At 71.9% G+C, this 87,706-nt stretch carries 82 protein-coding genes, 1 tRNA gene, 1 rRNA gene and 1 riboswitch (1 of these 85 cut by a window edge); of the genes, 44 read left to right on the top strand and 40 right to left on the bottom strand.

Annotation, left to right across the window (positions count from 1 at the left end; all coding sequences use genetic code 11):
- The first annotated feature begins 120 nt into the window (after positions 1-120).
- A 5S ribosomal RNA gene (gene rrf, locus IE250_RS23495) occupies positions 121-237 on the top strand.
- A gap of 180 nt (positions 238-417) precedes the next feature.
- Positions 418-1,674 (top strand): AGE family epimerase/isomerase, encoded by a 1,257-nt coding sequence (locus IE250_RS23490; RefSeq protein WP_189671742.1) that lies wholly within the window; start codon positions 418-420, stop codon positions 1,672-1,674.
- A gap of 106 nt (positions 1,675-1,780) precedes the next feature.
- Here the strand turns inward: IE250_RS23490 and IE250_RS25095 are convergent, their stop codons facing one another.
- Positions 1,781-4,054, bottom strand: a complete 2,274-nt coding sequence (locus IE250_RS25095) for an ABC transporter permease (protein WP_189671741.1) — start codon at positions 4,052-4,054, stop codon at positions 1,781-1,783.
- Entirely contained in the window at positions 4,051-4,845 is a 795-nt protein-coding gene (gene modA / locus IE250_RS23480; RefSeq protein WP_229872717.1) for a molybdate ABC transporter substrate-binding protein, read from the bottom strand. The genes IE250_RS25095 and modA overlap by 4 nt, the downstream gene beginning before the upstream one ends.
- 54 nt (positions 4,846-4,899) lie before the next feature.
- Here modA and IE250_RS23475 point away from each other — a divergent pair, with 54 nt between their 5' ends.
- The 3 genes from IE250_RS23475 (at position 4,900) to IE250_RS23465 (ending at position 6,955) form a co-directional block, all read left to right on the top strand.
- Positions 4,900-5,358 (top strand): RrF2 family transcriptional regulator, encoded by a 459-nt coding sequence (locus tag IE250_RS23475; RefSeq protein ID WP_189671740.1) that lies wholly within the window; start codon positions 4,900-4,902, stop codon positions 5,356-5,358.
- Between the two features lie 167 nt (positions 5,359-5,525).
- On the top strand, positions 5,526-6,461 hold the full coding sequence (locus IE250_RS23470; RefSeq protein WP_189671739.1) for a sulfite exporter TauE/SafE family protein: 936 nt from the start codon (positions 5,526-5,528) through the stop codon (positions 6,459-6,461).
- Complete coding sequence (locus IE250_RS23465) at positions 6,458-6,955, top strand: MogA/MoaB family molybdenum cofactor biosynthesis protein (protein ID WP_189671738.1); 498 nt, start codon at positions 6,458-6,460, stop codon at positions 6,953-6,955. The genes IE250_RS23470 and IE250_RS23465 overlap by 4 nt, the downstream gene beginning before the upstream one ends.
- A gap of 82 nt (positions 6,956-7,037) precedes the next feature.
- Here IE250_RS23465 and IE250_RS23460 read toward each other — a convergent pair whose 3' ends face one another.
- The 7 genes from IE250_RS23460 to IE250_RS23430 form a co-directional block, all read right to left on the bottom strand.
- On the bottom strand, positions 7,038-7,277 hold the full coding sequence (locus tag IE250_RS23460; RefSeq protein ID WP_189671737.1) for a MoaD/ThiS family protein: 240 nt from the start codon (positions 7,275-7,277) through the stop codon (positions 7,038-7,040).
- Entirely contained in the window at positions 7,274-7,744 is a 471-nt protein-coding gene (moaC, locus tag IE250_RS23455; RefSeq protein WP_189671736.1) for a cyclic pyranopterin monophosphate synthase MoaC, read from the bottom strand. The genes IE250_RS23460 and moaC overlap by 4 nt, the downstream gene beginning before the upstream one ends.
- A 30-nt stretch (positions 7,745-7,774) precedes the next feature.
- A complete protein-coding gene (locus IE250_RS23450; protein WP_189671735.1) occupies positions 7,775-8,908 on the bottom strand; it encodes a glycosyltransferase family 9 protein in 1,134 nt (377 codons plus the stop codon).
- 105 nt (positions 8,909-9,013) lie between these two features.
- Entirely contained in the window at positions 9,014-10,120 is a 1,107-nt protein-coding gene (locus IE250_RS23445; protein ID WP_189671734.1) for a glycosyltransferase family 9 protein, read from the bottom strand.
- Positions 10,117-11,682, bottom strand: coding sequence for an HAD-IIIA family hydrolase (locus tag IE250_RS25005; RefSeq protein WP_189671733.1), 1,566 nt, complete (start codon positions 11,680-11,682; stop codon positions 10,117-10,119). The genes IE250_RS23445 and IE250_RS25005 overlap by 4 nt, the downstream gene beginning before the upstream one ends.
- A gap of 11 nt (positions 11,683-11,693) precedes the next feature.
- Complete coding sequence (locus IE250_RS23435) at positions 11,694-12,173, bottom strand: carbamoyltransferase N-terminal domain-containing protein (protein WP_229872716.1); 480 nt, start codon at positions 12,171-12,173, stop codon at positions 11,694-11,696.
- Between the two features lie 116 nt (positions 12,174-12,289).
- Complete coding sequence (locus tag IE250_RS23430; RefSeq protein WP_189671732.1) at positions 12,290-13,714, bottom strand: FAD-dependent oxidoreductase; 1,425 nt, start codon at positions 13,712-13,714, stop codon at positions 12,290-12,292.
- A gap of 195 nt (positions 13,715-13,909) precedes the next feature.
- Here IE250_RS23430 and IE250_RS23425 point away from each other — a divergent pair, with 195 nt between their 5' ends.
- Positions 13,910-14,686 carry a PAS and ANTAR domain-containing protein gene (locus IE250_RS23425; protein WP_189671731.1) on the top strand — a complete coding sequence of 259 codons (777 nt, stop codon included), beginning with the start codon at positions 13,910-13,912 and terminating at the stop codon, positions 14,684-14,686.
- Between the two features lie 21 nt (positions 14,687-14,707).
- On the opposite strand, the gene IE250_RS23420 is transcribed toward IE250_RS23425, so the two are convergent.
- On the bottom strand, positions 14,708-14,989 hold the full coding sequence (locus IE250_RS23420; protein WP_189671730.1) for a DUF4235 domain-containing protein: 282 nt from the start codon (positions 14,987-14,989) through the stop codon (positions 14,708-14,710).
- 38 nt (positions 14,990-15,027) lie between these two features.
- A riboswitch (TPP riboswitch) is annotated at positions 15,028-15,132 on the top strand.
- Here IE250_RS23420 and IE250_RS23415 point away from each other — a divergent pair.
- The 3 genes from IE250_RS23415 (at position 15,127) to IE250_RS23405 (ending at position 18,637) form a co-directional block, all read left to right on the top strand.
- Positions 15,127-16,203, top strand: a complete 1,077-nt coding sequence (locus IE250_RS23415) for a thiamine ABC transporter substrate-binding protein (protein WP_189671729.1) — start codon at positions 15,127-15,129, stop codon at positions 16,201-16,203. (Overlaps the previous riboswitch by 6 nt.)
- Positions 16,179-17,903: an ABC transporter permease gene (locus IE250_RS23410; RefSeq protein ID WP_373301733.1), complete on the top strand. Its 1,725-nt coding sequence runs from the start codon at positions 16,179-16,181 to the stop codon at positions 17,901-17,903. The genes IE250_RS23415 and IE250_RS23410 overlap by 25 nt, the downstream gene beginning before the upstream one ends.
- A complete protein-coding gene (locus tag IE250_RS23405; protein WP_189671728.1) occupies positions 17,903-18,637 on the top strand; it encodes an ABC transporter ATP-binding protein in 735 nt (244 codons plus the stop codon). The genes IE250_RS23410 and IE250_RS23405 overlap by 1 nt, the downstream gene beginning before the upstream one ends.
- Before the next feature lie 119 nt (positions 18,638-18,756).
- On the opposite strand, the gene IE250_RS23400 is transcribed toward IE250_RS23405, so the two are convergent.
- The 5 genes from IE250_RS23400 to IE250_RS23380 form a co-directional block, all read right to left on the bottom strand.
- Positions 18,757-19,518, bottom strand: a complete 762-nt coding sequence (locus tag IE250_RS23400) for an ABC transporter permease (RefSeq protein WP_189671727.1) — start codon at positions 19,516-19,518, stop codon at positions 18,757-18,759.
- Between the two features lie 10 nt (positions 19,519-19,528).
- Entirely contained in the window at positions 19,529-20,356 is an 828-nt protein-coding gene (locus IE250_RS23395) for an ABC transporter ATP-binding protein (RefSeq protein WP_189671726.1), read from the bottom strand.
- A 60-nt stretch (positions 20,357-20,416) separates the two neighbouring features.
- Positions 20,417-21,259 carry a DUF4097 family beta strand repeat-containing protein gene (locus IE250_RS23390; protein ID WP_189671725.1) on the bottom strand — a complete coding sequence of 281 codons (843 nt, stop codon included), beginning with the start codon at positions 21,257-21,259 and terminating at the stop codon, positions 20,417-20,419.
- 71 nt (positions 21,260-21,330) lie between these two features.
- On the bottom strand, positions 21,331-21,855 hold the full coding sequence (locus IE250_RS23385) for a toxin-antitoxin system HicB family antitoxin (RefSeq protein ID WP_189671724.1): 525 nt from the start codon (positions 21,853-21,855) through the stop codon (positions 21,331-21,333).
- A 170-nt stretch (positions 21,856-22,025) separates the two neighbouring features.
- Positions 22,026-22,436 carry a winged helix-turn-helix transcriptional regulator gene (locus IE250_RS23380; RefSeq protein ID WP_229872715.1) on the bottom strand — a complete coding sequence of 137 codons (411 nt, stop codon included), beginning with the start codon at positions 22,434-22,436 and terminating at the stop codon, positions 22,026-22,028.
- A gap of 124 nt (positions 22,437-22,560) precedes the next feature.
- Between IE250_RS23380 and IE250_RS23375 the strand changes: the two genes are divergently transcribed.
- The 4 genes from IE250_RS23375 to menC all read left to right on the top strand — a co-directional run bounded on the left by IE250_RS23375 (position 22,561) and on the right by menC (position 26,133).
- On the top strand, positions 22,561-22,914 hold the full coding sequence (locus tag IE250_RS23375) for a DoxX family protein (protein WP_189671723.1): 354 nt from the start codon (positions 22,561-22,563) through the stop codon (positions 22,912-22,914).
- An 80-nt stretch (positions 22,915-22,994) separates the two neighbouring features.
- The gene (locus tag IE250_RS23370) at positions 22,995-24,128 is read left to right on the top strand and encodes a M20 family metallopeptidase (protein WP_189671722.1); all 1,134 of its coding nucleotides are present in this window, start codon (positions 22,995-22,997) and stop codon (positions 24,126-24,128) included.
- Entirely contained in the window at positions 24,125-25,000 is an 876-nt protein-coding gene (locus IE250_RS23365) for a GNAT family N-acetyltransferase (protein ID WP_229872714.1), read from the top strand. The genes IE250_RS23370 and IE250_RS23365 overlap by 4 nt, the downstream gene beginning before the upstream one ends.
- Entirely contained in the window at positions 24,997-26,133 is a 1,137-nt protein-coding gene (gene menC, locus IE250_RS23360) for an o-succinylbenzoate synthase (RefSeq protein WP_229872713.1), read from the top strand. The genes IE250_RS23365 and menC overlap by 4 nt, the downstream gene beginning before the upstream one ends.
- Before the next feature lie 12 nt (positions 26,134-26,145).
- On the opposite strand, the gene IE250_RS23355 is transcribed toward menC, so the two are convergent.
- Complete coding sequence (locus IE250_RS23355) at positions 26,146-27,330, bottom strand: PrsW family intramembrane metalloprotease (RefSeq protein WP_229872712.1); 1,185 nt, start codon at positions 27,328-27,330, stop codon at positions 26,146-26,148.
- Positions 27,331-27,405: 75 nt separating this feature from the next.
- Here IE250_RS23355 and IE250_RS23350 point away from each other — a divergent pair, with 75 nt between their 5' ends.
- The 7 genes from IE250_RS23350 (at position 27,406) to IE250_RS23320 (ending at position 35,610) form a co-directional block, all read left to right on the top strand.
- Positions 27,406-28,170: a copper homeostasis protein CutC gene (locus IE250_RS23350; RefSeq protein ID WP_189671721.1), complete on the top strand. Its 765-nt coding sequence runs from the start codon at positions 27,406-27,408 to the stop codon at positions 28,168-28,170.
- Entirely contained in the window at positions 28,167-29,882 is a 1,716-nt protein-coding gene (pgi, locus tag IE250_RS23345) for a glucose-6-phosphate isomerase (RefSeq protein WP_189671720.1), read from the top strand. The genes IE250_RS23350 and pgi overlap by 4 nt, the downstream gene beginning before the upstream one ends.
- A 186-nt stretch (positions 29,883-30,068) precedes the next feature.
- A complete protein-coding gene (locus IE250_RS23340; RefSeq protein WP_189671719.1) occupies positions 30,069-31,337 on the top strand; it encodes a phosphotransferase in 1,269 nt (422 codons plus the stop codon).
- Positions 31,334-32,824 carry a sensor histidine kinase gene (locus IE250_RS23335; RefSeq protein ID WP_189671718.1) on the top strand — a complete coding sequence of 497 codons (1,491 nt, stop codon included), beginning with the start codon at positions 31,334-31,336 and terminating at the stop codon, positions 32,822-32,824. The genes IE250_RS23340 and IE250_RS23335 overlap by 4 nt, the downstream gene beginning before the upstream one ends.
- The gene (locus IE250_RS23330; protein ID WP_189671717.1) at positions 32,821-33,486 is read left to right on the top strand and encodes a response regulator transcription factor; all 666 of its coding nucleotides are present in this window, start codon (positions 32,821-32,823) and stop codon (positions 33,484-33,486) included. Before IE250_RS23335 ends, IE250_RS23330 begins: the two co-directional genes overlap by 4 nt.
- Positions 33,487-33,643: 157 nt before the next feature.
- Positions 33,644-34,066 (top strand): hypothetical protein, encoded by a 423-nt coding sequence (locus IE250_RS23325; RefSeq protein ID WP_189671716.1) that lies wholly within the window; start codon positions 33,644-33,646, stop codon positions 34,064-34,066.
- 50 nt (positions 34,067-34,116) lie between these two features.
- Complete coding sequence (locus tag IE250_RS23320) at positions 34,117-35,610, top strand: M81 family metallopeptidase (RefSeq protein ID WP_189671715.1); 1,494 nt, start codon at positions 34,117-34,119, stop codon at positions 35,608-35,610.
- An 81-nt stretch (positions 35,611-35,691) separates the two neighbouring features.
- Here IE250_RS23320 and IE250_RS23315 read toward each other — a convergent pair whose 3' ends face one another.
- Complete coding sequence (locus tag IE250_RS23315; RefSeq protein WP_189671714.1) at positions 35,692-36,819, bottom strand: GNAT family N-acetyltransferase; 1,128 nt, start codon at positions 36,817-36,819, stop codon at positions 35,692-35,694.
- Between the two features lie 112 nt (positions 36,820-36,931).
- Here IE250_RS23315 and IE250_RS23310 point away from each other — a divergent pair, with 112 nt between their 5' ends.
- A complete protein-coding gene (locus tag IE250_RS23310) occupies positions 36,932-39,394 on the top strand; it encodes a glycoside hydrolase family 3 C-terminal domain-containing protein (RefSeq protein WP_189671713.1) in 2,463 nt (820 codons plus the stop codon).
- Positions 39,395-39,468: 74 nt separating this feature from the next.
- Here IE250_RS23310 and IE250_RS23305 read toward each other — a convergent pair whose 3' ends face one another.
- Positions 39,469-40,605 (bottom strand): GNAT family N-acetyltransferase, encoded by a 1,137-nt coding sequence (locus IE250_RS23305; RefSeq protein ID WP_189671712.1) that lies wholly within the window; start codon positions 40,603-40,605, stop codon positions 39,469-39,471.
- Positions 40,606-40,679: 74 nt separating this feature from the next.
- Complete coding sequence (locus tag IE250_RS23300; protein WP_229872711.1) at positions 40,680-41,786, bottom strand: LacI family DNA-binding transcriptional regulator; 1,107 nt, start codon at positions 41,784-41,786, stop codon at positions 40,680-40,682.
- Between the two features lie 178 nt (positions 41,787-41,964).
- Here IE250_RS23300 and IE250_RS23295 point away from each other — a divergent pair, with 178 nt between their 5' ends.
- From IE250_RS23295 to IE250_RS23265, 7 genes are all read left to right on the top strand, one after another.
- Positions 41,965-43,284 (top strand): ABC transporter substrate-binding protein, encoded by a 1,320-nt coding sequence (locus IE250_RS23295; RefSeq protein WP_189671711.1) that lies wholly within the window; start codon positions 41,965-41,967, stop codon positions 43,282-43,284.
- A gap of 4 nt (positions 43,285-43,288) precedes the next feature.
- On the top strand, positions 43,289-44,245 hold the full coding sequence (locus IE250_RS23290) for a carbohydrate ABC transporter permease (protein WP_229872710.1): 957 nt from the start codon (positions 43,289-43,291) through the stop codon (positions 44,243-44,245).
- Positions 44,242-45,147, top strand: a complete 906-nt coding sequence (locus IE250_RS23285; RefSeq protein ID WP_229872709.1) for a carbohydrate ABC transporter permease — start codon at positions 44,242-44,244, stop codon at positions 45,145-45,147. The genes IE250_RS23290 and IE250_RS23285 overlap by 4 nt, the downstream gene beginning before the upstream one ends.
- A 117-nt stretch (positions 45,148-45,264) precedes the next feature.
- Positions 45,265-47,697, top strand: coding sequence for a beta-xylosidase/alpha-l-arabinosidase (locus IE250_RS23280; protein ID WP_189671709.1), 2,433 nt, complete (start codon positions 45,265-45,267; stop codon positions 47,695-47,697).
- 37 nt (positions 47,698-47,734) lie between these two features.
- Entirely contained in the window at positions 47,735-48,091 is a 357-nt protein-coding gene (locus tag IE250_RS23275; protein WP_189671708.1) for an RNA-binding S4 domain-containing protein, read from the top strand.
- Positions 48,092-48,235: 144 nt separating this feature from the next.
- Positions 48,236-51,310: a S8 family serine peptidase gene (locus tag IE250_RS23270; protein ID WP_189671707.1), complete on the top strand. Its 3,075-nt coding sequence runs from the start codon at positions 48,236-48,238 to the stop codon at positions 51,308-51,310.
- Between the two features lie 93 nt (positions 51,311-51,403).
- Positions 51,404-52,540: a dipeptidase gene (locus tag IE250_RS23265; protein ID WP_189671706.1), complete on the top strand. Its 1,137-nt coding sequence runs from the start codon at positions 51,404-51,406 to the stop codon at positions 52,538-52,540.
- A gap of 18 nt (positions 52,541-52,558) precedes the next feature.
- On the opposite strand, the gene IE250_RS23260 is transcribed toward IE250_RS23265, so the two are convergent.
- The gene (locus tag IE250_RS23260) at positions 52,559-52,834 is read right to left on the bottom strand and encodes a hypothetical protein (RefSeq protein ID WP_189671705.1); all 276 of its coding nucleotides are present in this window, start codon (positions 52,832-52,834) and stop codon (positions 52,559-52,561) included.
- Between the two features lie 218 nt (positions 52,835-53,052).
- A complete protein-coding gene (locus IE250_RS23255; protein ID WP_189671704.1) occupies positions 53,053-53,595 on the bottom strand; it encodes a GNAT family N-acetyltransferase in 543 nt (180 codons plus the stop codon).
- Positions 53,596-53,799: 204 nt separating this feature from the next.
- On the opposite strand from IE250_RS23255, the gene dnaK reads away from it, so the two are divergent.
- The 5 genes from dnaK (at position 53,800) to IE250_RS23230 (ending at position 58,432) form a co-directional block, all read left to right on the top strand.
- Positions 53,800-55,668 carry a molecular chaperone DnaK gene (gene dnaK, locus IE250_RS23250; RefSeq protein WP_189671703.1) on the top strand — a complete coding sequence of 623 codons (1,869 nt, stop codon included), beginning with the start codon at positions 53,800-53,802 and terminating at the stop codon, positions 55,666-55,668.
- Positions 55,665-56,330 carry a nucleotide exchange factor GrpE gene (gene grpE / locus IE250_RS23245; RefSeq protein WP_189671702.1) on the top strand — a complete coding sequence of 222 codons (666 nt, stop codon included), beginning with the start codon at positions 55,665-55,667 and terminating at the stop codon, positions 56,328-56,330. The genes dnaK and grpE overlap by 4 nt, the downstream gene beginning before the upstream one ends.
- Before the next feature lie 76 nt (positions 56,331-56,406).
- Positions 56,407-57,417, top strand: a complete 1,011-nt coding sequence (locus IE250_RS23240) for a DnaJ C-terminal domain-containing protein (RefSeq protein WP_189671701.1) — start codon at positions 56,407-56,409, stop codon at positions 57,415-57,417.
- A 91-nt stretch (positions 57,418-57,508) separates the two neighbouring features.
- Entirely contained in the window at positions 57,509-57,961 is a 453-nt protein-coding gene (locus IE250_RS23235) for a heat shock protein transcriptional repressor HspR (RefSeq protein WP_189671700.1), read from the top strand.
- 162 nt (positions 57,962-58,123) lie between these two features.
- Positions 58,124-58,432, top strand: a complete 309-nt coding sequence (locus IE250_RS23230; RefSeq protein ID WP_189671699.1) for a DUF1540 domain-containing protein — start codon at positions 58,124-58,126, stop codon at positions 58,430-58,432.
- 86 nt (positions 58,433-58,518) lie between these two features.
- On the opposite strand, the gene IE250_RS23225 is transcribed toward IE250_RS23230, so the two are convergent.
- Positions 58,519-59,286 (bottom strand): nucleotidyl cyclase domain-containing protein, encoded by a 768-nt coding sequence (locus tag IE250_RS23225; protein ID WP_189671698.1) that lies wholly within the window; start codon positions 59,284-59,286, stop codon positions 58,519-58,521.
- Between the two features lie 179 nt (positions 59,287-59,465).
- Between IE250_RS23225 and IE250_RS23220 the strand changes: the two genes are divergently transcribed.
- Positions 59,466-63,113 carry a sigma-70 family RNA polymerase sigma factor gene (locus IE250_RS23220; RefSeq protein ID WP_189671697.1) on the top strand — a complete coding sequence of 1,216 codons (3,648 nt, stop codon included), beginning with the start codon at positions 59,466-59,468 and terminating at the stop codon, positions 63,111-63,113.
- Here the strand turns inward: IE250_RS23220 and upp are convergent.
- On the bottom strand, positions 63,015-63,650 hold the full coding sequence (gene upp, locus IE250_RS23215) for a uracil phosphoribosyltransferase (RefSeq protein WP_189671696.1): 636 nt from the start codon (positions 63,648-63,650) through the stop codon (positions 63,015-63,017). The two genes, IE250_RS23220 and upp, sit on opposite strands and share 99 nt — an antisense overlap.
- A 146-nt stretch (positions 63,651-63,796) precedes the next feature.
- Between upp and IE250_RS23210 the strand changes: the two genes are divergently transcribed.
- On the top strand, positions 63,797-64,231 hold the full coding sequence (locus IE250_RS23210; protein WP_189671745.1) for a nucleoside deaminase: 435 nt from the start codon (positions 63,797-63,799) through the stop codon (positions 64,229-64,231).
- A 59-nt stretch (positions 64,232-64,290) separates the two neighbouring features.
- On the opposite strand, the gene IE250_RS23205 is transcribed toward IE250_RS23210, so the two are convergent.
- On the bottom strand, positions 64,291-64,935 hold the full coding sequence (locus tag IE250_RS23205) for a hypothetical protein (protein ID WP_189671695.1): 645 nt from the start codon (positions 64,933-64,935) through the stop codon (positions 64,291-64,293).
- Entirely contained in the window at positions 64,926-66,062 is a 1,137-nt protein-coding gene (locus IE250_RS23200) for an L-histidine N(alpha)-methyltransferase (protein ID WP_189671694.1), read from the bottom strand. Before IE250_RS23200 ends, IE250_RS23205 begins: the two co-directional genes overlap by 10 nt.
- 175 nt (positions 66,063-66,237) lie before the next feature.
- On the opposite strand from IE250_RS23200, the gene IE250_RS23195 reads away from it, so the two are divergent.
- Complete coding sequence (locus IE250_RS23195; protein ID WP_189671744.1) at positions 66,238-67,047, top strand: Sir2 family NAD-dependent protein deacetylase; 810 nt, start codon at positions 66,238-66,240, stop codon at positions 67,045-67,047.
- Positions 67,048-67,120: 73 nt separating this feature from the next.
- Here the strand turns inward: IE250_RS23195 and IE250_RS23190 are convergent, their stop codons facing one another.
- Positions 67,121-68,077 (bottom strand): transglutaminase-like domain-containing protein, encoded by a 957-nt coding sequence (locus tag IE250_RS23190; protein ID WP_189671693.1) that lies wholly within the window; start codon positions 68,075-68,077, stop codon positions 67,121-67,123.
- A gap of 254 nt (positions 68,078-68,331) precedes the next feature.
- Here IE250_RS23190 and IE250_RS23185 point away from each other — a divergent pair, with 254 nt between their 5' ends.
- Positions 68,332-69,363 (top strand): arabinan endo-1,5-alpha-L-arabinosidase, encoded by a 1,032-nt coding sequence (locus tag IE250_RS23185; RefSeq protein ID WP_189671692.1) that lies wholly within the window; start codon positions 68,332-68,334, stop codon positions 69,361-69,363.
- A gap of 115 nt (positions 69,364-69,478) precedes the next feature.
- On the opposite strand, the gene IE250_RS23180 is transcribed toward IE250_RS23185, so the two are convergent.
- Genes IE250_RS23180 through IE250_RS23170 form a run of 3 tightly spaced genes read right to left on the bottom strand, consistent with a single transcriptional unit; the run spans position 69,479 to position 72,563 of the window.
- On the bottom strand, positions 69,479-71,074 hold the full coding sequence (locus tag IE250_RS23180; protein ID WP_189671691.1) for a carbohydrate-binding domain-containing protein: 1,596 nt from the start codon (positions 71,072-71,074) through the stop codon (positions 69,479-69,481).
- Positions 71,071-71,922 (bottom strand): polyphosphate polymerase domain-containing protein, encoded by an 852-nt coding sequence (locus tag IE250_RS23175; protein WP_189671690.1) that lies wholly within the window; start codon positions 71,920-71,922, stop codon positions 71,071-71,073. The genes IE250_RS23180 and IE250_RS23175 overlap by 4 nt, the downstream gene beginning before the upstream one ends.
- Positions 71,919-72,563 (bottom strand): DUF4956 domain-containing protein, encoded by a 645-nt coding sequence (locus tag IE250_RS23170; RefSeq protein ID WP_189671689.1) that lies wholly within the window; start codon positions 72,561-72,563, stop codon positions 71,919-71,921. The genes IE250_RS23175 and IE250_RS23170 overlap by 4 nt, the downstream gene beginning before the upstream one ends.
- A gap of 242 nt (positions 72,564-72,805) precedes the next feature.
- Here IE250_RS23170 and IE250_RS23165 point away from each other — a divergent pair, with 242 nt between their 5' ends.
- Both IE250_RS23165 and IE250_RS23160 read left to right on the top strand, forming a co-directional pair.
- Positions 72,806-73,114: a hypothetical protein gene (locus tag IE250_RS23165; protein ID WP_189671688.1), complete on the top strand. Its 309-nt coding sequence runs from the start codon at positions 72,806-72,808 to the stop codon at positions 73,112-73,114.
- Positions 73,111-73,722: a hypothetical protein gene (locus IE250_RS23160; protein WP_189671687.1), complete on the top strand. Its 612-nt coding sequence runs from the start codon at positions 73,111-73,113 to the stop codon at positions 73,720-73,722. The genes IE250_RS23165 and IE250_RS23160 overlap by 4 nt, the downstream gene beginning before the upstream one ends.
- 12 nt (positions 73,723-73,734) lie before the next feature.
- Here IE250_RS23160 and IE250_RS23155 read toward each other — a convergent pair whose 3' ends face one another.
- Positions 73,735-74,448 carry a GntR family transcriptional regulator gene (locus IE250_RS23155; RefSeq protein WP_189671686.1) on the bottom strand — a complete coding sequence of 238 codons (714 nt, stop codon included), beginning with the start codon at positions 74,446-74,448 and terminating at the stop codon, positions 73,735-73,737.
- A 162-nt stretch (positions 74,449-74,610) separates the two neighbouring features.
- Here IE250_RS23155 and IE250_RS23150 point away from each other — a divergent pair.
- Positions 74,611-74,697 (top strand) — tRNA-Ser (locus IE250_RS23150).
- 75 nt (positions 74,698-74,772) lie between these two features.
- On the opposite strand, the gene IE250_RS23145 is transcribed toward IE250_RS23150, so the two are convergent.
- Together IE250_RS23145 and IE250_RS23140 are read right to left on the bottom strand one after the other, a co-directional pair.
- Positions 74,773-74,976, bottom strand: a complete 204-nt coding sequence (locus IE250_RS23145; RefSeq protein WP_189671685.1) for a hypothetical protein — start codon at positions 74,974-74,976, stop codon at positions 74,773-74,775.
- 162 nt (positions 74,977-75,138) lie between these two features.
- Positions 75,139-75,405, bottom strand: a complete 267-nt coding sequence (locus tag IE250_RS23140; protein WP_189671684.1) for a hypothetical protein — start codon at positions 75,403-75,405, stop codon at positions 75,139-75,141.
- 438 nt (positions 75,406-75,843) lie between these two features.
- Between IE250_RS23140 and IE250_RS23135 the strand changes: the two genes are divergently transcribed.
- Together IE250_RS23135 and IE250_RS23130 are read left to right on the top strand one after the other, a co-directional pair.
- The gene (locus IE250_RS23135; RefSeq protein WP_189671683.1) at positions 75,844-76,767 is read left to right on the top strand and encodes a S66 peptidase family protein; all 924 of its coding nucleotides are present in this window, start codon (positions 75,844-75,846) and stop codon (positions 76,765-76,767) included.
- Positions 76,768-77,007: 240 nt separating this feature from the next.
- Complete coding sequence (locus tag IE250_RS23130; protein ID WP_189671682.1) at positions 77,008-77,415, top strand: carboxymuconolactone decarboxylase family protein; 408 nt, start codon at positions 77,008-77,010, stop codon at positions 77,413-77,415.
- A 30-nt stretch (positions 77,416-77,445) separates the two neighbouring features.
- Here the strand turns inward: IE250_RS23130 and IE250_RS23125 are convergent, their stop codons facing one another.
- Entirely contained in the window at positions 77,446-77,826 is a 381-nt protein-coding gene (locus IE250_RS23125) for a winged helix-turn-helix transcriptional regulator (RefSeq protein WP_189671681.1), read from the bottom strand.
- A 116-nt stretch (positions 77,827-77,942) separates the two neighbouring features.
- Here IE250_RS23125 and IE250_RS23120 point away from each other — a divergent pair, with 116 nt between their 5' ends.
- On the top strand, positions 77,943-78,842 hold the full coding sequence (locus tag IE250_RS23120) for an NAD(P)-dependent oxidoreductase (RefSeq protein WP_189671680.1): 900 nt from the start codon (positions 77,943-77,945) through the stop codon (positions 78,840-78,842).
- A complete protein-coding gene (locus IE250_RS23115) occupies positions 78,839-79,735 on the top strand; it encodes an NAD(P)-dependent oxidoreductase (RefSeq protein ID WP_189671679.1) in 897 nt (298 codons plus the stop codon). Before IE250_RS23120 ends, IE250_RS23115 begins: the two co-directional genes overlap by 4 nt.
- 46 nt (positions 79,736-79,781) lie before the next feature.
- On the opposite strand, the gene IE250_RS23110 is transcribed toward IE250_RS23115, so the two are convergent.
- From IE250_RS23110 to IE250_RS23080, 7 genes are all read right to left on the bottom strand, one after another.
- A complete protein-coding gene (locus IE250_RS23110) occupies positions 79,782-81,047 on the bottom strand; it encodes a glycosyltransferase (protein WP_229872708.1) in 1,266 nt (421 codons plus the stop codon).
- A 1-nt stretch (position 81,048) separates the two neighbouring features.
- Positions 81,049-82,194, bottom strand: coding sequence for a glycosyltransferase family 4 protein (locus tag IE250_RS23105; RefSeq protein WP_189671678.1), 1,146 nt, complete (start codon positions 82,192-82,194; stop codon positions 81,049-81,051).
- Positions 82,195-82,354: 160 nt separating this feature from the next.
- Entirely contained in the window at positions 82,355-83,671 is a 1,317-nt protein-coding gene (locus tag IE250_RS23100) for a glycosyltransferase 87 family protein (protein WP_189671677.1), read from the bottom strand.
- A 90-nt stretch (positions 83,672-83,761) separates the two neighbouring features.
- A complete protein-coding gene (locus tag IE250_RS23095; RefSeq protein ID WP_189671676.1) occupies positions 83,762-84,736 on the bottom strand; it encodes a DUF4097 family beta strand repeat-containing protein in 975 nt (324 codons plus the stop codon).
- The gene (locus IE250_RS23090) at positions 84,736-85,395 is read right to left on the bottom strand and encodes a response regulator transcription factor (protein WP_189671675.1); all 660 of its coding nucleotides are present in this window, start codon (positions 85,393-85,395) and stop codon (positions 84,736-84,738) included. Before IE250_RS23090 ends, IE250_RS23095 begins: the two co-directional genes overlap by 1 nt.
- The gene (locus IE250_RS23085; RefSeq protein WP_189671674.1) at positions 85,383-86,780 is read right to left on the bottom strand and encodes a sensor histidine kinase; all 1,398 of its coding nucleotides are present in this window, start codon (positions 86,778-86,780) and stop codon (positions 85,383-85,385) included. The genes IE250_RS23090 and IE250_RS23085 overlap by 13 nt, the downstream gene beginning before the upstream one ends.
- 97 nt (positions 86,781-86,877) lie before the next feature.
- Positions 86,878-87,706 carry the 3' portion of an acyl-CoA dehydrogenase family protein gene (locus tag IE250_RS23080; RefSeq protein ID WP_189671673.1) on the bottom strand. Its footprint extends 392 nt past the window's final position, so 829 of the gene's 1,221 nt are visible here — the last part of the coding sequence; the start codon falls outside the window, past its right edge; the stop codon is at positions 86,878-86,880.

The following is an 87,706-nucleotide window of genomic DNA, read 5'->3' as shown; positions in this document are numbered from 1 at the left end:
AAAGTGTTGCTACGCGTCCACTATGCGGTTCCCGAGTCACGGGCACCAACCCCCACCACCACCCCCACAGCTTTCGTGCGGGTGAGTGGGCCGGCGGGGTTGCCTGATTCTCGACAGTGTTACGGTGGTCATAGCGTGGGGGAAACGCCCGGTCCCATTCCGAACCCGGAAGCTCAGCCCTACAGCGCCGATGGTACTGCCCTGGAGACGGGGTGGGAGAGTAGGACGCCGCCGGACATCTTTTCAGTGGGGGTGGAGGATTCTCCTCGAGGCCGAAGACGGCCCGGGGGAATCCTCCACCCTCACTTTTTTGCGCGCCCACACAACCCAGCACACCTGCCCGCACCATCCCGGCCGGCACCAGCTCCAGCCCGGACAACTTGCCGGCGATACAGCGGCCGCGGCTATCGTGGCGGGGTGAACGCAGACCCGACCCGCACTGCCGCGGGCACCAGCACCCAGCCCGCAGGCGCCGCCGAAGCCGCATGGCGCCGCGACCACTTCGTCTCGCTGCTGCGTTTCGCTGAGGGGTCGATCCGTGAAGACGGCGCCGCGTGCTGGCTCGACGACGCGGGACGGCCTGACCTTTCGCATCCCGTCGAGACGTGGATCACCGCGCGTATGGCGCACACTTTTGCCGTTGGCCATCTGCTTGGTGTGACCGGGGCCGAAGAGCACGCTGCACGCGCGATCGGGGGTCTTCGCGATGTACTGGCCGACGCCGAGTTCGGCGGATGGCTCGCCGCCCGGGGTGAGGGCGATGAGCTCGTCGGCAACAAGGAGGCCTACGCGCACGCGTTTGTCGTGCTCGCTGCCTCGACGGGCAAGGTCGCAGGAATTGCCGGCGCATCGGAGCTGCTCACTACCGCGCTTGCGGTGCTCGACGCGCGGTTCTGGGAGCCGGAGCGCGAGCTGCACCTGGACGAGCGGTCGCGCGACTGGTCCTCGACGTCGGACTACCGCGGCGTGAACGCGAACATGCACGCCGTCGAGGCGCTGCTCGCGGCCCATGCCGCCACCGGTGATCGGCTGTGGCTGGAACGGGCGGCGGCGATCGGCGACCAGGTGGTGCGCTGGGCACGGTCGAACGACTGGCGGATCCCCGAGCACTTCGACACGGCCTGGAATCCGTTGCTGGAGTACAACGCGGACCGGCCGCGCGACCAGTTCAAGCCCTACGGGGCGACACCTGGACACGGGCTCGAGTGGGCTCGTCTCCTGCTACAGATCGACGCGGAGGCCGGTACAGACGGCCGCCGGACCGGGGCGGCCGCCGCGCTCTTCGACCGCGCGGTCGAAGACGGCTGGGATGCCGAAGGCGGGGGCGGCTTCGTCTACACCACCAACTGGGCCGGCGTACCCGTGGAACCGCGCCGATTCCACTGGGTGGCGGCCGAGGGTGCTGCCGCCGCGCACGTGCTGGGGCGCGTCACCGGAGAAGCGCGCTACACCGAGCTCGAGCGCGAGTGGTGGGCCTGGATTCGAGAGCACCTCCTCGACACCGAGCACGGGTCCTGGCACCACGAGCTCGACACGGAGAACCGTCCGTCGGGCCGTACGTGGGTCGGCAAGCCCGACATCTACCACGCCGCCCAGGCAGTGATCCTGCCCGAGCTGCCGCTCACTGGTTCCTTCGCGGCCTCCGCACAGCGGGCGGGCCAGATCCTGGCCTGACGACGGCGCTGCGCCTACGTCTAAAACGCCCTGGGGTACCGATCCGAGCTCGGATCGGTACCCCAGGGCGTTCTCGACGTCTCGGGCGAGTCGGCGGACCTGGGACTCAGCGCGGGAGGACCGTCACCTCTGCCGCCTTCACCACGAACCAGAGCCGCTCCCCGGGCGCCAGCCCGAGCTCGGCGACCGCGGCGGGCGTGAGGTCGGCCGCGATCTGGGGCGCAGCGCCGCCGCTCCTGTCGGCGCCAGCACCGGTACCGGCACCGCTGTTGTGGCCTCCGGCGTCGTCGGCGCTCCGCGCAGCGGCCCATACACGCAGCAGAGGGCCGTGCGGCTCGATCGCCGTCAGCACCACGGGGAACGCGTTGCGAGGGCTCCCGCCCGGCGGATCGCGGTGCACCGACACGGCGCGTGGCTCGAAGAGCGCGACGGCTTCGGTGTCGTCGGCGAGCACCTCCTCGGCCGTCCCGTGGACCTCGCCGAGGGCGGTGGACAGCGTGGCGCCCGACGCTTCGACGGACACCATGCGGCGTTCCGGGCCGAGGCCCTCCGCGGCTACCAGAACCCTCCCCACCAGCAGGTTCACCCCTGCGAACCGGCCGCCGAACGTTGATCGCGGACGGGCGAGCACCTCGGCGGCCGGCCCGTCCTCGACGACGCGGCCCTCCTCGAGCACGACCACGCGGTCGGCGAGCTGGGCGACGTCCAAGAGGTCGTGCGTGACGAGCAACGTGGTGCGCGGGGCCGAGCGATGCGCGGCCTGCAGCAGGAGACGGGCGTGCTGCGCGGCGCCGACGTCGAGCGCGGAGAACGGTTCGTCCACGAGGAGCACGTCCGGGTCGGTGGCGAGGGCCCGCGCGATCGCGACGCGCTGCGCCTGGCCACCCGAGAGCTCGTGCGGCCGACGTCCGGCAAGGTGCGCGGCGCCGACGTCGGACAGGAGGGACTGCGCCAGAGCCGCGGCCGTGCCGTGCGGCACTCCACGCGAGACGGGGCCGAAGGCCACGTTGCCCGCGACGGACAGGTGTCGCAGCAGCGGGGCGCGCTGCCCGAGCCAGCCGACGCGGCGGTCGCGAGGCGGCGCCGCCCGTACGCCGGGACCCGCGAGGACGCGGTCGCCGATGGTCACCGTGACGTCCCCGCGGTGACCGCCGAGACCCGCTACGGCCTGGAGCAGGGTCGACTTGCCGGCGCCGTTCGGCCCCAGGATGGCGACGACCTCACCGGCGGGCACGTCGAGGGCGACGTCGACGCCGCGCTCCGGGACCCGGACTCGCAGCGACAGCGGGACGGGCGGACGCGCGCCGTCGGACAGTGGCCCGCCGGCCGACGGCTCGCCAGCCTGCCCGCCGCCAGCCTGCCCGCCGCCAGCCTGCCCGCCGCCAGTCTGCGCGTCGCCAGTCTGCGCGTCGCCAGTCTGCGCGCCGGCGGCCGCCGGCGACTCGCGAGACGATCCGCTCAGCGACCAGTTCGACCAGGAGGCCCGGTTGGCCGGGTCGCGGGGCTCGGTACCCAGCCTCCCGCTCGAACGAGGCGAGCCGCCTGGCCCGGGCACGTCGCGAGACGTCGGCCCGGGCGACTCCCCGCCCGGCAGCACGGCCTCTGAAACCTGCGGGAACCACGGCCCGTATGCCGCGACGATGATCGCCAGCGCGACCACCACGAGAACGAGGGAGAGCGCGACGGCGGCGTCGGGGTCGGAGGAGCGCTGGAGGTAGATCTCGAGGGGAAGGGTCTGGGTGACGCCCTGGAGCGCGCCCGCGAACGTGATTGTCGCGCCGAACTCGCCGAGTGCACGCGCGAAGGCGAGGACCGTCCCGGAGACCAGCGCCGGCGCGAGGGCGGGCAGCGTCACCCGCAGCAGCACCCGGGTAGGCCGCGCTCCGAGGGTCGCCGCGACGTCCTCGTGCGCGGTGTCGTGGGACCGCAGGGCGCCGTCGAGCGTCAGGACCAGGAACGGCAGGGCGACAAACGCCTGCGCCAGCACCACGGCGGCCGTCGTGAACGGGACCCGCACGCCGAGGCCCTCGAGGGCGCCGCCCAGCAGCCCGCTCCGTCCCAGCAGAGTGAGCAGCGCGAGGCCGCCGACCACCGGCGGCAGCACGAGGGGCAGGAGCAGCAGGGCGCGCATGATCCGGCGTCCGGGGAACGACGCCCGCGCCAGCAGCAGCGCGAGCGGCACGCCGAGTGCTATGCACAGGAGCGTGGCGACCACGGAGGTACGCAGCGACAGCCACAGCGCGTCGCGGGCGCCCGGGGACGTAAGGAGCGGCCCGAGCGAGCCGACGTCGACCCGCGTGAGCAGGGACGCGACCGGCAGCACCACCAGCAGCGCGCCGAGCGCGGCCGGGGGGACCACCCACCGCGGAAGGCCGTTCACGGCGCGCCGAACCCCGCCTCCGACAGCGCCGACCGGCCCTCTTCGCCGGTGACGAGGGCTATCCACTCGTCGGCCAGGTCGGGTGACGGCGCTTCGGAGAGCGCCGCGACGGGGTACCGGTTGACGACGTCGGCGGCCTCGGGGGTGGGGATGGTCTTGACGTCGTCGGGCTGGGTGGCGGCGTCGGTGACGTAGACGAGGCCGGCGTCGGCCTCGCCGAGGGCTATCTTGGCCAGCACGTCCGTCACGCTCGGCTCCTCGCTCACGGTGTGCGGGGCGACGCCGGCGCCGTCCGCCACCGCGGCGGCAGCCCGGCCGCACGGAACCTCTGGTGCGCAGAGCACCACGTCGACATCGCGTCGTCCCAGGTCAGCCAGGCTCCGGACGTCCCCGGGGTTGCCGGTCGGCACCACTATCGTGAGCACGTTCGTGGCGAAGAGGGTGGGTGCGGCGACCAGGCCTGCGTCAGACAGGCGGGCCATCGTGGTCTCGTCCGCGGTGGCGACGACGTCGGCGGGGGCGCCCGCCTCGATCTGGTCGGCGAGGTCGGAGGACCCGCCGAACGACAGCGTCACGTCGATGCCCGGGTGCTCCTCCTCGAAGGTCGTCTCGAGCGCGGCGAACGGCTCGCGCAGCGAGGCGGCGGCCAGCACCGTCAGCGTCTCGCTGCCCGACGCCGGCCCGCACCCCGCCAGGACCGCACCAACCACCCCGAGCGCCGCGCTCGCAGCGAGGCCGCGGGCGAGCGCCCCGCTCCGGGCGGCGGCGAGTAAGGTCACAAGAGTCGACACGGTGCCGAGGCTATCCCGGCGTACTGTGCGCGACGTACAGGAGAGAATGAGTCCATGAGGATCTCCGCACGAGCCGACTACGCCGTCCGGGCAGCCGCCGAGCTGGCGGCCGCCGACCAGGACGGGCCTGTCCGCGCCGAGGCCCTGGCCCGGGCGCAGGACATCCCGCACCGCTTCCTCGAGGGAATCCTGAGCGATCTGCGCCGCGACGGTCTGGTCACGAGCCACCGTGGCGCGGGCGGCGGCTACCGGCTGGCACGGCCGGCCTCGACGATCACGATCGCCGACGTCGTTCGGGCCGTGGACGGGCCGCTGGTCTTCGTCCGCGGCAACCGACCGTCCGACCTGGAGTTCCAGGGTGCGGCCGCACCGCTCCTGCACGTGTGGGTGGCGCTGCGGGCCAACGTGCGCGCGGTGCTGGAGGCGGTCTCCCTCGCCGACCTGGTGGCGGGCAAGCTGCCGGAGGATGTCCGGGCGCTGACCCAGGGCGAGTCGGCCTGGTCCAACTCCTGAGCCGGGTCGAATTCCAAAGAATCAGGGAGGTTTCACCCCTTCAGCATGCGGATTTATCCGATGCTTGAGATGCTCGTTGTTTCCGACCGGGTTAGATGGTTACCTTGGTCGCAGGCCCTTCTGTGTGGCTGTGCTGTAGTTCCCGGACCCGGAAGGTCACGAAGACCATGAGAACCCTGATACTGCTGGCCCTCGTCGGCATCGGCGCCCAGCTGGTGGACGGCAGTCTGGGCATGGCCTACGGCGTCACCTCCACCACGCTGCTGCTCGCTATCGGCACCAACCCCGCCGCGGCGTCGGCCACCGTGCACCTCGCCGAAATCGGCACCACCCTCGCGTCCGGCGCAGCGCACTGGCGCTTCGGCAACGTGGACTGGAAGGTCGTGGCCCGCATCGGCATCCCCGGTGCGATCGGTGCGTTCGCCGGTGCGACGTTCCTGTCGTCGCTCTCGACCGAGATCGCCAAGCCGGTGATGTCGCTGATCCTGCTGGGGCTGGGCATCTACGTGCTGCTCCGCTTCACGCTGCAGGGCCTGCCCGCGCGCTCGGACAAGCCGCTGCGCCGTCGTTTCCTCACCCCGCTCGGCCTGGTTGCCGGCTTCATGGACGCCACCGGCGGTGGTGGCTGGGGCCCCGTGGGCACGCCCGCGATCCTGGCGAGCGGCCGCCTGGAGCCGCGCAAGGTGATCGGCTCGATCGACACCAGCGAGTTCTTCGTCGCCATCGCGGCCAGCATCGGCTTCTTCGTCGGCCTCAGCGGTGAGGGGATCGACTTCACCTGGGTGCTGGCCCTGCTCATCGGTGGCCTGATCGCCGCGCCGATCGCCGCCTGGCTGGTGCGGCTCGTGCCGCCGCGCGTCCTTGGGTCGCTCGTGGGCGGCGTCATCGTCCTCACGAACTCGCGCACGCTGCTCAGCAGCGACTGGATCGCCGCCACCGACCCCGTGAAGACCGCCGTGTACGTGGTGATCTGGGTCGTCTGGGCCGCCGCCGTGGCGTGGTCGGTGCGCGCGTACCGCCGGGCCAAGGCCGCCGAGGCCGCGCAGCTCCTGGAGTCCGAGACCACGTCCAAGGAGCCGGAGGCCGATAGCGTGTCGGCATGACGTCCGACCGGGTAGCGGTGATCACCGTCTCCGACCGTTGCGCACGCGGTGAGGCCGAGGACCGGTCCGGCCCGACGGCCGTGTGGATCCTGCGGCAGGCCGGCCTCACCGACGTGGCCACCCACCTGGTGCCCGACGGCGTCGAGCCGGTCCGCGACGTGCTGCGGACCGCGCTCGACGACGGCGCCCGGCTGGTCTTCACCACCGGCGGAACGGGGATCACGCCGCGCGACCTCACACCCGAGGGCACGCGCGAGGTGCTCGATTACGAGGTCCCGGGGATCGCTGAGGCAGTCCGCCAGCGCGGCACCGGTGCGGGGGTGCCCGCCGCCGCGCTCTCCCGCGGGCTGGCGGGCGTGGCCAGTGCCTCGGACGGGACGCGCGCGCTCGTGGTGAACCTGCCGGGGTCGTCCGGTGGTGTCCGGGACGGGCTCGAGGTGGTGCTCAACCTCTGGCGGCACGTGCGGTCGCAGCTCGACGGCGGCGACCACTGACCCCGCACCGTTGGTTGTGGGCGTGATCGTTGCGGCAACCTGCCCGTTCTAGGCGCAACGATCGCGCCCACAACAAGTGGGGTTAGCCGCCCGCGAAGGGGGGGAGCACGTCTATCGTGACGCCGTCCGGGATCTCCGCCTCGTCCTCCGTCGTGCGGGCGCCCGCGACCAGCAGGGCACACTTCGGCAGCACGGCGCCCAGGCCCGGGTGGGCAGCGGTGAGGGTGCTGCGCAGGGCGGCTACCGACGTCGGGCCGCCAAGCTGTTCCGTGGTGAGGCCGGCCGCCTCCCGGGCACCCGCGAAGTAGCGGACGGTGATCATTCCGCGCGCACCCAGTCGCCCGACTTGCCGCCCGTCTTCCGCTCCAGGCGCACGTCCGCGAGCGAGACGGACTTGTCCAGGCCCTTGACCATGTCGACCACGGCGAGGCCCGCGACGGCCACAGCCGTGAGAGCCTCCATCTCGACGCCCGTGCGGTCGGCCGTGCGGACGGTCGCCGTGATGGCCACGCCGTCGTCGGACACCTCGAGGTCCACGGCTGCGCCGTGCACGCCGATCACGTGAGCCAGCGGCAGCAGGTCCGGCGTCTTCTTGGCCGCGGCGATGCCGGCGATACGCGCCACCGCCAGCACGTCCCCCTTGGGCACGGCGCCGTCGCGCAGCGCCTGCACGACGGCGGGACCGCAACGGACCATGCCCGACGCCGTCGCGGAGCGGATGGTCGGCTGCTTGGCGGTGACGTCGACCATGCGGGCTTGGCCGCGGTCGTCCAGGTGCGTGAAGCTCACGGCACCAGGGTGTCATGCCCCAGCCCGACATCACACTGGCCAGGACGGAGCTGGGCTGGAAACCTCAGCTCTCGTCGTCGGATGGCTTGGCTTGGACGGTGTCATGGTTCCGCGCGGGGTCGCGGGGAGCGGCATGAGCGCCGACTCGCACGCGGCGACCACGTCCTCGGCCGGCACCCTGGCGAGGGCTGGGTCCAGGCGGTCGGCGTTCGGGTCACGCGGCGGTGTGCCGGGCTCGTCGTGCCAGATGACCAGGTGCCGGTCCCGGTCGATCGCCGGACCCCAGAGCTCGGGCGGGGTAGGCCCGAACAGCGTGACGGAGGGCGTGCCGTACGCGGTGGCGAGGTGAGCGACGCCGGTATCGGTGCTGACGAGGAGCCGGGCCGTGGCCACGATTTCGGCGAGGGCCGGTACGGCGAGCTCTCCCGAGAGATCGCGTACCGCACCCGCGCCGTGGGTAACGGCCTGCAGCCGTACCCGGGCGCAGAGGCCCCGCTCGGCCGGTGATCCGGTCAGGGTGACGCTGTGGCCCCACTCCGTGAGGGCGGTGACGACGGCGGCCCACCGGGAGGCAGGCCAGCGGCGGGCATTGGCGGCTGCCCCGGGGTGGACTATGACATCTGCCCGCCCGCCCATCCGTGCCCGCCCGCCCTTCTGTGCCCACCCGTCGGACTGAGCTTGCCCCGGCTCCTGACTGCCCCGCCCGCCCGGCGGGTCCGGCGGGCCGAGGCGAAGATCGTCGGGCTCGCAGGGGCCGCCAACGCTCCGGACGAGCCGGCACCAGCGCAGCACCTCGTGCTCGGCGTCGTCCCAGTCGGGTCCGATGTGGCCGACCTCGGAATTGTCGTAGGCGATCAGGGCGTCCGGCCGGGTGGCCAGCAGGATCCGGTGGCTCTCAGGCCCGCGGCCGTGCAGGTTCACCGCGAGGCATCCAGGCGCGTCCTGCGCGCCGCCGGGCCCGGCCCACGGCCAGGGGAGCCGAATCAGCCCTTGCGTCGGTAGCACGGCGTCGACGACCCCGAGATCGGCCAGCCACTGGCCGAGGGTCGCGGGCGCGGCGAGCACCACCCGGTGCCCGGGCCATGCCCGTCGCACCCCGCGGAGCGCGGCCACGCCGGTCAGGGTGTCGCCCAGCCCCAGCGCACGCAGCACGAGGACGGTCATGGCCGGCTCCAGGCGATGTGCTCGATCATGGCCACGACGCCTCGCCCGAGGCCATGACGAGCAGGGCGGTGGTCCACGACCCGTGGACGTGCCAGAGCACGATCCTCATCGGGGCCTCCCCTCGCCGCGGGGCTGCCCCGCTTCGGCCGGCGCTCGGGGCGCCAGGCGCGTGAGGCGCGTGACGGCGTCGGACACCTGGTCGGGCGTGACCGACGCGAGGCACGGGTGACCCGGCACCGGGCACTCGCGGGCCCGCGTGCCACGGCACGCGGCGCCCTGGTCGCCGAGGACGAGCCGGGGTACCCCGTAGGGCGCCCACCGGTCGGCCGGGACCACGGGGGCGAACAGACTGACCACCGGCGTGCCGACCGCCGCGGCCAGGTGCGCCGGGCCGGTGTTCCCGACCACCACGCACGCAGCCGCCTCCAGGACGGCGGCGAGCTGGCCCAGGTCGGTACGGCCGCCCAGGTCCGTTGCGTGGCTGCCCGCCACGTACGCGGTGAGGTCCCGTTCCGCGGCGGAGCCGGTCACGAGCACGTCCCAGCCGTCGCGCGCGAGACGGGCGGCCATGGCACGGGCGTCCTCCGGCAGCGGCGCAAGGGCGGACACGGAGGCCCCCGGGTGCACGACGACGGAACGCTGGCCCAGGGCGCCCTCGACACCCAGCGGCCGCGCGGCCGACGCCGGCACGCGGGGCAGCGGCCGGCGGACAGCGAGCAGCCCGTCGTCGGCCACTGGCAGACGGGCGCCGGCCTGGTCGGCGAGGTCGAGGGCTGCCTCCACCTCGTGCAGCCCCGGTCCGCGGCGGTGCCGCACGTCCAGCAGCGAGCCTGGGTTGTCCTCGCTCGTGCCGACGATGCGGCCCACGCCTGCGAGGCGGGCGAGCAGCGCCATCGGGAGCGACGACTGATGGAACGACGTGAAGATCACGGCGAGCTGATATCGGCGCGCGGTGAGGCCGGCCACGAGGTCCAGGACCGCCTCCGGGGAGACCCGGGGCGGTTCGTCGCCCGACCACGGCGCGTCGAACCGGAGGATCTCCGTGACGCCCGGCAGCAGGTCAGCGGCCTGCAGGCCGGAGCCGGAGACCAGGAGGTCCACCTGGTCGTACGTAGCGGCCAGCGCGCGCACGGCGGGTCCGGTCAGGAGCACGTCCCCGTCGCTGTCGAGCCGGACGGCGAGCACCCGGACAGGTCGTGTCGCGGCGGTCATAGCAGGGTCACCGCCTCGTCCAGCGTGGCGGCCACCACGGGAGCGGCGGACAGCTCCTCACGGCGGGTGACTTCGGTGGGCACCAGGACGCTTCGCGCGCCGGACGCGACAGCGGCGCCGATGTCGGCGCCGATGTCTCCCACTACCGTGCACTCGATCGGAAGTACGCCGAGCGCCGCGGCCGCCCGCAGCACGAGCCCCGGCTCCGGCTTGCGGCAGGTGCACTCGTCCTCGGGGCTGTGCGGGCAGCGCTGCCAGGTGTCGAACGGGCCCAGCAGCCGGCGGACCTGCTCGTCAACGGCGTCCACCTGCGCGGTGGTCAGCAGACCGCGGCCGATGGCCGACTGGTTCGACACCACGCCGACCCGCAGGCCGTCGGCTCGTAGCTCGTCCAGCACGCGGCGGGCGCCGGGGACCGGCTCGACGGCCCTCGGGTCCCCGTTGTAGGGCACGTCGCGGATCAGGGTGCCGTCCCGGTCGAACAGGACGGCCCTGACCGGTGGCGGCCAGGGCGGCACGCTCCCGCCGAGCCGCCGCCGCCACTTCCAGGCGCCTCGCGCGCGGTGGGCGACGGCGGCGAACGGGATCAGCACGCTGGTCGCGGCCATGCGCCGCAGCTCGGTGCCGTAACCGTCGTCACCGCGCTGCGGACCGGGCGCGAGGCGCTTCCGGGCGAACCCGGCGGTGAGGCCCGCCCAGGCCGCGCCCGCGAGAAGTGCGGTCGTGCGGACAGCGCCCCGGTCCCGTCCGGCGGGGCTGGCTGCGGCCAAGCCACCGCCGAGCGCCGTCACGCCGGCCGCCGCCGTCGCGACATGCCACGGCAGGCGGCCCTGGCCGGCCCCGGTGACCGTGCGCCAGTGGCGGCCGTGCAGGGCGTGCAGCAGCGCGTCGTCCGCGTTCCCGGCCTGGGCGCGCACGCTCGCCAGGCTCCCGGCGGGCCGGACGGGGTGCTCGACGAACCGGATCCCGTGCTCGAGCTCCCAGTTCGACCCGCGCAGGCGCGCGGCCAGGTCGGCGTCCTCCCGGTATGCCCGGGGGAAGCGTTCGTCGAAGCCGCACACCGTCACCAGGGCGGCCCGGCGGTAGGCCATGTCGGCGGCCGCCCACTCCGCGCTCTCCAGCCCGGCCGTGTTGCGTTCTAGATCGGTCGGCGGCCGGTGCTTCGGCAGGGGCACCACGATCCTGCCCTGCACGCCGCCGACGTTCGGGCCGGCGGCGGCCAGGTCCTGCGCCAGGGCGACGGCCCAGAGCTGCGGGACCACGACGTCGTCGTCCAGGAAAGCCACCCACTCCGTGCGGACGCTGCGCCAGCCCGCGTTGCGTGCGGCGGCGGGGCCGCGCCCGCCGGTGCGCAGCGTGCGGACGCCTGCCACCGGGTCGGGACCGAGCTCGAGCGGCGGGTTGTGCTCGCCGGACGCGCCGGCCGGGAACGGGCGGTCGTCGACCACCACGACGTCGAGCGGCTCCGGGCCTTGGGTCGATGCCGCCCGGAGCGAGGCGAGCAGCGCGCCGAGCTCGGGGCGGCCGACCGTCGGGATCACTATTGAGTACGACGGTGCCATGGGGCACCTCCTCACGGGTCTGCGGGTGCGAAGACGTCTGTGCGCATCGCCAGGAGCCGGGGCTGCGAGTCGTCCACGGTCTGGATGGCGAGCGCCGCCGATGCGGCGTGCGACACCTCGTGCGGCACGAAGCGCACGGCCGCCGGGTTGAGCCCTGGCAGGGCGCTGGCGGTGAACTGCGGCGCCCGCTCCGCGTACCGCAGCCGCAGCCAGTCCCACGGGTCGAGCAGGCCCATCTCGTCGGACGGCTTGGCCAGGGCGGGATCGAACGAGTACGCCACCGGGTCCAGGTCCCCGGGCGCCAGTCCGCCGACGTCGAGGCACCAGCGCATCGCCTGCTCCGGCAGCTCCCAGGCCCCGAACGGGACTGGACGATTACCGTGCTTGCGCCGGGTGAACCGTTCTTCCTCGGCTGCGGCGTGTACGTGTCCGTCCAATACGAGGGCCGCCGACGGATCGTGGAAGAGCGCGTTCACGCCGAGAACTCGCACAGCGACCTCCACGTCTGGTCGTCACCGGGCTTCTTCCGGTCCTTCTACGTTCGGGTCGCGGAGAATCACTCGCATCTCGAACCGCTTCTCGGCGTCCTTCCCCGCATCCGTGCGGGTCAGCGCGGTGCGAGGCCCTCCGTGGCGGGGCCTTCGAGCCGTGCGCCATCCGGGGCGAAACGGGAGCCGTGCACCGGGCAGTCCCACGACTGTTCCTGGTCGTTCCACCGCACGACGCCGCCGAAGTGCGGGCAGACCCGGGACACGCGCCTGGCCCCTGCCCGCTGTCCCGTCGGGCGGGTCACGGCGCACGCCCAGCCCTTGGTCTGCTCGCCGAAGGTCGCCGCGGTGCGCGCGCTGGGCCGAGCCGGTCGCGCCCACGGTTCGAGCACCGGACCCCACTCGACGGGGTCGCCGAGGATGCGGCCGGCGAGAGCCAGTCCCGCGGCGGCGCCGTTGGTGAGCCCCCACTTGCCGTAGCCGGTGGCCACGAGCATCCGTTCGTCACCCGGTACGGCCGGTCCGACGAACGGCAGGCCGGTGTCGCTGCTGTAGTCCTGGGCCGCCCAGGCGTGGTGGGAGGACCCCACGGGAAGGTGTGTGCTGGTCCACTCGTCGAGCGCCGCCAGCCGCCGGGCCGGGTCCGGCTCCCGGCCGACCGTATAGCCCTCGCCGCCCACCATGAGCAGCCCGTTCGCCGTGCGGAGCGAGCGGACGGGGGGCCCGGCAGTGATCGACATGGTCTCGGTGAACCCGGGCGGAAGCGCGCCGGGGTCGGTCACCTCCCACGTCGTGAGCAGGCTGCGGCCCGCGTCCAGCCGCAGGATCAGTCCGCCGAGCCGGCCGGGCGGGACGCCGGTGGCCAGGACCACGCGGTCGGCGAGCACGGTGCCGCGGGTGGTGCGCAGCGCGACACCGGACCGGCGCCTGAGCACCTGCCGGACCCGCGCGCCGTCGTACACCGTGACGCCGCGGGCGCGCAGGTCCGCGCGGAGCGCGGAGAGCATGCGCAGCGGGTCGACCTGGCCCTGGCCCGGCAGGCGCACCGCGCCGAAGGACAGCGCCGGGTACGGCGGATCTTCCTCCCACTGCGCGGCGAGTCCCTGGCGCGCGCAGATCGCCAGGACGGCGTCGACGTCGGCCACCTGTTCGGCGGTGGTCGCGACCGTGAGGTCGTCCCGGTTCTCCACGGGCACGTTGAGGTCCTCGAGGGTGCGGCGCAGCCACCCGAGGCCCGCGAAGTTTGCCGCGAGGTAGGCGCGGACCACCTCGTCGCCGTACCGTGCGACGCGCGTGAGCCGGGTGCCCTGCAGCACGGAGAGCTTGCCGGTCGAGCGGGCGGTGGTGGTGGTGCGGGCGTTGCCGGCGTCGAGCACCATGACATTCGCGCCGCCGTCGGCGAGCAGCTGGGCGGTCACCACCCCGGTGATCCCCGCGCCCACCACTACGACGTCGGCGCGCAGGGGGCCGGGGGCCATGATGCCGGGTGTGCCCGTGCCTGGGCCGCCCGGCTCTGTTGTCGCCTCGTGGGGGTTCTCGCTCACGGTGCACCTCCTGTGCCGGTGGTCGGTCCCTGGGCGGGCCTCTCCAGGCTGGCACGGGGGAACGGCACTCGCAGCGCGCTGGTCTCGCCGGACGCCAGAAAGGGGCTGTCCGAAATAGGGGAAGCGCCTTAGAATCGACGGCACGGAGTCATGAAGCGGCTCCTTGGTCCGTTCCGGATCTGGGAGGTTGAACAAATGCCCCCTTTCAAGCAGCCCAGGCTCACCGTCGTGGATGGCGCCGGAGGCGACGCCGCGACACAGCCCCCGAAGTTCTCGGCGGGCGATCTGGCCCACGCACTCGGTCTCGGGACCAATCTCCTGGTCGGCCGCTACCGCGTTGAGCTGGCCTCGGGCAACTGGTGGTGGTCCGACGAGGTCTACACCATGCACGGATGGAAGCGACACGAGGTCGAGGCCGGCCTTGACGCCCTCCGGTCCCGCAAGCACCCCGACGACCGGAATCGTGTGGTCCGCGCCGCGACCGAGGCCCTGCGGCTCGGCAGGCCCTTCGCGTGCGCGCACCGCATAGTCGACCGTAATGGTCGCACCCGCGAGGTGGTCGTCATCGGCCAGGGCTCGCGGGGCAGCCACGGCGCGTCCCCGGAGCTGCTCGGCTACGTCGTGGACGTCACTCCCGTCCAGAAAGAGGCGCTGGCCCGCAGGGCGGCCGGAGTGGTCGCCCGAGCTTTCGTCAGCCAGGCGGTGATCGAGCAGGCCAAGGGTGTCATCGTCGCGGTGCGTGGCGTGTCCGACGAGACCGCCGGACGCGTTCTGACCGAGGCCGCGAGCAAGGCAGGCATCCCGCTGCGCCTCGCGGCCGACCAGGTCATGACCGCGCTGCGGGCGGACAACGAGAAGGTAGGGGTCACGCAGGCCGCGCTGAACCGAGCGCTCGACGCCGTCCAGCCGGTGGGCCGGCCGCGGGGTCACGACCCGCTGCTGACCCGGCGGCCGCGCAGGCTGCAGGTCTGAGCCGGCTCTGCGCGTGGCCGGCTACCCCGCTGCGCGGCGGGCGGCGAGCCGCACGGCCGCCTTCGAAGCGCCCTTCGCGGCCAGGCGCTTGGCGAACACCGCCGTCCCGGCGGCGACCGCCGCGAACACGGTTGCCTGCACCAGGTCCAGCTCCGGATCGTCCGGCTTGTTGGGCGCGTCCTTGCCTGTCACACCCTTCCAGATCATGCTGACCGCCTTCTGCGCGACCCATCCGGCCGCGAGCGTCAGGGCGAGAGTGCCAACCTTCTCGGCGAGTGTCTGATCCGTCTCATTCTTGGCCACCTTCACACCGTAGCCTCCGCCAGGCGACTAGGCTTCCTTGGATACGACAGGGGAGCGCCCCACGGCGCTGAGAGTGCGGCAAACCGCAGACCCTTGAACCTGATCCGGGTAACACCGGCGGAGGAAGTCGAGGCACGATGTTGCGTCTTTCCGGTGCCCACGTGGGCACCATCCAGGCCGGGGCGGTCGCCGTGGCGCTGCTGCTCGCAGGTTGTTCCGGCGGTTCCGGGTCCGGCGGCACCGAGACCGGCGAGGGCGACCCGACGGCGTCGGGCACGGTGACCCTGGTGACCCACGACTCGTGGGCGCTCGACGAGAAGCTGATCGACCGGTTCGAGCAGGAGTCCGGCATGACCGTCGAGGTCAGCGCGGCGGGCGACGCCGGGACCCTGGTGAACCAGCTGGTGCTGACCAAGGACGCCCCGCTCGGGGACGCCGTCTTCGGCATCGACAACACGTTCGCCTCCCGCGCGCTGGAGGCGGGCGTGCTCGAGGAGTACACGCCCGCTGCCCTGCCCGACGGCGCCGAGCAGGTCGGCGGGGCGCTCACCCCCGTCGACCAGGGCGACGTCTGCGTGAACGCCGACGAGGCCTGGTTCGAGAAGTCCGGCCTCGAGGTGCCGACGACCCTGGAGGACCTGGCGGACCCGCAGTACCGGGACCTGCTCGTGGTGACCAACCCGGCGACGTCGTCCCCGGGCCTCGCGTTCCTGGTCGCGACGATCGGGGCGTTCGGCGAGGACGGGTTCGAGGACTACTGGACCTCCCTCGTGGACAACGGCGTCAAGGTCGCCGACTCCTGGGAGGACGCGTACTACGTGGACTTCTCGGGTGCGGGCGAGGGCGGCGAGCGGCCGCTCGCGCTGTCGTACGCGACGTCGCCCGCGTTCACGGTGAGCAAGGACGGCTCGGAGTCCACCACCAGCGCTCTGCTGGAGACCTGCTTCCGGCAGGTCGAGTACGCGGGCGTGCTCGCCGGGTCCGACAACCCCGAGGGCGCCCAGGCCCTGGTGGACTTCCTGCTCACCCAGGACGTCCAGGCCGCGCTGCCGGAGTCCATGTACATGTACCCGGCGGACTCCTCGGTGCAGCTCCCCGAGGACTGGCAGAAGTTCGCACCCCAGGCCGACGCGCCGTTCGAGGTGGAGCCGGCCGAGGTGAGCGAGCATCGCGACGAGTGGATCGAGCGGTGGACCGAGACAGTGGTCGGCTGAGCCGGAGCCGGAGGGGCGGGCTGAGGCGTGGGCTGCGGCCCGCGCCCATCCTCTGGGGGGCGGCCGTCGCGATCCCCCTCGGCTTCCTCGCGATCTTCTTCGCGTGGCCGGTGGCCGCGCTCGTGGTCCGGGGCTTCGTATCCGACGGCGTGCTCGACCTCACCGGGTTCACCGAGGTGCTGTCCCGGCCCCGCACGTGGCGGCTGGTCGGGCTCACGCTGACCCAGGCGGCGGGTGGCACCGCCTTCTCGGTGCTGCTCGGCCTGCCCCTCGCCTACCTCCTGTACCGGCGGACGTTCCCGGGACGCGGCCTGGTGCGCGGGCTCGTGACCGTCCCGTTCGTGCTGCCGGCCGTGGTGGTCGGCGTCGCGTTCCGTGCCCTGTTCGCGCCGGGCGGCACCCTCGGGTTCCTCCGGCTCGAGGAGTCGCTGGCCGGGATAGTCGTCGCGCTCGTGTTCTTCAACGTGTCGGTGGTGGTGCGGACCGTCGGCGGTCTGTGGGAGCGGCTCGACCCGCGGACCGAGGAGGCCGCCGCGTCGCTGGGCGCGGGGCCCGCGCGGGTCTTCAGGACCGTGACGCTGCCGTCCCTGGGGCCCGCCATCGCGTCGGCGGCCTCGGTGGTGTTCCTGTTCTGCGCCACGGCCTTCGGCGTCGTGCTGGTGCTCGGCGGTGTGCGGTACGGGACCATCGAGACCGAGATCTGGACCCGGACCACTCAGTTCCTGGACCTGCGGTCGGCGTCGGTGCTGTCGATCCTGCAGCTCGTCGTCATCTCGGGGGCGCTGGCAGTGTCCGCGCGGGCCCGCCGCCGGCGCGAGGCCGCATTGCACCTCGTGTCGTCGCGCGGTTCGGCTCGGGCACTGTCCTGGCGTTCACCAGGGGACGCGACAGCGGCGCTGGTGGGTGCGGCGATCGTCGCCGGGCTCATCGTGCTGCCGCTGGCCGGGCTCGTGGCCCGGTCGTTCCGGGAGCCGGACGGATCCTGGGGCCCGGCGAACTACGTCGCGCTCGGGACCACCGGCGAGCGGAACGCGCTGGTCGTGACCGTATGGGAGGCGACGGCGACCTCGCTGCGGATTGCGCTGACCGCCACCGTGATCTCCCTGGTGGTCGGCGGGCTCGTGGCGCTGGTGGTGTCCCGGCGGCCGCGGTCGGTGGGCGCGCGCCGCGCCGTCGGGACGTTCGACGCCCTGTTCATGCTTCCGCTCGGCGTGTCCGCCGTGACCGTCGGCTTCGGGTTCCTCATCACCATGGACCAGCCCGTCCTGGGCGTGGACCTGCGGACCTCCGGGCTGCTCGTGCCGGTGGCGCAGGCCGTGGTCGCGATACCGCTCGTCGTGCGCACCGTGCTGCCCGTGCTGCGGGCGATCGACCCGCGGCTGCGCGAGGTCGCGGCAGTGCTCGGCTCTGGCCCTGGACGCGTGCTGCGGACCGTGGACCTGCCGATCGCACTGCGGTCGGTCGGGCTCGCGACCGGGTTCGCATTCGCGGTCTCGCTCGGCGAGTTCGGCGCTACGTCGTTCCTCGCGCGGCCCGACGGCGCCACGCTGCCCGTCGTGATCTTCCGCCTCATCGGGCGGCCCGGCGCGGAGAACTACGGGATGGCGCTCGCGGCGTCGGTGGTGCTCGCGGCACTGACCGCGACCGTGATGATGATGGCGGAGCGACTGCGCGACGAGCGCGCCGGAGGGGAGTTCTGATGGCGGGGCTGGAGATCCGGGAGGTGTCGGTCCGGTACGGGGCCTCGACAGGCTCGACCCGCGTCACGGCGGTAGACGGCGTCTCGCTGACCGTCGCACCGGGCGAGGTCGTCGCGCTGCTCGGCCCGAGCGGGTGTGGCAAGTCGTCGCTGCTGCGCGCGGTGGCCGGGCTGGAGCCGCTGGCGGGCGGTCGCGTGCTGTACGACGGCGAGGACCTCGCCGGGCTGCCGGTGCACAAGCGCCGGTTCGGGCTGATGTTCCAGGACGGCCAGCTGTTCCCGCACCGGGACGTGCGTCGCAACGTCGCCTACGGGCTGGAGACGCAGGACCTGTCCCGGGCGGAGCGGGACGAGCGGGTGACCGAGCTGCTCGGCCTGGTGGGGCTCGCCGGGTACGAGCAGCGGGCGGTGCCGACACTGTCCGGCGGGGAGCAGCAGCGAGTGGCCCTCGCGCGCGCCCTGGCCCCTCGGCCCCGCCTGCTGCTGCTGGACGAGCCGCTGTCCGCGCTCGACCGGCAGCTCCGGGAACGGCTCGCGGGCGAGGTGCGGGCCGCGCTGGTCGAGACCGGCACGACGGCGGTGTTCGTGACGCACGACCACGCCGAGGCTTCGGTCGTGGCCGACCGGGTGGGCGTGATGGACCGGGGCCGGCTGCTGCAGGTGGCAGCGCCGGACGAGCTGCGGACCGCCCCGGCGTCGACCCGTGTGGCGGAGTTCCTGGGCCTGCGAGGCTAGGCCGCTCCCGCTGGTCGAGCCTGTCGAGACCGGTCTCGACGGGGCTGAACGGCACGATCCTCAACCGGGCACAGTGGCTGTGTGCCGGTTGAGGATCGTGGTTCGAAGGTGGTGGGCGGTCAGGCGATCTTGCGCCTGTACGCGGCCATGGCGAACACGTAGGCGATCACGAGGATCCCGACGCACCAGCCCAGTGCGATCCAGATGTCGGCGCCGACCGGCTGCTGGGCCAGCAGGTCACGGATCGTGTTCACGATGGAGGTGACCGGCTGGTTCTCGGCGAACCACTGCACCGGGCCGGGCATGGTGTCGGTGGGCACGAACGCCGAGCTGACGAACGGCAGGAAGATGATCGGGTAGGAGAACGCGCTCGCGCCGTCCACGGTCTTCGCCGACAGTCCGGCGATGACCGCGATCCAGGTCAGGGCCAGGGTGAACACGATCAGGATGCCGGTGACGGCGAGCCAGTCCAGCACTCCTGCCCCGGAGCGGAAGCCCATGAGCAGGGCGACGAGCACGACCAGGACGATCGAGATCATGTTCGCGACCAGCGAGGTCAGCACGTGCGCCCACAACACGGACGATCGTGCGATCGGCATGGACTGGAATCGCTCGAAGATGCCGCCCTGCAGGTCCAGGAAGAGCCGGTAGGCGGTGTAGGCGATACCCGAGCCGATGGTGATGAGCAGGATGCCGGGCAGCAGGTAGTTCACATAGTCGTCCGTTCCTGTCTCGATCGCGCCGCCGAAGACGTAGACGAACATCAGCATCAGCGCGATCGGCGTGACCGCCGTCGTGATGATGGTGTCGGGGCTGCGCGAGATGTGTCGTAGGGACCGCCCCAGCAGGACGGTGCTGTCGCTGAAGAAGTGCTTGGTCATCGTTCGCTCCTCACGCGTCCGTGCCGACGGGGTTGCTGGTCTTGTCGCCGGCCCTGCCGGCCGCGCCGTCGCTCCCGACGACGGCGAAGAACACGTCCTCCAGGGTCGGCTGCTTCTCGATGTACTCGACCTTGGCGGGCGGCAGCAGGGCCTTGAGCTCGGCCAGGGTGCCGTTGACGATGATCCGGCCCTCGTGCAGGATCGCGATCCGGTCGGCGAGCTGCTCGGCCTCGTCCAGGTACTGGGTGGTCAGCAGGACCGTGGTGCCGCTCTGGGCGAGCTTCTTGACGGCGTCCCAGACCTCGATGCGCGCCTGCGGGTCCAGACCCGTGGTGGGCTCGTCGAGAAAGATGATCGGCGGGTCGCCGATCAGGCTCATCGCGATGTCCAGGCGGCGGCGCATGCCGCCGGAGTAGGTGGCGGCCTTGCGCCCGCCGGCGTCGGTCAGGGAGAAGCGCGCGAGCAGGTCGTCGGCGATCTGGCCGGGGTCCTCGAGGTGGCGCAGCCTGGCGACCAGGATCAGGTTCTCCCGCCCGGTGAGGATCTCGTCCACGGCGGCGAACTGTCCGGTGAGGCTGATCGACTCGCGCACGTTGGCGGGTTGGGTGGCGACGTCGAACCCGTGCACGCTCGCGGCGCCGGCGTCGGCCCTGAGCAGGGTGGACAGGATCTTGACGACGGTGGTCTTCCCGGCTCCGTTCGAGCCGAGCAGGGCGAAGATGCTGCCCGGCGCGACCTCGAAGTCCACGCCCCGCAGGACGTGCAGCTCCTTGTACGACTTCTCTATGCCCTGCACTCGGATCGCGGGCTCGCGACCCCGCTCGGTTGAGGCGCTCATGTTCTTCCCTTCTCTGGGGATGGTCTCTGGGGGTGGTCGTGGAATGCGGTCAGACGGTTGTCAGGGGCGGCGGACGATGATGTCGCCCCAGCCGGTGCTGGCGTGGATCTCGGCGGTGGCGTCGTTCTCGACGGGCCCTTCGGCGGGCGTCAGCTGGTTGCGGACGGTGCCGTGCTCCGAGGCGACGTCGAGCCAGGCGGCGGTGCCCTCGGGCACGTCGACCTCGATCGAGCCGTAGGACGTGGTGAGCGTGACGCTGCCGGACTCGACGCGGTCGACGCGGATGCCGGCATGGGCCGACTTGACGGTGAGGGTGCCGTGCACACGGCCCACGGCGATCTCGGCGTGCGCCCCGACGACGTCCAGCGTTCCCGTCACCGACCCGACGGTCGTGGTCCCGTTGCTGGCGCGGACGGTGCCCTCGCCGGCGAACTCGGTGATCCGCACGGAGCCGGCGCTCGCCTTGACGGTCGTGGGGCCAGGGGCGCTGCCGACGATGACGTTCCCGGCCGAGACCTTGAGGTCCAGGCGGGCCGCCTCGTCGACCCGGGCGTCGCCGCCGTTGAGGTTGAGGTCGACAGTGCCGAGCCTGCCCTCCGCATACAGCGAGCCGGCCTTGCCGCTGAGGCTCGACCCGGCGGGCAGCTCGATGTTGACTATCGCACCGCCGGCCGCGAAGGGAAGGACGTACTGCTTCCACGCGGCCGGATAGATGATCGTGACGGCGTCGCCGTCGCGTTCGACGCGGGTCTCCTCGGCGGCGCGCACGGAGCCAGACTTGCTCGGGTCGGCAGGCAGGACCGTGACGACTACATCGTCCCGTTCGCTGGCGACGACGTGCAGGTTGCCGAAGGGCACGTCCACGACGACCGGGACGGGCGTGGGGGCGGGGAAGGTGGTCATGGTGACTCCAGGGGCATGTGGGTGCGGGCGATCAGTGGGTGTGCGACGGGTGACCGGTGGTCGAGGTGCGTTCAGCGCACCCAGCCGGTGTGACGGTTGGTGGCACGCTGCTCGGGCCCGGCCTGGGTGGCGGGCCTCCCGGTGGTCGGCCCGAGCGCGGCGGCGACCGCCCGTACGAGCCACGTGTTGACGGAGACGCCGTCGCGGGCGGCGGCGATCTCGGCCTGGGTCTTCAGGTGGTCGGGCAGGCGCAGGGTGGTGCGGGTGGTAGCACCCTCGGCGTCGGCGTTCGGCACGGGCGGCGGCCCGGCGGGCGACGCCGCAGGTTCGGTGGCCCGAGCCGGCAGCGCGGGGGCCGGTAGCGCGACGACGAACTCGGGGTCGCCGCCACGCAGACGCACGTCGACGGAGCCGGGTGCGAGCTCGGCGGAGATCTCGCCGGCCGCGGTCGACAGCGCCTCGAGCAGCACGAGCCGCACGGCGGCGTCGAGCGGGGCGGTCAGGCGGCCGGCGAGCTCACGCGCCTCGTCCCCGCCGGCTGCTGCTGCGGTTGAGAGCTGGCGTTGCAGCTCGTCGACATATCTCGTCAGGTCCATGACGTCACTATGACACCATCAATGGTGTCAGCGCAAGAGGCAAGGCGTCATCCAAGACGTCAAAGTGGTGTCACCCCCGTCGCCCGCCCCTGCCGCCTCTTTGTTGGGGCGTGATCGTTGCTACTACGTGCCCGTTTTAGGCGCAACGATCCCGCCCACAACAAGCGGGCTTACTCGGGGGCTTTGAGGGCGTCGTGGTGCTTGTTGCCCCACTCGGCCAGGGGTCCCAGCGCCGCGATGAGGTCGGCACCGGCCGGTGTCGGCGTGTACAGGATCTGCACGGGCATGGTCGGTACCACCTCGCGCGCCATCAGCCCCTGCTGCTCGAGCTCACGCAGGCGCTGGGTCAGGATCCGGTCGGAGATGCCGCGGACGGCGCGCCGGTACTCGACGAAGCGCCGCGCGCCCGCGACGGCGGCGAAGAGGATGGCGCCCGACCAGCGCCGCCCGGCGCGCTCGACGACGCGCTGGAAGAGATCGCACTCGTCGGCGTCGGGAGCACCGTTCGTTGGGGCGGGCCGATCGGGGCTCGGGAGGATGCTCCGGGCAGGGGCGGCAGAGGCGGTCGTCCTGAAAGTCACTTACTAATAGTGAGTTGCTTCCCCGCCCCTTGGCAAGCGCGGACGGATACCCGACCATTCGTGAGGCGCTCGAACGGGCGCCCGCTCTCGCCGGGTACGTCCGGCTGTCGTCCTCGGAGGACCCGTGTTCATCGCTTCAGTCATCGTCTCCGCGCTCCTCGCCCTTGCCGCCGCCTTCAGCGGCTACGGCAAGTTGGCGCGCAACCCGCAGATGCTCGAGCAGCTTGTCAACAAGCTCGGTGTGCCCGAGCGGCTCATCCCGGTGCTCGGCACCCTGCTCCTTGCCGGCGCCGTCGGCACCGCCGCCGGGATCTGGTGGGCGCCGATCGGTATCGCGGCCACCGGCTGCTTCGTCCTCTACTTCCTCGGCGCGGTCATCACGCATGTCCGCGCGAAGGACTGGGCGGGCATGGTCCCGACCGTCGTGCTGACGCTCCTCTCAGCGGCGGCCCTGACGCTGCGCCTGCTCTCGGCGTAAGCCATCTCGCCTGTGTCAGACCCCCGGGACACCGGAGTGACCCGGGGGTCTGGCACGGGGTTGGCCGCTACGGTGCGGTCATGGCTTTCCACGAGACTCCTGCCCGACCGGACACCGACGCGCTGATCGAGGACCTGCGGACACTGGTCGAGTGCGAGTCGCCGTCGTCGGACCCGGACGCGCTGGCCCGGTCCGCCGACCTGGTGGCCCGGCTCGGCACCGCGCACCTGGGCGTCGAGCCGGAGCGGCTCGGGATCCACCTGCGGTGGCGGCTCGGCGGCCCCACGCGCGTGCTGGTGCTGGCGCACCACGACACCGTGTGGCCGCTCGGCTCGCTCCTGACGCACCCGTTCGGCATCGCTGACGGGGTGCTCCGGGGACCGGGCAGCTTCGACATGAAGACCGGCCTGGCCATGGCGCTGCACGTGCTGGCGTCCCTCGACGACCGGACCGGGGTCACGCTCCTGGTGACTGGTGACGAGGAAGTCGGCTCGCCGTCGTCCCGGACGCTCATCGAGGACGAGGCGCGCGGGGCGGACGCCGCGCTCGTGCTGGAGGCGTCCGCCGACGGCGCGCTCAAGCTGGAGCGCAAGGGCACCTCGATCTATCGCGTGCTGGTCAAGGGCCGGGCCGCGCACGCGGGCCTGGAGCCCGAGAAGGGCGTGAACGCGTCGGTCGAGCTGGCGCACCAGGTGCTCGCGGTGGCGGCGCTGGGCGACCCGGCGCTCGGCACCACCGTGACGCCGACCGTCGCGACCTCCGGCACCACGGGCAACACGGTCCCGGCCGAGGCGTCGTTCGCGGTCGACGTCCGCGCGCGGACCGTCGCGGAGCAGCGGCGGGTCGACGCCGCCGTGCGTGCGCTGGCGCCCGCGCTGCCCGACGCCGCGCTGGAGATCGAGGGCGGGATCAACCGGCCGCCGCTGGAGCGTGCGCTGTCGGCCGGCCTCTTCGCGCGGGCCTCGGGCATCGCCGAGGCGTCCGGGCTGCCGCCGCTCACCGGCGTCGCCGTGGGCGGGGCGTCCGACGGCAACTTCACCGCCGGCGTCGGCACGCCCACGCTCGACGGCCTCGGCGCCGTGGGCGGCGGCGCGCACGCCGACGACGAGCACGTGCTCGTCGACCGGATCGCCGACCGGACGGCGCTGCTGCGCGCGCTGATCGCGGACCTGGTCGGCGGCCGGCCCGTCGGCGGCCAGGCGGGGGACCGGTGACCGCCCACGGCGGCGCGGCGGACGCTGCCGCCGCGCAAGGCGCTGTGGTGGCCGACGCCGTCCGTGCGGCGGACGCAGCGGCCCGCGCCGCGGGCGTCCAGATCCGCGAGGTCGACGACATGGCCGGCCACGCCGCCATCGAGCGGCTGTGGACCGAGATCTGGGGCGGGTCGGCCATGCCCGCCGAGCTGCTGCGGGCGCTGGCCAAGGTGCACGGCTATGTGGCCGCCGCGTACGAGGGCGACCGGATGGTCGGCGCGTGCGCCGGGTTCTTCCACGCGCCCGCCGAGCGCGCCCTGCACAGCCACGTCGCCGGGGTGTCCACCGAGGCCGCGGGCCGCGGCATCGGCTTCGCGCTCAAGGCGCACCAGCGAGCCTGGGTGCTCGAGCGCGGCCTGGACGCCATCACCTGGACCTACGACCCGCTCGTCGCCCGGAACGCGTACTTCAACCTCGTGAAGCTCGCCGCGCGGGCGGTCGAGTACCTGCCGAACTTCTACGGCGCCATGCCCGACGCGATCAACCGGGGCGACGAGTCCGACCGGGTCCTGGTGCGCTGGGACCTGCGGGACCCACGCGTCGCGGCGGCGTGCTGGGGCAGACCGGCGGCCGAGCCTGCCGAGACCGGCACGCGCCCTCAGCAGGCTGGGCAACCGGGCACCGGCGGCCGGCTCGTCACCGTGCCCGTGCCCGCCGACATCGAGACGCTGCGCACCACCGACCCGGCGGCCGCCCGCCGGTGGCGCACCACCGTGCGGGAAGGCCTGCTGCCACCGCTGTCCGACGGCGGGGCGGTGGTCGGGTTCGGCCGCGGCGGCTACCTGGTGCGCACGGATACGACGAGCGAGCCGACGAACGAGGAGACCACATGACCACCCAGGGCCTGACCATCCGCGGCATCGAGCTGCGCCGCATCCGGCTGCCGCTCGTGTCGCCGTTCCGTACGTCGTTCGGCACGCAGGTCGAGCGCGACCTGCTCCTGCTGCGCGTGGAGACCGACGAGGCCGAGGGCTGGGGCGAGTGCGTCGCCGCCGAGGACCCGCTGTACTCCTCCGAGTACGTGGACGCGTCGGCGGACGTGCTGCGCCGGTTCCTGATCCCGGCGCTGAGCGCGCACCGGGGCGGGGCCGGGATCGCGTCCGCGGTCGACGTCGGCCAGGCGCTGGCGCCGGTCAAGGGGCACCGCATGGCGAAGGCGGCCCTGGAGATGGCAGTGCTCGACGCCGAGCTGCGCGCCCTGGGCCGGCCACTGTCCCGCGAGCTGGGCGCCGTCGTCGACCGGGTGCCGAGCGGCGTGTCGGTCGGGATCCAGGACTCGGTCCCGCAGCTGCTCGACGCCGTCGGCGGTTACCTCGACGAGGGCTACGCACGGATCAAGCTGAAGATCGAGCCCGGCTGGGACGTCGAGCCTGTGCGGGCCGTGCGCGAGAGGTTCGGCGACGACGTGCTGCTGCAGGTCGACGCGAACACCGCCTACACGCTCCGGGACGCGCGGCACCTGGCGCGGCTCGACCCGTTCGACCTGCTGCTGATCGAGCAGCCCCTCGAGGAGGAGGACGTGCTGGGCCACGCCGAGCTCGCCCGCCGCATCCGCACGCCGGTGTGCCTGGACGAGTCGATAGTCTCCGCGCAGACCGCTGCCGCCGCCATCACGCTCGGCGCCTGCTCGATCATCAACATCAAGCCCGGCCGCGTGGGCGGGTACCTGGAGGCGCGTCGCATCCACGACCTCGCCGTCGCGCACGGCGTCGCCGTCTGGTGCGGCGGCATGCTGGAGACCGGGATCGGGCGCGCGGCAAACGCGGCGCTCGCTGCCCTGCCGGGGTTCACGCTGCCTGGCGACGTCTCGGCGTCGGGCAGGTTCTACGCCACCGACATCACCGAACCGTTCGTGCTCGACGACGGCCAGATCGCCGTGCCCACCGGACCGGGCCTGGGTGTGACGCCGCTGCCGGCGATCCTCGACGAGGTGACCACCGCCACCGAGTGGATACCGCTGGGCTGATCCGGACCGGCGTCAGTAGCGACCCGCCGTGCCGAAGCCCGTCGTGCCCCACGGCGAGGCCGGCGGTCGCGGCTGCCGGTCGAGGAAGGCGGCCCGCGCCTGCTGCATGACCCACACGAGGTACTGCCGCTGCTGCTCCAGGCCGTGCGGGTCGAGGTCCCGCTGCGCGCCGGCCCGCTGGTGCAGCAGCGCGAGCTCGGTAGCGGCCTGCTGGTAGCTCGTCATGGCCCGTTCTGCCCCCCGGCCGCCCGCGGACCTCGCCCAGCTCCGGGCCGCCCGGCGGCCGGGGAGGCTGGACAGCATCCGCAGGTCGTCGCCGGTGACGATGCCGATCGGACCGTACAGCGGCAGGTAGTGCCCGATGAGCTGGACGATCCGGCGCCGGTCGCGGGCCAGGATCACGATGAGCCCGATCAGCACCACGAACCCGACGAGGTAGGCGCCGGCGAGGCCGCCGAGGCCGAACTTCGTGGAGCCGTTCCACAGGCTGTGCAGGGCGATCGCGCCGAGCAGCCCGTAGAGGGGCGCCGTACGGCGCAGCCGGCCGGGTCCGGCCAGCGCTGCCACCGCGACGCCGATGCCCGTCATCGCCGTGCACAGCGGGTGCAGCAGCGGCGAGACGATGGCCCGCAGCACGAACACGTATCCGAGCTGGTCCACCTCGACGGCGTCGATGAAGTACTGGACGTTCTCCGTCGCGGCGAAGCCGAGGCCCACCATGGCGGCGTAGATGACGCCGTCAGTGGGGCCGTTGAGCTCCTGCCGCCGCCACCACAGCATGCCGAAGAGGACGGCGCCCTTGAGCAGCTCCTCGACGACGGGCGCGCCGAACGTCGCGACGACGTACCAGCCCTCCTCCTCGCCCGTGAGCTCGGTCTCGGTGAGCAGCGACAGCCCGAGCGTGTTGAGGATGCTCGCGAACAGCGCCGCGACCCCCGCGCCCCAGAGGAACGCGAAGATCAGGGCGTTCGGCGGCTCCGGCTCCAGCCGGTCCAGCGCGAGCACGAGCGGCAGCCAGACGGCGACGGGCAGCACCGCCAGCAGGAGCCCGACGATGAACGACGCGCCGCCAGTCCAGGCGTCGAACGCGAGGATCACGAGCAGGCAGACGGACGCGAAGACGATCCCGAGGATCACGCCGATCGGGGCACGCCCGGGGGCGCGACCCGTGAGGATCGCACTGGGATCGATGGCCATGCATGGGACCCTACCGACTCGGCGGCGGACGTGGCGGGCGACCGGCGGACCCCGCGCACGGTTACGCTGGCGCACGTGCCCCAACGTGTCGCTCTCGAGCTCGCTGTCCAGGACCCGGCCGGGGCGGTGATCGCAGCCGAAGTCGGCGCCCGCCGCGTCGAGCTCTGCTCCGCGCTCGGCGCCACCGGCGGCATCACGCCGAGCGCCGCGCTCATCGAGGCGGTGGTCAACGCCGCGGCGGTGGTCCCGTCGTCCGCCGACGCACCGATCCTCGGGGTGCACGTCCTCGTGCGGCCCCGGCCCGGCGGGTTCGTCTACTCCTCCGCGGAGATCGACCTGATGCTCCGCGAGATCGCCCTGTCGGTCGACGCCGGGGCGGACGGTGTGGTGCTGGGCGCGCTGACGGCGTCGGGCGTCGTGGACGAGGCGCGGATGCGCGACCTGGTCGACGCCGCCGACGTGGCCGAGGTGACGTTCCACCGGGCGATCGACGTGATTGCGGACCCGGTCGCCGCCCTCGACACGCTCGCCGAGCTGGGGGTCGCGCGCGTGCTCACCTCCGGTGGCGCGGCCCGGGTGCGAGACGGCCTCGAGCGGCTGGCCGCCCTGGTGGAGCACAGCGCAGAGCTCGGCATCGAGATCATGGCGGGCGGCGGCGTGACCGCGGCGGACATCCCGGCCCTGCTCGGCGTCGGCGTGGACGCCGTGCACCTGTCCGCGAAGCGTTCGGTGGCGGACGCCGGTGGTCCCGGCGGCGGTGCCGACTCCGGCTACGAGGTGACGGATCGAACACTGGCCAAGGCTGCGGCGGAGGCGCTCAGCATTACGGTTGTCCCATGACCTCAGTGCCAGCCCGTCTGCCTGTCGACGCCACCACCACCACCGCATGGGGCTCGCTCACCGAGCTCTCCAAGAACCTCCAGCCCGACCTGCGCGGCTGGTTCGCCAAGGACCCGGCCCGCGCCGGCCGCATGAGCCACCAGGCCGCCGACCTGCACGTGGACCTGTCGAAGAACCTGCTTGACGACGAGGTGCTCGCGTCGCTGCTCGCCCTGGCCGAGGAGGTCGGGCTCGCGGAGCGCCGCGACGCGATGTTCGCGGGCGAGCACATCAACGTCACCGAGGACCGCGCGGTGCTGCACACCGCGCTGCGCCGCCCGTCGGACGAGCCCCTGACCGTCGACGGCCAGGACGTCACCGCCGACGTGCAGGACGAGCTCGCGAAGGTGTACGCGTTCGCCGAGAAGGTCCGCTCCGGCGAGTGGACCGGCGTCACGGGCGAGCCCGTGCGCACGATCGTCAACATCGGCATCGGCGGGTCCGACCTGGGCCCGGTCATGGCGTACGAGGCCCTGGAGCCCTACGTCCAGGACGGCCTGGAGGTCCGGTTCGTCTCGAACATCGACCCCACCGACGTCGCGCAGAAGACCGCCGACCTGGACCCGACCACGACCCTGTTCATCGTCGCGTCCAAGACCTTCGGGACGCTGGAGACCCTCACCAACGCGCGCCTCGCGCGCGACTGGCTGTGGCGGTCGTTGGTTGCGGCCGGCGCCATCGAGGACTCCGAGGAGGGCCGCGCCGACGCCGTTGCCAAGCACTTCGTCGCGGTGTCCACGGCCCTGGACAAGGTCGAGGCGTTCGGCATCGACCCCGAGAACGCGTTCGGGTTCTGGGACTGGGTGGGCGGCCGCTACTCCGTGGACTCGGCGATCGGCACGTCGCTCGCCGTGGCGATCGGGCCGGACGCCTTCGCCGAGCTGCTCGCCGGCTTCCACGCGATGGACGAGCACTTCCGGACCGAGCCGTTCGAGAGCAACGTGCCCGTCCTGATGGGGCTCCTCAACGTCTGGTACGTGAACTTCCGCGACGCGCACACGCACGCCGTGCTCCCGTACGCGCAGCAGCTCCACCGGTTCCCGGCGTACCTGCAGCAGCTCACCATGGAGTCCAACGGCAAGTCCGTGCGCTGGGACGGCACGCCCGTCACGTCGGACACCGGCGAGGTCTTCTGGGGCGAGCCGGGCACCAACGGGCAGCACGCGTTCTACCAGCTGATCCACCAGGGCACGCGGGTCATCCCGGCCGACTTCATCGCCGTCGCCAACCCTGCCTACCCGCTGACCGACGCCGTGGGCGACGGCGGCGCCGTGGCAGCGGGGGCCGACGTGCACGGCCTGTTCCTTGCGAACTTCTTCGCGCAGACCAAGGCGCTCGCGTTCGGCAAGACGGCCGACGAGGTGCGGGCCGAGGGCGTCGCCGAGGACCTGGTCTCGGCGAAGGTGTTCAGCGGCAACCGGCCGACGACGTCGATCCTCGCCCCCGCGCTGACGCCGTCCGTGCTGGGGCAGCTGGTCGCGCTGTACGAGCACATCACGTTCGTGCAGGGCGTCGTGTGGGGCATCGACTCGTTCGACCAGTGGGGCGTCGAGCTCGGCAAGAAGCTCGCGCTGGAGATCGCCCCGGCGGTCGCGGGCGACGAGGCCGCGCTGCGGGCGCAGGACCCGTCGACGGCGGCGCTGATCGCGAAGTACCGCGAGCTGCGGGGCTGACGACTTCGGCTTGGCTCTCCGGAGACGTGTACGCCTGGGAGGAGGTAACGGAGAGGGAGCATTGCTAGCTCAGCGTTACCTTCCCCCGGGCGTACATATCTCACCAGGGCCGACTCCGTGCGCGGGTTAGAGGATTCTCATTTGAATCGGGGGGCCTCGACCGGGACCGGCTGCGAGGATGTTCGGGTGAACACGCACCTCGACCTGTTGACCGGTGAAGCCGCCGCGGGCCTCCTCGACGCGGCGGTGGCGACGGCAGGCGGCGAGCTCGTGGACTGGCGGGTACGCCAGGTGGACCATCGGCCCGGCTCGACCACCACGGTGGCGTACCGGGCAACCGTGCGCTGGGACGGCGTGGAGCGCTCCGAGACGCTCGGCGCGAGCGTCGGCCGATCGCGCGACGGGCGCAAGCCGGGTGTGGTCACGCTGTCCGACGGCGACGCGACGGTCGCCGTCTGGCGGTTTCCCGGCGACCCGGCACTGCCCGCGCTGCCGCGAGCGTTCAACCCCGCCGCCGTCGAAGAGCTGCTGGCCGGGCTCGGCGTCGGCCCGGAGGCGCGCGCAGACCCGGAGCTCAAGGTCCGGGCCTACCGGCCGACCCGGCGCGCGGTGATCGAGGCCCGGGCGGCGTCCGCCCGGGTGTTCCTCAAGGTGCTGCGCCCGCGCAAGGTCGCGGACCTGCACCAGCGGCACACTCTGCTGTCGCGGGCCGGGCTGCCCGTCCCGCGCCCCCTCGGCTGGTCCGACGACGGCCTCCTCGTGCTGTCCCCGCTGCACGGCACCGAGATGCGTTCCGCGGTCCGCAACGGGGGCCGGATCCCGTCCCCGGCGGAGGTGCTGGACCTTCTCGACCGGCTGCCCGCGGACGTGCGCGACCTGCCGCGCCGCCCCGCCTGGAGCGAGTCGGCCGAGCACTACGCGGGCGTGATCGGGGCGGCGCTGCCGGCGGAGGCGGGCCGGGCCACCGACCTGGCCGGCGCCGTCGTGGCGCGCCTCGCGGAACGCGGAGCCGGGGCCGATCCCACCCACGGCGACCTGTACGAGGCGCAGATCATGCTCAACGAGGGCCGGATCACCGGGCTGCTCGACGTCGACTCAGCCGGTCCCGGCCATCGCGCCGACGACCTCGCGTGCCTCGTCGCTCACCTCGACGTGCTGTCCCTCGTGACCGGGTCCGACCCCGCCCAGACCGAGCGCGCGGCCCGGATGCGCCGGCTCGCTGCGGACTACGCGGCGGGGTTCGTGGCCGCCCCTGGAAGCCGGGGCGCGGACCTGAGCGACCTGGCCGCCCGCGTCGCCGGGGTGCTGCTGTCCCTGGCCACGGGCCCGCACCGGGTGCAGGAGCGCGGCTGGAAGGCGGCGACGTCGCGCCGCCTGGACGTCGTCGCCGCCTGGCTCGACGGGAGCAGGCTCGGCGGGACCAGGCTCGCGCCGTCCGGCGCGGGCAGCGGATGAGCCTCCGCCGGCCCTCGGTACGGGCCAAGGTGGTAGCGGTGGTCGTGGCGGTGACCGCCATCGGGCTGCTCGCGGCCGGTCTGCTCACCCACGCCATCCAGTCCCAGCAGATCATGGACGACATCTCCGAGGACTTCGACCAGGAGTACGCGGAGCTGCAGACGCTGGCGGTCAACGGCGTGGACCCGGAGACGGGCGAGGCGTTCCACGGAGCCGGGCGGCTGATGAGCGTCGCCATGGAGCGGAACGTCCCCGGCACCAACGAGATCTTCGTCAGCTACCTGGACGGCAAGCACCAGTCGTCCAACCCGCCCGCGTGGGGGCGGGTGGTCGCGGAGCATCCGGCGGTCCGGGACGCCGTGGAGAGTCTCACGCCGGAGTCGGAGCGCACCTTCCAGCGCGAGATCGACACACCCGAGCTCGGCCGCGTGTGGTTCGTCGTCGTGCCGGTGACGGTGGCGGACCGTCAGGAGGTGGGCGCGTACGTCATGGCATCCGCCCTCGACCAGTCGCTGGACCCGGAGACCGCCGTGATGCGCACCTACGCGATCGTCTGCTCCGTGGCGCTGGTGCTGCTGGGGCTGTTCGCGTGGCTGGTGGTGAGCCGCCTGCTGCGGCCGCTGCGGCAGCTCAGCGCCACCGCGACCGGGGTGACCGAGACCGACCTGAATCAACGGGTCGCCGTCGCCACCGACGACGACCTCGGCGAGCTCGCCGGCGCCTTCAACACCATGCTCGACCGCCTGTCGACGGCCATCGAGACGCAGCGGCAGTTCCTGGACGACGCCGGGCACGAGCTCCGCACGCCGCTGACCGTCCTGCGCGGCCACCTGGAGGTCCTCGACCCGGACGACCCCGCGGACGTGCGCGAGACCCGGGACCTCCTGCTCGACGAGACGTCGCGGATGGGGCAGATCGTCGAGGAGCTCGTCCTGCTGGCCAAGGCCGAGCGGTCCGACTTCGTGACCCTCGTTCCCGTCGACCTGGGCCGGCTCATGGACGACGTGCACGACAAGGCCCGCGCGCTGGGCGCGCGCCGCTGGGTGGTGGACGCGCGGGCCGACGTCGAGGTGCCGGCTGACGCGAACCGGCTCACCCAGGCCGTGCTGCAGCTCGCGGACAACGCGGTGAAGTTCACCGGCCCCGGCGACGAGGTGGGGATCGGCACGCAGGTGTTCGACGGGCCCTCCGGCCGCCGGGTCCGGCTCTGGGTGCGGGACACGGGGCCGGGTGTGCCGCCGGAGGAGGCGGACCGGATCTTCGACCGGTTCGCACGGGGCAGCACGACGGGCGGAGCGCCGGGATCCGGCCTCGGTCTCGCCATCGTGCGGGCCATCGCGCAGGGGCACGGCGGGGACGTGGCGGTCGAACGGTCGGATGGGGGCGGGGCGCGTTTCGTGATGACATGGCCCGCGGACGGTGCCGCCGGCGTCGGGCCGTCCGGCGGGTATCCAGTGGCCAGGAGGACGACGGGGGTAGCAGGTTGAACCAGATCCTGATCGCGGAGGACGAGGAGCGCATCGCGCAGTTCGTGCGCAAGGGGCTCAAGGCGCACGGGTTCCAGCCCACCGTGGTGTCCGACGGCTCCTCGGCGCTCGCCCATGCCATGTCGGGCGGCTACGACCTGATGGTGCTGGACATCGGGCTGCCCGTGCTGGACGGGTTCACGGTGCTGCAGCGGCTGCGCGACGTCGGCTCCACGCTGCCGGTGGTCATCCTGACCGCCCGGGACTCGCTGTCCGACCGGGTGGCCGGCCTGGAGGGCGGGGCCGACGACTACATGTCCAAGCCGTTCGGGTTCGACGAGCTGCTCGCGCGGATCCGCCTGCGGCTGCGCCGGACGACGGGGGAGGCCACGTCGCCCGACCGGCTCGAGCACGGCGACGTCGGGCTCGACCTGCGCACCCGTACCGCGACCGTTGAGGGGCGCGAGGTGGAGCTGTCGGCGCGGGAGTTCGCGCTGGCCGAGGTGTTCCTCCAGCACCCGGGACAGGTCATGTCCCGGGAGCAGCTGCTGTCCCGCGTGTGGGGGTACGACTTCGACCCCGGCTCCAACGTCGTCGACGTGTACGTGCGGTATCTGCGCAAGAAGCTCGGGGCGGACCGGATCGAGACCGTGCGCGGGGCGGGCTACCGGTTCCGGGGCTGACCCGCCGTCCCGGGCCGTCAGCCGCCTCGAACATCATGAGAGCCGTCTCATCCGGGTCTCCTCGTCGCCTCATCCTGGCGGCCCAGACTCTTCACCAGGAGGCACCCAAAAGGGGCGCCGCGAGACCGGGAGATCACTTCAGATGAACCCTTCAACCATGAAGAAGCGCTGGGCAATCGTCGGTGCGGCCGCCGTGCTCGGAATCGCAGGCGCGGGCACCGCCGCGGCGCTGAACGACCCCGCCCCGCGGGCCGAGTCGTCCGCCGCCGTCGCCCTGGACGGCGCGACGCCGTCCGACGACGGTACGGCCGCCGCGACCAACGACGCTTCGCCGGAGTCCGCGGACTCACCGAACGAGTCCGCCCGCGACACCGCGGGTTCCGCGCAGTCGGCGGACTCGCCGGGCGACGCGAACTACGACCCTTCGCCGGAGTCGGCCGACTCCCCGAACGAGTCGGCGACGGACACCGCGGGTTCCGCGCAGTCGGCTGACTCGCCGAACGACTCGCGCTACGCCCAGGACGACGACTCGGATGACGGCCTGGACGACGCTGACGACGACGGTCAGGGCGACGACTGAGTGGGGCAAAGTAGTACATAGTCGTAACCAGTCGTGCCTACACTGCGCGCGTGACCCGTACCCACCATCGGCCGCGGATCGCGATCTGCGGCATGGCCATCGAGTCCAGCACGTTCTCCCCGCACCGCTCGGACTGGGAGGCGTTCACTCTTCTGCGCGGCAACGAGCTCGTCCGGCGGTACCCGTTCCTGCGGGACGGGGCATCGCTGCGCCGGGAGGCAGAGTGGGTGGGCATCCTGCGGGCCGGGGCGCTCCCGGGCGGCGCGGTCCCCGCGGACGTCTACGAGACCGTCCGCACCGAGATCGGCCTGGCGCTGGAGGCGCAGGGCCCGTTCGACGGGGTGCTGCTCGACATCCACGGCGCCATGGCCGTGCTCGGGTACACCGACGCGGAGTCGGACCTCGCGCGGGCGGTGCGCGCCGCCGTCGGGCCGGACTGTCTGGTCTCCGCGTCGATGGACCTGCACGGCAACGTGTCGCGGGGGCTCGCCGTGACCGTCGACCTCATCGCGTGCCACCGTATGACCCCGCACGAGGACGACGACGAGGCACGCGAGCGAGCGGCGACCGACCTGCTCCGCCGGATCGACGGTGGCGGGCGGCCGCGCAAGGCATGGGTGCAGGTCCCGGTGCTGCTGCCGGGGGAGAAGACGAGCACCCGGCTGGAGCCCGCGAAGGGCATCTACGAGGACGTGGCGCGGGTCGGGGCGCTGGACGGCGTGCTGGACGCTTCGGTCTGGGTCGGGTACGCGTGGGCGGACGAGCCGCGCTGCCGGGCCGCCGTCGTCGTGATGGGCGACGACGATGCGGTCATCGTCCGGGAGGCCGAGCGCCTGGCCCGCAGGTATTGGGACGCGCGCGACGAGTTCGAGTTCGTCGCGCCCGCCGGCACCTACGAGGAGTGCCTGAAGGCGGTGCTGGCGAGCGATGCGCGGCCGTTCGTGCTGTCCGACTCCGGCGACAACCCCATGGCCGGTGGCGCGGGCGACGTCACCTGGACCCTGGCGCGGCTCCTGGCGGAGCCCGCCTTCGCGGCCCCGCCCGAGGAGGGCGGGCGGAGCGCCATCTACGCGGCCCTGCCCGACGCCGACGCCGCCCGCGCGGTGGCCGACGCCGGGGTGGGCGCCGTCGTCGAGGTGGCGGCCGGCGCCCGGGTCGACGCCGGACCGCACGGGCCGGTCACGCTGCGGGGCGTGGTCGAGCACGTCCATGCGGGCGACCCGGTGGCGGGCATCGTGTGCGTAGTGGCGATCGGCGGCCTGAAGGTGGTGCTGACCGAACGCCGCAGGCCCTATCACCTGGAGTCGGACTTCACGGCGATCGGCCTGGACCCGCGAGGCACCGACGTCGTCGTGGTGAAGATCGGCAACCTCGAGACCGAGCTGTACGACATGGCCGAGGACTGGATGCTCATGCTCACCCCGGGCGGGGTGGACCAGGACCTGCTCCGGCTGCGACACACGAATCTGGGCGGGCCGGTGCACCCGTTCCACGCCGACGAGGCGTTCGGCGACGGCCCCGACCTCACCCCGGAGCTCCTCTGACCCAGCCTTGTTGTGGGCGTGATCGTTGCGCCTAAAGCGGGCAGGTAGTCGCAACGATCACGCCCACAACAAACGGCAAGCTCAGAGTGGGCCCTGGAAGTTCGCGCAGCCGCCGGCGGGGGCGAACCCGAGCGCCACGTTGATCGCGAGCATGTGCGGGTTCTCCTCGTTGTTCCAGGTGTAGATGCGGCGGGCGCCGGGCCGGAGCCGGGCGTGCTCGCGCAGGTTCACCGCCTTGACGAGCATCCCGAGCCGGTGCCCCCGGTGCGCCCCGAGCACGACCGTCGCCTGCTGGTCGGTGTGCTCCGGCTTCTGGTCGTTCCACATCAGCATGGTCATCGCGACGAGCTCGCCCGTGGCCACGTGCTCGGCGGCGGTCACCACGTACTGGTCGCCCTTCGCGGCGATCGCCGCATCCTCGACGCGGATGCGGTCGGCGTCCCAGACATCCGACTCCATGTCGAGACCGCCGCGCGGCTCGTCGTCGGCCAGGGCCTGCTCCAGCGCGGCGTACTGGGCGACCCACGCCTCCGGCGTCGGGGCGGCCCAGGTATGGATGCGGTACGCGTCACCTGCGGCGGCGCGCGCCTCGGCCTCGAAACGCGCCACCGTCTCGGGCGGGACCGGCAGGTCGAGCCGGGACCGGCGCTCCACGATCTGCAGGGTCAGGCCCAGCTTGCGGGCCATCCGCACGCCCGGCAGGTCTGCGGACACGCGCCCGTTGCCTGACGCCGGGGCCAGCGTCTCGCCGTCGGCGCCCTCCGGCCCGAAGTCGACGTAGGCCAGGAGCGACGTCCGGCCCTCCGCCCGGGCCGTGCTGTTCGCCCATCCGGCCAGGGCGGTGCCGATGCCCTGTCCCCGATGATCCGGGTGCACGACGACTATGCAGCTTGCCAGCTCCAGGTTCGACCGCACGCGGAGAAACACCATCGCCTCGCCCACCACCAGCGGCCCGTCAGGCGTGTCCACCACGGCGATCTGCCGCGGCTTGCGCATGTACTCCTGGTTGTTCATCCCCACCAGGATCCCGATCGGCGTCGGGGCGTTGTCGGCGTTGCCGAGGTCGGCGCGCTGCGCCGCCGCGTGGAGCTCGGCGAGGCCCCGGTACGCCCATGCCTGCGGGTCCTCCAGGGAGGACGGGTGCGGTGGGGTCATCAGCCGCCACGCCGACGTCGCCGGGGCGGGTACTGCCGAGGTTGAGGAGGTCATGGACTCAGGGTGCTCTCGGCGGTGCCGGGGGCGCACGGCTTTTTTGCCAGGCTTCCGGGGCCGGGACGCGCGGCGCGGAACGCATGTGGGTAGCCACCGATAACGTGACCGCATGACGAAGAGGCCGCGCGCCGACACCGCAGGTACCGCCGCTGCCGACCCCGCAGCACTCGTCAAGAGACTCACCCTCGCGCAGAAGGCGCGGCTCCTGTCCGGGGCCTCCTTCTGGACCACTGCCGAGGCCCCCGGCGTCCCGTCGGTCTACCTCGCGGACGGCCCGCACGGCGTGCGCCGGCTCGACCCCGACGTCGGCGACATCGAGGGCGCCGTCCCGGCCACGTGCTTCCCGCCAGCGGTAGCGCTGGGCAGCACCTTCGACGTCGGCCTCGTCGAGCGGGTGGGCCAGGCCGTCGCGGTCGAGGCCAGACGGCGCGACGTCGACGTCGTGCTCGGGCCCGGCATCAACATCAAGCGCAGCCCGCTGTGCGGGCGCAACTTCGAGTACGTCGCGGAGGATCCGCTGCTCGCCGGCGAGATCGGCGCGGCGCTCGTCACCGGCATCCAGGGCCAGGGCGTGGCCACGAGCCTCAAGCACTTCGCCGCGAACAACCAGGAGACGGAGCGCATGCGCGTCTCCGCCGACATCGACGAGCGCACCCTGCGCGAGATCTACCTGCGCGGCTTCCAGCGCGTCGTCACCAAGGCGCGGCCCGCCACGATCATGTCTTCGTACAACCGCATCAACGGCACGCACACCGGCGAGGACCGCCGCATCACCACCGACATCCTGCGCGGCGAATGGGGCTTCGAAGGCCTCGTGCTGTCCGACTGGGGCGCCGTCCACGACCGCATAGCCGGCATCCGCGCCGGCCTGGACCTGGAGATGCCCGCCGCCGGCGAGGGCAGGGTCAAGGAGATCGTCGCGGCCGTGAAGTCCGGCACCCTCGACCTGGCCGACGTCGACCGCTCGGCCACCCGGGTGGTCGCCCTGGCGCTCGCGGCACAGGCCACGCGGGGCCCGGCCGCGCCGCTCGCGGCGGAACGCGGCCACGATCCCGAGGCCTGGCACGACGCCGCCCACCACGCGCTGGCTCGCGAGGTCGCGAGCCGGGCGATCGTGCTGCTCAAGAACGACGGCGGCCTGCTGCCGCTGGCTCCGCAGACCCGCCTGGCCGTGATCGGTGAGCTCGCCCGCACGCCGCGCTACCAGGGCTCGGGTTCGTCGCAGATCGTCCCGACCCAGCTCGACGACGCCCTCGCCGCGATCCAGGACTCCGCGACCGACGTGGTCTTCGCGCCCGGCTACGAGCTGGTCCCAAACGGCTCGGCGGGCTCGGCGGGTGGGAAGGGTTCGAGAGCCGGGCAGAGGCGGGCCAAGGCGGACGCCGCCGACGCCGCCGCGCTCGCCGACGAGGCAGTCGCCGCCGCACGGGGCGCTGGTGTGGTGCTGTTCTTCGCGGGCCTGCCGCAGTCGGCCGAGGCGGAGGGCCGCGACCGCGAGCACATCGAGATCCCCGCGCCCCAGCTCGACCTGCTGGACCGGGTGCTGGAGGTCAACCCGCGCGTGGTCGTCGTGCTGTCCAACGGTTCGGTGGTGCGGCTGTCCGGCTTCGCGGACCGGGTGCCCGCGATCGTCGAGGGCTGGCTGCTGGGCCAGGCGGGCGGCGGCGCCGTGGCCGACGTCATCTTCGGCCGGGTCAACCCGTCGGGCCGCCTGGCCGAGACCGTCCCCCTGCGGATCGAGGACACCCCCGCCTGGACGAGCTTCCCCGGCACGGGTCTGCACGTCACCTACGGCGAGGGCATCTTCGTGGGTTACCGCTGGTACGACGCGCGTGACCTGGCGGTCCAGTTCCCCTTCGGCCACGGACTCTCGTACACGACGTTCGCCTACTCGGGCCTGGGGGTCTCGCCAGGCTCGACCATTGGGAGGGGCTCGACCAGTGGGAGGGGCTCGACCAGTGGCAGCCCGGCCGACGCCGGCGGCCTGACCGCCCGCGTGACGATCACCAACACCGGCGGTGTCGCTGGGCGCGAGGTCGTGCAGTGCTACGTGTCCCTGCCGGGCTCCGCGGTCCCGCGGGCACCGCGCGCCCTGGCCGCGTTCGCCGTCGTCGACCTCGCGCCGGGGGAGTCCCGGGAGGTGGAGCTGACCGTGGCGCGGGACGACCTGGCGTACTGGGACGTCCGCGCCGGCCGGTGGGTGGTGGAGGGCGGCGCCTACCGCGTCGAGGTGGGTGCCTCGAGCCGCGACATCCGGGTCACCGCCGAGGCCGACGTGGCCGCGGACGACGTCGTCGCGCCGCTCACCGCGGAGTCCTCGTTGGGCGAGGCGATGGCGCACCGAGTCATCGGCCCGACGGTCACGGCGCTGCTCAGGGCGACCGGTCTGTCCGACGACGTCATGATCATGACCAGGGCGATGCCCCTGGACCGGCTCCCGTACCAGCCCGGCTCGGGCGTGACGCACAGGCAGGTGCGGCAGCTGCTCGACGTCGCCAATGGCACCGGCGGCCTCGCCACCCGTGCGGCGGGCAAGGTGCTTGGCCTCGCCGGCCGCGTGCGCAAGAGCTAGTCCCCTTGTTGTGGGCGTGATCGTTGCGACATCCTGCCCGTTTTAGGCGCAACGATCGCGCCCACAACAAGGAACTAGAGGCGCTTCTGGAGTGCCGCCTCCGCGCCCGACGGCCGGAACCCGAGCGCCACGTTGATGCCCAGCATGTGCGCGTTCTCCTCGGCGTTGAACGTGTGCACGCGCTCGGTCTGCGGGTACCGGGCGGCGAGCTCGCGCAGGTTCACGGCCTTGACGAGCATCCCGAGCCGGTGCCCGCGGTGGGACTTCAGCGCGATCGTCTCCTCCTGGAACACGAACGACGGCTTGCCGTCCTGCAGCAGGAACGAGGTGCCGCCCACGACCTCGCAGGACGGGACGTGCTCCACCAGGGTGGTCAGCAGGCGCTGGCCGCTGGCGGTGCGCTCCTCGAGGTAGACGCGGACGCGCTCGGCGTCCCACGCCTCCTCGCCGAAGTCGAGCTCGCCCTGCGGCACGTCCGTCGACATCCGGGTCATGAGCTGGGCATATCCCTCGTACCACTCCTCGGGGATGCCCTCCCACGTGTGCGTCCGGTAGTCGTCGCCTGCCTTCGCACGTGCCTCAGCCTCGAACGCCGCCAGCTTGTCCGGGTCCACCGGCAGGTCGAGCCGCGACATGCGCTCCACCTGCTCGATCGTGTACCCGCGGTCGAGCGCGAACCGGGCACCCGCAGTGTCGGCAGGGAGCCGCCCGGCGCCGGTGGCCGGCACCAGCGCGTCCTCGCCCTCGGCCGCTTCCCGAGGCGACAGCGACCAGCCGAAGAACGTGGTCCGGCCGGCGTCGGCCGCTGCCTGTTCCAGCCGGTCGGCCAGGGCTGAGCCGATGCCGCGCAGCCGGTGGTCCGGGTGGACACCCACGTAGACGTCGGCGGTGTGCGTGTTCTCCGTGAGCGGCAGCGCGAGGAACCCGAACCCGACGACGTCGTCGGCGGTCGGCTCGACGCCGTCCGGCCGGTCCAGGACCGCGACGAACCGCTGCTTGCGCGCGTACTCCTGGTGCTGCATGCCGCTGACGATCTGCTGCACCGGGCGGGCGAGGTCGTCGTAACCAAGGTTCGCGATCTCCAGCGCCTGGTCGACGGCGGCCATGCCGTGGTACGTCCAGGCGTCGGGGTGATCGACCGAAGGTACGGCCTGCACCTCGAGGACGTGCCACGGCGTCGGCTCTGGCGTGCGGCGGGTGGGGGAGCTCATGCAACCAGGGTGCCCGGCCCGCCGTCGGGCGGCGAGGTTTATTTCGGCGGGCCGGGCGCCCGGCTCGGGCGCACCTAGGAGGCGGGCGGGGGTGCCGTGCTCGCGCGTTCCACCAGGCGCGTGGGCAGGCGGGTGTGCCGGCCGGCCGTGGTGCCCGACTCCAGCATCGCGATGACCATGCGGAGGGCCTCGGCGCCCATCTCGTGCAGGGACTGCGCGATGGTCGTCAGGGGCGGCGTCGAACCGGCGGCTTCCGGGACGTCGTCGAACCCGATGACCGAGAGGTCCTCCGGGACACGCAGGCCCAGCTCCTGGGCCACCTGGATGACGTGGATGGCCGACAGGTCGTTCGCGGCGAAGACCGCGGTCGGCCGGTCGGGGCGTTCGAGCAGGTCGTGCGTGGGACGGTCGGACCGGTCCGGGCGGTAGCCGCCCTCGAGCACCAGGCTCGGGTCCGGTTCGAGGCCTGCGGCCTCCATCGCCTCGAAGAACCCGAGCTCGCGCAGACGGGCCGACTCCAGGTCGGAGCGTCCGCCCAGGTAGCCGATGCGCGTGTGACCCAGGCCGATGAGGTGCTCGGTGGCGGTGCGGGCGCCGCCCAGGTTGTCGGAGTCCACGGTGGCCGGGCCCGTGGGCCCGGTGTGCGGGTCGATGGCGACGATGGGCACGCCCTCGTGCACCGGGAGGGCCAGCGTGGGCGTGACGATGACCACGCCGTCGATCAAGGTGCCCGCGAGGCGGGACAGGGACCGTCGCTCCCAGCCCACATGGTCCGCGCGGCCCGCGTCGCCGGAGTAGGCGAGCAGCTCGTAGCCCGTGCCGTTGATGGCGGCGGAGATGCCCTTGAGGAGCTCCGTGCTGAACGGCTCGAACTCGGCCACCAGCACGCCGATCACGTTGGTCTGCCTGCGGCGGAGGCTGCGCGCGACGAGGGACGACTCGTACCCGAGGTCCTCGACGACGCCGAGCACCTTCTCAGCGGTGGCCGCCGCCACGCCGTACCGGCCGTTGACGACCTTCGACACGGTGGCTACCGATACGCCGGCGACGCGCGCGACATCAGTGATGGTGGCGCGGCCGGTCGCACGTTCCGGGGTGGACGGTTCCGGGGTCTCCGGACCGACCGTCGCACTGTCACCCGGTCCGGCAGCGGACCCGGGTGAACCTGTCGCACTCTGCACAGAACAGACAGTACCCCCGGGCACGCAGTGTGTCCGGCGGGGCCGACCTGTTTCGAAATCGATATCGAAACCGTTTGACATGGCGATGACCCGCCTGCCACGCTCCTGGATGACGGACCTGTCGTCCGTCACGGCAGGCTCCTGCCGACGTCGATGACGACCTACAAGGGGTTCCACAATGATGAGGAAGACGCGCGGCGCGGCGCTTGTCGCGCTCGGCAGCACCGTCGCACTACTCGTGTCCGGTTGTATCGGAGCCGGTTCCGGCTCGAACGGCGGCGAGACCAACGAGAACGCCGACGCCCAGGAGTTCACCTGGTGGCACAACTCGAACACCGGCGAGGGCAAGGCGTACTACGACCAGGTCGCCGCCGACTTCGAGGCCGAGACCGGCGTCAAGGTCAACGTCTCCGCGATGCAGCACGAGGACATGGGGACCAAGCTGCAGGCGGCCTTCCAGTCCGGCGACGACGAGCAGATCCCGGACGTCTACATGAGCCGGGGCGGCGGCGAGCTCGCCAACGAGGTCGAGGCCGGCCTCGTGCGCGACCTCACCGAGGACTCCGCCGACACGATCAGCAAGATCTCGAACTTCACCGACCAGTACACGGTGGACGACAAGGTCTACGCCCTGCCCTTCTCCATGGGCATCGTCGGCTTCTGGTACAACAAGGACCTCTTCGAGGCGGCGGGCATCTCCGAGGTGTCGCCGAACCCGACCATCGAGGAGTTCAACGGCTACCTCGACAAGCTGAAGCAGGCCGACACCACCCCGCTGGCCGTAGGCGCCGGCGACAAGTGGCCGGCCGCGCACTACTGGTACTACGGCGTGGTCCGCGAGTGCCCGTTCGACGTCGTCGAGGCTGCGATCGAGAGTGCCGACTACTCCGACCCGTGCTTCCTCAAGGCGGGCGAGCACCTCGAGGACATCATCGGCGAGGAGCCGTTCAACAGAGGCTTCCTCACCACTCCCGCGCAGTCCGGCCCGACGTCGGCCTCCGGCCTCCTCGCTACCGAGAAGGTCGCGATGGAGCTCGCGGGTCACTGGGAGCCCGGCGTGGCCGGCGGCCTCACGGAGGACGGCAAGGTGCCCGACTTCCTCGGCTGGTTCGCGTTCCCCACGTTCGACGGGCAGGGCGGCAACCCCGCGGACCAGATGGGCGGCGGCGACGCATGGTCGGTCTCGGCCGCAGCACCCGACGCGGCGGTCGACTTCGTCAACTACCTGCTCTCGGACGAGGTCCAGCAGGGCTTCGCGGAGCGGGACATGGGCCTGCCGACCAACCCCGCGGCGACCGACTCGCTCGCGAACCAGACCCTCGCCCAGCTCATCCCGGTGCGTGACGGCGGCGGCGTGACCCAGCTCTACCTCGACACGCGCCTCGGCCAGTCGATCGGTGGCGCCATGAACGACGAGATCGCCCTCGTGTTCGCCGGTGAGGCAGGTCCGCAGGACGTCGTCGACGCCATCCAGTCCGCGGCAGAAGCGGAGCAGTGAGCAAGTGACCGTCATAGCCCGGGGCGGGCGCGGCAGGGTGACCTCTGCGTGGCGAAAGCGCCTCGAGATCGCATTCTTCGTCACGCCCGCCCTGGCGCTGTTCGCCCTGTTCGTCGTCTGGCCGATCGTCACGGCGGTCCAGCTCTCGGTGTTCCGCTGGAAGGGCTTCGGCCCGCTGACCGACTTCGTCGGCCTGCGCAACTACCTGACGGTGCTCGGTGACGACGTCTTCGTCGACTCGATCGTCCACAACCTGATCATCGTCGGCGGCTCCATCGCGGTCCAGCTCCCGCTGGGCCTGGCCATCGCCCTGCTGCTCAATCGCAAGATATGGGGCCAGGGCCTCCTGCGCACGATCATCTTCGTGCCGTACGTCCTCGCCGAGGTCATCGCCGGTGTGGTCTGGTTCCAGCTCCTGCAGCCGGAGTACGGCGTGATCGACGGGCTGCTCGGCGCCGTCGGGCTGCAGACGCCGGAGCAGGGCTGGCTCGGTGACCCCGACCTCGCGCTGTGGACCGTGCTCGCGGTGCTCACGTGGAAGTACCTCGGCCTGGCCGTGATCCTGTTCCTCGCGGGCCTGCAGGGTGTGCCCGAGGAGCTCTACGAGGCAGCACAGCTCGACGGCGCCTCGTGGTGGCAGGTGCAGCGCAAGATCACCTTCCCGCTGCTCGGACCGACGATGCGCACCTGGGCGTTCCTGTCGATGATCGGCGCGCTCCAGCTCTTCGACATGGTGTGGATCCTGACCGGCGGCGGACCCGCCAACTCGACGACCACCATGGCCACCTATCTCATCAACCAGGGCACCAGGAGCCAGAACTTCGGCATCGCTGGGGCCGCTTCGGTGATCCTGTTCGTCATCGCGCTCATCATGGCCGTCCTGTACCAGCAGCTGATCCTGAGCCGGGACACGCGGCCCGACGTGGTGACGGTGAAGAAGAAGAAAAAGGTGATCCGGTGAGTGCCTCGAACGCGGGCGTCCTCATGCGCGCCCCTTCCACCCGCAACGGGACCCAGAACCGCAACCGGACCCGGAAGCGGGGTTCCTACGGGGGCGGCCACCCGATCGTCTACGGGATCGCCCTCGTGGTCGTGGCCCTCACGCTGGGGCCGGTGCTCTACGGCGTGCTGGGCGGCTTCCGCACCAACGCGCAGATCGCTCAGGACCCGTCGGGCCTGCCGAGCCCGTGGGTGCTCGACAACTACGTGGGCGTCCTGACCGGCCCCAGCTTCTGGCAGTACGCGCTCAACTCGACGATCATCGCCGTGCTGACCACTGCGATCACGGTGGTGTTCGGCGTGATGGCGGCCTACCCGCTGGCCCGGTACCAGTTCAAGGGCCGCGAGGGACTGTTCATGGTCTTCGTGGTGGGCCTGCTCTTCCCCGCGACCGTGGCGATCGTCCCGCTGTTCATCCTCATCACGCAGAACCTGCAGCTGGGGAACACGTGGATCGGCGTGGCGCTGCCGCAAGCGGCGTTCGCCCTGCCTGTGACCGTGGTGATCCTGCGGCCGTTCCTCGCCGCGCTCCCGAAGGAGCTCGAGGAGGCCGCGCAGCTCGACGGCACATCCCGGATCGGCTTCTTCTGGCGCATCGTCCTGCCGTTGTCCGGTCCGGGGATGGTGACGGTCGGCGTGCTGGCGTTCGTCGGGTCGTGGAACGCCTACCTGCTGCCGCTGCTCCTGCTGCAGTCGGAAATGAAGACGCTGCCGCTCGGGGTCGCCGACTTCTCGTCGGAGCATGCCTCGGACACGGCAGGTGTGTTCGCCTTCACGACGCTCGCCATGATCCCCGCCCTCGTGTTCTTCCTGGCCATGCAGCGGCGCATCGTCGGCGGCCTCACGGGAGCAGTCAAGGGCTGAGCAGGGCGCGGCTGTCGCGCACACGTTCCGAGCGGGCACACGTTTCAAGCGGGCACACGTTTCAAGCGGGCACACGTTTCAAGCGGGGCATACATGCAGGACCATGAAAGGATTTCGATGACGGAGCTGCCGGTGGCGCTTCGGGCGATGCCCGAGGTGTCGGAGCGCGTGCGCGAGCTGCACGCCCAGATGACCCTCGAGGAGAAGCTCGCCCAGCTGGTCGGGTACTGGCTGGACCAGGGTGGCAACGTGGTGGCGCCGATGCAGGGCGAGATGGCCGGCGGCCAGCCCTCGACGCTCCCGGAGATCACGAAGAACGGTCTGGGCCACTTCACCCGCGTGTACGGCACGCGGCCGGTGGACCCGGCCGAGCGCGCTGCGTGGCTCTGGGACGAGCAGCGCAGGCTCAAGCGCGAGACACGCCTCGGGATCCCCGCGCTGGTCCACGAGGAGTGCCTCACGGGGCTGGCGGCCTGGCAGGCGGCCACCTTCCCGACGCCGCTCGCGTGGGGTGCCTCCTTCGACCCCGACCTGGTCGCCGAGATGGGCCGACTCATCGGGGAGTCCATGCGGGAGCTCGGTATCCACCAGGGACTCGCGCCGGTGCTCGACGTCGTCCGCGACCCCCGGTGGGGGCGCGTCGACGAGTGCATCGGTGAGGACCCGTACCTGGTCGGGACCGTCGGCACCTCGTACGTCCGCGGGCTGCAGGGCGCGGGCGTGCACGCCACGCTCAAGCATTTCGTGGCGTACTCCGGGTCCAAGGCGGGGCGCAACCACGCCCCGGTGAGCGCGGGCCCCCGCGAGATCGCCGACGTCTACCTCCCGCCCTTCGAGATGGCGGTGCTCGACGGCGGCGTGCGTTCGGTCATGGCGTCGTACAACGACGTCGACGGCGTGCCGATGCACTCGTCGGGCGAGTACCTCACGGAGCTGCTCCGCGAGCAGTGGGGGTTCGACGGCGTTGTGGTCGCCGACTACTTCGGCGTCGCGTTCCTGAACGTCATGCACGCGATTGCGGCCGACCGGGGCGCGGCCGCGGCGGCCGCCCTCGAGGCAGGCGTCGACGTCGAGCTGCCGTCCGGTGACGCGTACCTCGAGCCGCTCGCCGCGCTCGTCATGGACGGCACGGTGCCGGTCGAGCTCGTGGACCGGGCGGTACTGCGCGCGCTGAAGCAGAAGGAGGAGCTGGGGCTCCTCGAGCCGGACGTGTACGAGGACGCACCGCCCGCCGTGGTGGACCTCGACTCGCCGGCGCACCGCGACGTCGCCCGGCGGCTCGCCGAGGAGTCGGTGGTGCTGCTCTCGAACGACGGTGTGCTGCCGCTCGGCTCGTGGCCCGACAAGCCGGCCCGCGTGGCCGTGATCGGTCCGAACGCGGCCCGCCCCGAGGCGCTGATGGGCTGCTACTCGTTCGCGAACCACGTGCTCGCGCACCACCCGGAAGTTCCGACCGGGTTCGAGATCCCGTCCGTGGCCGAGGCGCTGGCCGTCGAGATCGACCGCGCGGGCCTGCCCGCACCCGAGCTCACGTTCGCGCGGGGCTGCGACGTCGAGGGCGACGACACGTCCGGGTTCCCCGAGGCCGTCGCCGCCGCCGGGGCCGCCGACGTCGCGGTGGTCGTCGTCGGCGACCAGGCCGGGCTGTTCGGCCGCGGCACCGTGGGCGAGGGCAACGACAGCGAGTCGCTCGAGCTTCCGGGCGTGCAGCGTCAGCTCGTCGAGGCGGTGCTCGCCGTCGGCAAGCCCGTGGTCATGGTCCTGCTCACCGGTCGGCCGTACTCGGTGGGCTGGGCGCTCGACCCGTCGACGGGCTCAGGCGAGTCCGAAGCCACGAAGCCCGGCGCCGTGCTCCAGGCGTTCTTCCCGGGAGAGGAGGGCGGTACCGCTCTCGCCGGCGTGATCTCCGGCCGGGTGAACCCCTCCGGGCGCCTGCCCGTGTCGCTCCCGCGCTCCACGGGCTCGCAGCCGTACTCGTACCTGCACCCGATCCTCGGCGGCACGTCCGAGGTGACGTCGACCGACTCGACGCCCGTGCGCGCCTTCGGCTTCGGCCTGTCGTACACGACGTTCGCGCGCGAGCTCGTCGCCGTGGACCGGTCGGTCGAGGCGGGCGGCACGTTCCGCGCCGTCGTGTCGGTCACGAACACGGGCGAGGTGGCCGGGTCCGACGTCGTGCAGCTGTACGGGCACGACGTGCTGGGCTCCGTCGCGCGGCCCACCGCGCAGCTGCTCGGGTACCACAGGGTCACGCTGCGGCCGGGGGAGTCGACGACCATCACGTTCGACGTGCCGACGGCGCGGTTCGCGTTCAGCGACCGCCAGATGGTGCGGGTCGTCGAGCCCGGCGACGTCGAGGTGTGGGTCGGCGCGCATGCGGCCGACAGCGTTGTCAGGGTGGTGGCCGAGGGCATCGCCGACCTGGACGAGCCGAACGACATGCTGGGTGCCGCTGCGCCCGCCGCTACCGCGGCCCGCACGGTGGTCACGATCACGGGCGAGGTGCACGAGGTGACCACCGCGGACGAGCGGTGGGTGCGGGTCTCCTGAGGGTCGGGCGCACCGGCCATGGTGGGAGGATGGGGCGATGCGCATCGACGTCTGGTTGTGGGCGGTGCGACTGACCAAGAGCAGGTCGGTCGCGGCCGACCTGTGCCGAAGCAACCGGGTCCGCATCAACGGCAAGATCGCCAAGGCGTCGGCGTCCGTCGCCGTCGGTGACCGCGTGACGTGGCGCGACCCGCTCCGGGACCGGGACGTCGAGGTGGTCGAGCTGCTGCCCAAGCGGGTCGGCGCGCCCCTCGCCGCCAAGGCGTACCTGGACCACAGCCCGCCCCTGCCGACACGGGTCGAGCGGGAGGCTGTCGGGCTGCGCGACCGCGGGGCCGGACGGCCCACCAAGCGCGAGCGGCGCGAGATCGACAAGCTGCGCGGGCGGAACTGACGGCTGCCGACCGACCGGGTGAATTCCTGAAGAATACGTGAGTTCGGGGCGGTGCGAAGGCTAGTGTGCGGCTGTCTTCCCCGCCGGAAACGGCGGGGCCTCCGCCCGTGACGGGGCACCTCATCACCTTCTCGGAGTGCCCCTATGCCTCGTCGCACGTTCGTGACCCGAGCGGTCGCGTCGGCCGCCGCGGTCGCGTTCCTCGCGTCCCCCGCGTCAGCGGTCGCCGCCCCGGACCCCGCCCCCGCCGGCGGACCCGACACCGGCCGCGGCAGCGCCGCCGTCCAGGCTCTGCCGGGCGCCGTGCGCCCCGCCGACAAGATCACCCCCGGCGCCAAGAGGGCCTTCACCGCCCGCGGCACCACCGACTTCTGGCTGCGGTTCGCCGACAAGCCGGACCTGTCCGCGGCCGAGGGCATCACTGACTGGGCCGAGCGCGGCCAGTACGTGTACGACACGCTCCACGCGGCGGCCGAGTCCGCCCAGAAGAAGGCGGTCGCGGACCTCGAGAAGTCCGGCACCGACTACACGTCCTACTGGGCCACCAACGCGATCCTCGTCGAGGACGGCTCGCTCGACCTGGCCACGGACCTCGCGGCGGACGCACAGGTCCTGGAGGTTCGCCCGACGACGCGGCACGCGCTCGAGGAGCCCGAGACGACGGACGTCGCGGCGCCGTCAGCCGCCGCCGACTCGACTTACGGCATCGAGGCGATCAACGCCGACGACATGTGGGGTCTCGGCTTCACCGGCGACGGCGTCGTCGTGGCCGGCCTGGACACCGGCGTGGAGCGGGCTCACTCCACGCTCATCGTCCAGTACCGCGGTGCGGACTCTGGCAGCAACTACAACTGGTTCGACGCGACCGGGAGCGGCATCACCACCCCGCGTGACGACAACGGCCACGGCACCCACACCATGGGCACCATGGTGGGCAGCGATGACGGTACGACGAACATCGGGGTGGCCCCCGGCGCGCAGTGGATCGCGGCGAACGGCTGCGCCGACACCTGCGCGGACGCGGCGCTCGTCGCGTCCGGTCAGTGGCTCCTGGCGCCGACCCGCATCGATGGCACCGTCGCCGACCCGACCAAGCGCCCGAACATCGTCAACAACTCGTGGGGCCTCTCCCTGTCGAGCGACCCGTTCATGGAGGACGTGATCGCTGCCTGGGAGGCCGCGGGCATCTTCAGCACCTGGTCCAACGGTAACGACGGCGAGCTGGGCTGTGAGTCGTCCGGCAGCCCCGGATCGCGCCAGGCGTCCTACTCGGTGGGTGCGTTCGGGCCGTCCGGTGCCATCGCCCCGTGGTCCTCGCGCGGCCCCGGCCAGAGCGGCACCGTGAAGCCTGACATCGCCGCGCCCGGCGGGGCCGTCTATTCCGCGGTGCCCGGCGGCGGCTACGAGGAGTGGTCCGGCACCTCCATGGCGGCGCCCCACGTCGCGGGCGCGGTCGCGCTCCTGTGGGACGCGGTGCCTGAGCTCGTGGGCGACGTCCCGCGCACCCGGGCGATCCTGGACGACTCTGCTGTCGATCGGGACAACACGTCCTGCGGCGGCACCGCCGACGACAACAACGTGTGGGGCGAGGGCAAGCTCGACGTCCTGGCGGCATACAACCTGGCGCAGGCGCAGGCGTTCGACACGACGACCGTGCCGACCATCTCCGGCGCCGAGTACAAGGTCGGGACGCCGCTGACCGCCGCGGTGGACACCTGGAGCCCGGCTGCGACGTTCACCTACCAGTGGCGCCGCGACGCCGGCGACGGCGACGGCGCCAAGATGATCTCGGGCGCGACCAAGCCGACCTACACCCCGCAGGGTGCGGACGCGGGCAAGACCCTGACGGTCACCGTCGTCGGCTCGGCCGACGGCCGCACCCCCACCTCCACGACCAGCACGGCGACGCCGGTGGTCGCCATCGGTGACCTGGCGGCATCGGTCCCGCAGATCAGCGGGACGGTACGCGTCGGCTCCACCCTCCGGGCGCTCTCAGGCTCCTGGACGTCGGGCACCCAGTTCACGTACCAGTGGTACGCGGACGGCGCTGCGATCAGCGGCGCCACCGGGTTCTCGTTCACGCCCTCCGCCACGCAGCGGGGCAAGAGGCTCACGGTCCGGCTCACCGGCACGCGCACCGGGTTCACCACGGCCAGCCGAACGAGTGCCGCGTCCGCGACCGTCGCCTCGGGTGTCTTCGCCCAGTCGGCGCCGGTGATCATCGGCCTGGCCACGCCCGGCGCCACCCTGAGTGTCTCCCGCCCGCAGTCCACGCCGGTGCCCGCCTCCGTCGCCTACCGGTGGAAGCTCGACGGGCGATCCATCTCTGGGGCGACCGGCACCAGCCTCGGCGTCCGGTCGTCGTGGAGGGGCCACACGATTACCGTCAGCGCCACGGTGAGCAAGACCGGTTACACCACCCGAACGGTCACCTCGGACGCTGCGAAGGTCGGGTCGAGCTACTCGGCGTCGTCCGTCCCGACGATCACGGGCACCACGCGGGTCGGGTCCAGCCTTCGGGCCTCGGTCGGTAGATGGTCGCCGACGCCGTCGTTCTCGTACCGGTGGTACGCCGACGGCCTGCCGATCTCCGGGGCGACCAGCTCGACCTACGCCCTGACGGGTGCGGAGTACGGGAAGAAGATCACGGTGTCGGTCCGGACCTATCGCTCCGGCTACGGCACGGCGACGCGACGGAGCTCCGCGACGGGCGCCGTGCTGACCCCGGCCATGAAGTTCCCGGGCAACGACAACACGGCCTGGCTGGTCGGCCCGGACAGCGTGCCGGCGGTCAACTACATCGCGCAGGCCGGTTCCGCGGAGTGCTTCTGGGAGCGGTACTCCCCCAGCGAGGTGCTCCTCGCCAACGACGTCGGCCGCGGCCAGCGCATGTTCAAGGTGCAGTCCAGCGACTACTTCATCTGGTCGAGCAGCAGCTGCGGCACCTGGACCAAGTACTACCCCGGGATGACCACGACGCGGGCCTCGACGGCCGCCAACGGCGTCTATGTCATCGATGATCACCTGGAGCGGGGCGTGTACACCACGGCAGGGCCGAAGGACCCCAACGACCCGTGCTGGTACGCGTTCTACAAGGGCTTCTACGGCCGCGACGGCATCGTGAGCCAGGGTGCCGCGACCGAGGCCCGAACGGTCACCATGCCGTCCGGCGCGATCGGCTTCGAGACCGTCGGCTGTGTCTGGAAGCGCGTCGGCTGACGTTCCCCAACATGTCAGACGTGCAGGTCACCCAGGTGACCTGCACGTCTGACGCGGCCAAGTTCGGTAGGGCGGCGCGATAGCGTCGCCCGCATGACGACCGCCGACCGCCTCGCCGCGCTCCTCGAGAAGCACCCCGTCTGGGACGGGCACAACGACCTCCCGTGGGAGCTGCGGGAACAGTCGTCCTACGACCTCGACGCCGTCGACATCGCGCAGCGGCTCACCACCACCCACACGGACCTGCCGCGGCTGCGCGAGGGCGGCGTCGGCGCCCAGTTCTGGTCCGTGTACGTGCCCTCCCTGCTCCAGGGTGGCGCCGCCGTCACGGCCACGCTCGAACAGATCGACTGCGTGCACCGCATGGTCGAGAAGTACCCGGGCACGCTCCAGCTCGCCCTGACCGCGGCCGACGTCGAGCAGGCGTGGAGCAACGGCCGGATCGCCTCGCTCATGGGCGCCGAGGGCGGCCATTCCATCAACGAGTCCCTGGCCGTGCTGCGCATGCTGTACGCGCTCGGCGTGCGATACATGACGCTCACGCACAACGACAACGTGCCCTGGGCGGACTCAGGCACCGACGAGGAGGTGCTCGGCGGCCTCTCGCCCTTCGGCGAGGACGTGGTGCGCGAGATGAACCGCATCGGCATGCTCGTGGACCTCTCGCACACCTCGGCGGGCACCATGCGCCATGCGCTGCGCGTCACCACGGCACCGGTGATCTTCAGCCACTCGAGCGCGCGCGCCGTCTGCGACGTCCCCCGCAACGTGCCCGACGACGTCCTCGGCACCCTCGCCGCCAACGGCGGCGTCTGCATGGTCACGTTCGTGCCGCAGTTCGTGTCGCCCGCCGTCGCCGAGTGGCGGGCCGTGGGCGCGGAGGCCGCCGCGGCCGAGGGCATCAAGAACACCGACATCGGCGCGTTCGAGCCGTTCATGGGGCGGTGGCGGGAGGATCACCCGCAGCCGAGGACCACGCTGTCCGACGTCGTCGCGCACGTCGAGCACGTACGAGAGGTCGCCGGCGTCGACCACGTGGGACTGGGCGGCGACTACGACGGAACGCCGACCCTGCCGGAAGGGCTCGAGGACGTGACGGGATACCCGCGCCTGCTCGCGGCGCTCGCTGACAACGGCTGGTCCGACGCCGAGCTCGGCAGGCTGACCAGTGGGAACGTGCTGCGCGTGCTGAGGGATGCGGAGGCGGTGGCAGCCCGGACCGCCGCATGACTCACCGCCGACGACGACTCAGCTGGTGGGCAGGTGAACCACCTTGCGCTGGAAGCCCAGGGCCACCTTCTGCAGGGACTCGAGCGGCTCCTGCTCGTTGTGATAGCTGATCTGCCGCAGCATCGAGCCGGACGAGGCGAGCAGCGCGACGATCACGTCGCGCGCGTCCTCGCGGGTCTCGAGCGCCTCCTGCAGCAGGTCCTGGACGTGAGGCGATCTCAGGCCGTCTTCCTCGGGATCGAGCAGCGCTGTCAGGAGTGCGATCGACAACGAGCTTCCGTGGATGCTTGCCATGGTGGTCTCCCCCCGTCGGGGCCCGGGGTCCCCGGGCATCAGGCACCCGCGGGGCAGGCCCGCGGGTCACTCGTCCGACGCCCCACCCCCTGTGGCCTCGGTCGTGCACCCTTGTGTACCGCAGGTCAGGGCGACGCGCCCGTTGACACGGGAGAAAGCTGGCCCGACGGCGGCGTGTCGCGCCGCGCGGGTCCCGGCCGCCGATCGGCAGGTCGGGGTCAGCCGTGCAGGATCAGCTGGAACATGACGTGGTCCTGCCACTTGCCGGCGATCTTGAGGTAGGTCGGGGCGAAGCCGATCTTCTCGAAGCCGGCTCGGGCCAGCACGGCCTGCGACGCCTCGTTGTGCGGCAGTGTCACCGCCTGCAGGCGGTGGAGGCCCAGCTCGTCCCGCGCGTGCGCCGCGAGTGCCTCGATGGCGCGGGTCATCAGGCCCCGCCCGATGAACCGGGCATCGAGCCAGTAGCCGATGTGGCCGCTCTCGAAGGCGCCGTGGACGATGTCGGTGAGGTTCAGTCGGCCCACGATCTCGCCGTCCGACTCCAGCACGGTGTACAGCGCACGGCCCGTCGAGTTCTCCAGCACCTGCACCCAGAGGCGCTCCTTGTGCCACTCCTCGGTGTAGAACTCCTCGGGTCGCTCGGGGTCCCAGGGGGCGAGGTGCTCGCGGTTGCGGGTGTAGGCCTGGGCCATGGCCGCTGCGTCGTCCTTGCTCAGCTCGCGCAGTGTGACGTCGTCCGTCAGGGGGGTCTGGAAGGGCATGGCGCCCACGATAATCCCGCGGGTGCGCATGTGTCCGCCCAGGTCAGCGGGGTTCGGCGACGGTGTGCGTCCTGCTGGGAACCTTCCGGCTCCGTTGGAGGTTGAGTGAAGTGGACTCAACTTTGCGCTAACCGGCTTGCTTCCTGGCAGGCTCCGGCTTAAGTTGAGTGCAGCAGACTCAATCTGTCGAAGGAAGGCAGCCAAATGGCACGCGCAGTAGGTATCGACCTCGGCACCACGAACTCGGTTGTGGCAGTCCTCGAGGGTGGGGAGCCCACCGTCATCGCCAACGCGGAGGGCTCGCGGACCACTCCGTCGGTGGTCGCGTTCTCCAAGACCGGCGAGGTCCTGGTGGGCGAGGTCGCCAAGCGTCAGGCGGTCACCAACGTGGACCGCACCATCTCCTCCGTCAAGCGCCACATGGGCACTGACTGGAGCGTGGACATCGACGACAAGAAGTACACCGCGCAGGAGATCTCCGCCCGCATCCTGGGCAAGCTCAAGCGCGACGCCGAGGAGTACCTGGGCGAGCCCGTCACGGAGGCCGTGATCACGGTCCCGGCGTACTTCAACGACGCCGAGCGCCAGGCTACGAAGGACGCCGGCCAGATCGCCGGCCTCGACGTCAAGCGCATCGTGAACGAGCCCACCGCGGCCGCTCTCGCCTACGGCCTGGACAAGGGCAAGGAGGACGAGCTCATCCTGGTGTTCGACCTCGGTGGCGGCACGTTCGACGTCTCGCTGCTCGAGGTGGGCAAGGACGAGGACGACTTCTCGACCATCCAGGTGCGTGCCACCTCCGGTGACAACCGCCTCGGTGGTGACGACTGGGACCAGCGCGTCGTGGAGCACCTCATCAAGCAGGTGAAGAACTCCTCGGGCGTCGACCTGTCGAAGGACAAGATCGCGCTCCAGCGTCTGCGCGAGGCGGCCGAGCAGGCCAAGAAGGAGCTCTCGTCCGCGACGAGCACCAACATCTCGATGCAGTACCTGTCGATGAGCGAGAACGGCCCCATCCACCTGGACGAGAAGCTCACGCGCGCTCAGTTCCAGCAGATGACGCAGGACCTCATCGATCGCACCAAGGCGCCGTTCCACGCCGTGATCCGCGACGCGGGCATCTCGGTGTCGGACATCGACCACGTCGTGCTCGTGGGTGGTTCCACCCGCATGCCCGCCGTGACCGAGGTCGTCAAGGAGCTCACGGGTGGCCGCGAGCCCAACAAGGGCGTGAACCCGGACGAGGTCGTCGCCGTCGGCGCCGTCCTGCAGGCCGGTGTCATCTCCGGTGACCGCAAGGACGTCCTGCTGATCGACGTCACCCCGCTGTCCCTCGGTATCGAGACCAAGGGTGGCGTGATGACCAAGCTCATCGAGCGCAACACGGCCATCCCGACCAAGCGCAGCGAGGTCTTCTCCACGGCCGACGACAACCAGCCGTCCGTGGCGATCCAGGTCTTCCAGGGCGAGCGCGAGTTCACGCGCGACAACAAGCCGCTGGGTGTCTTCGAGCTCACGGGCATCGCCCCCGCCCCGCGCGGCGTGCCGCAGATCGAGGTCACGTTCGACATCGACGCGAACGGCATCGTGCACGTGTCCGCCAAGGACCGCGGCACGGGCATGGAGCAGTCGATGAAGATCACCGGCGGCTCGGCCCTCCCCAAGGAGGACATCGACCGCATGGTCAAGGATGCCGAGGCGCACGCCGAGGAGGACAAGAAGCGTCGCGAGGAGGCGGACACCCGCAACCAGGCCGAGGCTTTCGCGTACTCCATGGAGAAGCAGATCTCGGACAACCGCGACAAGCTCCCGGCGGAGGTCGTCACCGAGGTCGAGACGGACATCGCCGCGGTGAAGTCCGCGCTCGAGGGCGAGGACGCCGCCGCCGTGAAGACTGCGTACGAGAAGCTCGGCGCTTCCTCGCAGAAGATCGGCGAAGCGCTGTACTCGGCCGGGCAGCAGTCCGCGGAGCAGCCCGCCGCGGGCGGCCCGCAGACGGCGAACGCCCAGTCCGCCCCTGAGGAGGACGTGGTCGACGCCGAGATCGTGGACGACGAGGACGATCGCAAGTGACCGACGAGAGCCAGCAGGTCTCCCCCGAGCCCGAGGACTCGGAGGAGCACCCCTTCCAGTTCACGGACAAGCGCAAGGTGGACAGCTCCGGCGAGCAGGCCCGCCCGGCGGCGCCTGAGCCGGCGGACGAGCCCGCGTCGGAGCCTGTCGAGACGCCCGCACAGCAGGACACCTCCGGGGACCCGCTGGCGGGGCTCGACTTCGAGCCGTCCGGTGATGCTGCCGAGGCGTCCGAGGTCCTCAAGGCGAAGGCCGAGGCGGCGGAGCACCTGGACGCGCTGCAGCGCGAGCGGGCCAGCTTCACGAACTACCGCAACCGGGCGCTGCGCGACCAGGAGGCCGCGCGCAACCGGGGCGTCCAGGACGTGCTGGCCGCGCTCCTGCCCGTGCTCGACGACGTCGAGCGCGCGAAGCAGCACGGCGAGCTGAGCGGCGCCATGGCGGCGATCGCGGAGAAGCTCGACCAGAGCCTGCAGAAGTTCGGCGTCGAGCGGTTCGGCAAGGTGGGGGAGGAGTTCGACCCCACCCTGCACGAGGCGCTCATGCACTCGACCGTGGCGGACGCGACGGCCGCCACGGTGAACCTCGTGGTGGAGCCCGGTTACAAGATCGGCGACAAGGTGGTCCGGGCGGCCCGCGTGGGCGTGGTCGGGCCGGAGTGATCTCTGGCTGGTCGAGCTTGTCGGGGCCCCGGTCTCGACAAGCTCGACCACCGGTATCGACGCGGAAGGAGGTGCCATGACCGGTCAGGACTGGATGGAGAAGGACTTCTACGCCGTGCTGGGCGTGTCCAAGGACGCCGACGACGCCGCCATCAAGAAGGCCTACCGCAAGCTCGCGCGCCAGCACCACCCGGACCAGAACCAGGGAAACGCGGCCGCGGAGAACAGGTTCAAGGAGATCGGCGAGGCCTACGCGGTCCTGTCCGACCCGGAGCAGCGCCGCCAGTACGACGCCGTGCGCGCCATGGCCGGCGGCGCTCGGTTCTCCGCGGGCGCCGGCGGTCCCGGGGCCGGCGGGTTCGAGGACATCCTCGGCGCCATGTTCGGCGGTGGGGCCCAGACCGGGCGGGGCGGGCCACGAGTCCGCTACACGCAGAGCGGTGGCGGCGCGGGTTTCGACGACATCCTCGGCTCGATGTTCGGTTCCGGCGGCAGGTCCCCCTATGGTTCGGCAGGCCCGACCGGGTTCACTGCCCCGACCCCCGGCGCCGACATCGTCGCCCAGGTCACGCTGCCGTTCCGGTCAGCGGTGAAGGGCACGACGGCGGACCTCGAGGTCAACGGCCGCACCATCACGGCCCGGATCCCGGCGGGCGTCAACGACGGCAAGAAGATCCGCCTGCGTGGCAAGGGCAGGCCCGGCGTCGCCGGCGGCCCGCCGGGCGACCTGGTGGTCACGGTGCACGTCGCGCCACACCCGGTCTGGACGCTGGACGGCCTCGACCTGCGTATGAGCGTGCCCATCACGTTCTCGGAGGCGGCCCTCGGCACCACGCTGGAGGTGCCGACCCTGGACGGCGCCGTCGTGCGGCTGAAGGTGCCCGCGGGGACACCGTCGGGCCGGGCGCTGCGCGTCAAGGGACGAGGCGTGCAGACAGTGAAGGCGACCGGCGACCTGCTTGTCACCGTGCAGGTGGTCGTGCCGCAGAAGCTCAGCAAGAAGGCCAGGGATGCGCTCGAGACCTTCGCCGCAGAGAGTGACGGCGAGGACGTGCGCTCCGGTCTGGCCGAGCGGGCGGCGGAATGACGGTCAGCGCGGTGGGGCATCTGCCCCGCCGCGCCGATCTCGGTTAACCTGCGCGGACGCAAAAGCGAACGAAAGAGACAGGGAGGGGCACATGGTCGACGACGACGCACCCGTGCTCACCGTCTCTCAAGCTGCTCAGCTCGCGGGCATGCACCCGCAGACTCTGCGGCAGTACGACCGGCTCGGCCTGGTGGTCCCCCGGCGCACGCGCGGCCGGGGCCGCCGCTATTCGCGCCGGGACGTGGCGCGCCTTCTGCAGGTGCAGCGGCTCGCGCAGGTCGAGGGCATCAACCTCGCAGGGATCAAGCGCATTCTCGACCTGGAGGCGCACGTCTCCGTGCTGGAGGAACGCCTCGGTGACTTGCTCATGCGGGTCCAGGAGGAAGGCCGCGTGTTCGCGGCAGGACCGGACGCGGGAGATGTCGTGGTGGTGCAGCGCGGTCAGCGCGTCAGGAGTGCGGCGATGCGGGTCGACCTCGAGCATCGCACCGTCGGCGGCGGAGCCGTGGTGCTCTGGCGGCCGGCGCCGCGTCGCGAGGAGTGACGCCTTTCCCAGCCGTCCGCTGATTTCGGCAACGCAATTCTTTCGTTAATCGAGAATGCACGCGGGAATGTAGGTAAGGCATTCCTTGCTCCACACGTTCTGCATTTCAGGAATATGATCGAGCTATTCCGGAGGGCAGCGCACCGAGCGAGGAGAGAACCCATGAGCACGCTGATGGAATTGCCCGAGGTCGCCGAGTGTACGATCGACGGCTGCGGCTACAACCACGAGCACGGCTGCCACGCCGGCGCCGTCACCATCGCGGGGCACACGGGCGACGCCGCCTGCGCCACGTTCTTCCCGCTGACCCACAAGGGTGGGCTCGAGAAGGTCATCGCCCACGTCGGTGCCTGCCAGCGGACCGAGTGTGTGCACAACGACGACCTGGAGTGCGGCGCCGCGTCGATCCGGGTGGGCGCCGGCCCCGAGGACCCGGGCCACGCCGACTGCCTCACCTTCCAGGCGCGCTGACGGGCCGCCAACGCTGAGGACCACCACCAACTAGAGCGCCCACTCGACCAGCGAGTGGGCGCTCTATGTTTTCGCCCTGCGAAATATCAGCGAGCCAGGTGGTCCAGCAGCAGCAGCGCGTCGGCGTGCGTGCCCGGCAGGCGCTCCACCCAGACCCGGGTGGGCCGGCGCACCTCGGTCTGGAGGCCGAGCACCTCGGCGTTGCGCTCGACGACGCGGCGCAATGACTGGCCCAGCTCGGCCGTCGCCGGGCCGCGCTCGCACAGCACGACGAAGGTGCCGTCGCCGACCGCGGCCATGGGATGGCCCTCGCCGAACACCTGCTGCAGGGTCCGTCCAATGGCGGCGGAGCGCGCCAGCCGCTGCCATGTGTCCAGGTTGTCGAGGCCGACGTCGAGCACGAGCAGGCAGTGTGCGGTCCCGGCGGTAGTGCCGGAACGCTCCGCCGTGCCATAGGTCTCGCGTAGGCGCTCGCCCAGGTACTCGCCGGTGGACAGGCCGGTCGAGGGGTCGTGCGTGGCTATCTGGTAAGGGGCGCGCTCGCGCTCCCCGACCCAGCCGATCGCGGCGGCACGCAGCGCACCCACGTCCGTGGGGCGGCCGAACGCGGCGTAGAGACAGGCGACGTCGTCGAGCGCCTCCGTGATGCCGGCGCCCACGCTTGCGCGCGCCGCTCCCAGGCGTTCTGCGGGCGCGATCACGCCGCGGCCCTCGGCCAACGCCTCGGCCAGCGCTTCTGCGGCCGGGTGCTCCCAGTCATTCGGTCGGATCCATACCGACGCCAGACTCGTCGCGCGCCACCGCTCGCGCAGGTCGTGCACACGCACCCACGCCTCCTGCTGTGACTCGCTCATGATGAAGGGACCCCCACGGGGACACATCATGACGCACTTTCGACAGTGGTGTACCACACTTCACCCGCTTTTCATCCCACCGAGGACTTTTCCCCCCCTTAAACGGCGCGCTGGCTCTATAGTCTTGGCAGACGGCGACAGTCATCGGCAGGGCGACGAGCGCGAAAGTCTGGGTAGACGTGAAGCAAGTCGAGAGCAGCACCGGGGGAACCCCGAGCGACGCGGAACTGATCCTCCAGGTCAGGTCAGGTGACCGCGACGCTTTTGGTGTGCTCTACGAACGTCACGCCGGCGCCGCACGCGCTCTCGCCCGCCAGTACGTCTCGCCCGCGGACGCCGACGACGTCGTCGCTGACGCCTTCAGCAAGCTGTTCGAGATGCTCCGTCGCGGCGCGGGTCCTGACGCCGGGTTTCGGACGTACCTGTACACCGTCGTGCGCCACAGGTCTTTCGACGTGTCCCGTGGCGCCGCGCGCACCCGCCCGACCACCGACGACGAGATCGAGTCAGTGCTCGGCCGGGTGGCGTCGGAGGAGGATCCCGCACTCGCCGGTTTCGAGCGCAGCGTGGTCTCCAAGGCCTACTTCGACCTGCCCGAGCGCTGGCGTGAGGTGCTTTGGTACGTACTGGTCGATGACCTCAAGCCCGCTCAGATCGCGCCCGCGCTCGGCCTCAGCGCCAACGGCGTCTCCGCCCTGCTCTACCGCGCCAAGGAAGCACTGCGCGCGGGATACCTGCAGCAGCACCTGACGCACGCGCCGTCGGACATGTGCCGCACGGTCAACCCGCTGCTCGGCGGGTACGTGCGCGAGAGCCTGTCCAAGCGCGAGACCGCGAAGATCAACGACCACCTCGCCACCTGCGGCACCTGTAGCGCCCTGGTGCTCGAGCTCCACGACGTCGCGCACGGCATGAAGACCGTCATCGCCCCGCTGGTGCTGGGTGCGGGCGGTCTTGCCCTGGTCGGCGCGGGCGTGCCGATCGGCGGCCTGGCCGTCGCGGCCAAGGCCGGTGCAGGAGCCGGCGCGGCCGCCGGCGGCGCTCCGGCCGCCACGGTCACCGTTGCCTCGACCAGCACGTTGTCCGGCGCGGTCTCGTCCGCCGTCTCCGCCACTGCCGGTGCTCTTGCCTCTGCCGCGGCCGCCGCGACGGGCGGCAGCGTGGCCGCAGGTGCGATTGCCGTCGCCGCGGTGGGCATCGTCGCGGCACTGCAGATCGCGACACCGGCCGACGACGACCCGCTGACCGACACGGTGATCGCAGTCAGCCAGGGTCGCGAGCTGCCGGGCACCGAGGAGGTCAACGGCGAGCCCAAGCCCACCGACATCGGGCCAGGCGCGAACACCGTCTACTTCGACGTCGACTACACCGACGCCTCGCAGCCGCTGACCCCGCGCGAGACCCAGAATCTGTCGTTGACCGTCAAGAACACGAGCAGCACCGAGACCACGGGTACCCAGCTGGAGATCACGCTCCCGCCCGGGCTCGGTGTCGCGAAGCCGGACGGCGCCTTTGGTACGGGTGTCAGCGGCCGCCTGGTGCCGCACTCCGTGGGAACGGCCGACGGTTCGGAGGACGGCGGCCAGGACGCTCCGACGTCTAGCCCGTCAACCGTGCCCCCGTCCGGCTCCGGTACGAGCGATGCGTCCGACGCCGGCAAGGCGCAGGCGCAGCCGAGCGCCACGCCCAGCGCACCCGCCGACCGGGGGTCGATGCCTACCGAGGGTCCGGCCGCCTGTATGCCCACGGAGCAGGACCACGTCCTGCTCTGCTCGGTCGGCGAGCTCGCGCCGGGTGCGACGCACGAGGTGGTCGTGCCGGTGGAGGCCAACTCCGGGGGCGACTACCCCGTCGGTGCCCGGGTCTGGGCGGACGGCATCGCGCCCTTCGGCGTGGACCTCCCGGGCCGTACGGTGGCGCCGTTCGGTCCGGAGCTCACCGCGCAGACCGAAGACGTCTCGCTCGCGAGCCCCGGCACCGCCGCGCTCCCGGTCCGCGTCGGCAGCACGGGTGACCGTACGGTGCCCGCCGGCTGGTCGGTCCGGGTCACCCTGCCCGACGCCGTCAAGCCCGCGTCGGCACAGCCCGAGCTGTCCTGTGATCGCGGCGCCGAGCTGCCGAACGCCTGGATCTGTACCCCGCGCGCCGGGACGGACGGGGCAGCCGTGACGCTGGACCCTGGCGCCACGGCAGGCATGACGCTGAACATCACCACCGCGGCGCAGTCGTCGGAGGAGCCCACCGTGCTCGGCGCCGCGAACGTCACCCCCGTCCTCGAGGGCAGCGCGCGCTCGGCGTCGGCCACGCTGGTCGGGACGTCCGCCTGGGCGGACGCCGAGGACGGCGTGGGCGAGGTCGCCACGACCTGCCTCGCCAAGGGCGGTGTCAGCGAGGCAAACGCCGCCGTCACCGGCGCCTACACCAACACGACCAACCGCACCGTGCGCGTTGCCCTCGAGGCGGCCGGCGGCAATGCGGCCTCCGGCAAGGACCTCGCACCGGGCGATGTCACGCGGCTCACCGTCCCCGACGGTCTGCGCGTTCCGGCCGGCCAGGCCGTGTTCGTCGTGGCCACGGAGGTGGAGGGCCAGACCTACGAGACCCGCGTCACCGCGGGTGACCATGGGCGGGAGGACTGCTACTCGCCCCGGTGGGCCACCGACACGAGCGTGGAGACCGTCTACGCCAGTGGCACCGTGGGTGTCGAGGGCACGGTGACCAACCAGTCGGACGAGCCGCTGACCGCCGTCATGTCCGTGCCGGTGGGCGACACGACCATGGAGTCCGCGAGTCGCGTCGTCGCGCCGGGCACAACCGTAAGCCTCTCGGTGAACACCGAGCGCACCAACCTGCCCGAGGGTGACGCCACCTTCCGCCTCTCGCGCGACGGGGTCGACAGCGACGGGGACCTGCCCAGCGATCCGGTAGTGCCGGACGCCAACCCGACGGCGCACCACGACGGCGCCATGATCGCGCCGACGAACGGCCAGACGACGAGGGCCGCCGGTGCCTGCGAGTTCGACGCCGCTCAGGACCACTCGGTGCGGATGTACGCGGTCACGGCCGACAACAGGGCCTCGACCCTGCCCGTCCCATTCCACGTGGCGGGCATGACGAGGACCGTCCCAGCCGGGGAGGTGGAGCTGATCGAGTTCCCGGTGGTCTGGGGTACCGGCACCGCGACCCTGACGGCTGTCGGCAAGACGCTCTTGGTGACGGACGTCTCGTTCGAGTCGTGCGCCGAGCTCAGCTGGCCCAAGCCCGAGCACATGTCGGTCGACGCCGCGGCGCAGTGCGTCGACATGCACACGCACCTCACGGCCACTGTCGAGAACCGGACCGGCCACGACTGGACGGGCGTACTCGTCGACGACGGCAGCGGCGACAAGGGGCCGGACAAGCCGGTCCCCGCAGGTGAGACCACCAAGCTCGAGCTCAAGCGCGACACCGCGATCAGCAGCGAGGGCAACGTCACCGTGCGGCTCACCCGACAGCTGGAGGGCGCCGCACACACCGTGGAGCGCTCGTTCTCGGTCGACGGCACGCTGTGTCTCCCCGACGCGGAGTGCGAGACCGAGCCGACGTCATTCGCGACCCCGGCGAGCACGGACGCCGAGCAGCTGCCCTTGTTGGACGACCCCTGCGACGACGAGGCGGCCTCGGTCGAGGAAGCGTCGAGCGGGGACGGCACAGCCGACACGTCAGACGATGCCTATGCCGCCGATGACTCAGACGATGCCGTAGAGACGGTCTCCAGCGTCGCCAAGGCCGGGCACAATATAAGCTCTCTCATTAAGTCGCTCATCCACGGCGGCCACCACCACTGACAGGTTCGCCCGCTCGCCCACGTGCTCCTCGAGCAGCCGGATGCCCTCCGGAGCGGCGAGCAGGCAGACCGCGGTCACCTCGCGGGCGCCGCGCTCCAGCACGTAGTCGATAGCCGCGACGAGCGTGCCGCCGGTGGCCAGCATCGGGTCGATGAGGAACACGTGCCGGTCGGTGAGGTCGTCGGGCAGGCGGTTCGCGTACGTGACGGCCTTGAACGTCTCCTCGTCGCGCACGAGGCCGAGGAACCCGACCTCGGCCGTCGGGAGCAGGCGGCTCATGCCGTCCAGCATGCCCAGGCCGGCGCGCAGGATCGGCACCACGATCGGCGGCGGCGACGCGAGGCGGGTGCCCGTCATGGTCGTGATCGGCGTCTTCACCTCGTGCGGCTCGGTGGCGATCTCGCGCGTGGCCTCGTAGGCCAGGAGCGTGACGAGCTCGTCGACGAGCAGGCGGAAGGTGGGCGAGTCCGTGGTCTCGTCCCGCAGGACGGTCAGCTTGTGGGCGACCAGGGGGTGATCGACGACGTGAAGGCGCATGGGGCCAACGCTACCGGGCAGCGGTGCTCCTGGACCGCACAACCAGGTTGTCAGACGCGTAGGTCACTAGGGTGACCTGTGTGTCTGACACGGGAGGGCTGAGCGCGATGAACGCCGCCGAGCGTCGCGCGCACTGGGAGAGCTGGATGGGCGTCGCGCTCGGCGAGGCCCGCCGCGCCCTCGACACCGGCGACGTGCCGGTCGGGGCACTGGTGCTCGACGAGGCGGGCCGGGTGATCGGCGTCGGGCGCAACGAGCGGGAGGCGACGGGTGACCCGACCGCCCACGCCGAGGTGCTCGCGATGCGGGCCGCTGCAGCCGCGCGCGGCGAGTGGCGTCTGACCGGCTGCACGCTCGTGGTGACCCTGGAACCGTGCGCGATGTGCGCAGGCGCGCTTGTCCAGGCGCGGGTGCGGCGCCTGGTCCTCGGCGCCTGGGACCCGAAGGCCGGCGCCACCGGCTCGGTGTGGGACCTGGTGCGCGACCAGCGCGCGCTGCACGAGGTCGAGGTGCTCGGCGGCATCCGCGAGGACGAGTGCGGGGCCCTGCTCCGGGAGTTCTTCGAGGCCCGGCGGGGCTGAGCCTGGGCTGGGCCGGGGCTCAGCCGGGCCTGGCGGCTCGAGCGGCCCGGAGCACCGGGTCAGACCCGGGGCAGCGCGGAGTGCAGCTGGTCGAGCAGCGTCCGCAGGCGCAGCAGGTACAGCCGCTCGTTCGCCAGGCTGGACATGTTCGACCCGACGTTATCGCCGTCCTGGTACTTGATGAGCATGAGCTCGAACTCGGTGAGGTCCCGCCGCCAGTTGTAGCCCTGGACGCGCTCCCGCCAGCGGTGCAGCTTCTCGACCAGGGCACTGTCGGGCGCCCTGCTGAGCACGCCCGAGGCGAGTGCGGCGTCGACGGCCGACAGTGCCAGCCGAGGGCTGACCGACAGGGCGCGCTGACCCCCGGTCCGGAGCCCGGCGAGGCGGCGCTCGACGATGGCGCGGTTCTGCTGCAGCTCGAAGACCACCGAGGCGACCAGCTCCGAGCGGCGCTCCGTCTCTGCGTTCTGGCGCTCCACGATGAGTCCGGTGACGCCCGCGAGGAGCGTCAGGGAGTTGACCCAGGGCTCCCACTCGGGTCCGACGCCGAGGATCCACAGGATGCCCAGGACGAACGCGACGGCCAGGAGGGCATAGGTGACCACGGCGACGATGACGCGCCGCCGGCGGGCCCAGCGGCGGTTCGACCATGCCGCCGCGACCCGTCGCCGCAGCAGGCGCAGCCGCGCCGGCATCAGTTCCACACGTCGAACGTCGGCAGCTCGACGGGCGCGTTCTCGTCGTGCGCCAGAAGACGCAGCTCCAGGCCGAAGGGGTTCTGTCGCTGGGTGTGCCGGAAGCGTTCCCGCTGCCTGTGGGTGGTGCGCAGGCCGGCGCCGGCCACCAGCTGGTCGATCCGCACGGTCGTGTACTTGCGGGTCGTGTACAGCCGGATGGTGTCGTGCGGCTCGAGGTGGATCGGGCGGCTGCCGGGGATGAGCATCCGGATGGCCTCGCCGCCGGCGTTCTGCCAGTAGACCTTGAGGAGGATGCTCTCGTCCTCGACCGATCCGGTGAACCTGACCTGGTCGAGGTCGATCTTGAGGTCGGTGTTGTAGCGGACGGCGCTCGCCACGAACTCCACGAACCCACGGGTCTGCCGATACTCGGCCTCGGCGGCGTGCACGGTGCCCGGGGCCAGGTCCTCCGTGGTGGCGAACTCGACGAGGATCCGGTCCTGAGGGCGCAGGACCCGCGCGATCCCGTTGAGGAACTCCGCGTCGTCGTCGAAGTTGGCGACGGTGTTGCCGACGAGCGAGTAGAGGATCGACTCCTCGCCGACCAGGCGGTCGAGGAACTGCTGCAGCTCCTCGAGGTTGCCGTCCAGGGAGAGGTCGATCTGCAGGCCCAGCGAGCGATCCAGAGGGAAGTGCGCGTCCCGGACGGCGGTGCGGGAGCCGGTCCGGAGCATCTCGGCGCTCATGTCCACCGGGATGTAGAGCATCGACGGGTTGGCCCGAAGCATCGTCTCCAGGAACATCCCGTCCTTGGCGCCCGTCCCCACGCCGAGGCTGACCAGGTGCACGCACTCGTCGGTGACGAGCGGCGAGATGCTGCGCCACTGCCTGCGGAACATCTCCGTGCCGACCTTGATCACCATGTAGGTCGGGTCGTTCGAGGCGTTGAACCAGGCGATGGTGGGACCGATACCCCAGTATGCGTACCCCGACGGGACCCGTTTGCCGTCGCCCGAGGCCGAGTGGCCGTCGTCGAGGTACTGGGCAAGGGTGGCGAGCTTGTCGGACTGGTCCTCGCCGACCAGCGTCACGGACCACGCGAAGTCGTCGCCGGCCAAGGTGCTGTCGATCCTTGATATCGCTGAGTCGCCCACGCGGTCCCCTCATGCTCCGGTGCAAAGAAATCCCAGGTTAGCGGGATGTGGGGCACTGCGAAATGGAACACATGGCAAGGACGGCGGCCCGCTCGCGGCATACCCTCGTAGGGTGTTTCCTCAAGCCCGCCCCACGACCTGGCAGCCCGAGGCCGTCGAGGTCGCCCGCACCACCGTGGACGACGCCGTAGCGGTCCTCAGCGGCCTCCGGATCACCGCACTCACGGGTGCCGGGGTCTCGACCGACTCCGGGATCCCCGACTACCGGGGCCCCGACTCCCCGCCGCGCAGCCCGATGACCTACCAGCAGTTCGTGGGCGACGAGGAGTTCCGCCGGCACTACTGGGCGCGCAACCACGTCGGCTGGCAGCACGTGAACCGCACCGCGCCGAACGCGGGCCACCGGGCGCTCGTCCGGCTCGAGGAGCGCGACATCCTCGCCGGGATCATCACCCAGAACGTGGACCTGCTGCACGAGGATGCGGGCTCCCGCAACGTCATCGACCTGCACGGACGCTACGACCGCGTGATCTGCCTGTCCTGCGCCCGGGTCATCTCCCGCGCGCACCTCGCCGAGCGGCTCGACGCCCTCAATCCAGGCTTCCTGGAGTCCGTCGGCGATGTCGCGGACATCGAGATCGCGCCGGACGCCGACGCCGTCATCGAGTCGACCGCCCACTTCCGGCCGGCGCCCTGCGAGTTCTGCGGGGGCATGCTCAAGCCGGAGATCGTCTACTTCGGCGAGAACGTGCCGCGCGAGCGCGTCGAGCGGGCGTTCGCGCTGGTGGACTCCGCCGACGCGCTGCTCGTCGCCGGCTCGTCGCTGACCGTGATGAGCGGGCTGCGGTTCGTGCGGCACGCGGCCGACGAGGGCAAGCCCGTGGTGATCGTGAACCGCGGCATCACCCGGGGCGACAAGTACGCGACGGTGAAGATCGACTCGGGGGTGACCCCCGTCCTGGAGGACCTAACCCGCCGCCTCTGACCCCTTTGTTGTGGGCGTGATCGTTGCGCCTAAAACGGGCGGACAGTCGCAACGATCACGCCCGCAACAAACGTCAGTGGGCGGAGAGGTCCGTTATGCCGGCGTGGCCCGTGGGGGAGAGCGTCAGCACGCGTTCGGCCGGGTGCAGCCGCACGTCCTCGCGGTACAGCTCGGCGAGCTGGTCGGCCGCCGACTCGTCACCGGCGTCGGAAGCGACGAGCAGGTAGGCGAGCTCGTCGGCGACGGTGTCGAGCTCGGCGTCGGACACGTCGGCGCCCGGCAGGCCGGCCTCCTGGATCCAGGAGGCCGCAGGCCCGCCTTCCGCCTCGCGGACGACCGGGCTCCTGAGCCGCGATCCCCACAGGTCCCAGAGCAGCAGCTCGTCGCGGTGCCGGTGCGCCACCTCGAGCAGCACGTAGTCGCGCACGAAGTCCCGGCCGCTCAGCCCCGGCAGATCCGGATCCACGCCGTACGTGGCCGGGTCGGTCGTCCCGGCGCGGATCGCCAGCCACGACTCGGCAGCGGTGCGGAACGGCGACTCGGGTCCGGTGGGCATGTCGTGGACGTCGAAGTCGAAGTCCTGTCGGTCGAGCTCCGGGTCGAACCGCACCCAGCGGTCGCCGTCCCAGCGCTCGCCCACCACGTGGTCGGCGTGCCAGCCCGGCGTGAAGTACGTGGCGAAACCGATCCGGGACCGCGCCGGGATCCCGTGCGTGCGCAGCACGCCGAGCGCGAGGAGCGTGTGGTCGCGGCAGCAGCCGGCCACCTGCTGCGCCTGCGTGCGCGGACCGTCGAGCGGGGCGCGCATCTCGGCGGCGTCCAGGATCGAGGTCAGCCAGCGGCGGTCCGGGTCGGCTCTCTGCGCCTCGGTCAGTCGCGGGCCACCGGCCCGGTAGTGCACGACGGCGGAGCAGACGAACTGGTGCAGGTCTTCCGGGTCGGTGCTCAGCTCGGTGAAGAACCCCGTGTGGGTTCCAGGGTTCGAGTACGGACTGTGGTCCGAGTAGTCGAAGAGCGTGGGCGCGGGCATCGGTGTCCTCCCTCGGCGGTGTCGGCACACTACCTCGCATTCGGCAGGGTTCAACAGCCCGGGCGGGGCCGAGCGCGAGGTCCGGCCGAGGCCTGCGGCAACGCGGATCCGCTTTGCCCCTTGACGTGCGAATTCACCCGTCCCACACTGTTCTACAACCTTGTAGAAGTCGGAGCGACGACGGTCCGGCGCCGGAATATGAACGCTCGCATGGGGCCCCCGTCGCTGTCGGCTCGTAACGGACGGAGGCAACGATGCACCAGGTCCCAGTACGTTCCACCCGCAGCGCCCGACGCCGACAGGCGGCCGTCGCGCTGCTCGTCGCCGCAGGGCTCGCGGTCACCCCAGCGGCGTCGGGCACGACGGCGGCGTCGGGCACGACGGCGGCGCCCGCCGCCGTGGCGGCGTATCCCAGTCCGGGTGTCGTCACCGGGAGCGTCGGGGTGCACGACCCGGAGGTCGCCAAGTCGCCCAGCGGCACCTACCTGCTCGCCCACACGGGCGACGGGATCACCCTGAAGACGTCCTCGGACCGCACCCAGTGGAACGACGCCGGAGCCGCGTTCCCGAACGGCGTCCCATGGGCGCACACGTACACGAACGGCAGCAACAACGTCTGGGCGCCGGACATCACGTACGTCAACGGCCGCTACTACATGTACTACTCGGCCTCGACGTTCGGCTCGAACCGTTCGGGCATCTTCCTGGCCACGAGCACGACTGGCGCGCAGGGATCGTGGACCAACCAGGGCCTCGTCATCGAGTCGAGGACGTCGGACAACTGGAACGCGATAGACCCGAACCTCGTGATCGACCAGTCGGGCCGCTGGTACATGAGCTTCGGTTCGTTCTGGTCGGGCATCAAGATGATCCGGCTCGACCCCGCGACGGGTAAGCGGTCCGGGACCGAGTTCCGGAGCATCGCCGGCCGGGGCGGCGGCGCCGTCGAGGCGCCGACCATCCACTACCGCAACGGGTACTACTACCTGTTCGTCTCGTTCGACGCCTGCTGCCAGGGCGCGAACAGCACCTACCGCGTGATGGTGGGGCGGTCGACGTCGGTCACCGGTCCCTACGTCGACCGCGCCGGGACCGCCATGACGTCCGGCGGCGGAACCGAGATCTTGGCCGGCCACGGGAGCATCCACGGTCCGGGCCACCAGGCGGTGCTCGCCGACGGCGACGCAGACGCGCTCTTCTACCACTACTACACGGACAGCGGAGCGTCGCGGCTGGGCATCAACCTGCTCGGCTACGACTCCGCGGGCTGGCCGTACGTGTACTGATCCGCGCGCACGGCCTCGACAGGCTCGACCACCGGTGGCGATCACGCGGTGGTCGAGCCTGGCCGTCGGTGGTCGAGCCTGGCCCGTTGGTGGTCGAGCCTGTCGAGACCCAGGGTCAGGGACGCATGCCCATGCCCGAGCCCTCCGGCGCCTCGCCTGCGGTGACGATGGCGACGTCCGCGCCGTCCGCCCGCAGCGTGTACTCCTCGCCGCTGGTCACGTCCGCCGAGGCCAGGACCGCCGCCTGCGCGTCCTTGGTCAGCGTCACCTCGGCGACCGTCGTCCCGGACGAGTCGACCACGGCCAGCTCCGAACCCGCGCTCAGCGTGTCGAAGGTCGCGGCGACCCAGCCCTCCGAGCCGTCGCCCGGAGTCTGCAGCATGCCCGACGATCCCACCGCAAGCAGCGTGCCGCCGTCCACCGTGATCGCGCTGGCGCTGTCGAGGGTGCCGTTGCCCGCATCCGTCGGGCCGAGGACGGTCACGTCGCCGCCCGAGACCGTCAGCGTCCCGTTCGAGTCCAGGCCGTCGCCTCCGGCGTCGACCGTAACGTCGCCGCCAGTGATCACCAGCGAGAAGTCACCCGCTGCCTCGCCCGGCATGCCGCCCCCGCCGCCCTGCGGCCGCTCCCCCTGCGGCATCGCGTCCGACGCCGGAGCCTCGCCCTCGGCGGGCGCATCGGAGGACGTCTCGTCGGTCGTGGTCGTGCCGCCCGCGGCGTTGAAGCCGTCGTCGGACGAGGTGACGTCGACAGTGCCGCCCGCGACGAGGATGTGCGCCGCCTCCAGGCCCTCGACGGACTCGGAGACGGTGACCGTGGCGCCGTCGACGACGAGCTCGCTCTCGGCGTGCACGCCGTCGTCGCCGGCCGCGACGGTCACCTCGCCGCCGAGGAGTGCCGCGTAGCCGACGGTCTCGCCGTCGTCGTTCGTGCCGTCCTCGTTGTCCGCCTTGAGGCCGTCGCCGGCGGCGTCGACGTCGATGGCGCCGCCGGCGACGACCAGGTAGTCCTTGCCGCGCACGCCGTCGTCCACAGCGGTGACGGTGATGTCGCCGCCCGCGATCACGAGGCCGTCCTTGGACGCGATGCCGTCGTTCGACCGGCCGGTGACGGTCAGCGCACCCGTGCCGGAGACGACCATGGTGTCGGATGAGAACAGCGCGGCGTTGGGCGCGTCCTCGCTGGTGTCCTCGTAGGTCGACGCGTCGGTCAGGCTGTTGGACGAGCCGTCCGCGAGTACCACCGAGACGTCGTCGGCCTGGGTGACGGCGATCGCGGAGCCGGCCGAGCTGGTGATGTCGGCGCCGTCGAGCACGAGCCGCACCACGCCGTCGGCCTCCGAGCTGACGACCACCTGCCCGTCGTCGAGAGTGCCGCTGATCCGGTAGGTGCCGGGGGCAGAGATGGTGACCGCGGAGCCGTCGGCCGTGGCTCCGTCGCCCGAGACGGTAGCGCTGTCGCCGTCGAGCGACACAGCGGTCTCGCTCGAGGTGTCCCAGGTCTCGTCGGCGAGGGCCGCGAGGCCGGTGTAGTCCTCGTTGTCGGCCAGGGCGTCGTCCACGGTGGTCGCGACGTCGGAGACGGTTGTGGTGGTCGTACCCGTGCCGCTCGTGGTCTCGGCGGCGGCCGCGCTGCACCCGGCGAGGGCGCCGATCGCCAGTGCGCCGGTGAGTGCGGCGGTCAGGACGGGGTGGGGTCGGCGGATCTTCATGAGGGGGTCCTCTCGCTGGTCAGGTCGGTGGTCATGGGGGTGGGCAGGCTCGGCTCCGACAGCACGAGCCGACGCCGGACGAGGCGCCGCCAGGGCGCGTCCGGCAGGTCGGGCAGCAGCACGGCCATCCCGGTGGCGTACTTGGAGATGCGGTCGGGGCGATGCCCGGCCCGCCAGAGCAGACGGTCCACGGACGAGGGCCCGGAGCCGGCAGCGGTCTTGGTCTCGACCACCACACGGTCGCCAAGCGCGGCGCTGCGGTGCACGGTCGGCCCGCCTCCAAGGGGACCTTCGTGCGGAATTTCGTGCCGGCCCATGCCGCCCGGCGCGAGCAGGTCCCAGATGAGGCCCGTGTCGAGGGTGACCCGTGCGTCGTCGAGCAGGAGCGTGGTGCGGTGGTACCGCGACCGCAGGGTCGGGGTGAGCACGGGGACCCGCGGCGCGCCGGCGTCGGCCAGACGGGCCGAGACGAAGGTGCGTGCGATGCCGAGGTGGTCGGCGTCGTCGTGCGGCTGCCGTTCCTTGACCGTGGTGCCGCGGCCCGCGCGGGTCTTCACCTCGACGAAGCACGACCCGGTGTCGACGTAGGTCCGCGTGCGGACCTTGAACCGACGACGGCGGCGCGTCGCCGCGAGGTGGTAGGCGTCCAGCTCGGGGGTGTCGAAGTAGGTGGAGTCGTAGGCGAACGAGCGGACGCCGTCGATCTCCAGCACCCGGGCGGGCGGGAGCGTGGCGAGCAGTGCGTCGAGCTCGTCCGGCGTCAGCACGTACTTGCGGTCGCGACGGGTCTGAAGGGCGGCGACGTCGTTCAGCTCGTCGAGGGTGACCGGGGTGAGAGCGCCGATCATCGGGCCGCCGCCGCCAGCTCCGAGCGTCCGTCGGCCGTGGCCCCCTGATGCAGGGTGATGGGGGCGCCGGTGCCGTCGTCGGTCACGACGGGCAGGCGGCGCGCCTCCGAGTAGCGGACGTCCACCCAGGTGGAGTCGTTCACGAGGTCCAGGCGCTGCACGGAGAGCGTGTGTACCCGCGCCCCCAGCAACTGCTCCAGATGCCTCACCAGCTCTACTTGGTCGGCGATTGCGCGGTCCAGCACCACCAGCTGGCTGTGGTGCCGGGCGAACAGGCGCGGATGGTCGGCCAGCGCCATGACCAGCAGGATCAGGCCGCTGCCCGCGATCCCCAGCCACCCGGTGCTCGTCCCCAGGCCGCCCAGCAGGCCGAGGGCGAGCGACGCGAAGTAGTACGCGACCTCGTGCTGCGACAGCTCCGAGGAACGCAGCCGGATGATCGACAGGACGCCGAACAGGCCCAGTCCCAGGCCCGCCGCGACGGCGCTCGCGGAGAGCGTCGCGGACACCGCGAGCACGCCCACGTTGACGCCGAGGTAAGCGACAACGAGGTCCCGCCGGCGGTGCCGCGGGAAGTACAGGGCGAAGGTCAGGAGGGTGACGGCGACAAGGTCGACCGCATAGAGCAAGAACTGATTCATCGGTTCTCCGGGGTTTGCGAGGTGATGAACCAGAGGTAAACGCATGGACCCGGTGGTGCCCTGTGGTGCCGCTGGGCTAAGCCTGGTACTGGCTGGGAGGGTCCTGGGAACCCGTTGGCCACGCTCTGGTACCGCGCATGGGACAAGGGCAAATTGTTGAACAAACTAGATACTTATGTCGGACGCGGCTAGCCTGGTTGTGCAGCGATGAACTGCCAGCCCGCGCCGGAGGATGAACCGACATGGCCGAACCGACAGTGCAGCAGCCCGTAGGGCGCCGGCTCGGCGTGCTGGTCCGAGCGGTGCCGCACCTCCTGCGGAAAGTGCGGGCCGACGTCGGCTCGCCGGAACCTGGTCAGGCTTCGGGGCCGGTTCAGCCCCGCGTCCTTTCCGTTCACCTGGACCTGGTGGTGACCGACGCCGACGACGCCGCGGATGCCCTCGACCGTGTTCAGGGCGCGCTCCGGCCGGGCGACCGGGTCTACCTCGTGGGGCGGCCGGAGGGCGCCGAACCGAGGGCGGACGACCGGCCGTTCACGATCTGGGCGTGAGCATGGCCGGCCTGCGGTGGGTGGTGGAGCGCCACGTGACTGTCGCGCGCACCGCCGTCGCCACGGTCACCTATCTGCTGCTGGCCACAGCGTTCGTCCTCGGCGTCCTGTGGTTCGCGCTCCCGGGAGAGCCGCGCTGGGAGCCGGCGGTCAACTCGCTGACGCTGGTCGCCGGCATGACGGGGCTCGTCGTCGAGCGACTGAGCGCCGAGGCCGAGCGACGCGCCCAGGTGCTGACCGTGATCCGGCGGGAGCTGGAGCGGAACCGGGCGATCCTCGCGGACAACGGGTTCGCGCGCGCTGCGGACGACCGCCCGCGAGCCGTCTTTGCGCGGCTCGCGGTCTCCGCGGTCGACGCGGCGCTCGTCTCGGGCGCGCTCGACCGGCGCAGGGATGCCGTCCTCGTGTCCGGTCTGCACCGGTGGCGCGACACCGTCCAGGGGTTCAACCGGCGCCTCGACCTCACCGAGAACATGAGCGTGCTGGAGCGGCAGACGTCGGGGGAGCGCGAGGTGTGGGATGCGGCGATGCGCCTGCGGGGCGGGTACGTGGCCACGACGCGGGCACAGCTGGAGGAACTGCTGGCGGAGCTGCCGCCGCCGCGGTGAGTTCTCCTTGGGTCAGGCGGGCGGGTTCGGGGTGCGCCTCCCGTATGCGGCCGCGACCGTTCGCTCCGACTGGACGAGGTAGTCGTCGAGCTCGGCTGCGGCAGCCGCGCTCTCCCCGGCGAGGGTCATCTCCAGGATCCGGGCGTTGCGGGACACGTAGGGGGCGTGCAGGTACTCCGGATTCGCGAGCAGGCCGAACGCCAGCCGCAGCTCCGCCGAGATGGTGGCGTAGAGCCGGTCCAGGTGCTCGCTGTCGGACAGCGCGACGATCCCACGGTGGAACTCCATGTTGGCCGTTCCGGCCGCTCGCCAGTCCTTCTCGTCGCGCGCCCGCTCGGCGCTCTCGACGGCCTCTCGCATGATGTTGGTCGCCGGGTGGCCGGGTAGCGCGTCCCGTAGGGACTGACCCTCGATCATGCGGCGTACCCGGTAGATGTCGAGGATCGAGGCGAGCGACGGCACGGCCACCATGACGCCGGCGTGCGGCCGCCGCACGAGCAGGTTCTCGTGCGTCAGCACGCGGAACGCCTCGCGGAGCGTGTTGCGGGAGACCTCCAGCGTCTCGGCCACGGTCTTCTCGGAGAGTCGGTCCCCGGGCTTCGCCGTGCCCGTGATGATCCAGGAGCGGATCGAGGCCGCCGTGCGCTCGACGAGGTCGCCGGCCTTGGCCTCCGAGAGACCGGCCGCTACCTCGGGAAGGGGCTCTGCGTCAGCGGTCGTCGCCATGTGCTCACTCTACGGTTGTGGTGGGGTCGCCGGACGAGGCAGGCTGTGTCGTCGGACAATTGCCGACCGAGTGAGACGATGGCCACGGTCCGTCTATCGATTCGTGGAACCGGGCATCGACCGGGTATCCTGCTACGGCCCGCTGCTGTTGCGGCGGGCAAAGGTAGCGTGTCCGAGCGGCCTAAGGAGCACGCCTCGAAAGCGTGTGTGGGTGAAAGTCCACCGTGGGTTCAAATCCCACCGCTACCGCGTTCCGGAGTGAACGATACGGCCCCTGACCAGCATCTTTGCCGGTTAGGGGCCGTCGTCGTTCCCCCAGATCCATCACTTCCCCATGACATTCGCCTCGGGGGAGTCGCTGTCGGGTTGGTTGACCAGCAGGTCCAGAACCACCCGCACGTCGGGCGCTATGTGCGTCCGCTTCACGTAGTGCCGCAGCGTCGTCGCCTCCGTCGAGTGACCGAGCTGTGCCGCCGTCTTCGTGTCGAGCTGTGCATCCGAGTGCGATTCGGCACCCGGCCCAGACATGACGAAGACGGTCCTGGATCACTCGCCAGGACCGTCTTTCGTTGCTAAGAGCTCACGGCCGCATCCCGGGCACTTCAACTCGCCGCGAACCAACGATCGGGAGACTCAAGCGGGTCAGTACCTACGATCGGCGGTCATCGCGCGGGCACGGGTTCTGGCCGATCAGCGGAAGCGGATGTCCGCGAGCCGGATGTTCTGGCACTGCATGGTGATCGCGTTCCCCTGGTTCTCCCAGCGGCTGTACCGCAGGCCGTCGGGGCAGCTGCTGACGACCTGGAACTGCGTCCCGGGCGCCGAGTCCGGGCAGGACACAGTCATCGTGTAGTCGCTCTTGACGACAGCACATCCGCTGGCCGACGCGGCCGGTGCGATGGCGAAGGAGCCAGCGAGAGCGGCAGCGGCAGCAAGCAGGGTCAAGGTCTTCTTCATGAGTGGTTCCCCCCAGATTGCGCGGAAGTCCCGAATGGCCCCCGACGGCGCAAACCTACGTCAGGGCCAAACAATGCGCATTGAAAACCCGAGCAAGCGTTAGCCCTCCGGCTGCCTCGAGGGCGAGCGCTCGGCAACGACCTCTCAACCGCCCGATCGCGATCACAGCCAACGACCTCCGGGGCCTCCACGCCCGGGTGGCATGGCGGGGAGAACGCCCGGCGCCGACGCCGACGGCGTCGAGCAGGCCGTCATGAGACCGACCACCAGTGCGGCAGCCGGGAGCCAAGCGGCGCGGCGAGTGCCCGGGCGCCCCCTGCGGAGTGGCACCGGGAAGGTCGGGCGAGACGCCATCGTCCCAGCGTGCCGGTTCGGGATGAACACCAAGTGACACGCCACGCCGGCTCGCGCCGCCGCTGGCCAGGTAGCGTCCTGCCCATGTCGCGACTGCCCGAGCCCCGGTTCGATGTGGCTCCGATACCGAGGCTCAAGCCCGACGACCTCATCGCGCTCGTCTCCCCGGCCAGCTGGAGCGAGGACTCGTGGCTGGTGGAGAGCGTCGCAACGGTCGAGTCCTGGGGCTTCAGGGCGCGCGTCGGAGACCATGCCGCCGACCGACTTGGGTACATGGCCGGCAGCGACAGTGGGCGCGCGGCAGATCTCAACGCCGCGATCCGTGACCCGGAGGTCAGAGCGATCCTGACCTTGCGGGGCGGGTGCGGAAGCCTCCGGCTGCTCGCCGACGTCGACACCGAGGCTCTCCGGGCAGACCCGAAACCGATCATCGGGTACAGCGACATCACCGCCCTGCACCAGCTGTGGCATCGGGCCGGCGTTCCGTCCGTCCATGGCGCGGTGGCCGGCGCTCACGCGCGCACCGTTCAGCGGCTCCTCGTTGGCGAGCGCGGCGAACCGGTGCGGAGCGACCGCGGTCAGTACGGTGCCGAGCTCACTACCACCGGCACAGTCGCCGGGCCCCTGTTCGGCGGGAACCTCGAGATGCTGGCTCGCAGCGTGGGCGTCGTGGACAACGACCTCGACGGCCATGTGCTGCTGTTGGAGATCAATCGTGCGGCCGGTCTCGGGATGGTCGACCGCGCTCTGACCCAGCTGCTGCTGTCCGGTGCGCTCGCAAAGGTCTCGGGCGTGGCGGTCGGGGTGCTCGAGGGGTTCGAGGGGTACCAGGACCGCGGATGGACCGTCTTGGACGTACTCCACGACCGATTGGGTTCGCTCGGAGTGCCCGTCCTCGCCGGGCTACCGCTCGGACACCTTGAAAGCCCGGTATCCGTCCCGCTCGGGGTCGAATGCGCGCTCGATGCGGACGCGGGGACCTTGCTCCTCGCCCCGCTGACCGACTGATCTGATCGGGAGATTGCCGACGGGCTGGTGGGCTCGCGCACCGACCACGTCCGTGGCGTTCGGCATGTCCTGCACGCCGCGCCGACACCCGGAGCCGTCCTGACCTGCATGTATATGGATCAAGGTCTTGCGCCGCCAGCCGCTCATCGGTTGAACTTGGACCGCGCCTACCGGCGCATGCTCCTGCGGCGATCTAGCGAGCCCACATCACCCATGCCGGCAGCTCAGAAGGAGAAGGCGATGACCGAAAACGATGCAGTGCGCGCCGAAAGATTCGAGTCCGGCAGGGAAGTGCTTGACTCCATTCACGACGACGCCGGGCACCAGGTCATCGACTCCCTGGCCGACATCGCCCCCGAGCTCGGGCACCAGATCGTGGCGTGGGGCTACGGGGACGTCTACGCCAGGCCCGACCTGGAACCGCAGGAGCGTCAGCTCGTGACGCTCGGGATACTCACCGCACTCGGCGGCAGCGAGGCGCAGCTCGAGGTGCATGTCGGCGCATCGCTCAACGTAGGGCTCACGCCGCAGCAGATCATCGAGGTCTTTCTGCACAGCTCCGTCTACTGCGGGTTCCCGCGCGCCTTGAACGCCGTCGACGTCGCCCGGAAGGTGTTCGGCGAGCGCGGGCTGCTGCCTCTGCCCTGACCTCGGGAGCCGCACCCGAGCCGCACCGCCTCACGGCCGCGGGAGCGCCGCCGCATCGCTGTGCTCGACCAGCTCCGACCGCTCGCGCCGGATCCGCGCCACACCCCAGGCCCCGAGCGGCGCGAGGGCGGCGTTGAGAGTCCGGCCGTGCGCCGTGAGGGAGTACTCGACGCGCGGCGGCACCTCGGCGTGCACCCGCCGGTGCACGAGCCCGTCGGCCTCCATCTCGCGGAGGTGCTGGGTCAGCATCTTCTCGCTGACGCCCGGCAGCCCGCGCCACAGCTCCGCGAACCGGCGCACACCGTGCTCGTCGAGCTCCCAGAGGATCAGGCCCTTCCACTTGCCGCTGACGACGTCGAGGGCGGCATCGATGCCGCAGATATAGGGGCCGCTGCGGGGCGTCTGCGTCATCGCGCACTCCTCATACTTACGAATTGGTGAGTACCCCACTAACTAGTGGGTACTTCCCTGATCGTACGCCGCAAGCTGACGATAACGAGGTTCGCATCGACACGAGGAGAACCTCCATGACCAACCCCCACGGCACCGGCGTCACGGTGCTCGGACTGGGCGCAATGGGCAGCGCCCTGGCAGCCGCGCTGCTCGACGCCGACCACGAGACAACCGTGTGGAACCGCACCCCCGAGCGCGCGGCCGGCCTGGCTGCGCGGGGCGCCAAGCCGGCGTCGTCGATCGGAGAGGCCGTCACGGCCCACCAGCTGGTGATCGCCTGCCTCCTCGACCATGCCTCCGTGCACGAGACCCTCGATCCGGTGATCGGCAGGATGCGGGGGAGCGCGCTGGTGAACCTCACGACCACCACGCCGAACGAGGCACGCGAGCTCGCCACCTGGGCGGCCGCGCACGGCGTCGACTACCTCGACGGCGCCATCATGGCGACCCCACCGATGATCGGCACCCCGGCGGCGTCGATCCTGTACAGCGGATCCGACGAGGTGTTCGCCGCCACCCGGCCGGTGCTCGACCGCTGGGCCACGAGCACGTACGACGGCGAGGACAGCGGCCTGGCCTCGCTGTTCGACCTGGCGATGCTCTCGGGGATGTACACCATGTTCGCCGGCTTCCTCCATGGGGCCGCGATGGCCGGCTCGGTCGGCGTCAGCGCCACCGAGTTCGCGGCCCGCGCCACACCGTTCCTCAGCGCGATGACGGCCGGCTTCGCCCACGACGCCGCGGTGATCGACCGCGGCGACTACACCGTCCCGGGCCAGCAGAGCCTCGACTTCTCCGACCTCAGCCACATCGTGCGCGCGAGCGAGGAGCAGGGCGTCGATCCCGCGCCCATCGCCGCGGTACAGGTACTGATCAGCCGGCAGATCGCAGAGGGCCACGGGGCCGAGGGCTTCGCGAGACTCTACGAGAGCCTGCGGGCGGACCGGGCCGACCTGACGGAGGTCGCACGATGACAGCTCCCGTCACCGTCATCGGCCTGGGCCCGATGGGCCAGGCCATGGTCCAGACCCTGCTGCGAGAGGGCCACCCGGTCACCGTCTGGAACCGGACGCCCAGCCGCGCCGCCGACGTCGTCGCGGCCGGCGCGAAGCTCGCCGACTCGCCGGCGGACGCCGTCGCGGCGAGCGAGCTCGTGATCCTCAGCCTCACCGACTACCAGGCGATGTACGACATCCTCGGACCCGTGACCGAGGCGCTCGCGGGCCGCACCGTCGTGAACCTCAGCTCGGACTCACCGGACCGCACGCGCGAGGGCGCCGCGTGGGCGGCGGAGCACGGCGCCCGCTTCCTGACCGGCGGGGTGATGACGCCGGCCCCGATGGTGGGCACCGAGGCCGCGTACGTCTACTACAGCGGCCCGGCCGGGGTGATGGAGGCCAGCCGCGAGACGCTGGCCACGATCGGCGCGCCGCGTTACCTCGGGGAGGACCTGGGGCTGGCGCAGCTCATGTACCAGGCCAACCTCGACGTGTTCCTCACCTCGCTCGCGTCGCTCCTGCACGCGACCGCACTGCTGGAGTCCGGCGGGGTCAAGGCCACGGAGGCGATGCCCGAGCTGATGCTGACCCTGGCTGGCATCTCGGAGATCCTGGACGCGGGCGGGAATCCCGGCGCGGAGATCGAGGCCGGCGAGCATCCGGGCCACCTGAGCACGATCGCCATGATGGGCGCGACCGCGGACCACGTAGTCGCCGCCAGCGCCGCGGGCGGCATCGACCTCGGGCTGCCGGCGGCGGTCCAGGCGTACTACACCTGGGCCCGCGAGCACGGTCACGGGGGCGACAACTGGACCCGGATCATCGACGCCATGCGGCCGCAGGACGGGGGTGCGGTTCCGTCAGCGTGATCGCCAGCGGGCTCACGACGCCCAGCTCGCGGCCCTAGATCGGGGACTACCGGATCGGGACTACCGGGCCCGGGACTACCGGCTCGGTCTGCGCTCTCTCGAGACGCGCCAGCTCGGGGACCACCGGGTCCGGTGTCAGGTCGAAGGCTTTGCGGGAGTGCAGCTCGAGCATCGCGTCCCCCGTGGCGCTCCACGGGAAGAGCTCGGCGCGGGCGCGGGCGGCCTTGCGCCGCTCGCCCACGTCGCGGTCCAGGACCTCGTGCAGTGCGAGGGCGAGCGCCGCCGCGTCCGGCGCGGCCGCTGCACCGGCGGTGCCGACCACCTCGGGGAGCGCGCTCGACGAGCTGCACACGACAGGCGTCCCGGAGGCCAGAGCCTCCAGCGCGGCGAGCCCGAACGTCTCGATCGGCCCCGGCGCGATGACGACGTCGGCGCAGGTCAGGAGGGTTGCGAGTCGGTCGCGGTCCGGGATGAACGAGAGGAACCGGTGCGGCAGCCCGGCCGCCTCCGCCCGGCGTCGCATCTTTGCCAGGAGCGGCCCCGCGCCGGCGACGACGAGCCGCACCCGGCGCCCGTCCCGCATGAGCTGGGCCGCGGCGTCGATCGCGAGGTCGGGCCGCTTCTCGGTGGACTGGCGGCTGGCGAGCACGATCAGCGCGGTGCCCGGCGACGCGTACTGGGCGCGCGCGTCGTCCGAGTACCGGTCGGGCCGGAACCGCTCCAGGTCCACTCCCAGCGGCACCCGGTACAGCGGCGGGAGCGCGGCGCTGCGTACGCGTTCGGCCAGCCGCTCCACCTCGCCCGCGGCGAACTGGGTGGTGGCCACGAGGCGGTCGAACCGGGTGAGCGTGGCGAGGTTGTACCGGTCGGCGAGGGCGGGCGTCGCCGCGGCGCCGAAAGCCGCCGCAGGACCGCCCTCGGCGGCACCGGGGATCCAGGACCGCAGCACGCCGTCGACCCGCTCGTGCAGCATCATCAGCGACGGGATGCCGGACTCGCGGGCCCAGTCGCCCAGGCCGGCGAGAGTGGTGCGGTCGCTCACCTCGAGGCGGTCGGGCGCGAGCGTCTCGAGCAGGCCGCGCATCTTGCCGGGCCGCACGACGGCGCGGTAGCCGCCGGAGAACGGCACGCGCGGCGCCGCCAGGGTGACGACCCGGACACCGTCCACGTGCGATACCCCGTCCCGCTTGCCGGGCACGACGAGCACTGGTTCGTGCCCCCGGGACAGATACTGCCCGGCCATGGCGTGCATCGCGGTCCGGATACCCCCTGAGCGGGGGCTGTAGAAGTTCGCGACGTGGACGATTCGCAAGTTATACCTCCGCTGAGCCGGCTCTCGCGTGCACCCGGATCGCGTCGTCGTAGTGCCCCATGAGCTCGGAGCAGATGTCGTGCCACGTGCGGCCCTCGGCGCGTTCGCGTGCCGAGGTTCCGAAGGCCCGCCGCTTGCGCTCGTCGCCCACCAGGTCGACGACGCGGGTGCGAAGCGCCTCGTGGTCACCTGGAGGGTACAGCCAGCCGTCGTGGGAGTGACGCACGATGTCCAGCGGGCCACCCGCGGCGGGTGCGACCACCGGGACGCCGCTGGCGTGCGCCTCCTGGAGCGTCTGGCCGAAGGTCTCGAGCTCACCCGGGTGCACGAACACGTCGAGGCTCGCCATCGCCCGCGACAGCTCGGCCCCGCGCAGCAGCCCGGTGAAGTGGGCGGCGGGCAGGATCTGCTGCAGGTCCTCCCGCTCGGGCCCGTCGCCGACGATCACGAGGCGCACGCCCGGCAGGTTCTGCACCACGCGCAGCGCCTCGACCTGCTTCTCGGCCGCGAGCCGGCCCACGTAGCCCACGAGGATCTCGCGGCCGGCGCCGACCTTGCGGCGCCATGCCTCGTCCCGGAACCGCGGGTGGAACGCCTGCGTGTCGACGCCCCGCCCCCACAGGCGGAGGTTGGGGATGCCGTGGTTCTCGAGCTGCCGCATGGTCGCCGTCGACGGCGCGAGCGTCATCGTCGCGCGCTCGTGGATGTCCTTGACGCGCTTCCAGAGCAGCGGTTCGAAGCCGCCCAGGCCGTAGCGCGCCGCGTAGCCGGGCACCTCGGTCTGGTAGACGGCGACGCTCGGCAGGCGCAGGCGCTCGGCTGCGAGGATGCCGCGCCAGCCGAGGATGAACGGTGACGCGAGGTGGACGACGTCGGGCGCGAACGTGGCAAGCGTGCGCTCGGTGCGCCACTTCTTGCCGACGACGAGCCGCACGTCCGGGTACCCGGGGAACCCGATCGAGCCGAGCTCGACCACCGGGGCACCGCTGACGAAGGGCGGGACGTGGCCGATCGAGGCATCGGCGTCGGGCGCGAGGACCATCGCCTGGTCCCCCCTCGCCTGCAGGTGCTCGAGGACCCGCAGGACGGAATTCGTGACCCCGTTGACCTGCGGGAGAAAACTCTCCGCAACGATTGCTACTCGCACGCTACGAACCTGCCGGTCGTCGATGTCCGGACGAAGTCTTCCGTGCGGCGAGTCGGGGAACGGGTGACGTCGAGACGGTTACCGCTACACACGAAATTCACGAACCTGACCGTAGCGGAGCCTCCATGCACCCGGCATGGGGAACACCGTGAACGGGCCCTCAACGTGCCCTGGACGTTACCTGGCGGGCAACGGCGAGCTGGACCAGCCGGACCACCGCTCCGACCAGCAGCGCCACGAGAAGCAGGTTGCGCAGAGCGCCGACGCTCGTGGCCAGCGGCCAGCCGCCGAGGAACTGGCCGTACTGGAGCGGGTAGATCTCCATGGTCAGGCGCGCGACGACCAGGGTGCCGAGCGCGGGCAGGAACCACGTGCGGCGCGTGCCCTGGGCGCGGCTGCCGAGCGCGATCGCCGCCGCGATGGGCGGTCCGATCCACGCGATGAACTGCGGCGAGCCCACCTTGTTGAAGACGATGAGGGCCAGCAGCTCGGCGGCGGCGCCGAGCAGCACGATGTCCCCGACGCGGTCCGGCCGGCGTCGGGCGGCCCACCACATGAGGGCCGCGATCAGGACCGCGGCGACCGGGAGCGCGACGTCGAGCGCCTGCGCGACGGCGTCGGCACCTGCGCCCTGGACCTCGTAGGTGTAGATGACCTTGTCGTACTCGACCTGGATCGAGGGGTCCCAGAGGCGAGCCACGGTGAACGGCGTCGCGCCGACGGCCTCGACCTGGAGCTGGCGGTCGCCCTGCTCGCCGAACACGTCTAGCACGTTGTCCTGCCCGCCGCCAGCGAAGGCGACGCCGATGACGACGGCGGACACCGCAGCGCCCGGCAGCACGACGTTCCGGAGGAACTCCTTGGCGCTCGACGCCGTCGCGGCCAGGGCCAGGGCCACCGCACCCGGGGCGATCTTGATCCAGGCCCCGATGGTGGCCAGCGTCATCGCGAGCGCGGGGCGCCGGGCCGCGACGAGGAGGGCGACGAGGATGATCGGTGCGAGCAGGCCGTCGAGCCGGCCGATCCAGATGGGGCCGAGCGCCACGAGGAAGGCGAGCCAGAACCAGACGGCGGCCCGGCCGCGCGGGCGGGCGCGGCCGAGCACCACGACTGCGCAGGCGTTGGCGACCGTCACCATGGCCATCCACACCCAGTCGTAGGCCGGAGTGGACTCGGTGACCAGCGCTGGGATCGCCATGGGTGCCAGGGCACCGAGCGGGTACACCCAGTCGTAGTTGAAGACCGGCCACCAGTCGGCGTTCACGCCGTTGCGGACCCACCACTCGTACAGGTGCACGTCGCCGAGGATCTGGGCCTCGAAGACCCAGGCCTGCAGGATGATCCAGCCGTGGGCCAGCGCGAACGCGACCCACAGGGCAGGCCACGACGAGAGCACACGGATGGCTGACCGCAGGACATCGTTGCCCGCGGCCTCGGGCGTTGTCGACAGGTCTGACGAGCTCGGCACGGGCCACATCCTTGCACTGATCGGGCCGGCGTTGGAGAAGTCGTGTGGCGAGGTAGTACTACTACCTCGCCACACGACTACTTCGGCAAGGGCGCCTGTCTACTGGTTGAGATAGGCGACGTCACCGTTCGAGCTGCGGATCTCGACGGTGCGCTCGGCATCCGGGTCGGTCGGGCCCTCGATGATCTCGTCGCCGTTCGAGGTCTCCAGCGTCAGGGCCACGGGCTCGCCGTTGCCGATCACGGTGATCCCGCCGTTGCTGGTCTCGCCGTAGACGTCACCGTCCACCGCCGAGACCTCGACCGACCCGTTGCTGGTCGTCGCCGAGGCGTCGCCGGTCACCGAGTCGATGGTGATCCGGCCGTTGCTCGTGTCGGCGGTGACGGTGCCGTCGACGCCGAGGATGGAGATCTCGCCGTTCGAGGTGGAGGCCACGACGTCGGCCCCGGAGTCCGTGACGTCGATGTCGCCGTTGCTGGAGTCCGCGAGGAGCCGGCCGCCGATGTCGCCGGCCTCGACCCGGCCGTTGCTCGTGTTCAGGGACACCTCGCCGGCCAGGCCGGTCGCGACGACGTCGCCGTTCTCCGTGCGGATGACCACCTCCGTGCCTGCGGGCAGGGTCACGTCGAGCTCGCCTGAGCAGCGGGGCAGGAAGATGGACCACCCGCACCGGTGCGTTATCTCGAGCCTGCTGCCGGACACGTCCTCCGAGTAGGTGGGCTCCCGCATCCCGCTGTGCGCGATGGCGTCCACCTCGATGTCGCCCTCGGCGGCAGTCACCGTCACGTCGCCGTCGGCCACCAGCTCGACGGAGTCCACGGCGTCGTAGGAATGGCTGGTCGTGGTGGTCTCGGACATCGCCAGGTCGACGAGGAACAGCGCGCCGAAGGCGACCACCGCGAGGGCGAGGACCGCGCCGGCCGCCCCCAGGACCCGGCCGGTCGCGCTGCGACGCGGCGGCCCGGGCGGGTACGCGCCGTCGTCCTGCGCGTACGGCCCCTGCTGGGCGTACGGCCCGGGCGGCCCGACGGCGTCCGCGGGGACGGGGTGATTCTCGGGACTGGGCTGGTTCATCATCGGGATCCGTTCTGGTCGAGCCAGCGCAGCACGGCGAGCACACGGCGGTGGTCGTCGGGGGCCGGCGGGAGGCCGAGCTTGTTCAGGATGTTGGTGACATGCTTCTCCACGGCGGCCAGCCCCACGACGAGGCGGTCCGCGATGGCGGCGTTGGAACGCCCCTCGGCCATGAGCTCGAGCACCTCGCGCTCGCGCCGGGTCAGGACGTCGAGGTCGGAGCCGGGGTGCCGCGCGATGATCTGGGTGACCACCTCGGGGTCCACGACGGTCCCGCCACCGGACACCCGGGCTACGGCGTCGAGGAACTCGTCGACGTCGGCCACGCGGTCCTTGAGCACGTAGCCCAGGCCGCGCGCGCCGCGCGCGAACAGCTCGGTCGCGTAGCTCTGCTCCACGTACTGCGAGAGCACGAGGACGGGCAGGTCCGGGTGGAGGCTGCGCAGGTGCACCGCTGCGCGCAGCCCTTCGTCGGTGTGCGACGGCGGCATCCGGACGTCGGTGACGAGCAGGTCGGGCAGCTCGGCGTCGGACGTCGAGAGCGCCCGGACCAGGCTGTCCGCGGTGCCGTGGCCCGTCACGGTGTGGCCCTCGGCGGCGAGCAGCCGGGTGAGGCCGTCCAGGAGGAGGACCGAGTCCTCCGCGATCACGATGCGCACGGGACCTCCACGGTCAGGCGGGTGCCCTTGCCGGGCGGGCTGTCGAGCTCGAACGTGCCGTCCAGGGCCGCGACGCGGCCGCGCAGGCCCTCGAGCCCGCTGCCGGGGGACGGCTCGGCGCCGCCCCGGCCGTCGTCGCACACCGCGACGCGCAGGCGCAGCGGATGGTCGTCGGGGACCAGGCTCGCCCGTACCCAGACCGAGTCGGCGCCGGCGTGCTTGGCGACGTTGGTCAGGGCCTCGGCGACCACGAAGTACGCGGCGGCCTGCGCGGCCGAGCCGGCGGGCGCGAGGTCCCCGACCACCTCCACGCGGACGGGGACCGGGCTGCGGCCGGCGAGCGCGGAGAGCGCGGCGTCGAGCCCGCGGTCGGAGAGGACGGCGGGGTGGATGCCGCGCACCAGGTCGCGCAGCTCGGCGAGGGTCTCCTTGATCTCGCGGTGCGCGAGCTCCAGGGCGGCGACCGCGTGCTCGGGGTCCTTGTCGGCCAGGCGGCGGGCCACGCCGAGCTCGACGCCGAGGGCGACGAGGCGCTGCTGGGCGCCGTCGTGCAGGTCGCGTTCGATGCGGCGGCGCTCGGTGTCGGCGGCCGAGACTGCCGCCGTGCGCGACTCGGTGAGGACCACCGCGCGTTCCCGGGCGGTGTGCGCGGCGGCCTCGGCGACGCGCGTCTCCTGCTCGGCCGCGGCGGCCCGGGCGTGGGCGACGTCGGCGGCGGACGGGCCGAGCAGGATCGTCGCGAGGCGCACCATGAGATAGGACCCGTACTGCGCGAGGGCGGACGCCGCCCATACGAGCACGACGGCGCCGGCGAGAGCGCCGACCACCGTGGCCGGCCACGACAGGCCGGACCACTCGGCGAGGGCGCTGCTCCGGCCCACCGCCACGAAGGCTACCGCGGCGATCGCCGCCGCGGCCAAGGCCGTGGCGATCGTGAAGAACGCGATGCTGACGAACATCGCCAGGAAGGCGTAGAGCGTGGCCGCCCAGGCCCGGCTGTCGCGGATCGGAGCCCACAGCCTCGACCAAAGACTCCGGGCCACGGGCACCGGGTACGGGGCGGGGATCGTTACCCCGGTCTGGATGGCGATGCGGGCCCGTTCGGCCGCGCCGAACCAGCGCGCGGCGACGAGGCAGACGGCGAGGAGCGGCAGGCCGACGCCGAGCGCGGGCACGACGCCGGCCGACACCAGGACGAGTATCCACAGGGTCAGGCCGGCCGTCAGGTGCCAGATCCAGCCGACGCCGAGCGCGGCGTAGGCGCGCCAGGTGGCGGGGTGATACGGCGCCCGGAAGAACGCGTCGCCAGAGACGAGCGCGGGCGCGACGTGGTCCTCGAGGGTGCGGGGCTGAGGCACCGGTGCCGGGCCGTCATCGCTGGTCATGGAAATGACACTAGGCCGACCGATGCGCGCGCGACATGCTGTGGCCCCACGGGGTGAGGGTGGGGTTTCCCCTACCCCGCCCTACCCCGGCGGGGGGCTAGGCGAACGCGCTGGTGCCCGTGATCTCCCGGCCGATGATCAGAGCCTGCATGCTCTCCGTGCCCTCGTAGGTGTGCAGGGCCTCGATGTCGGTGAAGTGCCGGGCCACGCGGTTCTCCAGCAGGATGCCGTTGCCGCCGAGCAGGTCGCGGGCGATCGCCGCGATCTCGCGCGCGCCCCGCGTGCAGGTGTACTTGGCGAGCGAGGCCTGCGGTCCGCTGAGCCCGCCGGCCTCGTCGAGGCGCGTCATCTGCTTCACGAGTAGCTGCATCTGGGTGAGGATCGACAGCATCTTGGTGAGGCGCTCCTGCACCATCTGGCTCGCCGCCAGCGGCCTGCCGAACTGCGAACGCTGCTTGGAGTAGGCCACCGCTGCCTCGTAGCAGGCGATGGCCTGCCCGACTGCGCCCCACGCGACGCCGAGCCGGGTCGCGAACAGGACGCGGCCCGTGTCCTTGAAGGAGCGGGCCTTCGGCAGGAGGCTGTCGGCCGGGACGAACACGTCGGTCAGCACGATGTGCGCCTGGTGGATGGCGCGCAGCGAGATCTTGCCCTCGATGGTCTTCGCGACGTACCCGGGGGTGTCCTGCGGCACGATGTAGCCGTGGACCTGGCCGTCCTCGCCGCGGGCCCACACCACAGAGATGTCGCCGATCGAGCCGAAGCCGATCCACTTCTTCTCGCCGTTGATGACGTAGCCCTCGACGCCGTCCCGCGTCTCCTTGACAGCGGAGGTCTCCAGGCCAACCGAGTCCGAGCCGTGCGTGGGCTCGGTCAGCGCGAACGCGCCGAGGACCTCGCCGCGGGCCATCGGGCCGGCGTACTTC

This window comes from Promicromonospora soli, from assembly GCF_014653785.1.
In the GTDB taxonomy this organism is placed as follows: Bacteria; Actinomycetota; Actinomycetes; order Actinomycetales; family Cellulomonadaceae; genus Promicromonospora; species Promicromonospora soli.
This window is presented reverse-complemented; position numbering and strand designations above follow the sequence as displayed.

Excerpts from the sequence above, each read along its gene's own strand:
- IE250_RS23190 (WP_189671693.1), bottom strand. The coding sequence starts at position 68,077 with ATGCCCGCGCCCACGCTCTTCGACTACTCGGACCACAGTCCGTACTCG.
- IE250_RS23310 (WP_189671713.1), top strand. The coding sequence starts at position 36,932 with ATGACGAAGAGGCCGCGCGCCGACACCGCAGGTACCGCCGCTGCCGAC.
- IE250_RS23315 (WP_189671714.1), bottom strand. The coding sequence starts at position 36,819 with ATGACCTCCTCAACCTCGGCAGTACCCGCCCCGGCGACGTCGGCGTGG.
- IE250_RS23180 (WP_189671691.1), bottom strand. The coding sequence starts at position 71,074 with ATGAAGATCCGCCGACCCCACCCCGTCCTGACCGCCGCACTCACCGGC.
- IE250_RS23470 (WP_189671739.1), top strand. The coding sequence starts at position 5,526 with ATGAGAACCCTGATACTGCTGGCCCTCGTCGGCATCGGCGCCCAGCTG.
- upp (WP_189671696.1), bottom strand. The coding sequence starts at position 63,650 with ATGCGCCTTCACGTCGTCGATCACCCCCTGGTCGCCCACAAGCTGACC.
- IE250_RS23170 (WP_189671689.1), bottom strand. The coding sequence starts at position 72,563 with ATGAATCAGTTCTTGCTCTATGCGGTCGACCTTGTCGCCGTCACCCTC.
- IE250_RS23120 (WP_189671680.1), top strand. The coding sequence starts at position 77,943 with ATGACCAACCCCCACGGCACCGGCGTCACGGTGCTCGGACTGGGCGCA.
- IE250_RS23335 (WP_189671718.1), top strand. The coding sequence starts at position 31,334 with ATGAGCCTCCGCCGGCCCTCGGTACGGGCCAAGGTGGTAGCGGTGGTC.
- IE250_RS23260 (WP_189671705.1), bottom strand. The coding sequence starts at position 52,834 with ATGGCAAGCATCCACGGAAGCTCGTTGTCGATCGCACTCCTGACAGCG.
- IE250_RS23125 (WP_189671681.1), bottom strand. The coding sequence starts at position 77,826 with ATGACGCAGACGCCCCGCAGCGGCCCCTATATCTGCGGCATCGATGCC.
- IE250_RS23395 (WP_189671726.1), bottom strand. The coding sequence starts at position 20,356 with ATGAGCGCCTCAACCGAGCGGGGTCGCGAGCCCGCGATCCGAGTGCAG.
- IE250_RS23280 (WP_189671709.1), top strand. The coding sequence starts at position 45,265 with ATGACGGAGCTGCCGGTGGCGCTTCGGGCGATGCCCGAGGTGTCGGAG.
- IE250_RS23445 (WP_189671734.1), bottom strand. The coding sequence starts at position 10,120 with ATGACCGCCGCGACACGACCTGTCCGGGTGCTCGCCGTCCGGCTCGAC.
- IE250_RS23145 (WP_189671685.1), bottom strand. The coding sequence starts at position 74,976 with ATGTCTGGGCCGGGTGCCGAATCGCACTCGGATGCACAGCTCGACACG.
- IE250_RS25005 (WP_189671733.1), bottom strand. The coding sequence starts at position 11,682 with ATGGCACCGTCGTACTCAATAGTGATCCCGACGGTCGGCCGCCCCGAG.
- IE250_RS23465 (WP_189671738.1), top strand. The coding sequence starts at position 6,458 with ATGACGTCCGACCGGGTAGCGGTGATCACCGTCTCCGACCGTTGCGCA.
- IE250_RS23270 (WP_189671707.1), top strand. The coding sequence starts at position 48,236 with ATGCCTCGTCGCACGTTCGTGACCCGAGCGGTCGCGTCGGCCGCCGCG.
- IE250_RS23390 (WP_189671725.1), bottom strand. The coding sequence starts at position 21,259 with ATGACCACCTTCCCCGCCCCCACGCCCGTCCCGGTCGTCGTGGACGTG.
- IE250_RS23235 (WP_189671700.1), top strand. The coding sequence starts at position 57,509 with ATGGTCGACGACGACGCACCCGTGCTCACCGTCTCTCAAGCTGCTCAG.
- IE250_RS23295 (WP_189671711.1), top strand. The coding sequence starts at position 41,965 with ATGATGAGGAAGACGCGCGGCGCGGCGCTTGTCGCGCTCGGCAGCACC.
- IE250_RS23140 (WP_189671684.1), bottom strand. The coding sequence starts at position 75,405 with ATGAAGAAGACCTTGACCCTGCTTGCTGCCGCTGCCGCTCTCGCTGGC.
- IE250_RS23255 (WP_189671704.1), bottom strand. The coding sequence starts at position 53,595 with ATGCCCTTCCAGACCCCCCTGACGGACGACGTCACACTGCGCGAGCTG.
- IE250_RS23460 (WP_189671737.1), bottom strand. The coding sequence starts at position 7,277 with ATGATCACCGTCCGCTACTTCGCGGGTGCCCGGGAGGCGGCCGGCCTC.
- IE250_RS23475 (WP_189671740.1), top strand. The coding sequence starts at position 4,900 with ATGAGGATCTCCGCACGAGCCGACTACGCCGTCCGGGCAGCCGCCGAG.
- IE250_RS23135 (WP_189671683.1), top strand. The coding sequence starts at position 75,844 with ATGTCGCGACTGCCCGAGCCCCGGTTCGATGTGGCTCCGATACCGAGG.
- IE250_RS23405 (WP_189671728.1), top strand. The coding sequence starts at position 17,903 with ATGGCGGGGCTGGAGATCCGGGAGGTGTCGGTCCGGTACGGGGCCTCG.
- IE250_RS23450 (WP_189671735.1), bottom strand. The coding sequence starts at position 8,908 with ATGACCGTCCTCGTGCTGCGTGCGCTGGGGCTGGGCGACACCCTGACC.
- menC (WP_229872713.1), top strand. The coding sequence starts at position 24,997 with ATGACCACCCAGGGCCTGACCATCCGCGGCATCGAGCTGCGCCGCATC.
- IE250_RS23355 (WP_229872712.1), bottom strand. The coding sequence starts at position 27,330 with ATGGCCATCGATCCCAGTGCGATCCTCACGGGTCGCGCCCCCGGGCGT.
- dnaK (WP_189671703.1), top strand. The coding sequence starts at position 53,800 with ATGGCACGCGCAGTAGGTATCGACCTCGGCACCACGAACTCGGTTGTG.
- IE250_RS23370 (WP_189671722.1), top strand. The coding sequence starts at position 22,995 with ATGGCTTTCCACGAGACTCCTGCCCGACCGGACACCGACGCGCTGATC.
- IE250_RS23265 (WP_189671706.1), top strand. The coding sequence starts at position 51,404 with ATGACGACCGCCGACCGCCTCGCCGCGCTCCTCGAGAAGCACCCCGTC.
- IE250_RS23115 (WP_189671679.1), top strand. The coding sequence starts at position 78,839 with ATGACAGCTCCCGTCACCGTCATCGGCCTGGGCCCGATGGGCCAGGCC.
- IE250_RS23240 (WP_189671701.1), top strand. The coding sequence starts at position 56,407 with ATGACCGGTCAGGACTGGATGGAGAAGGACTTCTACGCCGTGCTGGGC.
- IE250_RS23225 (WP_189671698.1), bottom strand. The coding sequence starts at position 59,286 with ATGAGCGAGTCACAGCAGGAGGCGTGGGTGCGTGTGCACGACCTGCGC.
- pgi (WP_189671720.1), top strand. The coding sequence starts at position 28,167 with ATGACCTCAGTGCCAGCCCGTCTGCCTGTCGACGCCACCACCACCACC.
- IE250_RS23085 (WP_189671674.1), bottom strand. The coding sequence starts at position 86,780 with ATGACCAGCGATGACGGCCCGGCACCGGTGCCTCAGCCCCGCACCCTC.
- IE250_RS23100 (WP_189671677.1), bottom strand. The coding sequence starts at position 83,671 with ATGTGGCCCGTGCCGAGCTCGTCAGACCTGTCGACAACGCCCGAGGCC.
- IE250_RS23185 (WP_189671692.1), top strand. The coding sequence starts at position 68,332 with ATGCACCAGGTCCCAGTACGTTCCACCCGCAGCGCCCGACGCCGACAG.
- IE250_RS23425 (WP_189671731.1), top strand. The coding sequence starts at position 13,910 with ATGCCCCCTTTCAAGCAGCCCAGGCTCACCGTCGTGGATGGCGCCGGA.
- IE250_RS23305 (WP_189671712.1), bottom strand. The coding sequence starts at position 40,605 with ATGAGCTCCCCCACCCGCCGCACGCCAGAGCCGACGCCGTGGCACGTC.
- IE250_RS23095 (WP_189671676.1), bottom strand. The coding sequence starts at position 84,736 with ATGAACCAGCCCAGTCCCGAGAATCACCCCGTCCCCGCGGACGCCGTC.
- IE250_RS23385 (WP_189671724.1), bottom strand. The coding sequence starts at position 21,855 with ATGGACCTGACGAGATATGTCGACGAGCTGCAACGCCAGCTCTCAACC.
- IE250_RS23275 (WP_189671708.1), top strand. The coding sequence starts at position 47,735 with ATGCGCATCGACGTCTGGTTGTGGGCGGTGCGACTGACCAAGAGCAGG.
- IE250_RS23175 (WP_189671690.1), bottom strand. The coding sequence starts at position 71,922 with ATGATCGGCGCTCTCACCCCGGTCACCCTCGACGAGCTGAACGACGTC.
- IE250_RS23155 (WP_189671686.1), bottom strand. The coding sequence starts at position 74,448 with ATGGCGACGACCGCTGACGCAGAGCCCCTTCCCGAGGTAGCGGCCGGT.
- IE250_RS23230 (WP_189671699.1), top strand. The coding sequence starts at position 58,124 with ATGAGCACGCTGATGGAATTGCCCGAGGTCGCCGAGTGTACGATCGAC.
- IE250_RS23415 (WP_189671729.1), top strand. The coding sequence starts at position 15,127 with ATGTTGCGTCTTTCCGGTGCCCACGTGGGCACCATCCAGGCCGGGGCG.
- IE250_RS23210 (WP_189671745.1), top strand. The coding sequence starts at position 63,797 with ATGGGCGTCGCGCTCGGCGAGGCCCGCCGCGCCCTCGACACCGGCGAC.
- IE250_RS23400 (WP_189671727.1), bottom strand. The coding sequence starts at position 19,518 with ATGACCAAGCACTTCTTCAGCGACAGCACCGTCCTGCTGGGGCGGTCC.
- IE250_RS23325 (WP_189671716.1), top strand. The coding sequence starts at position 33,644 with ATGAAGAAGCGCTGGGCAATCGTCGGTGCGGCCGCCGTGCTCGGAATC.
- IE250_RS23165 (WP_189671688.1), top strand. The coding sequence starts at position 72,806 with ATGGCCGAACCGACAGTGCAGCAGCCCGTAGGGCGCCGGCTCGGCGTG.
- IE250_RS23130 (WP_189671682.1), top strand. The coding sequence starts at position 77,008 with ATGACCGAAAACGATGCAGTGCGCGCCGAAAGATTCGAGTCCGGCAGG.